General features: G+C 64.3%; 102 protein-coding genes, 1 tRNA gene and 2 riboswitches (1 of these 105 only partly in view). Of the genes, 50 read left to right on the top strand and 53 right to left on the bottom strand.

Going from position 1 to position 113,696, the window contains the following annotated elements; all coding sequences use genetic code 11:
* The 19 genes from MOV80_RS14975 to MOV80_RS14880 all read left to right on the top strand — a co-directional run.
* Positions 1-64, top strand: the 3' end of a protein-coding gene (locus tag MOV80_RS14975; protein ID WP_249605263.1) for a type VI secretion system ImpA family N-terminal domain-containing protein. Its footprint begins 857 nt before the window's first position; the window shows 64 of its 921 coding nt (coding positions 858-921); its start codon lies off the left edge, out of view; its stop codon occupies positions 62-64.
* Between the two features lie 30 nt (positions 65-94).
* A complete protein-coding gene (gene tssB / locus MOV80_RS14970) occupies positions 95-622 on the top strand; it encodes a type VI secretion system contractile sheath small subunit (protein WP_019102291.1) in 528 nt (175 codons plus the stop codon).
* The gene (gene tssC, locus MOV80_RS14965; RefSeq protein ID WP_019102292.1) at positions 619-2,130 is read left to right on the top strand and encodes a type VI secretion system contractile sheath large subunit; all 1,512 of its coding nucleotides are present in this window, start codon (positions 619-621) and stop codon (positions 2,128-2,130) included. The genes tssB and tssC overlap by 4 nt, the downstream gene beginning before the upstream one ends.
* A 246-nt stretch (positions 2,131-2,376) precedes the next feature.
* Positions 2,377-2,904 carry a type VI secretion system tube protein Hcp gene (locus MOV80_RS14960; protein WP_043590675.1) on the top strand — a complete coding sequence of 176 codons (528 nt, stop codon included), beginning with the start codon at positions 2,377-2,379 and terminating at the stop codon, positions 2,902-2,904.
* Between the two features lie 77 nt (positions 2,905-2,981).
* Positions 2,982-3,428, top strand: a complete 447-nt coding sequence (locus MOV80_RS14955; RefSeq protein WP_043590677.1) for a GPW/gp25 family protein — start codon at positions 2,982-2,984, stop codon at positions 3,426-3,428.
* A complete protein-coding gene (gene tssF / locus MOV80_RS14950; RefSeq protein WP_081574570.1) occupies positions 3,425-5,287 on the top strand; it encodes a type VI secretion system baseplate subunit TssF in 1,863 nt (620 codons plus the stop codon). Before MOV80_RS14955 ends, tssF begins: the two co-directional genes overlap by 4 nt.
* Positions 5,284-6,264, top strand: coding sequence for a type VI secretion system baseplate subunit TssG (locus MOV80_RS14945; RefSeq protein WP_107731844.1), 981 nt, complete (start codon positions 5,284-5,286; stop codon positions 6,262-6,264). The genes tssF and MOV80_RS14945 overlap by 4 nt, the downstream gene beginning before the upstream one ends.
* The gene (gene tssH / locus MOV80_RS14940; protein WP_081950290.1) at positions 6,261-8,891 is read left to right on the top strand and encodes a type VI secretion system ATPase TssH; all 2,631 of its coding nucleotides are present in this window, start codon (positions 6,261-6,263) and stop codon (positions 8,889-8,891) included. The genes MOV80_RS14945 and tssH overlap by 4 nt, the downstream gene beginning before the upstream one ends.
* Entirely contained in the window at positions 8,882-11,293 is a 2,412-nt protein-coding gene (gene tssI, locus MOV80_RS14935) for a type VI secretion system tip protein TssI/VgrG (RefSeq protein WP_191186751.1), read from the top strand. Before tssH ends, tssI (MOV80_RS14935) begins: the two co-directional genes overlap by 10 nt.
* A gap of 40 nt (positions 11,294-11,333) precedes the next feature.
* Positions 11,334-13,745 carry a type VI secretion system tip protein TssI/VgrG gene (tssI, locus tag MOV80_RS14930; RefSeq protein WP_249605262.1) on the top strand — a complete coding sequence of 804 codons (2,412 nt, stop codon included), beginning with the start codon at positions 11,334-11,336 and terminating at the stop codon, positions 13,743-13,745.
* Positions 13,745-15,961, top strand: coding sequence for a DUF2169 domain-containing protein (locus MOV80_RS14925; protein WP_200122762.1), 2,217 nt, complete (start codon positions 13,745-13,747; stop codon positions 15,959-15,961). Before tssI (MOV80_RS14930) ends, MOV80_RS14925 begins: the two co-directional genes overlap by 1 nt.
* Positions 15,958-17,037 carry a pentapeptide repeat-containing protein gene (locus MOV80_RS14920; protein ID WP_052052203.1) on the top strand — a complete coding sequence of 360 codons (1,080 nt, stop codon included), beginning with the start codon at positions 15,958-15,960 and terminating at the stop codon, positions 17,035-17,037. The genes MOV80_RS14925 and MOV80_RS14920 overlap by 4 nt, the downstream gene beginning before the upstream one ends.
* Before the next feature lie 8 nt (positions 17,038-17,045).
* A complete protein-coding gene (locus tag MOV80_RS14915; RefSeq protein ID WP_194426326.1) occupies positions 17,046-17,633 on the top strand; it encodes a DUF3540 domain-containing protein in 588 nt (195 codons plus the stop codon).
* 12 nt (positions 17,634-17,645) lie between these two features.
* Positions 17,646-18,032 carry a DUF4150 domain-containing protein gene (locus MOV80_RS14910; protein WP_043593253.1) on the top strand — a complete coding sequence of 129 codons (387 nt, stop codon included), beginning with the start codon at positions 17,646-17,648 and terminating at the stop codon, positions 18,030-18,032.
* Positions 18,032-18,634, top strand: a complete 603-nt coding sequence (locus MOV80_RS14905; protein WP_081555817.1) for a type VI secretion lipoprotein TssJ — start codon at positions 18,032-18,034, stop codon at positions 18,632-18,634. Before MOV80_RS14910 ends, MOV80_RS14905 begins: the two co-directional genes overlap by 1 nt.
* Positions 18,631-19,992, top strand: a complete 1,362-nt coding sequence (tssK, locus tag MOV80_RS14900; protein ID WP_249605261.1) for a type VI secretion system baseplate subunit TssK — start codon at positions 18,631-18,633, stop codon at positions 19,990-19,992. The genes MOV80_RS14905 and tssK overlap by 4 nt, the downstream gene beginning before the upstream one ends.
* Before the next feature lie 81 nt (positions 19,993-20,073).
* Positions 20,074-21,702, top strand: a complete 1,629-nt coding sequence (gene icmH / locus MOV80_RS23455; protein WP_275975354.1) for a type IVB secretion system protein IcmH/DotU — start codon at positions 20,074-20,076, stop codon at positions 21,700-21,702.
* Positions 21,699-25,154, top strand: a complete 3,456-nt coding sequence (gene tssM / locus MOV80_RS14885) for a type VI secretion system membrane subunit TssM (RefSeq protein ID WP_249605260.1) — start codon at positions 21,699-21,701, stop codon at positions 25,152-25,154. The genes icmH and tssM overlap by 4 nt, the downstream gene beginning before the upstream one ends.
* A gap of 128 nt (positions 25,155-25,282) precedes the next feature.
* Entirely contained in the window at positions 25,283-25,660 is a 378-nt protein-coding gene (locus tag MOV80_RS14880; RefSeq protein WP_196783769.1) for a DUF6277 family protein, read from the top strand.
* A gap of 61 nt (positions 25,661-25,721) precedes the next feature.
* Here MOV80_RS14880 and antC read toward each other — a convergent pair whose 3' ends face one another.
* The 6 genes from antC to MOV80_RS14850 all read right to left on the bottom strand — a co-directional run bounded on the left by antC (position 25,722) and on the right by MOV80_RS14850 (position 31,299).
* Positions 25,722-26,744 carry an anthranilate 1,2-dioxygenase electron transfer component AntC gene (antC, locus tag MOV80_RS14875; protein ID WP_249605259.1) on the bottom strand — a complete coding sequence of 341 codons (1,023 nt, stop codon included), beginning with the start codon at positions 26,742-26,744 and terminating at the stop codon, positions 25,722-25,724.
* A gap of 147 nt (positions 26,745-26,891) precedes the next feature.
* A complete protein-coding gene (gene antB / locus MOV80_RS14870; protein WP_043634791.1) occupies positions 26,892-27,383 on the bottom strand; it encodes an anthranilate 1,2-dioxygenase small subunit in 492 nt (163 codons plus the stop codon).
* A gap of 2 nt (positions 27,384-27,385) precedes the next feature.
* Positions 27,386-28,774 (bottom strand): anthranilate 1,2-dioxygenase large subunit, encoded by a 1,389-nt coding sequence (gene antA, locus MOV80_RS14865; RefSeq protein ID WP_043634788.1) that lies wholly within the window; start codon positions 28,772-28,774, stop codon positions 27,386-27,388.
* 67 nt (positions 28,775-28,841) lie between these two features.
* On the bottom strand, positions 28,842-29,753 hold the full coding sequence (gene catA / locus MOV80_RS14860) for a catechol 1,2-dioxygenase (RefSeq protein WP_019100977.1): 912 nt from the start codon (positions 29,751-29,753) through the stop codon (positions 28,842-28,844).
* A 78-nt stretch (positions 29,754-29,831) separates the two neighbouring features.
* The gene (gene catC / locus MOV80_RS14855) at positions 29,832-30,122 is read right to left on the bottom strand and encodes a muconolactone Delta-isomerase (protein ID WP_019100978.1); all 291 of its coding nucleotides are present in this window, start codon (positions 30,120-30,122) and stop codon (positions 29,832-29,834) included.
* 25 nt (positions 30,123-30,147) lie between these two features.
* Complete coding sequence (locus MOV80_RS14850; RefSeq protein ID WP_238537335.1) at positions 30,148-31,299, bottom strand: muconate/chloromuconate family cycloisomerase; 1,152 nt, start codon at positions 31,297-31,299, stop codon at positions 30,148-30,150.
* 93 nt (positions 31,300-31,392) lie between these two features.
* On the opposite strand from MOV80_RS14850, the gene MOV80_RS14845 reads away from it, so the two are divergent.
* Positions 31,393-32,295, top strand: coding sequence for a LysR family transcriptional regulator (locus MOV80_RS14845; protein WP_019100980.1), 903 nt, complete (start codon positions 31,393-31,395; stop codon positions 32,293-32,295).
* 15 nt (positions 32,296-32,310) lie between these two features.
* On the opposite strand, the gene MOV80_RS14840 is transcribed toward MOV80_RS14845, so the two are convergent.
* A complete protein-coding gene (locus MOV80_RS14840; protein WP_043593243.1) occupies positions 32,311-33,180 on the bottom strand; it encodes a helix-turn-helix domain-containing protein in 870 nt (289 codons plus the stop codon).
* A 210-nt stretch (positions 33,181-33,390) separates the two neighbouring features.
* On the opposite strand from MOV80_RS14840, the gene MOV80_RS14835 reads away from it, so the two are divergent.
* The 4 genes from MOV80_RS14835 to pcaG are packed head-to-tail and all read left to right on the top strand — an operon-like array spanning position 33,391 to position 37,348.
* A complete protein-coding gene (locus tag MOV80_RS14835) occupies positions 33,391-34,569 on the top strand; it encodes a 4-hydroxybenzoate 3-monooxygenase (RefSeq protein ID WP_249605258.1) in 1,179 nt (392 codons plus the stop codon).
* 37 nt (positions 34,570-34,606) lie between these two features.
* Complete coding sequence (locus tag MOV80_RS14830; RefSeq protein WP_249605257.1) at positions 34,607-36,016, top strand: MFS transporter; 1,410 nt, start codon at positions 34,607-34,609, stop codon at positions 36,014-36,016.
* The gene (gene pcaH, locus MOV80_RS14825) at positions 35,988-36,737 is read left to right on the top strand and encodes a protocatechuate 3,4-dioxygenase subunit beta (protein WP_043593234.1); all 750 of its coding nucleotides are present in this window, start codon (positions 35,988-35,990) and stop codon (positions 36,735-36,737) included. Before MOV80_RS14830 ends, pcaH begins: the two co-directional genes overlap by 29 nt.
* Positions 36,734-37,348 carry a protocatechuate 3,4-dioxygenase subunit alpha gene (gene pcaG / locus MOV80_RS14820; protein WP_043593228.1) on the top strand — a complete coding sequence of 205 codons (615 nt, stop codon included), beginning with the start codon at positions 36,734-36,736 and terminating at the stop codon, positions 37,346-37,348. Before pcaH ends, pcaG begins: the two co-directional genes overlap by 4 nt.
* Before the next feature lie 11 nt (positions 37,349-37,359).
* Here pcaG and MOV80_RS14815 read toward each other — a convergent pair whose 3' ends face one another.
* Positions 37,360-38,562: an MFS transporter gene (locus MOV80_RS14815; protein WP_249605256.1), complete on the bottom strand. Its 1,203-nt coding sequence runs from the start codon at positions 38,560-38,562 to the stop codon at positions 37,360-37,362.
* A gap of 135 nt (positions 38,563-38,697) precedes the next feature.
* On the opposite strand from MOV80_RS14815, the gene MOV80_RS14810 reads away from it, so the two are divergent.
* On the top strand, positions 38,698-39,291 hold the full coding sequence (locus tag MOV80_RS14810) for a TetR/AcrR family transcriptional regulator (RefSeq protein WP_249605255.1): 594 nt from the start codon (positions 38,698-38,700) through the stop codon (positions 39,289-39,291).
* Here the strand turns inward: MOV80_RS14810 and pcaC are convergent.
* The 7 genes from pcaC to MOV80_RS14775 all read right to left on the bottom strand — a co-directional run bounded on the left by pcaC (position 39,280) and on the right by MOV80_RS14775 (position 45,799).
* A complete protein-coding gene (pcaC, locus tag MOV80_RS14805; protein ID WP_019100988.1) occupies positions 39,280-39,684 on the bottom strand; it encodes a 4-carboxymuconolactone decarboxylase in 405 nt (134 codons plus the stop codon). The two genes, MOV80_RS14810 and pcaC, sit on opposite strands and share 12 nt — an antisense overlap.
* On the bottom strand, positions 39,677-41,026 hold the full coding sequence (pcaB, locus tag MOV80_RS14800; protein ID WP_019100989.1) for a 3-carboxy-cis,cis-muconate cycloisomerase: 1,350 nt from the start codon (positions 41,024-41,026) through the stop codon (positions 39,677-39,679). Before pcaB ends, pcaC begins: the two co-directional genes overlap by 8 nt.
* Before the next feature lie 13 nt (positions 41,027-41,039).
* A complete protein-coding gene (pcaD, locus tag MOV80_RS14795; RefSeq protein WP_052052198.1) occupies positions 41,040-41,819 on the bottom strand; it encodes a 3-oxoadipate enol-lactonase in 780 nt (259 codons plus the stop codon).
* A gap of 12 nt (positions 41,820-41,831) precedes the next feature.
* Entirely contained in the window at positions 41,832-43,172 is a 1,341-nt protein-coding gene (locus tag MOV80_RS14790) for an MFS transporter (RefSeq protein WP_019100991.1), read from the bottom strand.
* A gap of 83 nt (positions 43,173-43,255) precedes the next feature.
* Entirely contained in the window at positions 43,256-44,458 is a 1,203-nt protein-coding gene (pcaF, locus tag MOV80_RS14785; protein WP_019100992.1) for a 3-oxoadipyl-CoA thiolase, read from the bottom strand.
* The gene (locus tag MOV80_RS14780; RefSeq protein WP_249605254.1) at positions 44,455-45,114 is read right to left on the bottom strand and encodes a 3-oxoacid CoA-transferase subunit B; all 660 of its coding nucleotides are present in this window, start codon (positions 45,112-45,114) and stop codon (positions 44,455-44,457) included. The genes pcaF and MOV80_RS14780 overlap by 4 nt, the downstream gene beginning before the upstream one ends.
* The gene (locus tag MOV80_RS14775; protein WP_081574589.1) at positions 45,107-45,799 is read right to left on the bottom strand and encodes a 3-oxoacid CoA-transferase subunit A; all 693 of its coding nucleotides are present in this window, start codon (positions 45,797-45,799) and stop codon (positions 45,107-45,109) included. The genes MOV80_RS14780 and MOV80_RS14775 overlap by 8 nt, the downstream gene beginning before the upstream one ends.
* 164 nt (positions 45,800-45,963) lie before the next feature.
* On the opposite strand from MOV80_RS14775, the gene MOV80_RS14770 reads away from it, so the two are divergent.
* The 4 genes from MOV80_RS14770 to MOV80_RS14755 all read left to right on the top strand — a co-directional run bounded on the left by MOV80_RS14770 (position 45,964) and on the right by MOV80_RS14755 (position 50,562).
* On the top strand, positions 45,964-46,773 hold the full coding sequence (locus MOV80_RS14770; RefSeq protein ID WP_019100995.1) for an IclR family transcriptional regulator C-terminal domain-containing protein: 810 nt from the start codon (positions 45,964-45,966) through the stop codon (positions 46,771-46,773).
* 104 nt (positions 46,774-46,877) lie between these two features.
* Positions 46,878-48,353, top strand: coding sequence for a PAS domain-containing sensor histidine kinase (locus tag MOV80_RS14765; RefSeq protein WP_249605253.1), 1,476 nt, complete (start codon positions 46,878-46,880; stop codon positions 48,351-48,353).
* Positions 48,353-48,796, top strand: coding sequence for a response regulator (locus MOV80_RS14760; RefSeq protein WP_019101815.1), 444 nt, complete (start codon positions 48,353-48,355; stop codon positions 48,794-48,796). Before MOV80_RS14765 ends, MOV80_RS14760 begins: the two co-directional genes overlap by 1 nt.
* Before the next feature lie 5 nt (positions 48,797-48,801).
* Positions 48,802-50,562, top strand: coding sequence for an EAL domain-containing protein (locus MOV80_RS14755; RefSeq protein ID WP_107731857.1), 1,761 nt, complete (start codon positions 48,802-48,804; stop codon positions 50,560-50,562).
* A 76-nt stretch (positions 50,563-50,638) separates the two neighbouring features.
* Here the strand turns inward: MOV80_RS14755 and MOV80_RS14750 are convergent, their stop codons facing one another.
* The 20 genes from MOV80_RS14750 to cbiB form a co-directional block, all read right to left on the bottom strand.
* Complete coding sequence (locus MOV80_RS14750) at positions 50,639-51,931, bottom strand: cobyrinate a,c-diamide synthase (RefSeq protein ID WP_043593198.1); 1,293 nt, start codon at positions 51,929-51,931, stop codon at positions 50,639-50,641.
* On the bottom strand, positions 51,931-52,533 hold the full coding sequence (cobO, locus tag MOV80_RS14745; RefSeq protein ID WP_019104131.1) for a cob(I)yrinic acid a,c-diamide adenosyltransferase: 603 nt from the start codon (positions 52,531-52,533) through the stop codon (positions 51,931-51,933). Before cobO ends, MOV80_RS14750 begins: the two co-directional genes overlap by 1 nt.
* A 31-nt stretch (positions 52,534-52,564) precedes the next feature.
* Positions 52,565-53,587 (bottom strand): iron ABC transporter permease, encoded by a 1,023-nt coding sequence (locus MOV80_RS14740; protein ID WP_019104130.1) that lies wholly within the window; start codon positions 53,585-53,587, stop codon positions 52,565-52,567.
* The gene (locus MOV80_RS14735) at positions 53,584-54,552 is read right to left on the bottom strand and encodes an ABC transporter substrate-binding protein (protein WP_118267678.1); all 969 of its coding nucleotides are present in this window, start codon (positions 54,550-54,552) and stop codon (positions 53,584-53,586) included. Before MOV80_RS14735 ends, MOV80_RS14740 begins: the two co-directional genes overlap by 4 nt.
* The gene (locus tag MOV80_RS14730; protein WP_019104128.1) at positions 54,549-55,340 is read right to left on the bottom strand and encodes an ABC transporter ATP-binding protein; all 792 of its coding nucleotides are present in this window, start codon (positions 55,338-55,340) and stop codon (positions 54,549-54,551) included. Before MOV80_RS14730 ends, MOV80_RS14735 begins: the two co-directional genes overlap by 4 nt.
* A gap of 3 nt (positions 55,341-55,343) precedes the next feature.
* Positions 55,344-56,450 carry a GTP-binding protein gene (locus MOV80_RS14725; RefSeq protein WP_019104127.1) on the bottom strand — a complete coding sequence of 369 codons (1,107 nt, stop codon included), beginning with the start codon at positions 56,448-56,450 and terminating at the stop codon, positions 55,344-55,346.
* Positions 56,447-58,003: a precorrin-3B C(17)-methyltransferase gene (gene cobJ / locus MOV80_RS14720; protein WP_232060579.1), complete on the bottom strand. Its 1,557-nt coding sequence runs from the start codon at positions 58,001-58,003 to the stop codon at positions 56,447-56,449. The genes MOV80_RS14725 and cobJ overlap by 4 nt, the downstream gene beginning before the upstream one ends.
* A 106-nt stretch (positions 58,004-58,109) precedes the next feature.
* The gene (locus tag MOV80_RS14715) at positions 58,110-58,853 is read right to left on the bottom strand and encodes a cobalamin biosynthesis protein (protein ID WP_118267676.1); all 744 of its coding nucleotides are present in this window, start codon (positions 58,851-58,853) and stop codon (positions 58,110-58,112) included.
* Positions 58,850-59,653, bottom strand: coding sequence for a precorrin-4 C(11)-methyltransferase (gene cobM, locus MOV80_RS14710; RefSeq protein ID WP_107731860.1), 804 nt, complete (start codon positions 59,651-59,653; stop codon positions 58,850-58,852). Before cobM ends, MOV80_RS14715 begins: the two co-directional genes overlap by 4 nt.
* Positions 59,650-60,378, bottom strand: coding sequence for a precorrin-2 C(20)-methyltransferase (gene cobI, locus MOV80_RS14705; RefSeq protein ID WP_019100225.1), 729 nt, complete (start codon positions 60,376-60,378; stop codon positions 59,650-59,652). The genes cobM and cobI overlap by 4 nt, the downstream gene beginning before the upstream one ends.
* Positions 60,375-61,499, bottom strand: coding sequence for a cobalt-precorrin-5B (C(1))-methyltransferase CbiD (gene cbiD / locus MOV80_RS14700; RefSeq protein ID WP_240333924.1), 1,125 nt, complete (start codon positions 61,497-61,499; stop codon positions 60,375-60,377). The genes cobI and cbiD overlap by 4 nt, the downstream gene beginning before the upstream one ends.
* A 5-nt stretch (positions 61,500-61,504) precedes the next feature.
* Positions 61,505-63,070 (bottom strand): precorrin-8X methylmutase, encoded by a 1,566-nt coding sequence (locus tag MOV80_RS14695; protein WP_043593188.1) that lies wholly within the window; start codon positions 63,068-63,070, stop codon positions 61,505-61,507.
* A complete protein-coding gene (locus MOV80_RS14690; RefSeq protein ID WP_043593185.1) occupies positions 63,067-63,768 on the bottom strand; it encodes a cobalt-precorrin-7 (C(5))-methyltransferase in 702 nt (233 codons plus the stop codon). Before MOV80_RS14690 ends, MOV80_RS14695 begins: the two co-directional genes overlap by 4 nt.
* Positions 63,769-63,808: 40 nt before the next feature.
* On the bottom strand, positions 63,809-64,654 hold the full coding sequence (gene cobA / locus MOV80_RS14685) for a uroporphyrinogen-III C-methyltransferase (RefSeq protein WP_240333910.1): 846 nt from the start codon (positions 64,652-64,654) through the stop codon (positions 63,809-63,811).
* Position 64,655: 1 nt separating this feature from the next.
* Complete coding sequence (locus MOV80_RS14680; RefSeq protein WP_118267674.1) at positions 64,656-66,566, bottom strand: putative cobaltochelatase; 1,911 nt, start codon at positions 66,564-66,566, stop codon at positions 64,656-64,658.
* Between the two features lie 134 nt (positions 66,567-66,700).
* Entirely contained in the window at positions 66,701-70,783 is a 4,083-nt protein-coding gene (locus MOV80_RS14675) for a cobaltochelatase subunit CobN (protein WP_118267672.1), read from the bottom strand.
* A complete protein-coding gene (locus MOV80_RS14670; RefSeq protein ID WP_118267670.1) occupies positions 70,780-71,109 on the bottom strand; it encodes a ferredoxin in 330 nt (109 codons plus the stop codon). Before MOV80_RS14670 ends, MOV80_RS14675 begins: the two co-directional genes overlap by 4 nt.
* On the bottom strand, positions 71,106-72,149 hold the full coding sequence (locus MOV80_RS14665) for a HoxN/HupN/NixA family nickel/cobalt transporter (protein ID WP_081574597.1): 1,044 nt from the start codon (positions 72,147-72,149) through the stop codon (positions 71,106-71,108). The genes MOV80_RS14670 and MOV80_RS14665 overlap by 4 nt, the downstream gene beginning before the upstream one ends.
* Before the next feature lie 107 nt (positions 72,150-72,256).
* Positions 72,257-72,440, bottom strand: a riboswitch (cobalamin riboswitch).
* 107 nt (positions 72,441-72,547) lie between these two features.
* Positions 72,548-73,534, bottom strand: a complete 987-nt coding sequence (cobD, locus tag MOV80_RS14660) for a threonine-phosphate decarboxylase CobD (protein WP_081574598.1) — start codon at positions 73,532-73,534, stop codon at positions 72,548-72,550.
* Positions 73,527-74,453 carry an adenosylcobinamide-phosphate synthase CbiB gene (gene cbiB, locus MOV80_RS14655; protein ID WP_240333903.1) on the bottom strand — a complete coding sequence of 309 codons (927 nt, stop codon included), beginning with the start codon at positions 74,451-74,453 and terminating at the stop codon, positions 73,527-73,529. The genes cobD and cbiB overlap by 8 nt, the downstream gene beginning before the upstream one ends.
* A gap of 146 nt (positions 74,454-74,599) precedes the next feature.
* Here cbiB and MOV80_RS14650 point away from each other — a divergent pair, with 146 nt between their 5' ends.
* From MOV80_RS14650 to MOV80_RS14640, 3 genes are all read left to right on the top strand, one after another.
* Entirely contained in the window at positions 74,600-76,075 is a 1,476-nt protein-coding gene (locus MOV80_RS14650) for a cobyric acid synthase (protein WP_107731864.1), read from the top strand.
* Between the two features lie 178 nt (positions 76,076-76,253).
* Positions 76,254-76,715, top strand: a complete 462-nt coding sequence (locus MOV80_RS14645; protein ID WP_118267668.1) for a hypothetical protein — start codon at positions 76,254-76,256, stop codon at positions 76,713-76,715.
* A 468-nt stretch (positions 76,716-77,183) separates the two neighbouring features.
* Positions 77,184-77,759, top strand: coding sequence for a DUF2726 domain-containing protein (locus MOV80_RS14640; protein WP_118267666.1), 576 nt, complete (start codon positions 77,184-77,186; stop codon positions 77,757-77,759).
* Positions 77,760-78,443: 684 nt separating this feature from the next.
* On the opposite strand, the gene MOV80_RS14635 is transcribed toward MOV80_RS14640, so the two are convergent.
* The 7 genes from MOV80_RS14635 to MOV80_RS14605 all read right to left on the bottom strand — a co-directional run bounded on the left by MOV80_RS14635 (position 78,444) and on the right by MOV80_RS14605 (position 83,576).
* On the bottom strand, positions 78,444-79,376 hold the full coding sequence (locus MOV80_RS14635; RefSeq protein ID WP_118267664.1) for a zonular occludens toxin domain-containing protein: 933 nt from the start codon (positions 79,374-79,376) through the stop codon (positions 78,444-78,446).
* A 12-nt stretch (positions 79,377-79,388) separates the two neighbouring features.
* Positions 79,389-79,742 (bottom strand): DUF5455 family protein, encoded by a 354-nt coding sequence (locus tag MOV80_RS14630; protein ID WP_118267662.1) that lies wholly within the window; start codon positions 79,740-79,742, stop codon positions 79,389-79,391.
* On the bottom strand, positions 79,739-81,142 hold the full coding sequence (locus tag MOV80_RS14625; RefSeq protein ID WP_162897070.1) for a hypothetical protein: 1,404 nt from the start codon (positions 81,140-81,142) through the stop codon (positions 79,739-79,741). Before MOV80_RS14625 ends, MOV80_RS14630 begins: the two co-directional genes overlap by 4 nt.
* A 69-nt stretch (positions 81,143-81,211) precedes the next feature.
* A complete protein-coding gene (locus MOV80_RS14620; protein ID WP_118267658.1) occupies positions 81,212-81,466 on the bottom strand; it encodes a hypothetical protein in 255 nt (84 codons plus the stop codon).
* A gap of 234 nt (positions 81,467-81,700) precedes the next feature.
* The gene (locus tag MOV80_RS14615) at positions 81,701-81,907 is read right to left on the bottom strand and encodes a hypothetical protein (RefSeq protein WP_118267656.1); all 207 of its coding nucleotides are present in this window, start codon (positions 81,905-81,907) and stop codon (positions 81,701-81,703) included.
* An 18-nt stretch (positions 81,908-81,925) separates the two neighbouring features.
* Entirely contained in the window at positions 81,926-83,254 is a 1,329-nt protein-coding gene (locus MOV80_RS14610; RefSeq protein ID WP_249605252.1) for a phage/plasmid replication protein, II/X family, read from the bottom strand.
* A 1-nt stretch (position 83,255) separates the two neighbouring features.
* On the bottom strand, positions 83,256-83,576 hold the full coding sequence (locus MOV80_RS14605) for a hypothetical protein (RefSeq protein WP_118267649.1): 321 nt from the start codon (positions 83,574-83,576) through the stop codon (positions 83,256-83,258).
* 257 nt (positions 83,577-83,833) lie between these two features.
* Between MOV80_RS14605 and MOV80_RS14600 the strand changes: the two genes are divergently transcribed.
* Positions 83,834-84,259 (top strand): DUF3693 domain-containing protein, encoded by a 426-nt coding sequence (locus MOV80_RS14600; RefSeq protein WP_118267647.1) that lies wholly within the window; start codon positions 83,834-83,836, stop codon positions 84,257-84,259.
* A 72-nt stretch (positions 84,260-84,331) separates the two neighbouring features.
* On the opposite strand, the gene MOV80_RS14595 is transcribed toward MOV80_RS14600, so the two are convergent.
* Entirely contained in the window at positions 84,332-84,628 is a 297-nt protein-coding gene (locus MOV80_RS14595) for a hypothetical protein (protein WP_141113325.1), read from the bottom strand.
* Between the two features lie 313 nt (positions 84,629-84,941).
* On the opposite strand from MOV80_RS14595, the gene hpaR reads away from it, so the two are divergent.
* Positions 84,942-85,391, top strand: coding sequence for a homoprotocatechuate degradation operon regulator HpaR (hpaR, locus tag MOV80_RS14590; RefSeq protein ID WP_051002808.1), 450 nt, complete (start codon positions 84,942-84,944; stop codon positions 85,389-85,391).
* Between the two features lies 1 nt (position 85,392).
* On the opposite strand, the gene MOV80_RS14585 is transcribed toward hpaR, so the two are convergent.
* On the bottom strand, positions 85,393-86,193 hold the full coding sequence (locus MOV80_RS14585; protein ID WP_240333881.1) for a M90 family metallopeptidase: 801 nt from the start codon (positions 86,191-86,193) through the stop codon (positions 85,393-85,395).
* A gap of 163 nt (positions 86,194-86,356) precedes the next feature.
* Between MOV80_RS14585 and MOV80_RS14580 the strand changes: the two genes are divergently transcribed.
* The 8 genes from MOV80_RS14580 to MOV80_RS14545 all read left to right on the top strand — a co-directional run bounded on the left by MOV80_RS14580 (position 86,357) and on the right by MOV80_RS14545 (position 93,502).
* Positions 86,357-87,553, top strand: a complete 1,197-nt coding sequence (locus MOV80_RS14580) for a cation:proton antiporter (RefSeq protein ID WP_043593170.1) — start codon at positions 86,357-86,359, stop codon at positions 87,551-87,553.
* 4 nt (positions 87,554-87,557) lie between these two features.
* Positions 87,558-88,691, top strand: coding sequence for a YbdK family carboxylate-amine ligase (locus MOV80_RS14575; RefSeq protein WP_043593168.1), 1,134 nt, complete (start codon positions 87,558-87,560; stop codon positions 88,689-88,691).
* Between the two features lie 27 nt (positions 88,692-88,718).
* Positions 88,719-89,522 (top strand): NAD(+) diphosphatase, encoded by an 804-nt coding sequence (nudC, locus tag MOV80_RS14570; protein ID WP_249605251.1) that lies wholly within the window; start codon positions 88,719-88,721, stop codon positions 89,520-89,522.
* A 492-nt stretch (positions 89,523-90,014) separates the two neighbouring features.
* Positions 90,015-90,941, top strand: coding sequence for an MBL fold metallo-hydrolase (locus tag MOV80_RS14565; RefSeq protein ID WP_118267641.1), 927 nt, complete (start codon positions 90,015-90,017; stop codon positions 90,939-90,941).
* 131 nt (positions 90,942-91,072) lie between these two features.
* A complete protein-coding gene (locus tag MOV80_RS14560) occupies positions 91,073-91,375 on the top strand; it encodes a hypothetical protein (protein WP_019104466.1) in 303 nt (100 codons plus the stop codon).
* The gene (locus MOV80_RS14555) at positions 91,363-92,202 is read left to right on the top strand and encodes a DUF692 domain-containing protein (protein ID WP_249605250.1); all 840 of its coding nucleotides are present in this window, start codon (positions 91,363-91,365) and stop codon (positions 92,200-92,202) included. The genes MOV80_RS14560 and MOV80_RS14555 overlap by 13 nt, the downstream gene beginning before the upstream one ends.
* Before the next feature lie 19 nt (positions 92,203-92,221).
* Positions 92,222-92,887: a putative DNA-binding domain-containing protein gene (locus MOV80_RS14550; RefSeq protein WP_019104468.1), complete on the top strand. Its 666-nt coding sequence runs from the start codon at positions 92,222-92,224 to the stop codon at positions 92,885-92,887.
* A 30-nt stretch (positions 92,888-92,917) separates the two neighbouring features.
* Positions 92,918-93,502, top strand: coding sequence for a DoxX family protein (locus tag MOV80_RS14545; RefSeq protein WP_118267639.1), 585 nt, complete (start codon positions 92,918-92,920; stop codon positions 93,500-93,502).
* A 270-nt stretch (positions 93,503-93,772) separates the two neighbouring features.
* Here MOV80_RS14545 and MOV80_RS14540 read toward each other — a convergent pair whose 3' ends face one another.
* The 3 genes from MOV80_RS14540 to MOV80_RS14530 all read right to left on the bottom strand — a co-directional run bounded on the left by MOV80_RS14540 (position 93,773) and on the right by MOV80_RS14530 (position 95,693).
* Positions 93,773-94,090, bottom strand: a complete 318-nt coding sequence (locus MOV80_RS14540; protein ID WP_141113326.1) for a hypothetical protein — start codon at positions 94,088-94,090, stop codon at positions 93,773-93,775.
* Positions 94,091-95,032: 942 nt separating this feature from the next.
* Positions 95,033-95,108: transfer RNA gene (locus tag MOV80_RS14535), tRNA-Thr, on the bottom strand.
* Between the two features lie 45 nt (positions 95,109-95,153).
* Positions 95,154-95,693: a hypothetical protein gene (locus MOV80_RS14530; RefSeq protein ID WP_157222094.1), complete on the bottom strand. Its 540-nt coding sequence runs from the start codon at positions 95,691-95,693 to the stop codon at positions 95,154-95,156.
* Between the two features lie 199 nt (positions 95,694-95,892).
* Between MOV80_RS14530 and MOV80_RS14525 the strand changes: the two genes are divergently transcribed.
* Positions 95,893-97,104, top strand: coding sequence for a SpoIIE family protein phosphatase (locus MOV80_RS14525; RefSeq protein ID WP_019102319.1), 1,212 nt, complete (start codon positions 95,893-95,895; stop codon positions 97,102-97,104).
* 72 nt (positions 97,105-97,176) lie between these two features.
* Here the strand turns inward: MOV80_RS14525 and MOV80_RS14520 are convergent, their stop codons facing one another.
* Positions 97,177-97,932: an N-formylglutamate amidohydrolase gene (locus MOV80_RS14520; RefSeq protein WP_249605249.1), complete on the bottom strand. Its 756-nt coding sequence runs from the start codon at positions 97,930-97,932 to the stop codon at positions 97,177-97,179.
* A gap of 94 nt (positions 97,933-98,026) precedes the next feature.
* Positions 98,027-98,764 carry a class I SAM-dependent methyltransferase gene (locus MOV80_RS14515; protein WP_249605248.1) on the bottom strand — a complete coding sequence of 246 codons (738 nt, stop codon included), beginning with the start codon at positions 98,762-98,764 and terminating at the stop codon, positions 98,027-98,029.
* A gap of 93 nt (positions 98,765-98,857) precedes the next feature.
* Positions 98,858-99,020, bottom strand: a riboswitch (FMN riboswitch).
* Positions 99,021-99,103: 83 nt separating this feature from the next.
* On the opposite strand from MOV80_RS14515, the gene MOV80_RS14510 reads away from it, so the two are divergent.
* Both MOV80_RS14510 and hrpA read left to right on the top strand, forming a co-directional pair.
* A complete protein-coding gene (locus MOV80_RS14510; RefSeq protein ID WP_162897061.1) occupies positions 99,104-99,469 on the top strand; it encodes a DUF5329 domain-containing protein in 366 nt (121 codons plus the stop codon).
* A 97-nt stretch (positions 99,470-99,566) separates the two neighbouring features.
* The gene (gene hrpA / locus MOV80_RS14505) at positions 99,567-103,502 is read left to right on the top strand and encodes an ATP-dependent RNA helicase HrpA (protein ID WP_249605247.1); all 3,936 of its coding nucleotides are present in this window, start codon (positions 99,567-99,569) and stop codon (positions 103,500-103,502) included.
* Positions 103,503-103,716: 214 nt separating this feature from the next.
* Here the strand turns inward: hrpA and MOV80_RS14500 are convergent, their stop codons facing one another.
* The 3 genes from MOV80_RS14500 to MOV80_RS14490 form a co-directional block, all read right to left on the bottom strand.
* Positions 103,717-105,033 carry an MFS transporter gene (locus tag MOV80_RS14500; RefSeq protein WP_052052192.1) on the bottom strand — a complete coding sequence of 439 codons (1,317 nt, stop codon included), beginning with the start codon at positions 105,031-105,033 and terminating at the stop codon, positions 103,717-103,719.
* 67 nt (positions 105,034-105,100) lie between these two features.
* Entirely contained in the window at positions 105,101-106,342 is a 1,242-nt protein-coding gene (locus MOV80_RS14495; protein WP_052052191.1) for a GNAT family N-acetyltransferase, read from the bottom strand.
* Between the two features lie 80 nt (positions 106,343-106,422).
* A complete protein-coding gene (locus MOV80_RS14490) occupies positions 106,423-107,223 on the bottom strand; it encodes a helix-turn-helix transcriptional regulator (protein WP_043593151.1) in 801 nt (266 codons plus the stop codon).
* A 137-nt stretch (positions 107,224-107,360) separates the two neighbouring features.
* On the opposite strand from MOV80_RS14490, the gene MOV80_RS14485 reads away from it, so the two are divergent.
* From MOV80_RS14485 to MOV80_RS14465, 5 genes are all read left to right on the top strand, one after another.
* Positions 107,361-108,251 carry a DMT family transporter gene (locus tag MOV80_RS14485; RefSeq protein ID WP_081576343.1) on the top strand — a complete coding sequence of 297 codons (891 nt, stop codon included), beginning with the start codon at positions 107,361-107,363 and terminating at the stop codon, positions 108,249-108,251.
* A gap of 141 nt (positions 108,252-108,392) precedes the next feature.
* Positions 108,393-109,172 (top strand): class II glutamine amidotransferase, encoded by a 780-nt coding sequence (locus tag MOV80_RS14480; RefSeq protein WP_161524579.1) that lies wholly within the window; start codon positions 108,393-108,395, stop codon positions 109,170-109,172.
* Positions 109,173-109,239: 67 nt separating this feature from the next.
* Positions 109,240-111,045: a putative nucleotidyltransferase substrate binding domain-containing protein gene (locus MOV80_RS14475; protein WP_249605246.1), complete on the top strand. Its 1,806-nt coding sequence runs from the start codon at positions 109,240-109,242 to the stop codon at positions 111,043-111,045.
* Positions 111,045-111,653 (top strand): 3'-5' exonuclease, encoded by a 609-nt coding sequence (locus tag MOV80_RS14470; protein ID WP_043593147.1) that lies wholly within the window; start codon positions 111,045-111,047, stop codon positions 111,651-111,653. The genes MOV80_RS14475 and MOV80_RS14470 overlap by 1 nt, the downstream gene beginning before the upstream one ends.
* 104 nt (positions 111,654-111,757) lie before the next feature.
* Positions 111,758-112,612 carry an alpha/beta fold hydrolase gene (locus MOV80_RS14465; protein WP_118267559.1) on the top strand — a complete coding sequence of 285 codons (855 nt, stop codon included), beginning with the start codon at positions 111,758-111,760 and terminating at the stop codon, positions 112,610-112,612.
* A gap of 40 nt (positions 112,613-112,652) precedes the next feature.
* Here the strand turns inward: MOV80_RS14465 and MOV80_RS14460 are convergent, their stop codons facing one another.
* Entirely contained in the window at positions 112,653-113,453 is an 801-nt protein-coding gene (locus MOV80_RS14460; RefSeq protein WP_118267556.1) for a DeoR family transcriptional regulator, read from the bottom strand.
* Positions 113,454-113,696: the final 243 nt, after the last annotated feature.

Here is a 113,696-nt window from a genome sequence, read left to right as displayed (position 1 = left end):
GTTGTTCGCCGAATCGGATGCGCTGGTGGCGAAATTGGATCGCCCCCGGTCTTTACAAGGGTAGTCAAGCAATATCAGGGAAAGGACATATGCCATGGCGCGACAGAAGGATGCGCAGAAGTTCATCGGGGAAAGCCGTGCGCCCCGCGTGCAGATCGAATACGACGTGGAAGTTTACGGTTCGCAGAAAAAGGTAGAGCTGCCCTTTGTGGCCGGAGTGTTGGCGGACTTGTCCGGCGACAACACCGAGCCGCTGGGCGCGGTGGAAGACCGTCGTTTTACCGAAATCGACGTGGAGAACTTCGACCTGCGGATGGCGCAGATCGCGCCGGAACTCAGCTACCACGTGAAGAACGTGATCACCGACGACGGAACCTTGATCCCGATCGACTTGAGCTTCGACTCCATGGAGTCTTTCGAGCCGGCGGAAGTGGTGAAAAAGATCCCAGAACTGGCGGTGTTGTTGGATGCGCGCAGCCAGTTGAAGGAATTGTTGACCTATATGGACGGCAAGGTGGCGGCCGAGGAGTTGATCGAGCAGCTGCTGAAAGATCTGCATTTGCCCGCGGACGATGCCGCCGCGCCGGGCGACGCGGTCCAAGCCGACGGGGAGGCGAAATGAGCACCCACGCCGAGATGCTGGCGCCGGCCGCGGCCGGGCAGACCGAAACGACGGTAGACGACGGATTGAAGGACATCCTGCGCCGTTCTTTCCGACCGCGCACCAATGAAGCCGCCGAAGCGGTGCAAAGCGCGGTGCAGACCTTGCTGGCCTATGCGCGCCGCAGCCGGGTGGTGGTGCGCGAAGACGTGGCGCAGACGGTGGAGCAACTGGTGGCCGAACTGGACCGGAAGATCTCGGAACAGCTCACTTTGGTATTGCACAACGAGCATTTCCAGAAGCTCGAAGGCGCGTGGCGCGGCCTGCACTACCTGGTGTCCAACACCGACACCACGGAGAACCTGAAAATCCGCTACCTGAACGTGTCGAAGAAAGAGCTGGGCAAGACCCTGCGCCGTTATAAGGGCGTGGTGTGGGACCAAAGCCCGATCTTCAAGATGATCTACGAGCAGGAATACGGTCAGTTTGGCGGCGAGCCTTTCGGCTGCCTGATCGGCGACTACCACTTCGACCACAGTGCTCAGGACGTGGCCTTGCTGACAGAGATGTCCAAGATCGCCGCCGCCGCGCACACGCCCTTCATCTCCGCCGCCGCGCCCAGCTTGCTGCAAATGGACGACTGGAGCGAATTGGGCAATCCGCGGGACGTGTCCAAGATTTTCACCGCCACCGAATACGCCTTCTGGCGCCGGCTGCGCGAAAGCAACGACTCGCGTTACCTGGCGCTGACCCTGCCGCGCTTCCTGGCGCGGGTGCCCTACGGGCCCAAGACCCAGCCGATAGAGGAGTTCGGTTTCGAGGAGAAGGTGGATCCCAACCGCGCCAGCGATTTTTGCTGGGCCAACTCCGCTTACGCAATGGCGGCCAACATCACCCGCGCCTTCAGCACCTACGGCTGGTGCACCAAGATCCGCGGTGTGGAGTCCGGCGGTGCGGTGGAAGTGCTGCCCAAGTTCGTGCTGCCGTCGCAGGATAAGGAAGTGGAGCTGCATTGCCCCACCGAGATCGCCATCTCCGACCGCCGCGAACATGAGTTGTCCGAATCCGGCCTGATGCCTCTGGTTTACCGCAAGAACTCGGACATGGCCGCCTTTATCGGCGCCAAGACCGTGCACAGGCCGGCGGTGTACGAGGACGACGACGCCACCGCCAACGCCAATCTGTCCTCGCGCTTGCCCTATATCTTCGCCACCTGCCGTTTCGCCCATTACCTCAAATGCATCGTGCGCGACAAGATCGGTTCCTTCAAATCGCGGGAAGACACTCAGCGCTGGCTCAACGACTGGCTGATGAACTACGTGGACGGGGACCCGAGCATTTCCAGCGAGATCACCAAATCCAAGCGTCCCTTGTCCGCGGCCGAGGTGCTGGTGGATGAACTGCCGGACAACCCGGGTTATTACCGCGCCCAGTTCTTCCTGCGGCCGCACTTTCAGTTGGAAGGTTTGACCGTGTCGCTGAGGCTGGTTTCCAAGCTGCCGTCGGCCAAGCAGGAGGGCGCCCGCTGAGAACCCGCTTCAGGTTCGCCGGGTGTTGGTGACGCCGCGTTGGAAGCCGTTTCCAAAGGCTCAAGCGTCGCTCGCGCATTGTGTTTTTTCAAGCGTTTTCGGCTCGTTTCTCCCCGGCTTTCGAAGTTGTGAGCGGGGTTGGACGACGGCCGGTTTGGCGCGGGGCGGGAACGACCTGAGTCGCCCCGGGCTTGCATTCCATTTCAGGTCTGGCATGTCCATCACTTTTTTTCGGAGTATCGCAACATGGCAAATGCATTGGTTGACTACTTTCTGCAGATTGAAGGGGTCGAAGGGGAATCAACTGACAAGCAATACACGGGCCTGATCCAGATCCAGAGCTGGCAATGGGCCGAGGAGAACTCGGGCAAATGGGGCTTCGGCAGCGGCGGCGGTGCCGGCAAGGTGGAAATGAAGGATTTCGAGTTCCGCATGGTTTCGAACAAGGCCTCGCCCAAGCTGTTCCTGATGTGCGCCACCGGCGAGCACATCCCACGCGCCAAGCTGATCTGCCGCAAGTCCGGCAACGGGCAGCAGGACTTCATGATCATCACCTTCGCCAGCGGTCTGGTGTCCTCGTTCCGCACGCTGGGAAATATGCCCTACGCCATCATGGGCCACGGCAGCGGCGACGTGGAAAGCGTGCTCCCCACCGACGAGATCAAGATCAACTTCGCCAAGATCGAGTTCGAATATCGCGAACAGCGTAACGACGGAACCATGGGCGCGGTGATCAAGGCTGGTTACGACCTGAAGCTGAACGCCGCGGTTTAAGCAATATGAGCCGGGTCTTTCCGGCCTTCTTCTCTATCACTATCGGGACGGCGCCGCTCAGGCGGCGCCGGGCAGCCATGACGCCACGACTATTCGACCAACTGTCCGCCCGCGCGGGGCGCGAGACGCTCGCCGTCAGCATCGCGCGCGATCTGGCGCACTTGATGAACGCCGCGCTGCGCGGCGCGCGCCTGCCGTTGGCGCCGGGCAGTCAGCTGGATACTTCGGTGTGGAACTACGGGCGGCCGCCGCTGGCGGAGAGGAAGTCCAGCCTGATCGACCCGGCGCGCGTCTGCGCTCACATTCGCGACGCGATCCGCTGCTTCGAGCCGAGGCTGGACCCGGAGCGCGTGGATGTGAGCGCGCGCGCCGGCAGTGGGCCGCTAGCGCGGCAACTGCTGTATTTCGACGTGGCCGCACAGACCCGCGAAGGCGGAGAAACATTGCGGCTTTGCCTGACGCTTAACTATCTGGACGGCTATTTTGGCCTGCCGCGCACGGCGGAGGCGGGGGTAGCCGGATGAATTTCCTCGATCACTACAATAATGAATTGCGCCATCTGCGCGAAGCCGGCGCGCGTTTCGCCCGCGAGCATCCGCAGATCGCTCCGGCGCTAGGCTTACGACCCAACTCGGTAGCGGACCCCTTTGTCGAGCGTCTGCTGGAAGGCGTGGCTTTTCTGTCGGCCCGAGTGCAAACCCGGCTGGACCTGGAATGCGCCGAATTCGCGCGTCAGGCGCTGGCCCAGGTCTGCCCGCTGTATCTGAGTGCCACGCCGGCGATCAGCAGTTTCGCCTTCCATCCGGACTTTGCTTCGCCTGAGGCCTTCCGCGGCCGCAGCATGCCGCGCGGCACGCTGATCCAGGCGACGCTGCCGGGTGCGGCTCGGCCCGTCACTTTCTCCACCGGGCGCGAAGTGACCCTGTTGCCGCTTAGGCTGGAACGAGCCGAATGCGGCCGCGGCTTGGCCCGGATATCCGCCGAACTGGCGCGGCGGCTGGCCTCGTCCCAGGCCGCCTTGCGGCTGAGCTTCAAGCTGGAGGGAACGGTGGCGCTGGGCGATTTGGCCGCCGTGGAAGGCGGCGCCAAACCCTTACAACTGAGCTTGGCCGGCGATCTGCCGCGCGCTTACGCGCTGCACCGGGCCATGTTGGCCGACGTCGGGGCCTGGTACGCCACGGCCGACGACGGGCGCGGCGGCGAAGTCCTGCTGGAGTTGCCGCTCAGCGGCCTGCGCCTGTCCGCGGCCGACGAGGCCGAGGCGCTGCTGCCCGCCGACGCGGGCGGTTTGCCGGGCTTGCGGCTGCTGCGCGAATACTTCGCCCAGCCGGCGCGGCTGCTCAGCGTGGAATTGGACGCGCTGGCGGCCTTGGCGGCGCGGGCGCCGTCGGCGCGCGGCTTCGAGCTGATCCTGGCTTTGCGCCAGGCGCCGCTGGATCTGATCGGCGAAGTCGACGCGGACCAGTTCCGTCTGTTCGCCACCCCGGCGATCAATCTCTACCCCAAGCGGCTGGACCCGGTGCCTTACGACCCGAACCAGACCGAACAATGGATTCCGGTGGACCGGATGCGGCCGGCGGAGCACCACTTGTGGCGCTTGCTGGAAGTCAATGTGTGCGATAGCAACGGCCGCTCTCGCGAAGCGCGGCCGGCTCTGGACGCCGGCGGCTACCAGAGCGCCCCGGCGGCGGCGCGCTACTCGCTGCGCCGCGAGCCGGCGCTCCAAAGCGAGGGCCCGCGCCAGGCGCGCCCCGACACACTGGGCAGCCACGATTTGATTACCATTTCCGCCTGCGCCGGCGACATCGGTCTGGACGACATCGCCACCCTGACCGGGCGCGCGCTGGTGGCGGACCGCGGTTGGCGGCCGGAAGACCTGCCGGCGGCGGAGCTGCGGGCCGAGGGCGGCGCGGTGGCGCGGCTGGAATGCCTGTGGCCTGCCAGCGCGCCGCGGCCGATCCCGGACCAGGAGCGCTGCTGGCAAGCGGTGGCCCATATCGGCTTGAATCCGCTCAGCTTGCGCGGCGCCGGCCGCCAGGACATCAGCGCTCGGCTGACAGAACAACTGCGGCTGGCCGCGCAGCCGGAGCTGGCGCTGGACCGGCAGCGCATAGACAGCCTGAAGGCCGCGCATCTGCAAGCCGGCTTTTTGCCCGCCGGCCGGAGCTCGCCGCAAGCCCTGGTGCGCGCCGCCCTGGTGGACATCGACATTGCCGCCGTGATGCACGCGGACCGAGGCGGCTGGCTGTTCGGCCGGCTGCTGGCGCAGGCGCTGGCCCAGGCGGTCACGCTCAACGACGGCATCGAGGTCAGCCTGCGGCTGGACGGCGAGCTGGTCAGCAGGCACGGCAATACCCAGCGCGCAGACGGAGAACTGCAATGAAACGGCAGCAGATGATCCGGGAATTGAACCCGCAACGCACCTTCTTCGAACTGATGCGCCGCGTCGAAACCTGGCAATGGCGCTTGCCGGACGCGGCCGCGGCAAGCCGGCTGCGCCGCCGGCCGGACTGGCTGGGCCTGGAACAGGCTGCCGACATGCACTTCGCCAGCAGCGAAATCAGCGGGGTGAGGGTGGAGGAGGCGGAGGACGACGCCGCCGCGCCGCGCGTCAGCGTGGTGTGTCGCCATTTCGGTCTATTCGCGCCCTACGGCCCCTTGCCGCTGCACATTACCGAGCACGCGCTGCACGAGCGCCGGCTGGAGCGCAACGCCGCCTTCGAACGCTTCGTCAACCTGGCTTGCGGCGATCTGGCCTGGCTGCATTACGCCGCCCGCGCGGCGATGCATCCGGCGCTGGGCTACGAGCGCGGTCGCCATCCCTTCGCCGAACGCGTCGCCGCGCTGGCCGGCGCCGCGCCGGAGGCGGACTCTCTGTTGGACCCGCACGCCGCCGCCTGCCGTCGCAGCCATCCCGGCGCTTATCACGCGCCGCGCCGTTCGCTGGCGGACTTGCGAAAAATCCTGGCCGGCTACTTCGGCGCGCCGGTGCGCCTGTCCCCGCGCCAGGGGCGCTGGATACCGCTGCGCGGCGTCGGGGGGCCGCGCCGGCTGGGAAACTGGCGCGTCGGCAGCCGGATCTGGGACGCTCAGCACGCGCTGGACATCACCATAGGGCCGATAGACGCCTCCGAGTTTGCCCGCTGGCGGCGCGGCTCGCCCGCGGTGCTGGCGATGTTCGCCGTCGCCGCCGATTTCGCCGATGGCCGGGCCGCTCCGGTCATCAAGGTCCAGGTCCGCACCCGGCCGGAACTGGCAGGCAAGGTGGGGCGCATGCGCCTGGGGGTGGACGCATGGTCCCGCCCCGGCGTCTCGCTCCGGACTCTCACCGTGTATGAATCATTCCAGGATCCGCTGTGAACCGAGAACGCATCTTCGGCCGCTTAGGCCCAACCGCATACGACACCTTGGTGGAAGCCACCGCTTTGGGGCGCTCGCGCCGGCACGCGCTGGTGGATTTAGATCATTGGCTGCTCTGCCTGCTGCGCCGAGGCGGCGGCGACGTCGCGCTCTTGCTGGAGGCGCTGGATTGCGATCCGGCCGCCGCGCTGCAACGCGTGGGCAAGGCGCTGGAGGCCGCCGAAGCCGGCGGAGAATCGCTGCGCGACATCTCGCCGGCGCTGGAGCGCAGCGTGGCGCCGGCCATCAGCTGGAGCCAGGTGGCCGCGCCGGCCGCCAAGGTGCGCAGCGGCCATCTCTTGCTGGCCTGGCTGGACGAAGAGCCGACGCGGCGCTGGCTGCAGCATAGAGTGGGCCAGGCGCTGGCGAAGTTGTCGCTGGACGATATTGTCGAGCGTTATGAGGCGCTGGCCGGCGCTTGGCCGGAAGCGGCCGACGCGCCTGTCGGAAGCGTTGGCCAGGCGGCCGCCGGCGAAGCCGCCGATCCAGGCGCGGTGCTGCGGCAATGGGGGGTGAGCCTGAGCGAGCAGGCGGCCGCCGGCGAGCTGGATCCGGTGATAGGCCGCGACGCCGAATTGCGCGCGGTGATCGACGTGCTGTCTCGGCGCCGGCAGAACAACCCCATCCTGGTGGGCGAGGCAGGCGTGGGCAAGACCGCGGTGGCCGAGGCGCTGGCTCAGCGCATTCATCGGGGCGAAGTGCCGCCCGGCCTGCGCGGCGCGCAAATCTGGGCCCTGGACGTGGCCAGGCTGCAAGCCGGCGCCGGCGCGCGCGGCGAGTTCGAGCAGCGGCTGCGATCGGTGATAGACGCGGTGATCGCGTCCCCGGCCCCCGTGATTCTGTTCTGCGACGAAACCCATACCCTGATCGGCGCCGGCGGCAACGCCGGCACCGGCGACGCCGCCAACCTGATCAAACCGATGTTGGCGCGCGGCCAGCTGCGCATGGTGGCCGCCACCACCTGGGCGGAGTACAAGCAGTTCATCGAGCCGGACGCCGCCCTGGTGCGCCGTTTCCAGACCGTGGCGGTGGACGAGCCGGACGACGACACGGCTGTGGACATGCTGCGCATGATCGCGCCGCGCTTTGCAGGCCATCACGGCGTGCGCATCGCCGACGCCGCCTTGCGCTCGGCGGTCACGCTGTCGCGCCGTTATCTGCCGGCGCGGCAGTTGCCGGACAAGGCCATCAGCCTGCTGGACACCGCTTGCGCGCGGGTGGCGATGAGCCAGAGCTGCCAGCCGGCGGCGCTGGACCGGCTGCGTCACCGCGCCATGACGCTGGAACAAGCGCTGAACTGGCGCGCCAGCGATGCGAGGCTGGGGCTGTCCACGCCGGAAGACACGGCGGAACTGGAGCGGGAACGCGCCGACACCGCCGCGCGCGCCGACGAACTGGACGCGGCCCTGAGCGAGCAGCGCGCCGAAGTGGACGCCTGGCTGGGCGATCTGGAAGCGGGCGCCGGCGATTCTGAGCGGGCCGAAGCCCTGAGCGGGGCTGATCGGCTGGTGCGTCCCTGGGTGGACGCCCACTCCATCGCCGAAGTGCTGTCGGAGTGGACCCAGGTGCCTGTCACGCAGATGGCGCAAGACGAGGCGCGTCGTCTGATGGCCCTGCGCGAAGGGTTGAACCAGCGGATTCGGGGCCAGGAGAGCGGCCTGGACGCCATCGTGGAGGCGCTGCAAGTGGCGCACTCCGGCCTGGGCGATCCGCGCCGGCCGCTGGCGGTGATGCTGCTGGCCGGCCCCACCGGCACCGGCAAGAGTCAGACCGCTGCTGAGTTGGCGCAGGCGCTGTTTGGCGGCGAGCGCAATCTCTTGCGCTTCAATATGAACGAATTCCAGGAAGCCCACACCGTGTCCACGCTGAAAGGCGCGCCGCCGGGCTATGTCGGCTACGGCCGAGGAGGGCGGCTGACCGAGGCGGTGCGCAAGAAACCCTACAGCGTGCTGTTGCTGGACGAGTTCGACCGCGCCCACCCGGACGTGCACGAAATGTTCTACCAAGTGTTCGACCAGGGCTGGATGGAGGACGGCGAAGGGCGGCACATCAACTTCCGCAACTGCCTGATTTTGCTGACCAGCAATCTGGGCGACGCCGAAATCGAGGCCGCTTGCGCGGCGGAGCCCGAAGTCTCGCAGTCCCGGCTGGACGCGCTGGCGCGCGAACGCTTGCAGCGCCGTTTCGCGCCGGCCCTATTGGCTCGGATGCGGGTAGTGGCCTTCCGGCCGCTGGGCGAGCCGGCCTTGGCCGGCATCGCGCGCCAGGCTTTGGACGACATCGGCCTGCGCCTGAGCGCCAACGGCCTGGCTTGGCGCGCCGACGCCGAGGCCGCGGACTGGATCGCCCGCGCGGTGGCCAGGCACCCGGCCAGCGGCCGCGCGGTGGGCGACTTGCTGCGCCAGCGAGTGATGCCGGCCATCGCCCGCGGGGTGCTGGAGGCGCGCGCCGCCGACCGCGCCTTGCGCAGCGTGCGCTTGAGCGCCGCCGACAAGCTGGAATTGATTTTCGACGACGGGGAGGGCGTGCCGTTGCCGCCGCCAGCGCCGGCCGAATCCGCCATCCCGGGAGAAACCGCATGCGTTTGATCGAACTGCACAGCCCTTTGCTGGACGCGGACAGCGTCGCGCTGAGCTTCAAGGCGGACGAGCGCCTGTCGCAGGAACCCAGCTATCAGCTCGACATCGCCTGCGCCGATCCGGCGCTGGACCTGGACGGCCTGCTCGGCTCGCCACTGACGGTGGACATCGACCTGGGCGACGAGGGCGTCCGGCCCTTCCACTGCCAGGTGCTGGGCGGCTACGACAGCGGCCAGACCCAGGACCGCTACACCTATACGCTGGAACTGGGCAGCTGGCTGTCCTTCCTGGCCGAGAACCAGAACTGCCGCGTGTTCCAGCAACTGACGGTGCCGCAGATCGTCGAGCAAGTGTTCGCCGAGCACCAGCGGCCGGATTTCCGCTTTGAGCTGGAACACGCCTACGAACCACGCGAATACTGCGTGCAGTTCCTGGAGTCCGACCTCAACTTCGTCAAGCGGCTGCTGGAGGACGAGGGCATTTACTTCTGGGTCGAGCACCAGCCGGAGCGCCATGTGGTGGTGCTGTCCGACACCCAGCGCTTCGACGACCTGGCCGCCGGCTACGGCCGGCTGCGCTTCCTGCCGGACGGCGACGAGTTCCGTCCGGTGCCGGGCCGCGAAGGCGTGCAGCGGCTGCAACGCGGGCGGCGGGTGAGGCCGACCAATGTCGCGCTGCGCGACTTCGACTACCACGCGCCGTCCAACCGCCTGGACAGCGACGCTCAGGAGACCCAGACCAGCCTGGACGGCATCCGGCTGGAACACTACGACTACGGCGCGGGCTATAGCGATCAGGCCGGCGGCGACCGGCTGGCGAGGCTGCGGCTGGAGGCGCTGCAGGCGGACTCCCACCAGCTCACCGGCACGGCCAACGCCCGCGGGCTGGCCACTGGCGGCGCTTTCACGCTGGAAGGCCATCCGGATGCGGCGCGCAACCGCCGCTACTACGTGACCGCCAGCCAGCTGACCTTCTTGCAGGACGGGCCGGACAGCAGCGGCCAGGGCCGCAATGTGATGGTCGTATTCCGCGCGATGCGGGACGACCGGCCGTTCCGCCCGTTGCGGCTGACGCCCAAGCCCATCCTGCCCGGCATCCAGAGCGCGACGGTGGTGGGGCCGGTGAACGCGGAGGTGCATACCGACAAGCTGGGCCGCATCCGCGTCCACTTCCACTGGGACCGTTACAAGACCCAGGAGGAGGACGCCTCATGCTGGATCCGGGTGTCGCAGGCCTGGGCCGGCAAGGGCTGGGGCGTGCTGGCCATGCCGCGGGTGGGCCAGGAAGTGCTGGTCACTTATGTGGACGGCGATCTGGACCGGCCCATGGTCACCGGCATCGTCTACAACGGCGACAACCCAACGCCTTACGACTTGCCGAAAGACATCCGCTATACCGGTCTGGTCACGCGCTCCTTGAAGCAGGGCCGCTACAGCAACGCCAGCCAGATCACCTTCGACGACCAGCGCGGCGCCGAGCGGGTGATGGTGCATGCCGAACGCGACATGCAGCAGACCACCGAGCGCAACAGCTCGGAGGCGGTGGGCCAGGACAAGAACACCTCGGTCAAGGGCACCTCCACCTCGGTCACTGGGGCTTCGATCAGTTTCACGGGGGTGTCGGTGTCCTTCACCGGCCTGTCGGCCAGCTTCACCGGGGTATCGACCAGCTTTACCGGCCTGTCCACCAGCTTCACCGGGGTCTCGACCAGTTTTACCGGCGTCTCCACCGGCTTCACCGGGGTGTCGACCGGCTTCACCGGCGTATCCACCAGCTTCACCGGAATCTCCACCGGGTTCACCGGGGTGTCCACCAGCTTTACCGGGGTGTCCACCAGTCTGACCGGCACCAGCACCTCGGTGACGGGCACCTCTCAGAGCATGACGGGCATTTCTTGCTCGATGACGGGCACCAGCGTATCGGCCACCGGCATGTCGCAAAGCATGACTGGGGTGTCCTCGTCCTATACCGGCACCTCCACCAGCGTGACCGGCAATAGCTGCTCGGTCACCGGCACGTCCAAGAGCGTGACCGGCACTTCGATGTCGGACACGGGCTCGTCCACCAGCATCACCGGCACCTCGATGTCCACCACCGGCTCGTCCACCAGTGTGACGGGCTGCTCGATGTCCACCACCGGTTCCTCCGCCAGTGTCACCGGTTGCTCGGTGTCCACCACCGGCGCCTCCGCCAGCGTGACCGGTTCGTCGATCTCGGTTACCGGCTCGTCCACCGGCGTCACCGGTTCCAGCATGTCCACCACCGGTTCCTCGGTCAGCAGTACCGGCTCCAGCGTGTCCAGCACCGGCTCCAGTTGCTCAACCACCGGGGTCAGCTATTCCTACACCGGCGCGTCCTACTCGGATACCGGCGTGGATCTGAAAAAGCTGGGCATGCAGGTGAAAAGCTGATGACGCGACCAAGGTTCGGATACTGGAAAGGAGGACAGGCATGCGTTTGATCGAATTGCACAGCCTCTTGCTGGACGTCGACAGCGTCGCGCTGAGCTTCAAGGCGGACGAGCGTCTGTCGCAGGAACCCAGCTATCAGCTCGACATCGCCTGCGCCGATCCGGCGCTGGACCTGGACGGCCTGCTCGGCTCGCCACTGACGGTGGACATCGACCTGGGCGACGAGGGCGTCCGGCCCTTCCACTGCCAGGTGCTGGGCGGCTACGACAGCGGCCAGACCCAGGACCGCTACACCTATACGCTGGAACTGGGCAGCTGGCTGTCCTTCCTGGCCGAGAACCAGAACTGCCGCGTGTTCCAGCAACTGACGGTGCCGCAGATCGTCGAGCAAGTGTTCGCCGAGCACCAGCGGCCGGATTTCCGCTTTGAGCTGGAACACGCCTACGAACCACGCGAATACTGCGTGCAGTTCCTGGAGTCCGACCTCAACTTCGTCAAGCGGCTGCTGGAGGACGAGGGCATTTACTTCTGGGTCGAGCACCAGCCGGAGCGCCATGTGGTGGTGCTGTCCGACACCCAGCGCTTCGACGACCTGGCCGCCGGCTACGGCCGGCTGCGCTTCCTGCCGGACGGCGACGAGTTCCGTCCGGTGCCGGGCCGCGAAGGCGTGCAGCGGCTGCAACGCGGGCGGCGGGTGAGGCCGACCAATGTCGCGCTGCGCGACTTCGACTACCACGCGCCGTCCAACCGCCTGGACAGCGACGCTCAGGAGACCCAGACCAGCCTGGACGGCATCCGGCTGGAACACTACGACTACGGCGCGGGCTATAGCGATCAGGCCGGCGGCGACCGGCTGGCGAGGCTGCGGCTGGAGGCGCTGCAGGCGGACTCCCACCAGCTCACCGGCACGGCCAACGCCCGCGGGCTGGCCACTGGCGGCGCTTTCACGCTGGAAGGCCATCCGGATGCGGCGCGCAACCGCCGCTACTACGTGACCGCCAGCCAGCTGACCTTCTTGCAGGACGGGCCGGACAGCAGCGGCCAGGGCCGCAATGTGATGGTCGTATTCCGCGCGATGCGGGACGACCGGCCGTTCCGCCCGTTGCGGCTGACGCCCAAGCCCATCCTGCCCGGCATCCAGAGCGCGACGGTGGTGGGGCCGGTGAACGCGGAGGTGCATACCGACAAGCTGGGCCGCATCCGCGTCCACTTCCACTGGGACCGTTACAAGACCCAGGAGGAGGACGCCTCATGCTGGATCCGGGTGTCGCAGGCCTGGGCCGGCAAGGGCTGGGGCGTGCTGGCCATGCCGCGGGTGGGCCAGGAAGTGCTGGTCACTTATGTGGACGGCGATCTGGACCGGCCGATGATCACCGGCATCGTCTACAACGGCGACAACCCGACGCCGTACGACCTGCCCAAGGACATCCGCTACACCGGCTTGGTCACGCGCTCCTTGAAGCAGGGCCGCTACAGCAACGCCAGCCAGATCACCTTCGACGACCAGCGCGGCGCCGAGCGGGTGATGGTGCACGCCGAGCGCGACATGCAGCAGACCACCGAGCGCAACAGCTCGGAGGCGGTGGGCCAGGACAAAAACATCGATGTGAAAGGGACCTCGACCTCGGTGACTGGAGCTTCGATCAAGTTTACCGGGGTGTCGGTGTCCTTCACCGGTCTGTCGGCCAGCTTTACCGGGGTATCGACCAGCTTTACCGGTCTGTCCACCAGCTTCATCGGGGTATCGACCAGTTTTACCGGCGTCTCCACCGGCTTCACCGGGGTGGACACCAGTTTTAAGGGCGTTTCCACCAGCTTCGTCGGGATATCGACGAGTTTCATCGGGGTGTCGACCAGCTTTACCGGGGTGTCCACCAGCCTGACCGGCACACGCACCTCGGTGACCGGCACCTCGCAGGGCATGACCGGCGTGTCCACCTCGATGACGGGCACCAGTGTGTCGGCCACCGGCATGTCGCAAAGCATGATCGGCGTGTCTTCGTCCTATACCGGCACCTCTACCAGCGTGACCGGCAACAAGATGTCGGTGACCGGCAGCTCCAAGAGCGTGATCGGCACTTCGATGTCGGACACCGGTACCTCAATCAGCGTGACGGGCACTGAGATGTCGACCACCGGCAGCGCCACCAAGGTGGTCGGCAGCAAGATGTCCACCACCGGGTCCGACGCCAGCGTCACCGGCTGTTCGGCGTCCACCACCGGCGCCTCGGTCAAGCTGGTGGGCAGCGACACTTCGCTGACCGGCGCTGAAATCAAAGCGGTGGGCAGCAAGATGTCCAGCACCGGCTCCAGCATCAGTTCCGTGGGCTCGGAAGTCAGCAGCACCGGCTTTAGCAGCTCCACCACCGGTTTCAAATACTCCTACACCGGCGCGTCCTATTCGGACACCGGCGTGGATCTGAAAAAAGTCGGCATGGAGGTCAAAAGCTGATGCCCTTGCGTCATATCAAACCCCAGGCGGCGCTTGTTTCCTCGTCGCGCACCCAGATTGGCTCCCAAGCCATGTTGCGCATCGGCGTCGGCATCGGTTTCCGCCTGAGCGATCCCTTCATCCTGGCGCACGAGGCCGCGTGCTGGGAGGCGATCAAGGCGGCCAAGCCGGCGCTGCCGCTGTTCGAACCGGCAATGCCCAAGCTGCGCGCCGAATGGCTGTTGTTGGGCAGCGCGCATTATCGCGGCCCGGCGGCCGGCGTCGGCGTATTGGACTGGCTGGCCGAGGCTGAGCTGGGCGGCGTGCGCAAGATCGCGAGCTGCCGGGCGCAGCCGCGTATAGACGGCGGACGCGTCGAGGCCAGCCTGGCGCTGGACCCGCGCCAGGCCGCTGCCGGCCTGCAAGGCGAAAATCCTTTCGGCCAACGCCACGCGTCGCCGCCTTTGCAACGGGTCCGCGGCTTGAACGTGAGCCCGGCGCCGCTGGCGGCGATGGGGCCGCTGGGCGGCGACTGGCCGGAGCGCCGCCAATGGCAGCCGCGCTTCGCCGGCTCTCCGCAAGCGATGGCGGACGACGGCAGCCATATGGGATGGCCGGCGGCCACCGATCTGCGCTTTTTCCAGCAGGCTGCGCCGGACCAGTGGTCGGACCAAGCCTGCTGGCCGGCTCAAGCTCCGTACGCGCTCAGCGGCTTTCGCGGTGGAGAAGTCCAGGGACGGTTGCCGGCTGTGCGGCCGCTGCTGCTGGCGGGGCGAGGGGACGGCCCGCTGGACGAACGGCCGGAGCTGGCGTTGCAAACCGTGTGGCTGCTGCCGGACGCGGACCTGGGCGTGATGTGGTGGAACGGCTTCCTGCCCTTGGACTATGTGCTGGACGACGGCGTAGGCCGGCTGGCGCTGGGCTTCAAGGACGCCGCCGAAGCGGAGCGGCCAGAGGCGCTGGCCGCCTTCGCCGAACGCCGCGCGCGGCTGGACGACCAGGACCCGCTGCTGCTGGCCGATCACGCGCTGATGCCGGACCCGGCGCGCGGCTGGGTCTGGGAACAGATACTCGATTCCGCCGACCATCCGCGCTTCGCGCCGCCGCCGCGCGACCGCGCCGAAATCCTCGCGCGACTGGAGCAGAACCACGAGGACTTGCGCGAGGCGCAGACGGCGCAGACCCGGCTGCAGTCCTTTGTACGCGCCAATGAAAACGCCTTGGCTGGCCTGCCGCAAGCGGCGCCCGACGGCGAGGACTGGCGCGCGCGGCTGCAAAGCGAGCGCGGCCCCTGGAGCGAGCTGACCATACGCGACGCCGACCTGAGCGGCCTGGTCTTCGACGGCCGCGAGCTGAGCCAGATCCGTTTCGAGCGCTGCAAGCTGGACCACGGCCGCTGGCGGCAATGCCGGCTGGAACAGGTGCAGTTCGTCGATTGCTCGCTAGCCGGCACCGTGCTGGACGCGGTGCGCTGGACCGGCGGCGGTCTGAACCGCTGCAATCTGGGCGCCAGCGTTTGGAACAGCGTCGAACTGGCGCAGTTGGGCATAGAGGATTGCCGGCTGGACGACATCGCGATTAACGGCGGCGCCTGGCGCGCGGTCACGGTGCAGGGCGAGGGCGGCGCCGGCGGCCGGGTTGGCCTGCTGCGTTGGGACCAGGTCAATTGGTGCGGGGTTCGCGCGGAGGATTGGCATTTCACCGGGGTACAAGCCGACGGACTGGGGCTAGTGGAGTGCCAACTGCCGCGTAGCGGCTGGCGGCAATGCCGGCTGTTGAAGTTCAGCGCGCTGGACACGGATCTGTCCGCCAGCGTCTGGCAGCGCTGCCAGCAGCGTTTCGGCGTGGTGTCCCACGGCAGCTCGCTGCGCCAGGCGCGGCTGGAAGACTGCGAGCTGCTGTCTTGCAGTTGGCAGGAGCTGGACGCGGCTCAGCTGCGGATCGAGCACTGCGCCTGCCCGCAGCTGCACGCGCAGCGGCTGCGGGCGCCGGATTCGCTGTGGCGGGGCTGCGCGCTGGACGGCCTCAACGCCACCCACGCCGAGTTGTCGCGAGCGCGCTTCGAAGCCTGCGCCTTGAAGGACGCGCTGTTCTACGGCGCGACCTTGAGCGACAGCTGGATGGAGGGCTGCAATCTGATCGACGCCAAAACCGCCTGGATGCGGCCGCCGGCCGGCGGCGGCTGGCGCGGCAATCTGGAAACCGGCCGCCAGGACTGGCCGAGGAGGGCGCAATGAGCGCGGCGCGGGAGGACTCGCTGCGCGAGTTGGCCGGGCAACTGCCCGCCGTGGTGGAGGGCCGCCACTTTGACGCGCCGCCGGCGGCGACGCTGAGCCGCACCGTCTACATCGACTGCCGTTTCGAGCGCGTGCACTGGCGACAGTGCCGTTTCGAAGAGACGCGTTTCGTCAATTGCCGCTTCGAGGCCAACCGTTTCGAACGCTGCGTCTGGCGCGAAGTAGGCTGCGCCGACAGCCAGTTCATCGACTGCGTTTGGGAGGAGTGCGAGTTGGAGCGGGTGGGCTGGCAGCGGGTGATCGCGTCCGGGGCCGAGTGGCGAGGCGGGCGGCAACGGGATTTTTCCTGCGTGGAATTGGACGCCGCCGGCTGGCGCGTCAGCGATGTTCGCAGCGAGCACGGCTCTTTCGTCGACTGCCGGCTGCGGGAATGGCGGCTGCAGGGCGGCCGCTGGTCGGACAGCGCCTGGATACGCAATCAGCTGGACGGCTTTAGCGTGGAGGAGGCCGAGCTGCACAACTTCATTCACGGCCAAAGCCAGGCGCGGCGCGTGGCGCTGAGCGCCTGCCGCGGCTTGAACGCGCGCTGGATAGATTGCGAACTGGAGCATATGGCGCTGGATCACTGCGAGCTGAAACAGGCGGCCTGGTCGCACAGTGTCTGGAACGGCGGCGCCATCCGCTCCAGCCGCCTGGCCGGCGCCAGTTTCGACCAGGCCCGGCTGCGCCGAGTGCAGACGCGCGAGGCGGATCTGGAGCAGGCCATGTTCGACGGCGCGCGCTTGGAGGATTGCGCTTTTGAGCAATTGAACGCGCCGCGGCTATCGCTGCGGCAGGCGCGGCTGGAGCAGGTCAACCTGTCGGGCGCCAATCTGCGCGGACTGGACGCCAGCGGCGCCGCGCTGCAGTCGGTGAAGTTGTCCGGCTGCGATTGCCGCGGGGGCCGGCTGGTAGGCCAGCCGCGCGGTGCATGGAGCGCGGCCGACACCGCCGGCGCGCTGTTCGACGATAGCAAACTTGAGCAAGACCGGGCTTGGCGGCAACAGGCGCAGCCCGGACCTAGAGGAGCCGCATGATGACATGGATGCAAGAAAGCGCCCTGGCCTGGGCCGAAACTCCGGCCGAGTCCGATCCAGTGCTGCGCGCGCTGCGCGTGGGCACGCCTACGCAGCGACCCAGCCAGGAATGGCTGCCGGCGCGGGTATGCGCGCAAGGCGAGAAGGACGGCGAATGGCTGGTCCGGCTGCCGTCCGGCGCGCTGCGCCAGGCGCGCGCCGCCTTCAGTTGCCTGGTGCGGCCGCAACGCGGCGATCTGGTGCAACTGGCTGCGGCGGATGAGGCTTGCTGGGTGTTGGCCATCCTGGAGCGCCCGCAGCCGGGCGGGGTTTGCCGCTTGGAACTGGGCGCGGCCAGCGTGCAACTGCACGCCGCCGAACTGCATCTGTGCGCCGACGGCGAGCTGAGCCTGAGCGGCAGGCAGCTCAACAGCCGCGCCCAGGCCATCGCCACCGCGGCGCAGGAGCGGCAGACCCATATCGGCGGCACCGACGCCGAGCATTGCGGCAGCCTGTTGCTGCACGCGGACCGCCACATGGGGCTGCACGCCAAGAGCACGGCGCTGAGCTCGGCTTCGCTGTTGAAGCTCGACGCTGGCCAGATTCACGTTGCCTAAAGGAGAAATGCGATGTTCGCCAATTGTTCCGCCGGCGGCATGGCCCTCGCGGCTTCCGACGTTTGCAAGACCCCGCCGCTGGGGATTCCGTCCACCTACGCCAATATCGCCAACAAGCCGGAGGCGGTGCCCAATGTGCCGACCATCATTTACGCCGGCGGCCCGGTGCACAACCTCAACACCATCATTCCGATGACTCACGGCGACGAGGGCGGCTCCATGGGCGGGGTGGCCTCCGGCACGGTGGCGGCGCTGTCCCGCCACGTGACCGGCTCCGGCAAGGTGCTGATCCAGGGCGCGCCGCAGACGCGGCTGACCGACACCAATCTGCCCAATAACCAGAACACCGCCGGGCAGACGGTGGCGCCTTCCCAGACCATCACCATGACCTTGAGCTAATGATCTCTTTTCCCTTTGTCCGGCGCGCGCTGCTGCTGTGCGCGCTGGCTGGTCTGGCAGGCTGCTCTTCGCTGTTTTCCTCGCGCGGAGACGACGGGCCGCGCCAGTTGCACGTCACCCTGGTGGGCGGCGGCCAGCTCAACAACAGCGGCGGCGGACCGCGGCCGGTGCAGGTCTGCCTGTACGTGGTGCGAGAAGCCAACTGGCTGCCGCCTGCCGGGCTGGAGGATTCCAGCTGCGCCCAGCGCGGCCGGGAAGTGGCGGCCGAATCCCGCCACGTGGTGGCGCCCAACCAGGTGCAGCAAGTGCTGCTGCCGGCGTCCGGCTCGGACCCGGTCTGGCTGTTGGCGGACGCCGATTTCGCCAGCAAGCCGCCCGGCTACGCGCCGCTGCGCATCCGGGTGGACGGCCGCCAGCTGATCCATTTGGCGGTGCTGCTGGAGCGCAACCGCATTGTCGACGCTCTGCGGCCCGCCGCCGCCCCATTGGCGGACGTCTCCGCGTCGGCCCCGGCCGCGTCGCCGACGCCGGCCAAGCCCTCCCGCAAGCCTTGGCGCAAGACGCGCAAGGCGCCCATCGCCCATTTGGAGGAAAGCCCATGAGCGCTTTGCCAGTAGGACCCGTCGCCTGGAGCGACGGCATGTTGATAGAGACCCAGCATTTTCAGCAGCAGGAACGCCACTTGGCTCATCAGTTCGGCCTGCGCCTGCGTCAGACCTCCAACCATGGCTGGGGCTTTTCCCTGCTGGATGTGGACAGCGACGGTTTGGGGCTCGGCCGCTTGGGCCTGCGCGCGGCCGAAGGCATATTGCCGGATGGCACCCCGTTCGCGCTGCCGGCTCACGACCCTTTGCCGGCCCCGCTGGACACCTCGGACGCCCAGGCCGGCGACATTGCCTGCCTGGCGCTGCCGGCCGCCGGTTGCGGCGGCCCGGAAATGGCCTTTGGCGACGCGTCGGCGGCCGCGCGCTACCGCGCCGCCGCCACCGAGGTGCCCGATCTCAGCGTGGGCCTGGACGCGCCGGGCTCGCCGCGCCGCCTGACGCTGGAAACCGGCCGCATGATGACGCGGCTGTGCTGGCAATCGCAATTGCGCGCCGAGGAAACCGCCTTGCCCTTCGCCCGGGTGGCGGGGCGCAGCAGCGCGCTGACGCTGTTGCTGGACCCGCGTTTCATCCCGCCGCTGCTGGACAGCCGCGCCCACCAGACGCTGCGAGCGCTGATCGAGGAGTTGCAAAGCACGCTGCAAGTGCGGCTGGCCGGCAGCGCCGGCTTGCGAGTGCTGTCCGCCGGCGGCGGCCTGGCGGACCTGGTGGAGTTGATGCTGCGCCAGGGCATCGCCGAATACCGGATGCGCTTGGCTCACCTGGACGCCTTCAACCCGCTGCCGCCGGCCTTGCTGTTCCAGGAGTTGATCGGCCTGCTGGGCCGGCTCAGCGTGCTGCCCGGCGTGGACGAGGCATTGGCCGAGCGGCAGTTCGCCTACCGCCACGATGAGCTGCAAGCCAGCTTCGAGCCGCTGGCCGCCACCTTGCGCTACGCGCTGGCCAGGGTGATCGAAACCCCGGTGCTGCCGCTGAAGTTTGAAGACCGCGGCGATCAAGTGCATGTCTGCGTGGTGGACCGCCAGTGGAAGCTGCAGAAGATGGTCTTCGCCTTCTCCGCGGCGATGCCGGCGGACAAGCTGCGCCAGCTCTTGCCGCAGCAGGTCAAACTGGGCGCGGTGGAACAGATACAGAAGCTGGTGGACTTGCAATTGCCGGGCGCGCGGCTGATCCCGACGCCCAACCCGCCGCGCCAGGTGCCGTACTACGCGCAGAGCGTGTACTTCGAAGTAGAGTCCAGCGACCCGTTTTGGGCGCAGGCCTTCGCCGGCTCGGCGCTGGCGCTGCGCATCGTCGGGGACTTCCAGGATATGCGGTTCGAGGCCTGGGGGCTGCGCGAAGGCAAGGTCGCTTAGAACCTGTTTACGACCTGCCGCGCAGCTTAGCGGGGTCGTAAAACAGGCTCAAAACCAAGATAGCCGAAAGAGTGAACGAAAATGAATCTGCTGCACAATTTTTCCTCCATCTTCCGCCGGGCCTCCGCCGCGCACCTGAACAGCGGCATGCTGGAGGGCGCGATGCGCAGCCGGCTGGAAAACCTGCCTTTGCTGATGCCGGGCCAGCAAGTGTCCACCTTGGAGGCCGAAGCCGAACCGGAAGCCTTGAACGCCTTGCCGCTGGCCCTCCCACCCGCCGCGCCGCCGACGGCGGGCGCGGGCAGGGCGCAGGCGGAGACCGACGACGCGCCGGTGATCTATCAGCGCTCCGGAGCGCGCGGCGGCCTGCTCAAGGCCGGCTTGCAACAAGCGCAATGGGATAACCCCTTCATCTCCCATGCCTTGCCGGCGGTGCTGCAATTACAGCGGCTTCAAGGCGGCGCGGCGGAGAGCCAGGCGCAGATCCGCGCCCAATTGGGCCTGGAACTCAAGCTTTACCGAGAACGGCTGGCCGCGTCCGGCTGCGAGTGGCAGCAGGCTCAGGACGCCTCCTATCTGCTGTGCACCTATCTGGATGAAGTCTGCAACGACGCGGCGCGCGGCGCCGGCCAACAGCCCTACGACGGCGAGCGCAGCCTTTTGGTGGAGTTCCACGACGACGCCTGGGGCGGGGAAGACGCCTTCGCCGACTTGCAGCGCTGGCTGCGCCACGAGCCGGCGCCCACCCCTTTGCTGGAGCTTTACGAGTTGGTGCTGGCCTTGGGCTGGCAGGGCCGCTACCGGGTGCTGGAGCGCGGCGAGGCGTTGCTGCAGGATTTACGCTCGCAGCTGCATGCCGCCATTTGGCGCCAGCGGGAGCCGGAGCCGCTGGGGGCGGAATTGATCGAGCCCCCGCCGCCCCCGCCGCCGCCGGAGCCCGAAGCGCCCCCTCGCCAGCGCTGGCTGACGCCCTTGCGCTGCGGCGCCATCGCGCTGGGCGTAGTGGCGCTGGCCTACGGCGCGGCCAACATCAGCCTGGATCTGCTGGGCCGGCCGATACGCGAAGCCCTGGCGGCCTGGACCCCGCCGCTGCGCAGCATCAATCTGGCCACCACCTTGCCGCCTCCGCTGCCGCAGCTGCTGTCCGAAGGCTGGCTGGTGGCCTATAAGCACCCGCAGGGCTGGCTGCTGGTTTTCCGCAGCGACGGCGCCTTCGACGTGGGCAAGGCCGAGGTGCGGGCCTCCTTCCAGAAAAACATCGAACGGCTGGGCCAGGCTTTCGCGCCGTGGCCGGGCGATCTGGAGGTGATAGGCCACACCGACCGCCAACCCATCCAGACCAGCGCCTTCCCCAGCAATCAGCGCTTGTCCGAGGCGCGCGCGCGCTCGGTGGCGGACTCTCTGCGCCAGACCGCGATCCCCGGCGGCGCGCACGCGCCCGACAACGCGGTGGCGCGCCGCATCGACTCCTCTGGACGCGGCGACAGCGCGCCGTTGGACGCGGCGCAGACCCCTGCCGCCTATGAACGCAACCGCCGCGTCGACGTGTTGTGGAAAGTGGCCGACGCCGCCAAGGGCGCACAGGTCCATCCGTCCGCCCCCCAAGCCCAATCCCCGCAGACGCCCGCCCCGCTGGCGCTGGCGCCCGGCGTCGGCATAGGCTACGGACCCAGCCCGCTTGAGCCCGGCTATAAGGAGCAACAACCATGATCCGGCAAAGTATGCGCGTGTTGATCGCGCTGTTGATCGCGCTGGCGATCTGGTGGATAGGACCGCTGATTTCCATCGGCGTCTACCGGCCGCTGGGCTGGGCGCTGCTGCGGCAAATCTTAGTCGCGGCAGCGTTGATCTGGGGCTTCTGGCCGCTGCTGAGCTGGCTGTGGGGCCGGCTGACCGCCGCGCCGCGTTCCTTCCGCCGCGCGCCCAAACCGGCGCCCGAGCCTGAGCCGGCCCCCGGCCCGCCGGATTACATCAGCGACACTTTGCAGCAACTGGAACGCCAGCTGAGCCGCCGCGGCGGCGCGCCGCTGCCGTGCTATCTGCTGTTGGGCGCCGCCGGCAGCGGCAAAAGCAGCTTGTTGTCCTGGACGCTGCGCGATGGAGCGGAGCCGGCTGCGGCGATAGGACAGGGCCTGGGACTGGACTTCCGCCTGTCCTCGGACGCGGTGTGGCTGGATACCCAGGGGCAGTGGAATATCAGCGAAGGTTACGACCAAGAGGCCGCGGCGGCCTGGGACAAGCTGCTGGCCGGTCTGGTCGCTTTGCGCGACAAGATCCGCGTCAGCGGAGTGGTGCTGTGCGTGGGCGGCGACGATTTGATCTCGATGGCGTCCAAACGCCGTCAGCAAATGGCCGCCACTTTGCGCCAACGCCTGCTCAAGCTGCGCGACGGCCTGGGCCGCACCCCCAACGTCTACCTGGCGCTGACCGGGACGGACCGGCTGGACGGCGCGTTGGCGATGCTGAACCAGATGCGGCCGGAGCGCTGGGCGCGCGGCATCGGCTTCCCCTTGCCGCTGGACGCCGGCGCGGACGCTTCCAGCGCTTGGGCGCCGGCCTTGCATAGCCTGGAACAACGGGTGCAACGCCAAGTATTGTTTGCCGCGCCCTTGGCCGGCGAGGTGGAGGTCAACCACGCCCAGCTGCGCTTCGTGGAGGCGCTGGGCCGGCTGCGCCAAGCGCTGCAAGGCTTGCTGCCGCCGCTGTTCGCCCGCGACGGCGACGAAGACGCCGCCCATTTGCGCGGGCTGTGGCTGGGTTCGGTGGCGGAAGTGGCCGACATTGAAATCGACGGCCCGGAGCCGACGACGCGGCCCTTGGGCGAGCTGTGGACGCCCTTGCTGCGGCAGGTGGCCGTGGAACGGCAATTGATGGAGCAGAACCTGACCGCGGCCGAACGCCAGGCGCGGGAACGGCCGGCTCCGCCCGCGCCGCCATCGCGCAAGCGCCGGTTGCTGAACGCGCTGCGCTGGGCGGCTTTGCCGGCGCTGGCGCTGGCCTTGCTGGTCTGGGTGGCCTGGGGCTATTTCGCCGAGCGCAACTATCTGGAATACGTCTGGGCTCAGTTCAGCGAGGGCAAGACACTGGCGCGGGAACAGGCCGGCAGCGCGCCCAGCGCCGGATCGCCGTTGCTGGCGGTGGCGGCGCAAATGCGCTACGCGCAGGCCCAGGCTGAAAGCGCCGAGCGCGGGATGAGGACGCCGTACTTCGAGCACCGCCGCGTGGCTGAAACCGCCACCGCCACCTATCACCGCCACTTGCAGAAAACGCTGATGCCGGAACTGTACAACGAGGTGAAGCGCACCTTGCAGGCGCAGACCGAAGGCAGCCCCGGCGACATCTTCCTGACGCTCAAGGTCTATCTAATGTTGTGCCGGCCGCAGTACCGCTCCGCCAGCGCGGTGGAGCGTTGGATCTCCGGTCGCTGGGAAGCGCTGTCCGAAGGGCAGTACAACGACGAGGACCGGCGCATGCTGATCGCCGACGCGCGCGCGCTGATCACGCTGCCCGGCCTGCCGGCGGCGCCGGAGGACGCCAACCTGGTGCAGACCGCCCGCGCCCGCGCTTCGCAGATTCCGGTAGTGACTCGGGTGCTCAACCATGTGCGGGAGCAGGGCCTGCCGTCCCAGATACAGGACATCTCGCTGGCGCGCGCGGCGGGCTTTGGCTCGGCGATGAGCTTGCGCATGCGCAACAACGTGCCGGACACCGACAGCGCCGTTTCCGGCTGGTACACCCGCGCAGGTTATGTGGACGCCTTCCTGCCTCGGCTGGAGCCCAGCGCCCGCGCCATGCTGGAGGAGCAGAGCTGGGTGCTGCGCAACGAGCCGCTGCGCGGCAATGGCTTTGAGATCGACAGCCTGGTGCAGAAGCTGGCCGACAGCGCCCGCAATCAATATCTGCAGGACTACATCACCGCTTGGCAAAGCTTTTTGGCCAATGTCAGCGTGCGCTCCGTCACCGGCCTGGACGACGCCGCGCAGTTGGCGGCATCGATGATGAACTCGCAATCGCCGCTGGCCAATCTGCTGCGTTTCGCCGGACGCGAAACCATGTTGACCGGCAGCTACGACGGCGGCATGGATAGTTGGATAGATCGCCAGAAGGCGCGGCTGGAAAAAAGCCGCCGCTCTCTGGTGGGCGAGATCAACGGCGAGCGCTACCGCACCACCTTGCTGCCGGAGCACGCGGTGGAGGAGCACTTCCAGGCCTTGCGCCAGATCGCCAAGCAACTGGAGAAGAACGACAACAGCGGCAGCAATCCGCTGGCGCGGCTGTTCGATTCTTTGTACCGCCAGCTGGGCCTGGTCAACGGCGCCCTGCAAACCGGCCAAGTGCTGCCGGCGCAATACGATGTGTTCACCAAGCTGCGCGGCGACGCCGGCCTGCAGCCGGAGCCGGTGCGCGGCATTATGCTGGACCTGATCAACAACGGCAGCGCCGCCACCTCCAGCCAGACCCAGGCGGTGCTGAACAAGGGCGCGGCCGGCGCCACGCGCAGCGCCTGCGATCAGGGCTTGACCGGCCGCTACCCGTTCCGCCGAGGCGCCGGCGCGGACGCCAGCGTTGAGGGCTTTGAGCGGCTGTTCGCCCCCCAGGGCGCGATGGCGATGTACTTCCGCGAGCATCTGGCCGCCTATGTCGATACCTCGGTGACGCCGTGGAAAGCGCGCAGCGTGGACGGCGGCAAACAGGCGCTGCTGAGCCAAGAGGTGATTGGCGCTTACGAAAGCGCCAGCCGCATCCGCGATGCGATGCTGGACGACGGCGGCCGCTTGCGGGTGCCCACGGTGTTGCGCTTCCTGGACATGGACCCGCAACTGGCCGAGGTGCAGTTGGACCTGGCCGGCCAGACTCTGCGTTTCGCCCACGGCGCCACCACGCCGCAGCGCATCGACTGGAACGGTCAGAGCCAGAAGCTGGCGATACGGCTGCAAATGAAGTCGGTGGACGGCCGCGTCAACACCTTGCAATACGACGGACCATGGGCGCTGTTCCGTTTCTTCGACGCCGGCCGCGGCGTGGGAGGGACCGCGGACCGCCGCGAGCGCCTGTATCAGGGCAGCCTGGGTTCGGTGCGCATAGAGTGGCAGTCGCTGTCCTCGCCCTCGCCGCTGTGGTCCGGGCTGATCCAGTCTTTCCGTTGCCCGCAAGGCGGCTGACGACGGTTCAGGGGCCGGCATTGCCGGCCCCGACAAGAGGGAGCCCGTTCAGCACGGCGGATTTTGAACGGGCCCAGGCGGGTTTTCCGCTGTTTGTTTCGTTCCATTACCCACTGAAAGGAAACACCATGACCAAGGCTGCAGAAAACATGATCAACCCGGCGGAAATCCTCAAGGCGTGCAGCGCAGCCCACCAGTACGGACAAAGCGCCGGCGGCTCCATGGCCGAGCCGTTCATGAACGCGGTGCCGGGCATGAATATCGCCTCCGGCAGCAACGCCAGCAATTTGATAGGCAATGTGCAGGACGTGGGCCGCCAGATGCTGGACCACATGACCGCGATCAAGTCCTCGGTGGACAAACAGGTGGCGGTGCATCAGGACCAGCAGCGCCGGCAGAAGACTTATGATTTCCAGCCGGACATGTCCGACCTGCGCCCCAGCGACGCCAAAGGCTTCCCCACCGAAATGCCGGAAGCCTTCTTCGCGCCTTTCATGAAGAAATAGGCGCGACGGACAGGCAAACGCCCGGGACGCGCGCATCCCGGGCGTTTGCGCCGACGCTCGTTTAGCCGCCGCTATCGGCGAATTTTTCCAGATAGAGATTGAGATGCTCGCAACCATGACGGCGCAGCCAGTCGCGCACCGCGTCCACCATCGGCGGCGGGCCGCATAGATAAATGTCGGCGGCCTGGGCGCGCAGCGCGTCCGCGTCCAGGTGCTCGGGGATCAGCCCGCGTTTGCCGCTCCAGCCGTCTTCCGCCGCCATCACCACCGGATGCCAGGCAAAGCCGGGCAGCCGTTCGGCCAGGCCGCGCAGCCGCGGCTGCTCGCATAGGTCGCCTTCGCGGTTGACGCCGTAGTACAGCGTCACCGGCTGGCCGCAGCCGCCTTGTTCGGCCAATTGCTCCAGCATGCCCAGAAAGGCGGACAAGCCGGTGCCGCCGGCCAACATCAACACCGGCTTGTCGATGTGGCGCAGGTAGAAACTGCCCAGCGGCGCTTCCAGTTCGATGCGATCGCCGGCCCGCCAGCCACTGCGCAGATAATTGCTCATCGCGCCGTCCGGCAACAGCCGCACCAGGAAGCGCAGCTGCTTGTCCGCGGCAGGGGCGTGGGCGAAGGAGTAGGCGCGCCATTGCTCGCCGCCGGGCACGCGCAGCCGCGCGTATTGGCCGGGCAGGAAGGATAGCGCGCCCTCGGCGGCCGAGGCGTCCAGACACAGCACGGCGCAACTGTCCGATACCGGCTCCACCCGGCTCACCACGGCGGAGATGCGGGCTGCCGGCGCGCTCCGGCACAGGCTGGAGTCGAAGTCGAAGGAAAAAGCGGCGTTGGACAACACCCTGGTCTGGCAGGACAGGATGCGGCGCTCCGCCAGCTCCTCCGTGGACAGCGCCTCGGGATCGACGTAGTCCTGGCTGTAATCGCCGCGGTCGCAACGGCCGCGGCAGGTGGCGCACACGCCTTCCCGGCAATCCATCGGGATCTTGATGCCTTGGCGCAGCGCGGCGTCCAGCAGCAGTTCGCCTGGCTTGGCCTCTAGAAACAGGGTATGGCCGTCGATAAAATTCAAAGCCACTTGATGCATTTCGGTGTTTCCGCTTGGAGATTTCGAACAGGTTCACGATCTTGCGAGCTAGAGGCATTGCGGCAGAGAAAGCGGAATGTGCTGACGGCACATAAGCATTCCGAAGCGCAACCCGCTCTCGGCGCGCGGCAGATCGTAAACAGGTTCTCAGAGATGGTAGAAATCCAGCACCGCGTTCACGGTATCGTTCAACAGCAGCACATGCTGACGCCGGATCCGCCACCCGTCGCCGTGCCGCTCCAGCGTGTACGCGGCGCGGCCGTAGAAATAACCAGTCTCGCCAAAGCGGGTGTAGAACGTGGCCCAGTTGACGCGGGCTTCCACCAAACCGTCGGCGCCGCGTTCAACGCGTATATTGGTCAGCTGGTGCAAAGTGCGGGGCATCGGGTTGCAGGCGGCGGATTTGCCGGTGCGTATGCGGAACACCCTGTCCTCCAGGCCGGCGCGGCTGGCGTAGTAGATCAGCGACATCTCGCGCTTGGGGTCGGTGGTGTAAACGTGTTCGGAGTCCCATTGCGGCACGTGGTATTCGCAGTCCGGCGCGTAATCGGCCAGGTAGGCGTCCCAGTCCTGGCTGTCGCACCGCTCGGCGTGACGGTAGAGAAACTGTTCCACTTGGTAATGAAGTTCGATGTTCATCGCTAGGCTCCCTCGGCGGCGGCGCGCCGCGCCAGCCCTTGCAGCAGGAACTGCCGCCAGGCGCTGTGCTGGTTGACGTACAGGCCTTCATGGGTGATTTCCGTCCCGGTCAGGCAGGGGGCGATGCCCAGGGTTTCGCTATTGGGCGTGGCGCCGGTTTGCCAGCGCGGGTGGCCGCGCGAGATGTCGCTCCAGCGCTCCAGCCGCGCCTGGAAGCCGCGTTGCGCTTCGCGGAACTCGGTCAGATCATCCGGCGTGCCCATGCCGGACACATTGAAGAAGTCCTCGAACTGACGGATGCGGTTCTCGCGGTCGGCGGCGGATTCGCCCTTGACGCCCAGACACTGGCTTTGCACCAGAGTCTTGTTCCAGGCCAGCGGGCGGATGATGCGCAGCTGGGAGCTGATCTGGTCCATGAAGAACAAGCTGGGATAGATATTGAGGTTGCGCAGCCGGTGCATCATCCATTCCGCCTTGGCCTGACCGTGCTCGGCCACCAGGCGCGGCATGATGCCGGCGTAGCCGGGCCGCACCGCCGGGTTGGGCATGTCGCTGAATAGCACGCTGTGGCCGTTGGGGAAGGAGAACCAGCCGTCGTCGGTGGCGGCGTCGCCGGCGCCCAGCTTGCTGTAGTCCAGCGTGGCGGCCTGCGCCTCGCCTTGCTGGCGGCAGACCTCCTGGCGGTGCTGCACAGTGGCCACGTAGTTGTAGTGCACGGTGCTGACGTGATAACCATCCAGGCCGTTTTCGTTTTGCAGCTTCCAGTTGCCATCGTAGGTATAACTGGATTTGCCGGGCAGCACTTCCAGCTCGCCGTTGGGAGACTGCGCCACCATCATGTCGAAAAAGACCTTGGCGTCCCCCAGATAATCTTCCAGCGAGTCCGCGCCGTCCGGGTCCAGGCTGACGAAGACGAAGCCCTTGTAGCTGGCGACCCGCGCCTGTTTGAGCGACCGGGCGGCCTTGTCGAAGTCCGCCGGATATTCGCCCGGGGCCTTGACCTTGAGCAGACGGCCGTCGTTCTTGTAGCACCAGGCGTGGAACGGGCAGGTGAAAGTGGATTGATTGCCCTTGCACTGACGCACCAGGGTGGCGCCACGGTGCTGGCAGGCGTTGATCAGCGCGTGCAGCCCGCCGTTGCCGTCTCGGCTGACGATCAGCGGCTGACGGCCGGCCTGCACGGTGATGAAATCGTTGGGTGCGGCGATTTCGCTTTCATGACAGGCGTAAATCCAGACTTTCTCGAAGATCAGCTCCATCTCCAGATCGAACAGCTGCGCGTCGGTGAACATGTCGCGGGCGATGCGGTAGACGCCGTCGTCCGGGCGAAAGTCCAGGCAGCCGCTGACGAAGCTGCGCCATTGCTCCGTGGTGCGGAAGGTTGTGCTCATCGTAATCTCCTTTCTGCATTCCCGCGGCCTCGCCGCATCGGACGGGGCCGCGGTTTCAATCAGCCCATCAGCCCTGGGCGCGGGCGCGGCTCACCTCGGTGGAGGGCGCCGGCGCCGCTTCGCGGTGCAGGGTGAAGTTGAACTCGATGCGAGCGAAAGGCTTGCCGACGCCGCTCTGACGCAGTTCCTCCGCCGCGCTGACGCGCTGGATCTCCGGCACCAGCCCTTCGCGCGAGCCGAAGGCGAAGTCATCCCACAGATACGGATCGTCCTGGATGTTGATCTGGGTGGTCAGTTTGCGAAAGCCCGGCGCGGAAACGAAGAAATGCACGTGAGCCGGGCGGTGGCCGTGGCGGCCCAGCTGCCGCAGCAGGCGGTCGGTGGGGCCGTCCGGCGGCACGCTGTAGCCACAGGGCATGATGCTGCGGAAGCGGTAGCGGCCCTGATCGTCTGTGCGGATGCTGCGGCGCAGATTGAAAGCGCTCTGAGTCTGGTCGAAGTAGGAGTAATTGCCCAGACTGTTGGCGTGCCACACTTCCACCAGAGCGTGCGGCACCGGCTGGCCGGCGCTGTCTCGCACCTGGCCGCGCATGAACAAGGGCTCGCCGTCGTCCTTGCCGTCGTCCAGCCGCGCCTCGCATTCGCACAAGGGCGCGCCGGCCACGTAGAGCGGGCCTTCAATGGTGCGCGGCGTGCCGCCGAGCAGGCCGGCCTTGCGCTCGGCCTCGTCGGCGCGCAGGTCCAGGAAGTGTTCCAGCCCGAGCCCAGGCACGATCAGCCCCAGCTCGCCGCTGCGGCCGGCGTCGGCCAGCAGTCCCACCGCGCTCCAGAATTCCGACGGCTGGATGTCGAAATCCTCGATCGCGTAGCACAGCTCGCGCATCAGTCGGTTGACGATGGCGCGGGTGCGCGGGTTGGCCTTGTCGGTGGCCGGTTGGTCAAAGCGTTGCAGCAGGGCGTCGATTTCGGCGCGTTCCATGGTGTTTCTCCTTTGTTGACGGGCGGGGCGGGGGTCTTGTGTTTTGGTGCCGCCGCGATGGACCGGTAAAGCGGGCGCCTAGCGGTCGTCGGCGTGGATGCTGGACGGGTGCCGGTTCAAGGGCCGCACCTCGATGCGCATGAAGGGGAACAGCGGCAAGCTGGACAGCAGCTGATGCAGCTCCTCTGCGTCGGCGACATCGAATACGCTGATGTTGGCGTACTGGCCGCTAAGCCGCCACAGGTGCCGCCACTGGCCGCTGCGCTGCAGCGCCTGGGCGCGTTCGCGCTCGTCCAGCTTCAAGGCCGCCGCCCGCTCCGGGTCCAGGTCGTGCGGCAGGCTGACTTGCATTTCCACATGAAACAGCATGGTGGTCTCCTTGTGATGTCGGGTTTCAGACCGCGTGCACGCGCGGCGCGGTCCGGTCGCGGCGCAGGGCCGCCAGCTTGTCCAGGTCCGGCCTCACGCCCAGGCCGGGGCCGGATGGCAGGCGCAGCTCGAAATCGCGGTAGCAGAGCGGCTCGGTCAGTAATTCCTCGGTCAGCAGCAGCGGGCCGAACAGCTCGCTGCCCCAGTCCAGCTGTTCGAAAGTGGCGAACAACTGAGCCGAGGCGATGGTGCCGATGCCGCCTTCCAGCATGGTGCCGCCGTAGAGGCCCAGGCCGTTGACAGCGGCGATCTCGGCCACCTGGCGCGCGGCGAACAGGCCGCCGGACTGCGCAATCTTCACCGCGAACACATCGGCGGCGTCCTGGCGCGCCAGCTGGTTGGCGTCGGCCGGGCCGTGCAGGGATTCGTCGGCCATGATGGGCACCGCGAAGCGGCGCGCCAGCCGGGCCAGCGCCGCCGGGTGTTCACGCGGCACCGGCTGTTCGATCAGCTCCACGCCGCCGTCTTGCAGCGGGGCGATGGCGCGCTCTGCCTGCATCTCGCTCCAGGCCTGGTTGACATCGACGCGGACGCTGGCGCGGCCGTCCAGCGCGCGGCGGATGGCCAGCACGTGGGCGACGTCTTCCTCCGGCGCGCGCAGGCCTATCTTCAGCTTGAACACGCGATGGCGGCGCTGTTCCAGCATGGCCTCGGCCTCGGCGATGTCGCGGCCGGTGTCGCCGCTGGCCAGCGTCCAGGCCACCGGCAGGCTGTCGCGCACCCGGCCGCCCAGCAAGTCGCTCAGCGGCACGCCCAGCCGCCGCGCCTGGATGTCCAGCAGCGCGGTTTCCAGAGCGCACTTGGCGAAACGGTTGCCGCGGGCGCCGCGGCGCAGCTTGAGCAGCAGGCGGCCGACGCCGCGGGCATCCTCGCCCAGCAGCAGCGGCGCCAGGTGGCGGTCGATATTGGTCTTGACGCTTTCCGGGCTTTCCTCGCCATACTGCAGCCCGCCTATGGTGGTGGCCTCGCCCCAGCCTTCCTGCCCGTCGCGGCAGCGGATGCGCACCAGGGCCAGCGTCTGGCTGCGCATGGTGGCCACCGACAGCTGGTGAGGGCGGATGGTGGGCAGATCGACCAGAATGGCCTCCACCGTGTCTATCGCGGTATCAGGTCTCAAGATTGCGCTCCCGTGGTTTCGGATATCATGCAAGCCTGTGGAACCATGGGTCCAACACCGTTTTCGTCTGCTTCCATACCTGTGAGGTATTGAATGGAATTGCGCCATCTGCGCTACTTCGTCGCCGTCGCTGAGGAGCTCAACTTCACCCGCGCGGCGGAACGGCTGCATATCGCTCAGCCGCCGCTGAGCCGGCAGATCCAGCAACTGGAGGAGGAACTGGGCCTGTTGCTGCTGGACCGCGGCGCGCGGCCCTTGCAACTGACCGAGGCCGGCCGCTTCTTCTACGCCCAGGCGCGCAATCTGCTGGCCCAGGCCCAGGGCATGCGCGCCATGACGCGCAAGATCGCGCTGGCGCGCCGTCAGCTGGTGATAGGTTATGTCGGCTCCACGCTGTACCGGCCGCTGCCGGAAGTGATACGCCGCTTTCGCGCCATCCACGCCGACACCGAGCTGTCCTTGCTGGAAATGACTTCGATGGAGCAAGTGGAGGCGCTGAAGGCCGGCCGCATCGACGTAGGCTTCGGCCGGCTGCTGTTCGACGACCCGGCGGTGGAGCGCGAGGTGCTGGCCGAGGAGGCCTTGTGGCTGGCGCTGCCGCTGGAACACCCGCTGGCGCGGCGCGAGGGTCCGCTGCGCTTGCGCGACGCGGCGGAGGAAACGGTGCTGATCTATCCGCGTCAGCCGCGGCCCAGCTATGCCGACCAGGTGCTGGCCGCCTTCCGCCAGCGCGCGCTGGAGCCGGCTTACGCGCTGGAGGTGCGCGAGCTGCAAGCCGCGCTGGGCCTGGTGGCCGCCGGCATGGGGGTATGCGTGGTGCCGGCCAGCGTGTTGCGCTTGCGCCGCGACGACGTGGTCTACCGGCCGTTGACGGACGAGGGCCTTGTGTCGCCGCTGATCATGAGCGCGCGGCGCGGAGACTGCTCCGAGGAACTGGCCCTGATCCGGCGGCTGTTGCGCGAGCTGTTGCCGCGCGAGGAGACGCTGGAGGAGTAGGGCGTTGGCGCGGGTTCATGTCTTATTGCGGAACTCGCTTGGAGATAAGCCAAGCTGGCGCTTGAAGCAGCGACAGAAATAAGCGGGATCGTTGAAGCCGAGATCATAGGCCACGCGGCTGATCGGCCAGGCGCTGTAAGCCAGCATGCGGCGCGCCTCCAGCATCAGGCGCTCCTGCGTCAAGGCGAAGGCTGTTTTCCGGCTCAGCTTGAGGCTGGCGCGGTTGAGCTTGCTGGCCGTCACGCACAAGGCGTCCGCATAGCGCGGGATGTCCCAATGTTCACGATAGCGTTCTTCCAGCAAGGCGTGGAAACGGGCCAGCAAATCGCGCTCGGCCGGGTACCCGCCGCCGCCGGCGTCCTGCTCGTCGACCAGGCGCGCCAGCATCAGCAGAATGGCCTTGAGCAAGCAGTCCACCATCAAGTCCTGGCCGCGTTGCGGCCAGTGCAATTCGGCCAGCAATTGGCCAAACAAGGATTCGATGCGTTCCCTGGCCGGCCAGTCCCGTCGCAGATCCACCAGCCTGGGCGCTTGCAGCAGAGGCCGCAGCAAGGCGCCGGCTTGATCCGGATCGTGGATCAGCGCGCTTTCGGCCACGGTCAAGACAAAGCCCTGCGCCTCTTCCAGAAAACTGAAGCCATGCACCGTCGCCGGCGGCAGGCAAATGGCCGCCGGTCCGCTCAGCGGATATTCCCGGTCGTCGATGCGCGCCTTGACTTCGCCGTCCAGCAGGCAAAGCAACTGGAACAGGCCGCGATGACAATGGTCGACGATTTCCCAGTCGAAGCGGCGGCTGCGCGAGCTGAGCAGCTCGAGATGCAGAAACGCCGCGTCTGTGACGCTGCTCTCTTCGCCATACAGGGTGAATTCCGGCGCGCGGTCCATGCGGCTCTCCCGAATCAAGACTGAGCAAATAGTACAAGTCTTTGTCAGCTTGCTCCATTTAGCACGTTCCCGGTAGCGGCTAGGATTTCCCTGGCAAATCAATGTATTCGGCTGCACGGTTTTCCGCCGTCATTGCTGCGGCGCAATATGCGGTGGCTTGGCATTGCCGCAATCGTGCAAGCCTTGTCACGCTCTTCATGGAGGCTTGCCATGCGTACATCCGTGGGTATCATCGGCGCCGGCCCTGCCGGCCTGCTGCTGGCGCAGTTGCTGCAGCGGCACGGCATCGATTCCGTGGTGCTGGAGGCGCGGGGGCGCGCCGAGATCGAATCGACGGTGCGCGCCGGCGTGCTGGAGCCGGGGACGGTGGAATTGCTGGCGGAGGCCGGCGCGGACGCGCGGCTGCGTCGCCTGGGGCAGGAGCACCGCGGCATAGCGCTGGCCTTCGACGGCGGCCGCCACCGCATCGACTTGTACGCGCTGACCGGGCGCGCCATCACCGTCTACGCCCAGCACGAGTTGCTGAAGGATTTGATCGCCGCGCGGCTGGAGGCCGGTGGCGGGCTGTTGTTCGACTGCCCGGTCACGGCGCTGGAGGCTTTCGACGGCAGCGGCCCGGCCCGGATACGCTACCGCGACGCCGGCGGCGAGCGGGCGCTGGAGTGCGACTTCATCGTCGGCTGCGATGGTTTTCACGGCATCGCGCGCCAGGCGCTGGGCGAGCGCGAACCGCCTTGGCATCGGCAATACCCGTTTGCCTGGTTCGGCATTCTGGCGGCGACGCCGCCCTCGGCTCCGGAACTGATCTATGCCTGCCATGAACGCGGTTTCGCCCTGGTCAGCACCCGTTCGCCCACGCTGCAGCGGCTCTACTTCCAGTGCGCGCCGGACGACAGCGTGGACGCCTGGCCGGACGACAGGATCTGGGACGAATTGCAGGCCAGGGTGCCGGCCGCCGATGGCGTGGGCCTGGAGCGGGGGGATATCCTGCACAAGAACATCGTCGCGATGCGCAGTTTCGTCGCGCGCAGCTTGCAGCGCGGCCGGCTGTTTCTGGCTGGCGACGCCGCCCACATCGTGCCGCCCACCGGCGCCAAAGGACTCAACCTGGCCGCGGCCGACGTGCGTTTATTGGCTTTGGCCCTGGTAGAACATTTCCGGAACGGCAGCGAAGCGGCGCTGCTCGATTACAGCCGGCGCGCCTTGCGCCGCATCTGGCGCGCCGAGCATTTTTCCTGGCGGCTGACCGGCTTGCTGCACGCTTTTCCCGATGCCGGCCCGTTTGAACGCGAGATGCAGCGCGCCGAGCTCGACTACCTGGTGTCCTCGCGCGCGGCGGCCACCAGCCTGGCCGAGAACTATGTCGGCATGCCCAGGGACTGGGACTGAGCCGTCAACAAGCAAGAGCCTGTTCAAAGGAGAGGTCATGAGCAAACCGCCGCTGGATGTGCAGACCATCATCGACGAGCGTTTCAGCCCTTGTCAGCGCCTGTTGTTGGCGCTTTGCTTCCTGGTGGTGGCGGTGGATGGCTTCGATACCGCCGCCGTCGGCTATATCGCGCCGGCCCTGGTGCAGGAGTGGGGCGTGCCGCGCGCCGCGCTGGGGCCGGTGCTGAGCGCGGCCCTGTTCGGCCTGGCGCTTGGCGCATTGAGCGCCGGGCCGCTGGCGGACCGCTACGGCCGCAAATCCGTGCTGCTGGCCTCGGTGCTGTTCTTCGGCGCCGGCAGCCTGGCCAGCGCCTTCGCCGCCACCTTGGAGCAGTTGACCCTCTTGCGCTTGCTGACCGGTCTGGGTTTGGGCGCAGCGATGCCCAATGCGGTGACGCTGATGTCGGAATTCGCGCCGGCCCGCTACCGGGCGGTGCTGGTGAACGCGATGTTCTGCGGCTTTCCGCTGGGCGCGTCGGCGGGCGGGGTGCTCGCCTCCTGGCTGATTCCGCATTACGGCTGGCGCAGCGTGCTCTTGCTCGGCGGCCTCGCGCCGCTGGGGCTGGCCGTGCCGCTGTGGCGCTATTTGCCGGAGTCCGTGCGCCACATGGCCGCCCACGGCGCGCCGGCGGCGCGTATCCGCGGCGTGCTGGAGCGCATCGCCGGGCGCGATCTGTCCGCCGAGCCCGGCTTTGTCGCCGCCGAGCCGGCGCTGGGCGGGCGCTCGGCGGTGGGCGTCGTCCTGGCGCCGGCCTACCGGCTGGGCTCGCTGATGCTGTGGCTGGCTTACTTCATGGGGCTGCTGATTTTTTATCTGCTGACCAGCTGGCTGCCCATCCTGATCAAGGACGCCGGCTTCACCATCAGCCAGGCCGCGCTGATGACGGCCCTGTTTCCGCTGGGCGGCGGCATCGGCACCCTGGCCGCGGGTTATCTGATGGACCGCTTCAACCCCAACCGGGTGGTGGCGCTGGGTTATGCCTTGACCGCGGCGCTGATCTTCGCCGTGGGGCAGGGCACGGCGACGATGCTCAGCCTGGGCGGCTTGATCTTTCTGGCCGGCACGGCGATGAACGGCGCTCAATCGTCGATGCCGGCCTTGGCCGCCGGCTTCTACCCCACCCATGGCCGCGCCACCGGCGTGGCCTGGATGCTGGGCATCGGGCGCTTTGGCGGCATCGCCGGCGCCTTGCTGGGCGGCGAGCTGCTGCGCCGGCAGCTGGAGCTGGACACCATCTTCGCGCTGCTGGCGATTCCGGCGGCGCTGGCCACCGCTGCCTTGCTGTGCAAGCAGCGCTTTGCCGCCGTGGCGGCGCCCTTCGACGCAGCCCGGCCCGCAACGTCGTCGCTGCCAACCTCAAACGAACAGGAGCAAGCCCATGTGGATACCCGCTCAGAGCGCGGATGAACTTTACCCGCGGGATCATCGCGATCATCCGCCGGCATTGACGCCGGACTACAAGAGCAGCGTGTTGCGCGCGCCGCGCCATGCGCTGATCGCCTTGCAGCATTCGCTGTCGGAAATCACCGGACCGGTCTTCCATGGCGAAGAGCTGGGCGCGCTGGATCACGATCTGACGCGCAATTACGCGCGCCAGGGCTCGCCGATAGGCGAGCGCATCATCGTGCACGGTTTTGTTCGCGACCAGAACGGCCGTCCGGCGCCCAATACCCTGGTGGAAATATGGCAGGCCAACGCCGGCGGCCGCTACCGGCATCGCAAAGACCAGTACCTGGCGCCCATAGATCCCCATTTCGGCGGTTGCGGCCGCGCGCTGACCGACGAAAACGGCTATTACTTCTTCCGCAGCATCAAGCCCGGTCCCTATCCATGGCGCAACCGCGCCAACGATTGGCGGCCGGCCCACATCCATTTTTCCCTGTCCGGCGCCGCCTATGCGCAGCGCTTGATCACTCAGATGTATTTCGAGGGCGATCCCTTGATCGCCAGTTGCCCCATTGTCGGGACCATAGGCGACGAGGAGCAGGTGCGGGGGTTGATCGCGCAACTGGATCGCAGGGCGACAGTGCCTTTCGACAGCCTGGCCTATCGTTTCGACATCGTGTTGCGCGGCCGGCGCGCCACCTTGTTCGAAAACCGCGTTCAAGCCACGCAGGAGGATTTATGAATCCGCTTCCGATTCCGCAAGCCGTGCTGCGCGAAACCGCCTCCCAAACCGCCGGGCCCTATGTTCATATCGGCCTGGCGCCGCAACAGGCGGGTTTCGATATTTTCCAGTGTCGCTTGGGCTCCAGCCTGCTGGCGGACGGTCTGGAGGGCCAAGCCATCGTCCTGCATGGACAAGTGCTGGACGGCGCCGGCGCGCCGGTGCGCGACGCGCTGCTGGAAATCTGGCAGGCGGACGCCCACGGCCGCTATGCGGGAGCGGAGGCTGGAGGCTTCCGCGGCTGGGCACGCGCCTGCACCGATTTCGACAGCGGGGGCTACCGCTTCGACACGATCAAGCCGGGTCGGGTGATGGGTCGGGACGGCCGCTGGATGGCGCCGCACATCAATGTCTGGCTGGTGGCGCGCGGCATCAATCTCGGCCTCCATACCCGGATTTACTTCGCCGACGAGGCCGAGGCCAATGCCGCGGACCCGGTGTTGAACCTGATCGACGGGGAAGCAAGGCGGCAAACCTTGCTGGCGTTGCCGGACAGCTCCAGCGACGGACTCGCCTACCGTTTCGATATCCACCTGCAAGGGGAGCGGGAAACAGTGTTCTTCGAGTTGTAAGGGCCGCGCAATCAGCTGTCCAAGGCCGCTTCGAGGACACGCGTTTTCAAGCGGCTCCGCCCGGCCCAGGCGATCAAGGCCATCAGCACGCCGGCGACCAGCGTCACGCCGAAACCGGCGCGCACGCCGGCGTGGTCCACCACCCAGCCGGTCACCGCCGCGCCCAAGGCCACGCCGCTGGCCAGACCGGTGATCAGCCAGGTCAGGCCCTCGGTCAACTGAGCCGGCGCCACCATCTCCTCCACCAAGCCCATCGCCACGATCATGGTGGGCGCGAAGAACACCCCGGCCAGCAGCATGCCCGCGCCCAGCAGCCACAGATTGGAAACCAGCAGCAAGGGCAGGGTGGCCAGCGCGGTGGCGGCGGCGGCCCAGACGAAGAGCCGCGGCAGCGGCATGCTGAGCTTGCGCGCGCCGAACAGCAGGCCGGCCAGGCAGGAGCCGATCGCGTACACCGACAAGACGATGCTGGCCGCCGCCGGCTGCCCTTGCTGCTGGGCGAAGGCGACGCTGATCACGTCCACCGCGCCGGCGATGGCGCCCAGCGCCAGCAGGGCCAGGATCAACACCCGCATGCCGGCCAAGGACGCGACCGAGCCGCGACGTTCCCGTGCGCTGGGGTGCACCGGCGGTTCGGTGCCGGTTTGCGCGCAGAAGGCGGCGACGCCGCCGGCCAGCAGCACGGCGGCCAGCAAGGGCCCGGCCTGCGGAAACGCCGTCACGCTCAGGCCAACGGCAATGGGCGGGCCGACGATGAAGCACACCTCATCCAATACCGATTCCAGCGAAAACGCGGTGTGCAGTTGCGGCGAGCCGCGATAGATTTCGGTCCAGCGCGCGCGCGCCATCGCCGACATGCTGGGCATGCAGCCGGCGAGGGCGGCGGAAACGAACAAGGTCCACACCGACCATTGCGCCCAGCTGCAAAACAACAGCGCCAGCATCGCCGTCACGCTGAGCGCGGTGGCGGCCGGCAATACCCGACGCTGGCCGTAGCGGTCCACCAGTCTGGAGATCTGCGGCGCCAGCAACGCCATCGAAAAGGTGAAGGTGGCGGCGACGGCGCCGGCCAGCCAATAGGAGCCGGAGGTTTGCGACAACATGGTGATGATGCCGATGCCGGTCATGGAGATTGGCATCCGCGCTACCCAGGCGGCGGCGGAGAAAGCCAAGCTGCCGGGATGGGAGAACAGGCTAAGGTAGGGGTTGGCCATCGGGTTTCCTTGTGACGGACGATGTGAATACAGCCCGTCCGCTGTTTTAATATACGCGACGTATGTTAAACTAATCGACATACATTCCGTATGTCAAATGCGGGGTAACGACCCAGGCGGCAACAGGAGAACGCGATGGCAGGCAAAACGCGCAGCGAAACCATGGAGGAAACCCGGAACCGGCTGCTGCAGTCTGCGCGCCGCAGCTTTGGCGTCGATGGTTACGCCGCGACGGTGATGGACGAGTTGACCGCCGCCGCTGGCGTGACTCGTGGCGCGCTCTACCACCACTTTGGCGACAAGAAGGGCTTGCTGTTGGCGGTGGCCCAGGCGCTGGACGCCGAGATCGAGGCCGGCCTGGCGCGGGCGGAGCGCGAGGCGGCGGACCCGTGGCAGGGTTTCAAGCGCCGTTGCCGCGCTTACCTGCAAGCGGTCACGCAGCCGGAGGCGCAACGCATTTTGCTGCGCGATGCGCCGGCGGCGCTGGGCGCCGAATACGTGCAGGCCGGCCAGCGGCAGTGCGTCGGCGCCATCGCCGAGAGCTTGCGCGCGCTGATGGACGCCGGCCTGATCCGCCCCGCCGATCCTCAGGCGCTGGCGCGTTTGATCAACGGCGCGCTGGTGGAGGGCGCTTGCTGGGCGTCCGGCGCCGAGCAGCCGGCGGCGGCGCTGGCTCAGACGCTGGACGCGCTGGAGATCTTGCTGGAAGGGTTGCGGCTAAGCGCCTGAGCCGTCGCCGCCGTCGCAGGACGAGGCGGCCAAGGCTTCTTCCGCCAGCTGGAAGGCGGTGTTCGCCGCCGGCACGCCGCCATATATCGCCACCTGCAGCAGGGTTTCCTTCAGTTCGTCCCGGCTGACGCCGTTGTTGCGCGCCGCGCGCAAATGCAGCTTCAGCTCCGCCTCTCTGCCCAGCACCGCCAGCATGGCGATGGTGATCAGGCTGCGCTGCCGGCGCGATAGGCCAGGGCGATCCCAGATCTCGCCCCAGGCGTAGCGGGTGATCAGGTCCAGGAAATCGCCGTTGAAGTCGTTGCGTCCGGCCTGACTGCGGTCCACGTGGGCGTCGCCAAGCACTTCCCGGCGTATGCCTTCGCCCTGGCGCAGTCGTTCTTGTTCATTCATCCGTTCGCTCCCGATAACGACGCAAGACCCGCGCCACCATGGCATCGGCCGCGCCCAGGTTTTGAGAAGGCTCCAATAGCGTGCTCAATTCGTCGTGGCTCAGCAAGGCCGACAATTCGGGGTGGCCGCGCAGCGCGTCGGCCAGGCCTTCCCCGCGTAGGCGCGCCTGTTGGCAGCACTCCGCCACCAACTGATGCGCGCGCGCGCGGCCCAGCCGCTCTCCCAAGGCCATGGTCACCGCTTCCGCCATGATCAGGCCGCCGCTGGCGGCAAGATTGCGGCGCATGGCGTCGGGCCGGACTTCCAGCCCGCGCAACAGCTCCACCGCCTGGCGCAAGGCCCCGGCGCACAAGCACAGCAGCTCAGGCAGCGTTTCCCACTCCGCATGCCAGCCGCCCAGGCCGCGCTCCTGCTCCTGAACCTGGGCCGTCAGCAGGGTGGCGGCCAATCCCGGCGCCCGCGCGGCGGCGGCCAGCATCACCGCCGAGGCCACCGGATTGCGCTTGTGCGGCATGCTGGACGAGCTGCCGCGGCCAGCTTGTTCCGGCTCGCACAACTCGGCGATTTCGGTTTGCATCGACAAGGACACATCGCGGCCCAGCTTGCCCAGGGTGCCGCACAAGAGCGCGCACCAGCAGGCCAATTCGGCCAGGCGGTCGCGCTGGCTGTGCCAGGGCAGGTCCGGCGCGGCGAGATCCAGCCGCCGCGCCATCTGCTCCGCCACTGCCAGACCATGCGGCTGCAGCGCGGCCAGGGTGCCGACCGCGCCGCCCAATTGCAGCGTCAGCAGGCGCGGGCGCAGCTGCCGCAAACGCTCGCGCTGGCGCAGCAACGCGTCCAGCAGGCCGGCGAGCTTCAAGCTCAAGGTGGTGGGCGGCGCCTGTTGCAGCCAGGTGCGCCCGGCCATGATCTCGTTGCGGTGTCGCGCGCAGCGTTCCGCGCAGAGTTCGATCAAGACGTCGAGATCGGCGCCGACGTCCTCGAGCGCCCGCCGCAGTTGCAGCACCAGCGCCGTGTCCAGCACATCCTGGCTGGTGGCGCCCCAGTGCACGAAGCCGGCGGCGCCGGCATCGTCGGCGGCGACCAGCGCCGTCAGCTGGCGGACCAGGGGAATTGCCAGATTGCCGGCCAGCGCGGCGTCGGCCGCCAGCCGGACCGGGTCTATCAGCGCGGCGCGGCAATGCGCGGCAATGGCCTCCGCCGCGGCCGGTGGAATCACGCCGACGTCGGCCTCGGCCCGCGCCAGCGCGGCCTCGACGTCCAGCATCGCCTGGATGGCGGCGGCAGGGGTGAAAGCCTGACTTCCGGCGCCGGGGCGGAACAAGGGATTGAGCAGTTCCATTGGCATCCTTGCTTCAGCGCGCGTCGAGAAAAGCCAGCACGGCCTGTTCGAAGGCGAGCGGGGCTTCCAGATTGGACAGATGGGAGGCCGGCAGCAGCGCCAGCCGGGCCTGCGGAATGGTCGCGGCCATGGCTTCCGCTTCCGCCGCGGTGGTGACCGGATCGAGCTGGCCGGCAATCAATAAAGTCGGCGCGGCGATGCGCGGCAAGTCGGCGCGCAGGTCGGCGTCGGCCAGCGCCTCGCAACAGGCGGCGTAGCCGCCCGGCGAGGTGGCCGCCAGCCAGGCGCGCGCCTGCTCGACGATGTCCGGCGCCTGGACGCAAAAATCGGCGCTGAACCAGCGTTGATGCGCGCTAGCGGCCAGCGCGGCCAGGCCCTCGGCGCGCACCTGGGCGGCGCGCTGCCGCCAGGCTTCGCTTGCGCCTATCTTGGCCGCGCTATTGCTGACGATCAGACACTGCAGGCGCTCCGGCGCGTGAACGCCCAGCCACAGGCCGGTGAGGCCGCCCATCGAGATGCCGCAAAAGTGCGCGCGCTCGATATCCAGCGCATCCAGCAAGGACATCGCGTCGCCGGCGAGATCCGCCAGCCGGCACGCGGCGCTGGCCGTGCTGGCGCCGTGGCCGCGGGTGTCGTAACGCAGCACGCGGTAATGCCGGCTCAGGGCCGCCAGTTGCGGCCGCCACATGTCCAGCGTGGTGCCCAGGGAGTTGGACAGCAAGAGTGTCGGCGCGCCAGTCGGCCCGTCCAGTTGATAGTGCAGCGAATGGCTGGCCAGTTTCAATATGGGCATGGGGGCTCCTCTCTATGCCAGGGACTTCAAAACCGTGGGCGTGGCGTCCAGCCGCGCCATCGCGAACAAGGCCAGTGCGCCGGCCAGCACCGGTGCCGCGGCCCAGGCGAAGAAGCCGGGCGCGGACCCGGCGGCGGCCAGCAGCAGGGCGCCGGTCATCGAACCGATGATGGAGCCGGCCCGGCCGGCGGCCAGCGCCCAGCTTACTCCGGTGGCGCGCGCCTGGGTGGGGTAGAGGGTGGCGGCGAGTATGCTCAGATTGTTCAGCGCGCCGGTCAGGCTGAAGCCCACCAGGAACACGGTGGCGAACAGCCAGCCGCCGTCGCCCAGCGCCGCGCCCACGGCGGACAGCGCCAGCGCCGCCAGCAGGCATAGCCAGGGCAGCACCCGGCGCGCGCCCATCCGGTCCATCAGCATGGCCATGACCACGCCGCCCACCGCGCCGCCCAGCGGCACCATGGCGCTGATGCGCGCCGCCTGCGCCGTGCTGTAGCCATGGTCCCGCAGAATGGTGGGCATCCAGTTGGTGAGCAGGTAGAACACGAACAGACAGCAGAAAAAGGTCAGCCACAACAGCAAGGTGCGGGCACGGGCGCCGGCGACGAACAGCAAGGCGGCCGGCGAACGACTGGCCTGAGCGGCGCCTTCACGACAGAAGGCCTGTTGCTGCCAGCGCGGGTCCGGATTGATGCGGGCAACGATGCGCCGCAGCGCGTCTATCTGCTCCGGCCTGCCGGCGAGATAGCACACCGACTCCGGCAGTAGCCAAACCATGAAGGGCAGCAGGAGCAAGGGCGCCAGGCCGCCGGCCACCAGCACGCCTCGCCAGCCCCACAGCGGGATGATCTGGCTGGCGACGCCGCCGCCCAGCGCCAGTCCAGCGGTGAAGCCTGCATAGCTGAGGGTGACCAGCAGCATGCGGTGGCGCGCCGGCGAGTATTCCGAACTCAGGGTGATGCAATTGGGCAGCACGCCGCCCAGGCCGATGCCGGTGGCGAAGCGTAGCAGCGCCAGTGTCTCGATGGACTCCGCCTGGGCCGAGGCCAGCGTGCCCAGACCGAAGATCAGCGTGCACAGCAGCAGCACCCGCTTGCGGCCCAGCCGGTCCGCCACCGGACCGAAAGCGAAATTGCCTATCAGCATGCCGAACAAGCCTGCGCCGAAAGCCGGGGCCAGCTGGCCGCGTGAGATGCCCCATTGGCCGATCAGCTCCGGCGCGATGTAGCCGATGGCGGCGGTGTCGAAGCCATCCAGCAGCACGATGAGAAAACACAGTGTCAACACCATGACTTGATAGCGGGACAGCGGGCTGTCGTCGATGAACTCGCTGATGTCCATGGGCTTGTCCTTCATGGGAGGCTCCTATGAGAGTGGGCGCGCGGTCGGCTCTCGCCGTGTAGCGCCTAGCCGACGTGCGGTGGACGGCGAACAGGTTTTCAGACGCGCTCGATGATCAGCGCGATGCCTTGACCGACGCCTATGCACATGCTGCACAGCGCATAACGGCCGCCGTTGCGTTGCAATTGGTACAGAGCGGTGGCGGCCAGGCGCGCGCCGCTGGCGCCCAGAGGGTGACCAAGGGCGATGGCGCCGCCGTTGGGGTTGACGTGCTCGGCGTCGTCCGGCAAGCCCAGGTCTCGCAATACAGCCAGCGCCTGGGCGGCGAAGGCCTCGTTAAGTTCGATTACGTCCATTTGATCGAGGCGCAGCCCGGCCAGAGCCAGGACTTTGCGGATGGCAGGGGCCGGGCCGAAGCCCATGATGCGAGGCTCCACGCCGGCGCAGGCCATGGCCAGCACGCGCGCGCGCGGCGTCAGCCCATGGCGTTTCAGCGCGTTTTCTCCGGCCAGCAGCAGCGCCGCCGCGCCGTCGTTGATGCCGGAGGCGTTGCCGGCGGTGACGCTGCCGTCGGTCCGCACCACGCCCTTGAGCCGGGCCAGCGCTTCCAGCGAGGTGGCGCGCGGGTGTTCGTCGCGCGTGAAACTCAGCGGCTCGCCCTTGGCGCGCGGAATCAGCACTTCCATCAATTCATCGTCCAGCCGGCCGGCTTCCTGCGCGGCGGCGGCTCGCAGCTGGCTGCGCAGCGCGAAGGCGTCCTGATCCGCGCGCGAGATGTGGAACTGCTCGGCCACGTTTTCCGCGGTTTCCGGCATTGAGTCCACGCCGTAGCGCTCGCGCAGCAAGGGGTTGACGAAACGCCAGCCCATGGTGCTGTCCTCTATGCGCAGATTACGGGCGAAAGCGCTGTCCGCCTTGCCCATCACATAGGGCGCGCGACTCATGCTCTCCACGCCGCCGGCGATCAGCAACTCGGCCTCGCCGCTCTTGATCGCGCGCGCGGCCTGGCCGATGGCGTCCAGGCTGGAACCGCAGAGGCGGTTGACCGTGCTGGCAGGGGTGGACGCCGGCAGGCCGGCCAGCAGCGCGGCCATGCGAGCCACGTTGCGGTTGTCTTCGCCGGCCTGGTTGGCGCAACCATAGAGCACATCGTCCAACAAGGCCCAGTCCGCGCCCGGATTGCGTTGTTGCAAGGCGGCCAAGGGCAGGGCGGCCAGATCGTCGGCGCGCAAGGCGGACAGCGCGCCGCCGTAGCGGCCGAAGGGCGTGCGGATGGCGTCGCAGATATAAGCTTGTCTCATCGGATGTCTCCTTGGCGGGCATCGGTCAGTCGAACCGGAGTCAGGCGCTGCAATTCATCGAAATCCAGGCCAGGCACGCATTCGCGCACCAGCAACTCTCCGTCGCGGAGGTCTATCACCGCCAAGTCGGTGTACACGCGATGCACGCAAGCCACGCAGGTCAGAGGGTAACTGCAGGCTTCCACCAGTTTGCATTCGCCCTGTTTGCTCAGATGCTCCATCATCACGAACACTTGCTTCGCGCCTATGGCCAGGTCCATCGCGCCGCCCACCGCCGGGATGGCGTCCGGCGCGCCGGTGTGCCAATTGGCCAGGTCCCCGCGCCTCGACACCTGAAAGGCGCCCAAGACGCAGATGTCGAGATGACCGCCGCGCATCATGGCGAAGGAATCGCCATGGTGGAAAAAGCAGCCGCCTGGCAATAGCGTGACCGGCTCCTTGCCGGCGTTGATCAGGTCCGGGTCCTCCTGACCTGGAGCCGGCGCCGGACCCATGCCCAGCAGGCCGTTTTCACTGTGCAGGAAGATGTCCAGCTCCGGCGGCAGATAGTCGGCCACCCGGGTGGGTAGGCCAATGCCCAGGTTGACGTACGCGCCCTCCGGGATGTCGCGCGCCACCCGCGCCGCCATCTGCTCGCGATTCAGTCGTTTATTCATGCCGGCCTCCTTGCGTTAACTGGCCGCCGACGCAAACCAGCTTGTGAACGAAGATGCCCGGCGTCACCACGGTTTCCGGGTCCATTTCGCCTAGCGGCAGCAGCTGTCCCACCTGGACGATGGTCTGGCGCGCGGCGGTGGCCATGATGGGGCCGAAGTTGCGCGCCGCCTTGCGGTATTGCAGATTGCCCCAGCGGTCCCCTCGGCAGGCCTTGATCAGCGCGAAGTCGGCGTAGATGGGGAGCTCCAGCACATAGTCGCGGCCATTGATCCGGCGGGTTTCCTTGCCTTCCGCCAGCAGAGTGCCGTAGCCGGTGGGCGAGAAGATGGCGCCCAGCCCGGCGCCGGCGGCCTGGATGCGCGCCGCCAGATTGCCCTGCGGCACCAATTCCAGTTCGATGTCGCCGGCGCGGTAGAGCGCGTCGAACACTTGGGAGTCCGCCTGGCGCGGAAACGAGCAGATGATCTTGCGAACTCGGCGTGCCCGCAGCAAGGCGGCCAGACCGGTTTCGCCGTTGCCGGCGTTGTTGTTGACGATGGTGAGATTGCGCGCGCCATGGTCTATCAGCGCGTCTATCAATTCCGCCGGCTGGCCGGCGACGCCGAAGCCGCCGATCATTACCGTGGCGTCGTCGTGGATGTCGGCAATGGCGGCGGCGGGCGAGCTTACCGTTTTATCTATCATCGACTGTCCTTTGCGGGCTGCGTGCAGCCATAAAAGAGTTTGTGCGATTATCGAACCAAATAACTTTAATCGCGCATTCAGCATGCTTGCCGGCCAGCCGCGGGGTCAATACGATGATCGCAATAGTGTGCGGTAATCGCTCAAGATGAAAAAAAGGAGGCAAGATGCAACAGCGGCAAGACCCCATTTCCGAAGAAGGCGTGGAAGAGACCTTTAGCGGCGACCCCAACTACATGGCCTCGCTGGCGCGCGGCTTGGCGGTGATTCAGGCGTTCTCCGCACAGCGTCGCCTGCTGTCCACCTCGCAAATCAGCCAGCGCACCGGCATTCCGCGCGCGGCGGTGCGACGCTGCTTGTACACCTTGAACAAGCTGGGTTTCGTGGACAGCGAGGATGGCCGCCATTTCGCCCTGCGGCCGCGCATCCTGGCGCTGGGGCACGCCTATCTGGGCTCAACTCCGTTGGCGCGCGCCGGCCAGCCTGTGCTGCGCCACGTCAGCAGCAGCGTTAACGAATCCAGCTCTATCGCCATCCTGGACGGCGACGACATCCTCTATATCGCGCGTGCCTTTACCAGCCGAATCATGACGGTGGACCTGGATATAGGCAGCCGTTTGCCCGCGACGTGCACATCAATGGGCCGAGCGATGCTGAGCCGGCTGCCCGCCGCGGAACTCGCTCAACTCTTGGACCGGGCGAGGCTGGTCCAGCACACGCCGCATACCATCGTAGGGCGGCCGGAGTTGGAGGCGGAACTGGCGAGGGTGGCGGAGCAGGGCTACGCCTTGATTGATCAGGAACTGGAAATCGGTCTGCGTTCCATTGCCGTGCCTATCATCGGGGGCGATGGCCGCGCCGCGGCGGCGATCAATGTCGGCGTGCAGGCCGCGCGCGTCAGCCGCGAGGATTTGTTGCTGCGCATTTTGCCGGTGCTGCGCGAGGCGGCGGCGGAACTGGCCTTGCTGCTTGCTTGAGCAAAGCGTTGTAAATGAAGCGGATAGGACATCAGAATTAACAGCGCGCGAGAAAGCCCTATGCTAAACCTACAGCAATAAAACATAGGTGAAAGCAGGGCGAGATGTCGTTCAAATTTCCGGAAAAGGTTCCTGCCGCGGGCGCCGCCGGTAATGCCGGACTGGCTTCCGTCGTAGAGGCCGCCCCGGTGGGGGTGTTGGTGGTGGCGGTCGATGGACGCATGCTCTACGTCAACAGCGCGCTGGAAAACATGTTTGGCTACAGCAAGGCCCAACTTCTTGGACAGCCGGTGGAAATGCTGTTGCCGGCGGAGATTCGCGAACGCCATCTAGATTTTCGTCAGCTGTTTTTTGCCAATCCCACGCCCAGAACCATGGGCAGCGGCCGCGAACTGTTTGCCCAGCATGCCGATGGACGCCAGTTCCCGATCGAAATCGGCCTGGGTTCGATGCCGCACGACGACGAAGTCTGCGCGGTGGCCTTTGTCAGCGACATCACGCCGCGGCGCCGGCTCGAGCATCGCTTTTCCAAAGTGGTGTCGTCGCTGCCTATCGGCCTATTGATGGCGGGCGCGGATGGCAGGATTTCAATGACCAATCAAGCGCTGGACGCCATGTTTGGTTATCCACCAGGCGAACTGGTGGGCAAGCCGGTGGAGGTGCTGCTGCCGCAGCGCGTGAGAAACGGCCACCCGGCTTTGCGCTCCGCCTTCGCCAAGGCGCCGGAAGTGCGGGCGATGGGCTCCGGGCGCGACCTGCTGGCCCAGCACCGGGACGGCAGCGAATTTCCGGTGGAAGTGGGGCTGACCCCTTTGGAAACCGAAGGGGAGCGGCAGGTATTGGCCGCAATCACCGACATCTCTTTGCGCAAGAAATTTGAGGAAACGCTGCAGCAGGCCAACGCTCAGCTGGAGGAGTTCACCTATGTGGCCTCCCATGATTTGCGCTCGCCTTTGCGCGGCATCGCGGATCTGATTTCGTGGATTCGCGAAGATTTGGACCCGTCCCAGCTCAACGCCGACATAGAGAAAAACTTTGCACGGGCCGAAGAGCGCATTGCCCGCGCCGAACGCATGATAGAAGACTTGTTGGAATACGCGAGGGCAGGGCGCCAGGATGAACGAGTCGAAGAGATCGACCCCGGCCAACTGGTGCGCGAAACCGTGGATCTTCTCGATATTTCCCCCGATTTCCGGCTGGAGGTTGAAATCAACGCCAGGCCGTTTCCCGCCGCCCGCACGCCGCTGTCCTTGGCGATCCGCAATTTGCTGTCCAATGCCTGCAAGCACCACGGTGGCGGCAAAGGCGTGATTCGCATCACGGTGGAGGAAGAAGGGCGCTTTAATCTGTTCACGGTGGAAGACGACGGCGTTGGCGTGCCGGAGGGCTCTGAAGAGCGTATTTTCAAGTTGTTTCACCGCGCCAGCAGCCAGGCGGCGGGACATGGCGTTGGACTGGCGGTAACCCGTCGCATGGTCAACAGCAATGGCGGCACCGTGATTCTGGATCGAAACGGCATGCTGGGCGGAGCCTGTTTTCGCATCCGCTGGCCGCGGTTTCCGCTCAAGGAGGTGGAGTGATGACAAGCGCGGTGATATCAAGCGACATTACGGTTTTACTGGTGGATGACGATGACGTGGCCATCGAAGGCGTATTGCGCGGCGTGCGCCGCCAAGGGCTTGAGTGCAATATGGTGACCGCCTGCGATGGCCTTGAGGCCTTGCAAATCCTGCGGGGAACGCACGACAGCAAGCGGATCACCAGCCCCTTCCTGATTTTGCTGGATCTTAATATGCCGAGGATGGACGGTTTTCAATTTCTCGAAACCATCCGCGCCGACAACCAGTTGCGCAATTCGGTGATCTTCGTGCTGACCACCTCGTCGCGGGACGCGGACCGCATGCGCGCTTACGAGGAAAACGTGGCGGGCTATATGATGAAATCCGCCGTGGGTCCGCAATTCGTGAAACTGATGGATCTATTGCATTCTTACGCCCAGTCCGTGGTTTTGCCGGCCCGGTAATCGCAATGATCGACGATGTCGAATGCCTGCAAGAGGCTCCGCAGCAAGTCAGCGTGCTGGTGGTGGACGACGACGACGTCGACCGCGAGCGCATCATCCGCCTGCTGCATAGAAATGCCTTATGTTCGCAAATCCTGGAAGCGGACTCCAAGGCCAGCGCCTTGAGTCTTCTGGGCCGGGAGCTATTTGATTTCGTTTTTCTGGATTTCAAACTGGACGACGGCGACGGCCGCGAACTGGTGCCCTCAATCCAGCAACGCAATCAATCCTGTCTGATCGTGGCGGTCACCGGCACCGGCAATGAGCGCATTGCAGCCGAGGCCATCAAACTGGGCGTCTACGAATATCTGCCCAAGTTCGAACTGACCGAGGACCGGCTGCGCCAAACCATCAGCGACGGCGTGCGGGTGGCGGCGATACAAACCAAGCTGCGTGAAACCGAGCAGTTGCTGCAGCACCGCAGCCTGTACGATTCGCTGACTGACTTGCCCAACCGCAATCTGTTTCTTGATCGTCTGGAACAGTTGTGCGCATTGCACGCTCGCAATCAGTTGCCGTTTGCCGTGTTGATGATAGACCTGGACCGCTTCAAGGAGGTCAACGATAAACTGGGCCACCAGGCAGGCGATTTGGTGTTGCGGGAAGTGGGCGCGCGTTTCGCCAGCCTGCTGCGGGGTTCGGACACCATCGCGCGTCTGGGCGGCGATGAATTCGCCGCCTTGCTGCTGGAGGTGGATGGAGCGGAGTGCGCGTTGGCCTTGGCGGAGAAGGTGGGGCATACGTTGGATGCGCCGATTCTGGTGGGAGAACACGCCTTGTCGATAGGCGCTTCCTTCGGTGTGGCGATGTGCCCGCAGCATGGCTGCGATCCCGCCCAACTGTTGTCCTGCGCAGATATCGCTATGTATCAGGCAAAAAGCAACCTCGGCTCAGTGGCCTTGTACGCGGGTGAAAACGACAAGCCCTGGCCCAAGTCGGGACAAACCACGCAAGCCCTGATTACCCAGCTAACCCGGGCGATCCAGCACGAGGAACTGGAAATGCATTACCAGCCCAAAGTCCGGCTGGACACCGAGGAAGTGGTCGGATTCGAAGCCTTGGTCAGATGGAACAGCCCGGCACAGGGCCAGGTAAATCCCGATGATTTCATGCCCACGCTGGAGTCTTGCAATCTACTGAGCCGTTTTACTTATCTGACGCTGGAGTTAGTGCTGTCTCAGCAACAGATATGGATCAGCCAGTTGCGGGAACCATTCAAGGTGGCGGTGAATATTTCCGCGCGGATGTTGGAAGATGGTCGGTTTGTGGAAGAAGTGATGGCGCGTTTGGCCAGTTACAAGATTCCACCCGAGCTACTGGTGCTGGAACTGACGGAAACCGCTCTGGTCATCAATCCGGTCAAGGCCAAGCTGATGATCGAGCAATTGCATGCTCAGGGCGTGTCCTTGTCGATAGACGATTTTGGAGCGGGTTTCACATCTTTTACCTACCTGAAAAACTGCCCAATCACCGAGATCAAACTGGACAAGGCTTTTGCGCAGGAACTGGAGCCGGGTTCGTTCAACGCCTCGCTGATACGGTGCATGGCGGTGTTTTGTCAGAGCCGTTCCATCAACTTTATCGTTGAAGGCGTGGAGCGCAAAAAATATTGGCCAGTTTTGATGCGGCTGGGCTGCTACCTGGCTCAGGGCTACAGCATTGCAAAGCCGATGCCTGCGGCTAAGGTGTTGCCCTGGAGAGAGAAGTGGGAGCGAGGCAAGTCATGAAGGTAAGTTCGCCGCGGCAGCGGTTCTGCGCGCAAGCATGAGCAGCCAAGCCGTATTTCGGATTGCGGGCAAAGGTTTATTGCAGAAACAGGCTCGCCGCGGCTAGGGGATTGGACGGGAAATAGGCGTGAAAATAGCTGGCCAGCAGGCTGCCGCGGCGATACAGCGCCTCGCCGGTTCCGGCGCCGCTGGCGCGCGTCGCGCGGGCGACAGGCTCCAGGCTGGTTTCCAGCCGAGTGTAGTGGAAAGTGTGGCCGCGCAGCGCGCCGCCGGGAAAGTCCATTTGCTGCAGGCCCAGCCCGCACAGCCTAGGCTGCAGCACGGCGTGGCCGGGCAGCAACTCCAGCATCGCCGCGCTCTCGCCATCGCGGCGGGTTAGCCGGTCCAGCAGATAGAGCATGCCGCCGCACTCCGCGTACAGGGGCTTGCCGGCTTCCACATGCCCATGTAGTCCCGCCTTTAGCGCGGTGTTGGCGGACAGCGTGTCCAGATGTAGTTCCGGATAGCCCCCAGGCAGGTAGACCGCGTCGCAGTCAGGCAGCACGGAGTCGGCTAGTGGCGAGAAGAAGGCCAGCTCCGCGCCCAGTTGGACTAGTGTTTCCATATTGGCCGGGTAGACAAAGGCGAAGGCGGCGTCGCGGGCGATGGCGATGCGCCGGCCTGCCAGCAGTTTCGGCATGCCCGGCTGGACGACAGGGGGAAACGCCACCGCAGGCGGCAACTCGGCCAGCGTGGTGCCGGCGATTTGCGCCGCGGCGAGATCGAGACGGGCGTCGAGATCGGCGATCTCCTGCGCTTGCACCAGGCCCAGATGGCGTTCCGGCAGCCGCACCGCCTCGTCGCGGCGCAGCGCGGCCAGCAGCGGCAGATGTGCCGGCAGCTGCTGGGCCAGCATTTCGGCGTGGCGCTCGCTGGCGACGTGGTTGGCGATGAAGCCATGAAAGCGAAGGCCCGGGCGGAAGCTGGCCAGGCCATGGGCGACGGCGGCGAAGGTCTGCGCCATGCCGGCGGCGTCTATCACCGCCGCCAGCGGGATGCCGAGCAGGGCGGCCAGATCGGCGCTGCTGGGCGTGCCGTCGAACAAGCCCATGCTGCCCTCGATCAGGATCAGGTCGGCCTCGGCGGCGGCCTTGTAAAGGCGGGCGCGGCAATCGTCCTCGCCGTTCATCCACAAGTCCAGGCCATAGACGGTGTGCCCGCTGGCCCGCTCGAGAATATAGGGATCCAGAAAATCCGGCCCGGTTTTGAACACATGCACCCGGCGTCCCTGATTGCGATGGTGGCGGGCCAGCGCCGCCGTCAGCGTGGTCTTGCCCTGGTGCGAGGCGGGGGCGGTCAGGAACAGTGCCGGGCAGCGCAACGATGTCATCAGAACTCCACTCCGCGTTGCGCCTTGATGCCTTGCTCGCGGTAGGGGTGCTTGACCAAGCGCATTTCGGTGACCAGATCCGCCGCCTCAAGCAAGGCTTCCGGCGCGTGGCGGCCGGTGACCACCACATGCTGCATCGCCGGCCGGACGGCGAAGGCGGCCAGCACTTCGTCCAGCGGCAGGTATTCGTATTTCAGCACCACGTTCAGTTCGTCCAGGATCACCATGTCGTAGTCTTCGCTCTCCATCATCGCCAGCGCCTGCGCCCAGCCCTTGCGTGCGGTGGCGATGTCGGCCTCGCGGTCCTGGGTATTCCAGGTATAGCCTTCGCCCATGGTGTGGAAGTCGCAGTTGTCGAAGCCGCCCAACAGGTCGCGTTCGGCGGTGTGCAGCGCGCCCTTGATGAACTGCACCACGCCCAGGCGCATGCCGTGGCCGACGGCGCGCAGGCCCATTCCGAAGGCGGCGCTGCTCTTGCCCTTGCCCGTGCCGGTGTTGACGATGAGCAGACCTTTTTCGCCGGTGGCGGCGGCCTTTTTCTTCTCGAAGCCCGCCTTGCGCTTCTCAGTCATGCGCTGGTGGGAGGCCGGATCGGTTTTCATAGTGTTGTCCTTGAGTGTGGGGCGCGCGCCGTCAGCGGCGCAACAGCCAGATGAAGAAGGCGCCGCCGACGGCGGCAGTGCCAACGCCAACCGGGATGTCTTCCGGGGCGATGACCGTGCGCGCGGCGGCGTCCACCCAGATCAGGAACAAGGCGCCCAGCAGTGCGCAGGCAGGCAGCAAGCGGCGGTGGTCGGCGCCGACGCAGCGGCGGGCGATGTGGGGAATCATCAGGCCGACAAAACCTATCGCGCCGCTGACCGCCACCATAGTGCCGGTCAGCAACGAGGAGGCGGCGAACACCGCCAGCCGCAGCCTGGTCACGCGTATGCCCAAGGTGACCGCGGTCTGCTCGCCGGCCATCAGCGCGTTCAGCGGCCTGGCCACCGTCAACAAGGCTGCCAGGCCCAGGCACAGCGCGGCCAGCGGCGCCGGCAGCAGCTCCCAGCGCGCCTGGCCTAGACCGCCCAGCATCCAGAACAGTACCGCCGAGGCGGAGCGATGATCACCCAGATACAGCATCAGATTGGCTAAAGCCATCAGCAGGAAGGACACGGCGACGCCGGCCAGCAACAACCGCTCGGCCTGCAAGCGACGCTGGCGAACGGCGATGCCGGTGACCAGCAGGGTGGCCAGCAAGGCGCCGGTGAAGGCGGCTAGCGGCAGGGTGGCGCCGCCCAGCACATTGCCGCTGAATAGCAACACCGTCACCGCGCCCAGCGTGGCGCCGGAGCTGACGCCCAGCAGGTGGGGGTCGGCCAGCTGGTTGCGGGTGGTAGCCTGCAAGGCCGCGCCCACCAGGGCCAGGCCGGCGCCGACCATGCCGCCTAGCAACACCCGCGGCAGCCGCAGCTGCCAGATGATCAGGTCCTGGCCCGGCTGCCAGGCCGGTTCCACCGGCAGGCCCAGCTGGTGCAGCAGTACATTGGAACTGACAGTGAACTCCACCGGCGCGGCGCCCAGGCCGGAAGCCAGCGGCAGCGACAACGCGAGCAGGGCTAGCAAGATGCTCAGCAAGGGCCAGGCCGATGGATGGTTGACGGCGGAGCGGATCACTTGGCGAAGGCCTCCGGGTGCAAGCCGCGCGCCAGCGCGATGATGGCGTCAGCGTTGGCGATGCCGGGCGTCGCGCTGTCGTAGGGCAGCACGATGAAGCGTTTGTCGCGCACCGCCGCCATCTTGTTCAGCGCCGGATGGTTTTGCAGAAAGGCGATCTTCTGCTGGGCGGAGACCTTGCCGTAGTCGATGATCACGACAACCTGCGGATTCCGCGCCACCACGGTTTCCCAGTCGACGCGGGTCCAGCTGGCGTTGACGTCGCCCAGGATGTTGCGGCCGCCTGCGGCTTGGATTAACGCGCTCGGCATGGCCAGCTTGCCGGCGCTGAAGGGGCGATCCTCGCCGCTGTCGTAGACGAAGACCGACGGCGTGGCCTTGCGCTTGGCGACGCGGGCGGCGGTACCGTCCACCTTGGCGCGCATCTCGGCCACCACTTTTTGCGCACGCGGCTCCACGTCGAAGATGCGGCCCAGATTGTTGAGGTCGCGATAGACATCGTCCAGGCTCGCCGCCGGGCGTTTCATTACATGGGCGCAGGATTCACTGAGCTCGTAGACATTGATGCCCAAGGGTGCCAGAGAAGCAGGCGTCACCGGGCCGCCCACGCGCAGGCCGTAGTTCCAGCCGGCAAAGAAAAAGTCGGCGTTGCGGGCCAGTAGCGCTTCCGACGACGGATAGTCGCCGGCCAGCTCTGGCAGCTTGCCCAATGCCTGTTTCAACGGTGCGTTCAGCTTGTTCCAGGCGCTGATGCCGGTGTAGCCGGTCATACGGTTTTGCAGGCCCAGCGCCACCATCATCTCGGTCAGATTGATGTCGTGGCTGACCGCGCGCTGAGGCGGGCGTTGGAAGGTGACTTTGCGGTTGCAACTATCGATAGTCAGCGGATAGGTGCTGGCATGAGCTTGAGAGGCCAGCAGCGCGGCCAGGCCGCAGGCGATGAGCAGAGGTGGATTAAGTTTCATATGCTTTCTTCTTCCAGCAGGGTGATGCGGGGATGACCGGCTTGAGGGTGGCGGTCCACCAGTGCGCGCACGCCGAACACTTCGGCCAAGAGCCGGGGTGTCAAGACGGTTTCCGGGACGCCGCTGGCGACGATGCGGCCGGCCTTCAGCGCGTACAGGCGGTGGCAGAAGGCGGCCGCCAGGTTGAGGTCGTGCAGGGTGGCGATGGCGGCGATGCCCAACCGGCGCACCAGGCGCAGCAGTGATAGCTGGTGGCGCAGGTCCAGGTGATTGGTGGGTTCGTCCAGGATCAGCAGCTCGGGCTGCTGCGCCAGCGCCCGCGCCAACAAGGCGCGTTGCTTCTCGCCTCCGGACAGCGTGGCGAAGGGCTGCCGTTGCTGCGCCGTCAAACCCACCTGGGCCAGCGCCTCGTCGACGATGGCGTGATCGGCGGCGGATCCGCCGCGCAGCAGCGATTGGTGCGGAATGCGGCCCATGTCCGCCACCTCGCGCACGGTCAGGCCAAAGTCCTCGGGAAATTCCTGCAGCACCACCGCCACGCGGCGGGCGAAGGCAGCGGCGGACTGGGACCAGATATCGGCGCCGTCCAGCCTGGCCTCGCCGGCTAGCGGCTTGTTGAAGCGGAAGGCGCAGCGCAAGGTACTGGTCTTGCCGCTGCCGTTGGGGCCGATGACGCCGACGAATTCGCCGGGCCGGACTGACAGCGCAATGTCGTGCAGCAGTCTTGCCTCAGGCGCTGTCGCGCTGTCCGGCGACCAGTCCAGGCCGCATAGTTCCAAGGCGCTCACCGGCTAGCTCCAGTGGGCGCCGGTGATGTCGCGCAGCAACGCCAGCACGCGTGGGCGGCTGGGGTGGTAGCCGATGAACACGAGCTGAGCCTGGCGTGGAGCGGCCAGGGTTTCGTCGCGGCTTAGCTCGATGCGCTTGCGCACGCCCTGGGCCAGCAAGCGGCCAGGGCCTTCGGAGCAGGCCGCGAAGCCCTTGATCCTGAGCAGGGGCTCCTCGTCGGCGATAACCTCCAGCGCTGCGGCCAGCTTGTCGGCGTTTTGCGCCTCTTTGCTGCGGATCATGAACGATTGCCAGCCCGGGTCTTGCTCGTGGAAATGCTTGTGGGTGGACAGGCCATGGCTGTGCGCGGCCTGGCCGCCGTGGCTGTGGCCGTCCAGCAGCGCCTGGTTGGCCAGCGGCCGCATCGCGAGCCCCGGCATGCTGGCCACCGGGCCGTAATGGCGGTGCGCCGCCGGCGCGGCCTCGTGCAGATGCAGGCCCAGCGTCAGCCGAGTGTCCAGCTTGGCTTGATAAGCCAGCTCGATGAAGCGGATCGACGGCGCTTGCCTGCGCACGGCTTCCTCCGCCGCCAGCAGCGCGTCGGCGGATAGCGCGTCTACCTTGTTCAGCACCACGATGTCGGCGTGGCCCAGTTGCTGGTCGAACAGCTCCGCCACCGCGTCGGCTTTGCCGCCGTCTCCAGCTGGGGAGAAGCGGCCGGCGAGCAGCAGCGGGGTGTCGACCACCGCCAGCGTGGCGTCCAGCACGAAATAGGGCGCCAGCGCCTCGCTCTGCAACTGGGCCATCACCGCGCTGGGCAAGGCCAGGCCGGAGGTTTCGATCAGCACGTGGTCGATCTGCTGGCGACGCTGCCACAGCGCCAGCATGGTGGGCAGGAAGTTGGCGTCGTCGTCGTAGGCCACCAGACCGTGGGCGAGGTCGTGGATTTCCACGCCGCCGGCGTCGGCGTCGCGCAACAGGCCGCCGTCTATCGACACCTCGCCGAACTCATTGACCAGGATGGCCAGCCGGCGTTGCTTATTGTTTTCCAGCAGCTTGGACAGCAGCGTGGTCTTGCCGGCGCCGAGGAAACCGGTCAATACCGTGACGGGGAGGCGCGGCGCGCTCATGCGGGTTCTCCTTTAGCTAGGGCCGCCAAGACGGCGTCAAAGTCGCTAAACGTTTGCGGATAGTCCAGCTGCGGGCGGTCTATCACGATGAAGGGGATGCCCAGCACGGTCGCGGCGGCGGCCTTGGCGTTGAAGCCGCCGGCCTCGCCGCCGTCCTTGCTGATCACGCAGTCAATGCCCCAGTCGCGCCACAGCGCCTCGTTGGCCGCTTGCGAGAACGGCCCCTGCATCGCGCAGATGCGCGAGCGCGGGATGCCCAGATCGAGCGCCCGCTGCAAATGCTGCGGGTCCGGCGCCAGGCGTACAAACCATTGCCGTTGTTTCTCGGCATCGGCGGCGAGGAAGCGGTGCAGTTCCTTGCTGCCGGTGGCGAGGAAAACACGTTTTCCTTTCGTCAGCGCCAGCTTGGCGGCCGCGTCGCTGTCGGCGCAGCGGATCAGCGGATACGCGCTGCTGCTGGCCGGGCGTTCGTAGCGCAGATAGGGCAGGGCCAGTTCCTTGGCCAGCGCCATCAGTTGCTGCGACATCTCGCTGGCGTAGGGGTGGGTGGCGTCGACGATGGCGCTGGCCCGGCTGCCGGACAACAGTTCGCGGCGGCGCTCCACGCCCAGCCGGCCGCTGACGGTGGCCACGCCGGGCGCCGCCTGCTGCGCCTGCTCATTGCCGTAATCGCTGGCGCTGCTGACCACCACCGCGCGGCCGGCGTCGGCGATGGCGCGGGACAGCGCGTTGCCGTCGCTGGTGCCGGAGAACACCCAGGCCGCGCCGGCGGGCAGCGCGTCGGCCTTGACCGTGTCGCTGGTGTTGTCCCAGTTGAAGTAGCCGCGCGGAGTGAACATCCAGTTCCGTTTGCGGCGGGTGAAGCGGTTGCCGATGACGATGCTGGTCAGCATGTCGAAGCGGCGGGTCCGCAGTTCGGCCAGAGTGACGATTTCCACCGCCTGGTCTTCACGGTAGGCGTTGCGGACGATGCCGCACAGCGTTTCCGGTTTCTTGTGCTCCAGCATGATGTCCAGGATGCGGTAGACGCCTTCCTGGCGCTGGCGGCTCTGCACGTTGTAGAACACCACCGCCAGATCGGCCTGGGCGATGTGGCGGGCGCGGGTTTCAATCCATTCCCACGGGCACAGCAGGTCGGACAGGCTCAGCGTGGCGAAGTCGTGCGACAGCGGCGCGCCGAGCAAGGACGCGCAGGAATTGGCCGAGGTGATGCCGGGAATCAGCTGCACGTCGAACACATCGTCTTCGAGCATGTCCTCGTAGGCCAGCGTGGCCATCGCATAGACGCCGATGTCGCCGCTGGACAGCAGGGCGACGGTTTTGCCGGCGCGTGCTTCCGCCAGCGCCAGCTGGGCGCGCTCGCGTTCCTGGGTCAACGGCAGGGTGCGGATGTCCTTGCCGGTTATCCACGGTTGCACCCAGGTCAGGTAAAAATCGTAGGAGACGATCACATCGCTCGCCGCCAGCGCCTGGCGGGCGAGGTCGGGAATCAGCTCGGCGCGGCCGGGGCCGACCGAGACGAGGTAGAGTTTGCCGGTCATTTTGTCATCCATTGTTAAGCTCCGGCTGCGCCGGGGCGTTCCGCCGTCAAAGTCAATTTGTGCCTGCTGCGCAGGCGTTTTTTTAGGGGTGACGTCGATGTCATTTGGGCTGGCGCGATCAAAGGGAAGCATCCTCCACCACCGCCACCGTCACCCCATCTACCGCGGTTTTTGGCACGATCAGCCGCCCCCGTGGGCTGGCGATCAGCGCGCACGGTTCGCACACGCCGTCGACGCCGACGTTCCGCCGCACCCAGTCCGACGGCGCGCCGGTCCAGCCGCGGGCGGCGACGTCTGCGCGGGCGATGACGCGCAGCGGCAGCGCGTGACGGGCGCAGAAGGCCAGCAGGCCGGCTTCGTCGGCCTTCAGGTCTATCGTCGCCACTTCGCGCACATCGGACAGCGGCCGGCCGGCCAAGGCTTGCAGCACGGCTTGTGCTATGGCCTCGGCGCTCTTGCCGCGGCGGCAGCCGATGCCCAACGTCAGCGGCTTGATCGCCTCGGTGGCGGTGGTGACGGCCGGCACCGCGCCGGTCAGCCGCGCCGCTTCGTAAGCCAGCGCATTGGCGCCGCCTTCATGGCCGGACAGCAGCGGGATGGCGAAGCGGGCAGCTTCATCCATCACTACCACCGCCGGGTCGCTGTATTTGCTTTGCGGCAGGCCGTCCAGATAGCGGACGGCGATGCCGCTGGCCATCACCAGTATCCAATGGCTGTGCGCATGGAAGGCGGCTCGGAATTGCTCGCGGCCGCTGGCGTTTGGCTGCTGCCACGGCTGGTATAGCTGGGCGTCCAGCGCCGCCGCCAGCTTCCGGCCCAAGGGCAGCGCTTCGGCGCGCACCAGCCACACGGCGCGGCTCATGCCTGCTTTTCTTTCCGCAGGCTGGCCCGCTTGATCTTGCGCTCGTCGCCGTCACGGAAGATATGGGTGAAGCCGGCCGCGTACAGGCTGGATTCGACGCCGCCTTCGCGCGACAGCGCCTCGCCGACCAAGAGCAGCGTGGTCAGCAGCCAGTCCTTCTGTTTCACCTCGTCCAGCATCTTGCCCAGCGTGCTGCGGTGGACGGACTGGTCCGGCCAGCTGGCGCGGCGCACCAACGCCACCGGGGTAGTGGGCGGGTAGTGCAGCGCCAGGTCGGCGACGGTCTGCTTCAGCCGCTGACCGGACAGGAAGATGCACATCGTCGCGCGGTGGGCGGCGAAGCTGGCGATGGATTCCGTCTCCGGCACCGCGCTGGCGCGGCCGCTGGTGCGGGTCAGGATGATGGACTGCGATACCGCGGGCCGGGTCAGTTCGCTGCCCAATGCGGCGGCGGCGGCGGTGAACGAGGACACCCCGGGCACCACTTCGTAGGCGATGCCCAGCGCTTCCAGCCGGCGCATCTGCTCGTTGGTGGCGCCGTAGATCGCCGGGTCGCCGGAATGCAGCCGCGCCACGTCCTTGTCCTCGGCCTGGGCGCGGCGGTATAGCGCTTCCTGCTGGTCCAGATTCAGCTCGGCGGTGTCGTGGATTTCCGCGTCAGGGCGGCAGTGGCTGAGCATCTCGGCCGGCACCAGCGAGCCGGCGTACAGCACCATCGGGGCTGCGCCCAACAGGCGGCTGCCGCGCAGCGTGATCAGGTCGGCGGCGCCGGGGCCGGCGCCGATGAAATAGACTTTCATGAGTGGCGTCTTTCTCTGGCTGTCTTGCGGATCAGCATGGTGGCGAGGTAGCCGCTGGCGTCTGTGCTCAGTTGCGAGACATCGGCGCAAAGCACTTCGCCGGGCAGGCCGATGCGGCGGGCGAAGGCGCACAGCTGGGCGATGCCCATCTGGTTCAATAGCGCCAGCACCTCCGGCAGCCGCTTGCCTATCTTCATCAGCACGATGAGGTCGTGGCTTTCGATGTCGGCTCGCAGCGCTTCCATATCGTCCGGGCAGGGCAGGATCAGGATGCGTTCCTTGCCTTCGCCCAGCGGCCAGGACAGCGCCGACGCGGTGGCGGCGAAGCTGGTGACGCCGGGGAAAGTCTGCGTTTGCAGTTCCGGCAGCATTTCGCGCAGCGCCGCCAGCAGGTAGCCGTAAGTGGAGTAGGTCATCGAGTCGCCTATGGTCAGGTAGGCGACGTTCAGGCCGGTTTTCAATTCGGCGGCCAGTTGTTCGGCCAGCGCGCCGTAGTGGCGCGACAGCGCGCTGCGCTCCGGATTCATCTCGAACTCGATCTCGCGGAAGCGGCTTTCGTCCAGCTCCAAGCCGGCCAGGCATTGGCGGGCGACAGATACTTCACTGGAGCTGGCGCGCGGCAGGTAGACGACGTCGGCCTCGCGCAGCGCGGCCAGCGCCGCCACCGGGATCAAGCCGGCCGGGCCGGGGCCGACGCCTATGCCTATCAATCGTCCCTGCTTCATGCCGCCTCTCCCAGCGGGGTGCCGTCCATGCTGAACAGGCGCACCGCCACCTGCCGCACGCTGGGCACCTTGCTCGCCATCAGCGCCGCGGTACGGCGTTCTATTTCCATCCAGTAGCCGCGCGCGTCCGGCTGGCTGTTCATGATCTGCACTACATTCTCCACGGTATTCGCTTGTTTGATTTGCGCCACCAGCTCGGGCGGATAGCCCAGCTCGGCGGCGACGCCGGCGACGGCGTCCATCGCCATGCCGCTCTTGCCGGAGTGGGTGTCCCAGACGCCGTCCAGCAGTTTGGCGATCTTGCCCGGGTGGCCCAGCACCCACAGCGTGTCGAGGATGCGGCCTTGTTCGATCAGCACCGACTCGGCGAAGTCCAGCGAGTCGCCGACGAAGTTGGCGATCTGCACCACCTGTTTTTTCTCCAGCCCCAGTGTGTCGGCGGCGTAGCCACGGCCTATCTTGCCGGGGGTGAAGGCGATGGCCGGCGGCCACTCGCCCAGCGCCACCCGCACATAGACTTCGATCGACGCGATCCACGCCGCCTGCGACATCGGCTCGACGATGCCGCTGGTGCCCAGTATCGAGATGCCGCCGACGATGCCCAGCATCGGGTTGAAGGTGCGTTTGGCGATCTTGTCGCCGTCTACGCAGCCTATCGCCAGGTCGAAGCCCGGATCGGGCCGGCCGGCCAGTGCCTCTTCCACCGCCATCCGCATCATCCGCCTGGGCACCGGATTGATCGCCGGCTCGCCGGGCGGGATGCGCAGGCCGGGTTGGGTGACCATGCCGACGCCGGCCGCGGCCAGGAAGCGCAGCGCGCCGCTGTGGTTTAGCCTCACCTCGGCGAAGATCGTTGCGCCGTCGGTGTTGTCGGGGTCGTCGCCGGCGTACTTCAGCACCTCGGCTCGGACGGTGTCCGCGTCCAGCCAGGCCACGCTTTGCACCGGCACCGCCAGGTAAAAGTCCGGATCCGGCAGGCTGATGAAGACCTCGTCGGCGTCCACGCCGTCCAGCAGCATCAGCAGCGCCGCCTTGGCGGCGGCGGTGGCGCAGCTGCCGGTGGTGCGGCCGCGGCGCATGCCGTTGGGGGCGGGAGCGGCGAGGTCGTAAGGCTGGCGCACCGGGTTCAGACTTCCTGCTGTTGCTGCTGATGGACGTGTTCGATCGCGTCTATCATCAGCGCGTTGACCACGGTGGCCGCCCATGGCGAGCCGCCGCGGGTGCCGCGGTTGGTGATGCGCGGCACTTGCAGCAGCGCGCGCAGCTCTTCCTTGCATTCGCGGGTGCCGACGAAACCCACCGGCAGGCCCACCACCAGTTGCGGCCGCCAGCCGTGATCGCGCACCAGCCGCACCACTTCGCGGATGGCGGTCGGCGCGTCGCCTATCGCCACCACGCAGTCGTTGCCGAACTTCTGCCAGGCGCGGCGGATGCCGGCGGCGGAGCGGGTGATGCCGCTGGCCTCGGCCAGCAGCCGGGTTTCCTCGTCGTGCACGCCGCACCAGGTTTCCACTTCCAGCTGGCGCAGCACTTCGCGCTTCAGACCGGTTTCCACCATGGTGACGTCGGTGACCACGCGGCGGCAGCGCAGCAGCGCGCGCATGCCGGTTTCGCAGGCGCCGGCCGAGAAGAACAGGTCGTCCACGCTGTTGAAGTCGCCGGTGGTGTGCACCAGCCGCATCAGCGCGGTGCGCTGCTCGGCGGGGAAGGCCGACCAGTCGCGGCCTTCGTCGATGATGCGCATGCTTTCCGCTTCGATAGGATGCGGGGTGTAGCGTTTCCAGGCCGGCGGCTGATTGGCGGCAGGCTCGCGCTCCAGCAGGCCGCGCACCTTGCCGTGGTGGCCGCGCTGCGGCTCGCCCACTTGCTGTTCGAAACCGACGATCTGCACCCGGTATTTGCACAGCGCGCAGTTCATCGCGGCGCGGCCTTCCACGCCTTCCTGCGCGCGCTCCAGGAATACCTCGGCCACTTGCGGGTCCGGGCCGAGATAACCGGCGCTGAGCACCTCGATTTCCGGATAACGCGCCGCCAGGTCCGCCGTCGCGCCGTAGATGCGCTTGACCAGCACGCCGTCGAACAGGAAGTAGGGCAGCACCACGATGCGGCGGTAGCCCAGCAGCGCGGCGGCGCGCAGGCCGTCGGCCACCAGCGGCTTGGCGGTGCCGGAATAGCAAGTGAAAGACGCGGCGAAGCCCAGTCCTTCTTCCAGCATCCGCGCAAGCTTGGAGATTTCGGAATTGGCGTCCGGATCCGTGGTGCCGCGGCCCACCACCACCAGACAGGCGTCATTGCGCGACACGGTCTGCGGCGACGCGGCCTCGGCCTGGACGATGCGCTGGCGGCACAGCGCCAGCAGCCGCGGATGCAGGTCCAGCGCCGCGCCGAAGTGGAAAGTCACGCCGGGATGCGCCTGCTGCAGCGCCAACAGCTCGCTGGGCATGTCGTTCTTGGCGTGGGTGGCGGCCAACAGCACGCCGGGCACCATCACCACGGTTTTGGCGCCGGCGGCGATCACTTGGTCCACCGCCTCGTCTATCGTCGGGCGGGCGAACTCCAGAAAACCATGGGCCACCGGGCGCTCGCCGGCGCGCGCCTTCAGCGCGTCCACCAGCTGCATGAATTCGTTCACCCCGTCCGGATCGCGGCTGCCGTGGCCGGCCAGCACGATGGCGTAGTCTTGCTTGCTCATTTGTGGGTCGGCTCGATCTGGCTGTCCATCGGCGCGAGCGTGCGGATCAGCATGATGCTCATGTCGGAGAAGCGCTGCTCGGCGCACTCGGCCAGCGTACCGCGCCATTCCGCCTCGTTGCGGGTCAGGTTTTCCCATACTTCCACCTGCTGGCCGGCCGGGATGCCGTTTTCCAGCAGGTAGGCGGCGATGTGCCAGGGCATGAAGGAGCGCGCCTCGTCCCACGGGCAGGGGATCACGATGGCGTTGCGGCCGTCCTGCAGCACGTGCACCAGGTGGCGCTTGAACGGGGTCAGATCGCCGCGGCGGTGGAAGGTGATGAAGCTGGTCTCGTCGAAGCACACCTTGCCGCGCGAGGCCAGGATCTGCGCCGAGGAGATGCCGGGTATCGTTTCCACCGGATGGCCGCAGGCGCGCTCCACCCGCTCCAGGTACTGGAAGCCGCTGAAGTGGATGTCGCCCATGAACACCACCACGCACTTCTTGCCGGCGTGATGACGCGCGGCGACGATGTCCAGCTGGGCCACCTGGTCGCGGTAGCCCATCTGTATCACTTCGGCGTTGTCCGGGATCAGCGGGCGCACAACGTCCACCACCGCGTTGAAGCCGGCCACCACGTCGGCCTCGCGTATCAGTTGGGCCGAGCGCTGCGGCAGGTAGCCGATGTCGCCGGGGCCGGCGCCTATGCAGATGATCATGCGTATTCCTTTGGCTGCAATGTAGTCATTCGATTCTGTTCTACAGGACCCGGCAAAGCCGGGCCTCTTCACTGTGCGAGTTCAGTCGGCAGCCACTTGGACTCATTCCCAATCCCCCGCCCTTGCCCTGCAAGGGAACCTCGCTGCGTTCGCAGGCTAAAGGGCTACAGGACGCCAGCGCCACCGTGGGTCCGATGACGATCAGCGCCGGGCTGTGGATGCCGGCCGCGCTCATGTCTTGTTCCAAAGCGTCCAGGGTGCTCAGCACCTGGCGCTGCTGCGGCAGGGTGCCGTTTTCTATCGCCGCCGCCGGGGTGTCGGCTGCGAGGCCGTGGCGCAGCAGCTCGGCGCGGATCAAAGGCAGCCGCTTGACGCCCATATAAATCACCAGCGTCATGCCGCTTTGCGCCAGCGCCTGCCAGTTGGGCTCGTCGCCGTCCTGGCGCGGGTGGCCGGAGACAAAAGTGACGCCGTGAACGAAGCTGCGGTGGGTCAGCGGAATGCCCAGCGTGGCCGGCACCGCCAGGCCGGCGCTGAGGCCGTTGACGATCTCCACCTCGACGCCGGCGACGCGCAGCGTCAGCATTTCCTCGCCGCCGCGGCCGAAGACGAAGGGGTCGCCGCCCTTGATCCGCGCGACGATGCGGCCGGCGCGGGCTTCGTCAACCATGCGCTGCTCGATGGCCGCTTGCGACGCCGACGGGCAGCCGCCGCGCTTGCCCACCGGCACGATTTCAGCGTCCGGCCGCAGCATGGCGCGGATATCCGGATGCACCAGATCGTCCACCAGCGCCACATCGGCCAGCTGCAGGCAGCGCGCGGCCTTCAGCGTCAGCATGTCCAGGTCGCCGGGGCCGGCGCCTATCAGATAAACCTTGCCCGTCATCTCAGCTGCCCAGTCTTTGTCGAATCGTCAATGTCAGCTGCTCGCCGCTGAGGGCGTCACAAGCCAGGTATTCGGCGCCCAGCGCCTCGGCCAGCTCGCGGGCGCGGCCCAGGCGGACGAAGTCCTGCTCGGTGTCCAGCACCAACGCCGGCGCGCCGGCCAGTTGGCCGGCCAGGTCCAGCGCCTGCCGCCACGGGTCGCCGTCTCCGTCCAGCGCCACATTGGCGCGGCCGTCGCTCAGGACAACCAACAGCGGCGCCGGGCCGCCCAGCTGGCGGGACAGCGTGTCGGCCGCCAATGCCAGCGCGTGGGCCAGCGGAGTGCGGCCGCCGGTGGGCAGCTCGCGCAGCGCCCGCTCGGCCTGTTCGACGCGGTTGCACGGCGGCAGCAGCAGTTCCGCCTTTTGGCCGCGGAAGGCGATCAGCGCCACCTGGTCGCGGCGGCGGTAGGCGTCTTCCAGCAGGCTCAGCACCGTGCCCTTGACCTGTTCCATCCGCTGGCGCGCGGCCATCGATCCCGACGCGTCGACCACCAGCAGGATCAGATTTCCCTGCTTGGCGACGCGGACCTTGTCGTGCAGGTCGGCGCGGGTGACCGCGAAGTTGTTGGGATCGCGCAGCAGCGCGTGGCGCAGCGTGGCGTCCACCGCCAGCTGGGCCGGCTGCGGATTGGCCTCGGCGCGCACATAGTGGCCGCGCTGGCGGCTGGCGCCGTCGCTGCGGCGGCCGGCGGCGTCGCCGGAGGAGGGTGCCTGCACGCGGATGCGGGCGATGTCGCCAGCCGGCGCGGCGGCGAAAATCTGTTCCGAACCATGGCCGCTAGGCCTCGGCTCCTGCTCGTCGTCGGCGTCCGGCGGCGGTTGGGTGTGATTCTGTTCCTGCGGAGAAGGAGGCGGCGGTGGGTTGGACGCCTGCCGCGTCATCTGTTCCAGCTTGTCCTGGTCCAGCCCGCTCTGTTCGAACGGCTTGCTGCGGCGGCGGTGCGGCAGCACCAGCCGGGCGGCGTCGCGGACATCCTCGGCGGAGGCGTCGGCGCGGCCGTCCAGCGCCGCCAGCGCGCGGGCGGCCTTGTTCAGCACGATGTCGGCGCGCAGGCTGCTGACTTCGAATTCGCAGCACAACTCGCTGACGAAGTGAAATAGCTGATCGCTAAGCCGGGTTTGAGGCAGCAAGGCGCGCGCGGCGGCGATATTGGCGCGCAGCGCCTCGCTGTCGCTTTGCCACTGGGCGGCGAAGCCGGCCGGGTCGGCTTCGAATGCCAGACGGCGACGCACCACTTCGGCGCGCTGGCGAGGCTCGCGCGGCGCGGCCACATCCACCATCAGGCCGAAGCGGTCCAGCAACTGCGGCCGCAGATCGCCTTCTTCCTGGTTCATGGTGCCCAGTAGCGTCACCCGCGCCGGGTGGCTGACCGCCAGGCCCTCGCGCTCCACTGTGTTGACGCCCATCGCGGCGGCGTCCAGCAGTACGTCCACCAGGTGGTCGGCCAAGAGGTTGACCTCGTCGATGTAGAGCATGCCGCGGTGGGCTGCTGCCAGCAGGCCGGGCTTGAACGCTTGCTTGCCGCCTTGCAGCGCTTTTTCGAAGTCCAGGCTGCCCAGAACCCGGTCCTCGGTGGCGCCCAGCGGCAGGTTGATGAAGGGCACCGGGCCGTCATGCAGCGCGCGCGCGTCGCCGGAACACACCGGGCATAGCGATAATGGATGGTCCGGCTCGCAGTTGTAGCCGCAACCGGCGGCGCGGCGGATGGGCGGCAGCACAGCGGCGAGGCCGCGCGCGGCGGTGCTCTTGGCGCTGCCTTTGTCGCCACGGACCAGCACGCCGCCGACCGTCGGGTCCACCGCGCAGATTAGCAGCGCCTGCTTCAGTTGCTCTTGGCCGACGATGGCGGCGAAGGGGTAGATCGGCGTCATTCTAAAAACCTCATTTGCCACGGACGCGCACGGAAATACACGGACGGAGGCGACACAGAGGGAGGCGGTGGCTTTTTCCGCTGTTCATTTCCGTGCGTTCCGTGTGTTTCCGTGGCTCATTGTGTTTTTGGGTATCAAGGCTTGTTTTCTCCGCGCGCTTCCAGCAGCGCTTCGCTATCCAGGTGCAGCTGCTTGAGCGCGGCCAGGGTGTCGGGATCCGGCTCCGCCCACAGCTGACGCTGCGCGGCTTCCAGCAGGCGGTCGGTGATGGCGTTCAGCGCCCACGGATTGCTGTCTGCGAAGAACTGCTGCATCGCCGGGTCCAGCGCGTAGCTTTGCGCCAGCTGCTCGTAGACCCAGTCGTCCACCACCTGGGCGGTGGCGTCGTAGCCGAACAGGTAGTCGACAGTGGCGGTCAGCTCCAGCGCGCCCTTGTAGCCGTGCTTCTGGATGCCGGCTATCCACTTCGGGTTGGCCACCCGTGAACGGAACACGCGCAGCACTTCCTCCTTCAGCCCGCGCACCGCAGGCAGCTCCGGATTGTGGCTGTCGCCGAAGAAGGCGCGCGGCTGGCGACCGCTGAGGCTGCGTATCGTCGCGATCATCCCGCCGTGGTATTGCAGGTAGTCGTCGCTGTCGAAGATGTCGTGTTCGCGGTTGTCCTGGTTGTGCAGGGCGACTTCCACACCGGCCAGCCGATGGCGCAGCGCGTCGCGGGCGTCGGCGCCGTTGGCCGCGCGGCCGTAGGCGTAGCCGCCCCAGTTGACGTAGGCGGTGGCGAAGTCGGCGTCGTTCTGCCAGTTCTGCTCGTTGATCAGCGGCAGGATGCCGGCGCCGTAGCTGCCTGGTTTCGCCCCGAATACGCGGTACAGCGATTGCGCGTCGGCGTCGGGCAATTTGCCCAGCAGTTCGTTCTTCAGGTCGGCCAGATAGTGCTTGCGAAGGAAGTTCTGCTCCACCGGCTCATCCAGCCGCGCCACGGTGTGCACCGCCTCGTCGATCAGCGAAATCAGGTGCGGGAAGGCGTCGCGGAAGAAGCCGCTGATGCGCACGGTGACGTCGATGCGCGGCCGGCCCAGCTCGGCCAAGGGGATCACTTCCAGGCCCTGCACGCGGCGGCTTTCCTGCTGCCAGCGCGGCTTGACGCCGAGCAGGGACAGGATTTCGGCGATGTCGTCGCCGTGGGTGCGCATCGCACTGGTGCCCCACACGCTGATGGCCACCGACTCCGGATACTGGCCGGTTTCCTTCAGATGGCGGGCAAGCATTTCGCGGGCCAGGCCGTCGCCTATGCGCCAGGCGGCGTTGGACGGCAGGCTGCGCGGGTCCACCGAATAGAAATTGCGGCCGGTGGGCAGGGTGTGGGCCATGCCGCGCGTGGGCGCGCCGCTGGGGCCGGCCGGCACGTAGCCGCCCTCCAGGCCGCGCAAGAGATTGTCTATCTCCTCGGCGGTGCGGGCCAGCTTGGAGCACAGCTCGGCGCAGATGAAGCTCAGCACCTGTTCCAGTTCCGCACAAGGCTCGACGCCGGGCAGAACGGCGGCGACGGCGGCCGGCACCGCGGCCGCGTCGTAGCCGCGCGCGGCCAGCTCGGCGATCAGCGCGCGCGACAGCTTCAGCACCGCGTCGTGCGCATCGGCGCGGGTGACCAGCGCTTGGCCGGCCAAGGCCTGCAAGGCGGCGGGCGTCTCAGCGAGGCGCTTGCCCTGGTCTTGCTGCCATACCGGCCAATCGCCGCCGCAGGCCGCCGCCACGCTGGCGGGCAGGCCGGGGATGCCGAGGTTGGGCAGACGGGTCAGCGCCAGCAGCATGTCGATCAGCGCTTCGCCCTGCGGCGCGTTGCCCAGCACGTGCAAGCCATCGCGGATCTGCGCCGCGCCCAGCTCGCACAGATAGCCGTCGATATCCTCGATCAGGTGGGCGACGTCCACGCCGTCCATCTTGGCCAGGCTCAAGGGCACGCCGTCTTCGTTCAGCGTGTCGTCCCAGTCATGGTCATGGTCGTGGTGATCGTGGCTGTGGACGTGATGATCATGATCGTGGTGGTGATGGCACCCATGATCGTGGGCGTGCGCGGCCTTGGCCGGGCGGTATTTCGTCGCGGCGGCAGGTTTTACAACCATCGCCGGCTTGGCGGCCTGCGGCCGGTACTTGCCGTGGACAGCGGCGGGCGCGTGCAGGTGGCCGCTATGCGGGTGATCGTGGCCGTGATGATGGTCATGGCCATGATCGTGCTCATGCCCGGAATCATGGTCATGCTTGAGCATCGCCGCCAGGTCGGTGTCGAGCTTGGCTTCCTTGATCAGATCCCAGATCTGCTGCTGCAACAGCGGCAGCTTGTTCGGGTCCAGCAGCTCCACCTGATAGTACTCGTCCACCAACTGGGTCAGCTGCGCCAGCGGGCCGTAGCTGTCGGCGGTGGTCATCGTCGGCGTCAGGTGGTCGATGATCACCGCGTGGCCGCGGCGCTTGGCCTGCGAGCCTTCGCCCGGATCGTTGATGATGAAAGGGTAGAACAGCGGCATGTCGCCCAATAAGGCATCCGGGAAGCAGTGCTGCGACAGGCCCACGCCCTTGCCCGGCAGCCATTCCAGCGTGCCGTGCTTGCCGACGTGGACGATGGCGTCTGCCCGCCAATCGTCGCGCAGCCAGCGGTACAGCGCGTAGTAGTGGTGGGTGGGCGGCAGGTCCGGGGTGTGGTAGATGGCGTCCGGGTCCATGCCGTAGCCGCGCGGCGGCTGCAACGCGACGAAGACATTGCCGTAATCCAGGCCGGAAAACACCAGTTCGTCGCCGTCGACGTAGGCGCCGCCCGGCGGCTGGCCCCAGCGCTGCAGCATCTTGTCGCGCAGCGCGTCCGGCAGTTCGTCGAACCAGGCTTGATAACGCTGGGCCGGCACGCGGGCGGCGGCGTTTTTCATCTGCTCGGCGCTCAGGTAGTCCTGGTCGTAAGCGCCGCGGTCTATCAGTTCGTGCATGAGCGCGTTGCTGTCCGGCGGCAGCGGGTCCATTTGATAGCCACGGCCCTGCATGCCATGCAGCATCGCGTACAGCGACGCCGGCGAGTCCAGGCCCACCGCATTGCCTATCTGCGAGGCCTTGCTGTTGGAGTTGGTGAAGATGAAGGCGATGCGCTTGTCGGCGTTTTCCACATGGCGCAGCCGCGCCAGCCGCGCGGCGATGCCGGCCAGGCGGCGGGCGCGGTCCGGCAGCGGCGCGTATTGCTCGGCTTGTCCTGCTTCCGCCGGCTGCTTGAAGCTCAGCGGCACGCCGATGATGCGGCCGTCGAATTCCGGCAGCGCCACGTTCATCGCGGTGTCCAGCGGATTGAAGCCGCGGTCGGACGCTTCCCACTGTTCGCGGGTCATGCTGCTGGTGATGGCCTGCAGCACCGGCAGGTCGAGCTGGTCCGACGCTTCCACCGCCCAGCCAGGCTGGGTGGGGCCATCGTTGTTGATGTCGCCCATCGCGAACGAGGTGGTGTTGATCAGCAGCGAAACATTCGCGCGCGGATCGGCCAATAGCGCCAGCGCCGCCGGCAGGCCATTTTTTTCTATCGTGCGCAGAGACAAGGTGAACACCGGCAGCGCGTTGACGCCGCGCTCGGCCAGGCAGTCCACCAGCAGGTCGATGAAGCGGGTGTTGCCGGACAGCCAGTGGGCGCGGTAGAAGCACAGGCCCACGCTAGGCCAGTCCGGATTGCGGATTTCAAGCCAATCGTCGAGCGAGCAGGGCGCGGCCAGCTCCGGGTGGTAAATGCCGTGCTCGGGCAGCGGCTGCGGGCTCTGGTAGCCGAAGCCGGTCAGCAGCAGCCTGTCGGCCAGGCAGCGCATCAACTCGCCCAGGTTGGAGCTGCCGCCGGCCTGCAGATAGGCGTGGACGTCTTGCTGCAACGATACCGGCGCGCTACACAAGGCTTGCAACTCCGGGTCCGGCTCGCCGGTGCCGCTGACCACGATGACCGCGGTCTGTAGCCGCCGGGCGTGAGCCAGCAACAGGCCCAGGCCGGGTATCGCGTCGGCGCGGCCCAGCACGCGCAGCACGATGGCGCGGGCGTTGGCAAGCTGGCCGTCCAGCAGTACCCGCATCGCGGCTTCGTCGGCGATGCCTTGCAGCGAGATACCGGCGACGGCGGGAAAATCGTCCGGCCAGCGCGCGCGCAACAGCGCGGCGAGGTCGGTGCCGGCGTGGCTCAACAGTGCGATTTCGGCGCTCATGGCTGCGCCTCCGTTTCGATATCGCCGATGCCGGTTTTATGGAACACTAACTCCTCAACCGGGACGCCGTCCTTTAAATGTTGGCAGACGATGCGCTCGATATCGGTTTCGCTCACCTTGCGGTACCAGACGCCGTCCGGGTAGACCACCATCACCGGGCCTTCCTTGCATACCGCGAAGCAGTGGCTGCGGGTGCGCTTGGCGCGCAGGCCCTCGCAGGCGTCTATGCTGCGCCCCAGGTGCAGGAACATCGCTTCCGAGCCTTGACCGTCCGGCGTGCAACGCGGGCCGGTACACATCAGCACGTGTTTGTCGTGGGTTCTCATCGCGCCTCCGGCGTCAGTTGGTCGAAGCGCTTCCATTTATAAATGGCGGCGGAGGCAAGCCAAGTCAGCAGGAACACGCCGATGACGAAATAGCCGAAATGGGCCAGATCGTCGTTGAGCGCTGAGATCAGGCCCCAGAAGCCGCCGCTGAGTTGCAGCTTGTCCGCCAGCAGGCCCAGTCCTTCCAGCCCGCCGATGCCCACCGCGACGACGACGGAGACGAAGGTGATGGTCAGGTTGTACCAGAGCTTGCGCACCGGATTGACGAAGGCCCAGCCGTAGACTTCCACCATCATCATGCTGTCCAGCGTGTCCACCAGCGCCATGCCGGCCGCGAACAGCGCCGGAAAAACCATGATGTGCCACAGCGCCACGCCGTTGGCGCTTTGCGAGGTGGCGATGGCGAACAGGCCGATCTCGGTGGCGGTGTCGAAACCCAGGCCGAACAAAAAGCCGATGGGCAACATATGCCAGCTCTTGGTCACCATGCGAAACAGCGGCTTGAGCAGGCGCGCGATCAGGCCGCGGTTGTTCAGCAGCAGATTCAGCTGCTCGTCGCAGATGGCTTCGCCGGCGTGGGCGCGGCGGAAGGCACCCCATACCGCGCGCAAGGAGGACAGATTGATCAGTGCCAGCGTCAGCAGAAAGAAGGCCGACACGCTGGTGCCGATGACGCCGCCTATCTCCTTGAAACCGGCTACGCGGCTTTGCAGCGCGCTGGCGGCGAATACGATCAGGGCGACGGCGATGACGACCACCGCCGAGTGCCCCAGGGAAAAGAACAGGCCCACCGCGGATGGCCGGCGGCCTTCCTGCATCAGCTTGCGCACGGTGTTGTCGATGGCGGCGATGTGATCGGCGTCCACCGCGTGACGCAGGCCGAACAGATAGGCGAGCAGGGCGGTGGCGAGTTGGGCCGGGTGATCGGCGAAGGCTGTCAAAGCCCAGGCCCAGGCCAGTAGATTGGTCAGGATTAGCCCGACGAGTATCGGCGCGTGCTGCGCCAGGCGGCCGGCGGACGGCGCGGTGGATGAATGCATGGTGCCCTCGGAGACGATTTTCGTCGAGCAAACGAGGGCACAGGTCGCCGATTATTCATGAGCGGCACATGTGCGTATCCCCCGGTACACCCCGCCCGGTTTCTGCTTGCGTCGACACGTATGACGGCCGGTCTCCTGGCTCGCGCGTCGCCGTCCGACGCCGCCTTCCCAGCCCTGTTTAGGGACCAGTGGCGTTAGGCGTGGACTCTGCGCTTACAGTTGCGGGGGCAGCCGCGGTCTTGCACCGCGTTCCCGTTTCACCCTCTGAGAACCTGTTTACGTACTGCCGCGCGTCTTGGCTGGCAAGGTCGTACACAAATTTTTGGGGCACCGTCATGATGGGGTCGGATAATACGTGACAAAAACCAGGCTGTGAACCGCTGGCGTTTTGATTTTAATTACAATCGCCGCCAGGATGCCAAGGCCTGTTCCAGCCGCGCCCAGTCCTGTTCGCTTCTAGGCAGGCCAAAGCGCAAGCTGGGCATGGACTCAAAATAACGGCTCAAGATGCCGTGCCCCGCCAGATAGCGATGCAAGGACAGGCTGGCATCGCCGGGAACCCACTGGAACAGCTCGCAGCCGCCGGCCGGCGCCAGTTCGTGCCGCTCCAGGCAGTTTCGTAGCCGCGCGCTATCGCGTAGCAGCTTGCTTCTCATGGACTGCTGCCACGCCGTATCGCGCAGCGCCTGCGTCACCGCTTCGCGCGCCGGACCTGCCATGGACCAGGGGCCCAACTCCTCGGCCAAGGCCTGCCGCAACGCAGGCTGGGCAAACACGAAACCGGCGCGGGCGCCGGCCAGGCCGAAGAATTTGCCGACCGAGCGCAGCACGATCAAGCCCGGCTTGCCGATATGAGGCAGCATGCTGTCCTGCGGCGACGCATCCAGGAATGCTTCGTCGACCAGCAGCCAGCCGCCGCGCTCCGCCAGCCTTTGCCGCCAGTCCTCCAGTAAATCCGGCTCGAAACGATCTCCGGTGGGGTTGTTGGGGTTGCAGATTTGAACCACGTCCAGCCGATCGATGTTGGCGGCGAGCGCGTCCGGCGTGAACCGTTCCACGCGGTGCCCGCGCCTTTGCCACTGATAAGGATGCTCGGCGTAGCACAAGGTCAACATGCCGACGCGGCAGGGCGCTCGCAGCCGCGGCAGCACCTGGATGGCGGGCTGGGAGCCCGCCACCGGCAGCAGTTGCTCGCAACCGTAATATTCCGCCGCCGCCGCTTCCAGCCCATCATGGTCCTGCGGCAGCCGCAGCCAGGCGTCGGCGGACAGCGGCGGCACTGGCCAACCATTGGGGTTGACGCCGGTGGACAGGTCCAGCCAATCCCCATGCGGAATACCGTATTCAGCGGCCGCGCGCAGCAGGCCACCTCCGTGTTCAAGCATGCATTACTCCAATCAAAACAGCCCACAATATGGAAAGACCGGCCCACAGCCATGCGCCGCGGCTGACCAAGCGCACCGCGCGGCCGATGTCCTGATGCGCGGGCGCGGGGCCGCAGCCCAAGGGCGGCCGCTCCTTCCACTGGCCATGGTAGCGCGCGCCGCCGCCAAGGGAGACACCCAGCGCGCCGGCGCCGGCCGCCATCACCGGGCCGGCGTTGGGACTGTACCAAGTGGGCGCCTGCGTTCTCCAGCAGCGCCAACCGTTTGCCGCGTGCCCCAGCAGCAGATAGGTGAAAGCGGTCAGCCGCGCCGGGATGTAGTTCAAAACATCGTCAAGGCGGGCGGCGGCCCAGCCAAAATGCAAATAGCGCGCGTTCCTATAGCCCCACACCGCATCCAGCGTGTTGGACAGCCGGTACAACACCACCCCGGGCGCGCCCAGCAACAGAAACCAGAACAGCGCGGCAAAAACGGCGTCGCAGCCATTTTCCAGCACCGATTCAATAGCGGCACGGGCAACCCCGGCCTCATCCAGCTCGCTTGTGTCGCGGCTGACGATCCAGCCCACCCGTTCGCGGGCCAAAGCGAGATTGCCGTCGTCCAGGGCCTGTCTGACCACCTCCGCGTGCAGAGCCAAGCTCTTGGCGCCAATCGCCAGGTAGAGCAGGGCGATGGGCGCGATGACGTCCAGCAACGGCAGCCGGGCCAGCAGCCAGGCCGCCAGCGTCAGCGGCAGAAGCAGCAGCGAAACGGACAGGGCGCCGCGCATACGCATGCGCCACTTGGGCTCGGCAGCGGGCGAGGAGGGGTAGCCAAGGCGCTCAACGGCTCGGGTCAGCCGACCGAAGCCGACCAGTGGATGCCAGCGCCGTGGCTCCCCCAACAGGCGATCCAGCAATAGCGCTAGCGGTAGAAACAATGCGGAACTCAACGCACAGCCTTATATAATGGCCGACCGCCGCTTGGAGGTATCCAATGCGTAAATTTTTAGGGTTTGGGCTGGCCGGAATGAATCAAGCCGCCATTCTAAGCCTTGTTCGCCATCTATGTGCAGGGGGGAGCGCCATGGCCAAGACCATCATGATTCAGGGTGCCACGTCAGATGCCGGCAAGAGCGCGCTGGCCACCGGTTTGTGTCGACTGTTGGCGCGCCGAGGCGTGCGGGTGGCGCCGTTCAAGCCTCAGAACATGGCGCTGAACAGCGCGGTGACGGTGGACGGCGGAGAGATCGGCCGCTCCCAGGCAGTGCAGGCGCAAGCCTGCGGGGTGGAGCCGCACAGCGACATGAACCCGGTGTTGTTGAAGCCCAATAGCCATACCGGTTCGCAAGTCATCATCCAAGGACGGGCGATAGGGAATATGGAGGCTCGCGGCTATCACGGCTACAAGCCGGTGGCGATGAAGGCGGTGTTGGAATCGCACGCCAGGCTGGCGGAGCAATACCAGTGCATCATCGCCGAGGGCGCCGGCAGCCCGGCGGAGATCAATCTGCGCGACGGCGATATCGCTAATATGGGGTTTGCCGAGGCGGTGGACTGCCCGGTGATTCTGGTGGCCGACATCGAGCGCGGCGGCGTGTTCGCCCACCTGGCCGGCACACTGGCGCTACTGTCGGAATCCGAGCGCGCCAGGGTGATCGGCCTAGTGATCAACCGCTTCCGCGGCGATCCCAGCCTGCTCAAGAGCGGCATCGATTGGCTGGAACGGCATACTGGCAAGCCAGTGCTGGGCGTGCTGCCGTATTTACACGACTTGCATCTGGAGGCCGAGGACAGCATGGACCTGGACAAGCTCGGCGGTTCAACTGCCACCGGCGACAAGCTGCGCGTAATCGCCCCGGCCGCACCGCGCGTCAGCAATCACACCGATTTCGATCCGCTGCGCCTGCATCCGCAAGTGGAATTCACCCTAGTGCGGGCAGGCCAAACCATCCCGCCGGCCGACCTGATCGTGCTGCCCGGCAGCAAGAGCGTGCTGGCCGACTTGGCCTGGCTGCGCGCGCAGGGCTGGGAGGAAACGATACGCCGCCACCTGCGCTACGGAGGCAAGGTGCTAGGCATCTGCGGCGGCCTGCAAATGCTGGGCCGCAAACTGCACGATCCAGATGGCCTGGAGGGCGAACCGGGGAGCGGCAACGGCTTGGGCTTGCTGGACATGGAAACCACACTGGCGAAGGAAAAGCGACTGACACGGATGCGCGGCCGGCTAAGCTTTGGCAATGCCGAGGCAACTGGCTACGAAATCCATATGGGCGTTAGCACCGGCCCCGCGCTGCAGCGGCCTGTGCTGCATTTCAACGACGGCGGCGTGGACGGGGCGCGCTCGGAAGATGACCAAATCCTGGCCACCTATCTACATGGTGTTTTTGATGAGCCCGCAGCCTGTCAAGCCATCTTGTGTTGGGCTGGGCTTCAAAAGCCCGTGACCCTGGACTATCCGGCGCTGCGCGAGACTAATATCGACAAGCTGGCAGACATGTTGGAGCAATTTTTGGATCTTGGGCCGATCATCAACGATTTACCTATTGGAATTCGCATATGAGAGTTAGCAGCAAATCCACCAAATGTTCGCATAATGTATATTATGTCAAATCTTAGAAACATGCGGCGCAGGGTCCACGGCCTGCTCCAATGGTTCAATACCCTGGCCTTTTGTACAGGTTAATAAAACGCAACACTTTCCATCGTTGGAGGTTCGAGCAACAACTATTCGCAGCAAAATGAAACGCAATCTACCTTGGTGTGAGTTCCCGTGCAGCCCTGATGACTTGATCAGGGCTGTTTGTTTTCGTGACATAACGGAAATTGCCGCAGAGATCGGCGTAGACGTTGACGAGGTCGGCCGCTGGCGATCTGGACACAAGCCGGTCCCGAAGCTTGCCTATCTCTATCTAGCTCACAAAGCGTCAACCGTACTAGGCAAGCAATTCGGCCCGTTCTGGGGCTGGAAGCTGGCCAACGATGGCCAGGCGCTAATCTGCCCGGCCACGGGTGAACGCATCAACTACGAAGAAGTTGCCCTAATGCGAGACTATCGCCGGGCCAAGCGCCTTGCAGTACAGCAAGCGGAGCTGATCGAACGGCTCATGATCGAGCGGGACTTCTACCGTGAGAACTGCCACCGGCAGGCAAAATTCGGCGCGATGCTGAACCGAATTATCGGCCCCGACGACAGCTGCTAACAGGCAATCCCATCAGCATTCCCATTCTCATTCTTGAGAAAAAAGACGCGCTTTGTCAGAAAGACCCCAAAGCCAGTTCTGGCGCGCCTTGCAGCGCCGTTTCGATGCTGCCGCCCTCCTACCGGTTTCTCAAAATGAGAAAAAAGACGGGTATTACCAGTCACCCGTCTAGGCCGCTACGCGGCCCGAAGGCGGCGCGACGCCAACATGCTGCAACGCCCTACTACGCTCGGCCAAGGCCGAGCTAGTCCCCCTACCCCCTTCCTGGACAAAGAACGTCCAGGCGGGGCCCCTAGGGGCGCGCGAGCGCGGGGCTGACCATAGGTGATCGCTCTACACGGTTTTTACTGTCTGCAAAAGAGCCGGGGCGAGGCCTCTCTGTATTTTCGTTACGGTGACGAATAAGACGAGTTTGCAGACGGGGTTTATTCGTCTAGCATCGCCGTTACCGTAAAGTGTGAGAAAAACATGACAACGATTGCAATCATTCTCATTGCCCTGATAGTCGTCGCTACACTCATGAAGAGAAGCAAAGGTCGTGAACTGAAATTAAAAAAGGAAGAAGCAGGGGCAAAAAAAAATGAACCCGAATACAAGACAAGCCAAAATAAATTTGGCAATGCCAGGTTCAAGCTCAAGGGGAAAACTCTGCTCACGCAACGTGAGCAAGAGTGCTTTAACCGACTGACAAAAAGCCTCTCCCCTGACTTCCTCGTTTTTCCTCAAGTAGCCTTTAGCCAGATTATCGACACTGAAGGAGGGAGCAAATTCGACAACGAAGGGCTGCGCAGAACAATGAGCCAGAAGGTAGCTGACTTCGTGATCTGCAAGACAGACCTCACAATGATCGCGATCATCGAGCTTGATGACAGGTCGCACATTGGTAAAGAGGAGAAAGACAGGCAAAGAGATTCGATCATCAGGCAAATAGGGCTCATGCCGCTGCGGATCCCAAGAACACCCCCTCAAAAAATACTGGACGAGTACGCTAACGTGCTCAGAAAAATGCACCCCAAGGAAGAAAGAGCGCTTGAGCGTGCTTGACTACTTTACCAATAACAATTGTGAAGAGGTGCGATCATGAAACGTTTATGTGTCGCCATAGCATTGGCCTACACAGTGTCACACGCGGGAGTTATAGAGTGCAAAACCAGTAGTGGACAAAGTCTGCTCACAAACGAGACAAGCTGCCCTCCCGGAGCTTCCTTCAAAAGAAGGATGAAAGAACCCAGCATTGAAGTGACCCCACCAAAACAGCCCCAAGCACCCAAACCATTACCGCAAGCCGGTGTTTTGGAGTGCTACGTTAGCGAATCGCAGACCATATACACAACGGCACAATACTGCCCACAGGGAACACGTTTCAAAAGCATTAACTTCAACACACGAGACCCCAGCATCGCCGCGGCGCAAGGTACACAGAATGCAGCATCAGTACCCCAGATGAAAAGAAGCTGTGAAACGCTCAAGCAACTAAGGAATTACTACGATCGAATGCTAGAGCCTGGCATGAACAAAGAGCCAGATACGATGCAAAAGCTCAGAAACGTACAAAAAGAAATGCATGAGAATGGATGCAGGATCTGAAGCCAAAAACAAGCGATGAAAAAAAGCCCGGTTAAAAACACGGGCTTTTGGCAAGAAATTAAAGGCCATGCTTTAAATAAAAAGCAAGAGAACAAATTAAGCAAAACAAAACGAAACCAATAAGAGAATGTGAATCCATTGCTAAACTCCTTTTTGCTGAAAAATTCTCAGATATGAACGGCGAGAAATGTCGTGACTATGGCGGGCAAAAAGTGACAGGTTCATGGGCATTACTCTTGCCGGCTGGAAACGATCTCGTCGAATTTTTTCTTGAATGGCCCCCAATCCTCTTTGTTTCCTGACAACGAGAATATAAGGAATAACCATAAGAGCACGAAGAAAAAACACAATAGCTTTGGTAAGTCCTGCATGGCACTTCTCCATAAACGTCTTTGGCGGAGGCATATAGCGCCCTACCCTATGCCATTCCGGCAACATGCAATAAGTCCCATCGTCCGATTCATCCATAATCACCTGTTCAGTGTCGTAGGCATCGAACGCCCTTTTGCCCGATGTGTACCACGTATCGGCACGGACAGGCGGATTCATCCGTCCATAGAAAACCCGCGCCACAAAAAACTTGGGAGGCCTTAATCCTGTAAGTCGTGTCACGATTGGGATTGACAGCTTGTCCAGGCGCAAGCAGTCCACCGTATATTCGTGCAACAGCTTTCGGATTTGGCTGTCCAGGGCATCCACGTCCTGAATCTGGATAAAGACGTCCCAGCGGAATTTTCTCGCATGGACGAGCCACGCCATGATTGAGCGCCGGCCTTTTTCCTGCCAATCCCGCGAGTTCAAGAAAACGGCACATTCATCTAGGACGAGCGCGCCGAAGGTATCCTCTGCACGGGTTTCCGAGCCAAGGCCCAAGGCGTGCAAATCATCCGAAGTCGGGATATCCGGCAAACGGATATAGCTCTGCTTTGAGCGTGGATTCTGGCAGAGCTTCTCCAGATTGATTTCGACATTGCCGGCAATGCGCCTGCCCTGCTCTGCATAAGAGATCAAGCGGCCAACAGACTGGACACCTTTACCGCCGCCGAGATGGCCCGTGATGAAGTAAACCGACATCGCAATGTCCTCCTAGAATTTCTGGCCGAGCTGATAGCCATGGATAAACTGGCGGGTTTTCCAGGAAAACCACATGTAGCCAAACTTGGCTATCCGTGCCGTGACAATGGCCGAAACACAAGACGGGAAATTGCTTGGAAGCACTAGCCACGCCGCAGTCTGAAACCACGTATCAGACGGTGCGTGTATCAGCACCACCACCAAGCCTTGAATCACTTGCTGGAAGGCCACAAACGCCGTTACGAGAGCGACCATCAACGTCATCGCTGCCGCCCAGTTCTTAGCCGCCTTTATGCCAAATTTCGTCAAAATATCTATGAAGAAGCCTGCGAGCTTGGTGTAAAGCCATTCGAATATTTTACTCACTTGTCTTCCTCCGGTTTGGTACCAAGAAATATGCCCATAATCGTCAATGCAGCGACACCATACCAAAACCACGTCATGGCATTTCTAATTGGAGGCAGATATTTGCAGACCGGAATCGTCATCGTGTTTGTTGACGACATCATTGGAATATCAAGCTGTATATCGGTGCACTCTGGGTCTGGAAACATTTTCATGAGCCAATCCAAGCTGAGACTTGGCATAGTAATACCGGACAATATTGAAAAGTCCGTATCGTTGCTAGGCAAGTCACCCTTGCCCGGTGAAGATGAATCAACCTTTGTCATATCCGTGACAAGGTTTACCAGCTTGTCTATGCCTGTTTTAACGCCTTGCTGAGTCGCCTCTTGTGAAACTCCACATGTTCCAACTTGCTGGCAGGTTATCGGCGTGCCGCCCGTCCCCGTACCTGTCCCCGCGCCTGTTCCTGGCGGATTACTCGTTGTATTCCCCGCCTCCGTGGACGTGCCAACTACTTTACCGTCCTTAATTGAGGTAGTCGTAGTCGTATTAGTAGCTTTGTCGTAGCTTTTGACTTGGGTTAAGCCATCAGAAGTTAATGAAATATTGGCAGCAGGCGTTTTATCACGCATTGCCACCATGCTTTCATACACTTTGATATTGTCATCAGTCACAACTGAAAAGGTACCATTACTCATTTGAATAGCACCATCAGTTGTATTTCCGCAAGCTGGATTCTGTGAATCAGTTTTAAACTTCGATCCATCACGAATAATCGAACATGGCGTGCCATATGGCTTTAGAACATTCAATGGACTAAAAAGATTGCAAGACGCGCCGTCTCGAGTATATCCAGCAGGACATGTGTAATCTGTTGTAGGCGTCCTGGCGACTTCAACGCCAGAACCCTTGACGTAATTGATTCCGTCAGTATGCAAATACATGCAGGAATAGACATCTACTAAAACATCAGCAGGACGTGCCCATCGCCATTCTGAAAATTCATAAACCGTATAAGACGTGCCAACATTGAAACCGCCAAGTGCTTTGCATTGTGCAATCAAATTCGGATTATCTACACGACCGCCGGTAGGAATTGGCGGAGAAACGGAAGATGGTGCAGGCGTGCCGTCTGATTCTCTATGCCAATTGTCGGGAAGTGGCAAACATGCGGGATTGATTGCGACCATGCAATCATATTGCGCATCGCCAGCAGGATTGGAAGTCATCGCAACACCCAACGCTGGATTACCGGCAATAACCCTCGTTGCGACTGTCCCCGCCATTTTGCCGCCATTGATTGCGGCATTGAGTATCACCGGATAGAGCGTCTGGCCAACGCCCGCGTATGACTGAACAGGTGCCAGCAATTGATATAGCGTTACGGTGACGAGAATGATAATTCTGAGTGACTTGCCCATTTAATCCTCCTAGAAGGCAATGGCGCAGCCACTGCCGTGGCCGCGCCATTTCCTTCAGAGTCGGCCCAATTAGGCGATTTTCTTGAACAGCTTTTTCGCGATGGCGTATACCAACACAATCGCGGCCACGCCCAGGACATACGGCGTGACGGCAGTCGCGGAAGCGTTAGCGTTGGACATGACTGCGGCGCCGGTAGTGTTCAAAGCCGCGGCCATATCGGGCAGCGTCACACCATCAGCCATAGCGGCAGCGGAAGCGCTAGCGCCCAGGACAACCAGGGACAGACGGGAGCCGAACTTGCGAACAACGGTCAGGTGTTTCATAGGATTTTCTCCAGAAGCTGTTTAGACGAACGGAACATCATTCCGAGCAAATAGCCTGTTCCCCAACACAGGGAGCAGTAACCGGCAATCAAGCCGATTTCTTGAGGCGTCAGAGTCATCGCTGCTGCCCCGCAAAGAAGCCGAGCGCAAAGCAGATGAACAGACCGATAATCAGGTTCAGTTCATTGCTCGGGATTTGGCCAATAACTGACAGCGAAGCAGAAGCATCCATAATCACGACGCCTGTTTAGTGGCCCTAGCCGGTGCAGAAGCTTCTGGCTTTTGAACAGGGCGATAAGTGGGTTGAGAAGATTGCGTCTCAACACGAGCCGGAGCTGGGCTCGAAACGGTGTACATCGGAGCCGGCGCATACATGTCGTAGCCAGCGATGGCCACGAACGAGATCAGCAGGCCGATGACGAAGAAAACGAGATTTCGCATAGAAACTTTCCTTTTCCGTTACTGTGACGAATATTGTTGAAACGCTTGTGGCCTGATACATGGCACTTCGTAGTCCTTCGCGGCCTGGAGCAAGTACGCGAGCCTGTCGGGGTCTTCAATGCGGCCGTTTGCCACCATCGGCAGCGGAATTTCCTCGTTTGCAGCAACAGCCGCGGCGCGATCTGCGCGCTCGACCTCAGCAAGCGCCTGATCGGCCTCAAGACGGCTACGCTCAACAAACAAGCGTTCCTGGTGCTGCCAGTACCAGTCAGGGCAGGAAGCCGGCGCCACTTCAACAACCTTGATGACGTGATTGATCTTGTCGAACTTTGCGAGCGGTTCGCTGATGTCGATGCCGTAATCACGCAAGGCTTTTGCGTGACGGTAGAACGTGGCCTGGCTGACCAACTGGCGAACATCCTCGCCGCGTAGGTAGCAAGCGGCAGTCATGCGGATTTTGGAGGGCAAGCCCTCGATGTCGAGACGGGTGATGTCCTGGCGGACGCGGGACAAGAGTGGCCGGACTTCGGCGTCAAAGAGTTGGACGATGTTATCCATCGTGATATCTCCCAGGAACCGTAGACCTTTGTCGCGCAGCAAGAGGCGTCCTGCCTCCATTTCCAGCCGCACAATGCCTTGTTCCCGTGCAAATTGATAAACAGGGTCACACTTGATTTGAGATGTAGAGCGCCCATGCTTGTGACCGGGGGCGAGCATTTCGAGATACTTGATGTAGGCCTTCAACATCTTGCGACCGCCCTTGCTGCCCCAGGCGCACGACTCAGGGCTAGCGCGGTTACGTTTGACGTTGCTGATGGACTGGGTAGAAAGCCAGCGCATGAAGGCTTCGGCGTCCTTCGGACTGCCGGTTTGATAGTTGCGCGTGATATGAAGGCCGGAGACGGTAGCGCCAGTCCAGTGGACGAGGTTGACGCCGTGTTCCAGGTCATACGCTGACGGATTTGCGTTTACCACCTGCTGACCAGGTTCAAAAGGTGGCAAACGGAAACGCGACAGGATTTCATTGCACTTCGCAATGGTCTGATCAAAATCCAGGTTGAACAGATTGTCAGGCCGATCCAGGCGGCCCACGTTGCCGGACAAGGTGATGCGGAAACCGTCGCACTTGACGATAACCAGGCTGTCGAAGGAGCCGCGCAGGAACAGTTTTGAAGACTGTCCCCACTCCGGGTTATCAATCAGATCACCGGTTTCCATGTCCCTGCCCCACTTACCGACCACGCCCGAATCCACAAGCGGCAATCTCGGTTCGACTACCCCGGTTTCGGGGTTAAGTCGACCCGGATGCACTTGCGAGATCGAGATGTAGTCGATGAAAGCGGACATATCAGGCGGCGGCCTTGTCTACAGGCTTGAGCAGCACAACGTGGGAAACGCCGTTGACCATGGGCTGCATCTTGCCGTTGAAAATCTCGTGGCTGATGTCCAGCTGCGCATGGCAGGGATAGGTCAACGACATGAAAGCCGGTTTGGCGGAGTCAGCCACCGGCAACTCAGCGACTTCATAGCCAACGCCCAGCTTGTTGAATTTCTCGGACGCGGCGTTCTGAGCCGGGACAAGCACAATCAATGTGCGCATGTCGAACGGCTTGCCGGACTGCTTGGCAATGCCGCTCATGTGAAGGAAACCGGACAAAATGGCTTTCATGGGTAGGTCCTCAGTTGGTGCGTGAAAGGGCCAGACGGACGACTGGCCGAGAAGCGAAGACAAAGCCGGTGCGGCAGACAAAAACGAAGGGCTTGGACGTTGTCATGGCGTGGCCATGACAGCGATATAGAGCGCAACATTTGGATCGGTACACGGCATGCCTCCCCTGCTAAAATTGGGTAACAGACTTTTGCTTACCTGGGTAAGTGGTAGTGCCATGATAGATTGCTTACCCAGGTAAGCACAACGGAGATGACATGAAGCTAAGCAGCGACTACCTGCGCGAAGCACTCGAAAAAATGGGTGACATCAGCCAGAACAAAAAAGCTGAAAGACTAGGGATAAGCAGCAGCGGAATGAGTCAGTACATGACCGGGAAAAAGATCATGGATGACTTCGCCTGCATCATGGTCGCAAAAATTTTGGGGATAGACGGCATGGTGGTGATTGCCGCGGCGCAGATGGAACGCGAGAAAAATCAAGCACGTAAGGACGTTTGGGAAGACCTGCTAAAAAAGATGGGCGCCCTCGCCCTGGGCGGGATGACGGCGGGGGCGATGCTGATGGGGAGTCTAAGCGCTGACAATGCTAGTGCGTCACGGCGCATGACGAATGCAGCATGTTGTGCCGTTGCAACATGCCATTTGTATATTATGTCAAATAATGAATATTCCTCAATTTAGGTCAATCCTCCTGAACTGGGTATCAGTTCAGGGCTGTTTTTGCAATTCATGGCAAGACTGCGCGCTGTTCTATCACTTGACCGCTGGCTTGTGAAAGCAATCCGGCGGCGGATTGCCTTTGATGGCGGCTCTGTAAATTTTTCTGGCCAGCGCGAAATCGGATTCGCCATAACGTGACGGATCGGCCTTAAGCGCCTGCTCCAGCATATTGGTCAGGTGTGCCCACTCCTTATCATTTAACGTTACGGTGACAGTATTTGCCCGATACTTTCGCTGCCGTTCGGCGCCGGACATTGCTAGGCCGGTGGTTGGTCGGCCGCGTTTCTTGACTGTGACGTCGGCCTTTTCTTGCAACGGGTCTGTGTTCATCGCGTGCCCTCCTCTGCTTGCCTGGATTTATTATGCGTTACAGTGACGAAATTTGAAATTTATCGTCACTGTAACGTAAAAAGTCTGCTTAGTCGCTCTGCATCGTAGCGCTTGTGCCAGTCACTTCGCCCGGTATGCATAATTAATTCGAAGGATATATGGTATTGAGATGCTATTTTTTTTGTTTTTGGATTAAAATTTGGAATAAAGTAAATATGTGACAGGTATTTGCATGGCATTTTATTTGTCGAGTTCGCCCGCGAGAGCGATAACCAGCAACACTGGCTGCGCGCAGCCGGAAGCAACGATCTAAATGACCAACAAAAACATAAAACTACATAATCAACGGCTGCCCCAGCACCTGCTACGGGCACGAGAATCGGTGATGGCCTACTTCCGCCCGATCCTCAACCGTTACGGGGTGACAGAGCAACAGTGGCGCATTTTGCGAGTTTTGGAAGACTTTGGAGACCAAGAAGCCGGCGTGATCGCAGACCGGGCTTGCATCTTGCCTCCAAGTCTGACCGGCATCTTGGTCCGCATGGAAAAAGCGGGGTTGATCCATCGCCAGCGTGATCATATAGACAGCCGGCGTTTGATCATTTCAATGTCGCGGGACGGGCGCGAGCTGATTCAACAGATCTCTCCGTTGGCGGAAGACTGTTATCGACAGATCGAAAGCCATTTGGGCCAGGAAAAACTGACGCAGCTGCTGGGCTTGCTGGATGATCTGGAGAAACTGCCGGCGCCGCGGGTCGGCTGAGTCAGCGCTCGGGTTCTGGGGCGGGCATCCCCTCGGGTTCGGGCAATCTCCTTGCCGTGTCTTGCCGATAGAACAAGGCAAGCTGCTCATAAAGCTCCGGGTAGTCCAGCTTGAGATGATGCGGCAGCTCGAAAAAAGCCTCACTTAACACGGCGAAGAACTCCGCGGGGTTCTCCGCCGCGTACGGATCCAGCCAGCCAGGATCGATTCCGCGGTCCAGCATGCGACACAATAAACGATAACCTTGAGACCAGGCGCGGCTCCATTGCGCCTGGTTCATTCCTTTGTGCAGAGGCGGTGAGCCGTTGGCCGGACCGTTGAGCATGTCCAGCTTGTGCGCCACTTCATGGATCACCACATTCCATCCATCCAATTGCTCTGAGGCTCGCGCGTCCGGAAGCGACAGCACCACCGGGCCGTCCTGACGCGCCTGGCCTATCAGCACGCTCTCGCTTTCATGCTGCAAGCCGATGCCGTCCATCCAGATGTCGCGCGCGACAAACGGAGACGGATACAGCACCACATCGCTCCATCCGCTCAAGGCGGATTTGCCCAGATTCATGGCAGGCAGCGCCATTTGCAAGGCCACGCTGGCGCAGGAGCGGGTGCCTAGCCGCACCCCGTCCTGTCCGGAAAAGCTTTTGCTGTGCAACACCCAGGCGGCCAACTCGATCAAGCGCAACAACTCCGCTTCGTCCAAACCGGACAGCAGCGGCATGCGCGCGGCCTGTTCGCGCAGCGCTGCCATCGTTTCCGGAGCGGTTTTGCCGGATAGCGCGCGGCGAATCCACTCAATCACCATGAACTCTCGTCCCGTTTTATCGTCTCTCCTACTCTGAGGGCGATTTTGCACATTTCAATGCGCGCCCCATCCGATCTGTCGCAAGACGTCAACATTCCGCTTTCGCTGCGCCGGCCCAGGCTGGCGCAACAGTCAAAATCATAAAATAAACGGGGGAATTATCATGAGCCTGCCTTGGCAAACGCTGGCGCTCAATCCTTTGGCGGCATTCGGCGTGCTGCTGTCGCTGGGGGTGATAGGCGGCCAGATCGCGGTGCGGGTGGCGCGGCTGCCCGCCATCGTCGGCTATGTGCTGACCGGCTTGCTGATCGGCCCGCACAGCCTGCGCCTGCTGGACGAGCAACTCTTGCAGCAAGCGTCCATTTTCGTGCACTTGGCCTTGGGCATCGCGCTGTTTGAGGCCGGGCGCCGCGTGGATCTGCGGTGGCTACGGGTGGAGCGCACCTTGCTGCTGACCACCTTGTTCTATTGTCTGCTGACCTTGCTCGGCCTGTTCGCCGCCTTGCAGTTGTTCGGCCTGGGGCTGGCGGCCAGTCTGATGTTGGCGGCGCTGGGCGTGGCCACTTCTCCGGTGGTCACGCTGGAAATCGTGCGGGAATCTAACGCGGACGGTCAGGTCAGCGAGCGCCTGTTGGTGGCCACCGCGCTCTCCAATCTGCTGGCGCTGCCCTGCTTCGCGCTGGCCTTGTCTTATGGACATCTCTCCGGCAACAACGGAGTGGAAAGCGGTATTTTGCTGCCGGGCTGGCTTACGCTGGCCTCCTGTGCGCTGGGTTTGCTGGCCGGCCTCGCGGCAATCCAGCTTAATCGCTGGCTGGGTGGCCGGCAGCGCGAATCGCAAAAGGTCATGCTGTTCGGCTTGATCGCGCTGGTGGTCGGGGTGGCCGATATGCTGCAGGTGCTGCCGTCGCTGGCGCTGCTGGTTGCCGGGCTGGCCACCCGCAACCTCAAGCACGGCCATACCGTGACCGAGCGCGGCGTGATGTCGTCGGCGCAGATTTTCACCGTGGCCTTCTTCGTTGCCGCCGGCGCGCAGTTGGCTCCGCAATCGCTGGCCGAGTTCTGGCCGCTGGCGCTGGCCTGTCTGGCGCTGCGCACCGGGCTGGCGATGCTGATCTGGTGGCTGGCGGCCGGCGCCAATGGCTTGCCGAAACGCCATGGCGCCTGCCTGGGCCTGGCGCTGAATGCCTGGTCCGGCGGCACCGCGCTGCTGATGAGCCTGGGCGCGGTGTCGCTGGGCGCCGCCGCGCAAAGCTTCAGCGGCGCGATGATGTCCATCCTGGTGATCAATGAATTGTGCGCGCCGGTCTTGACCCGGCTGGCCTTGCGGCTGGCCGGCGAAACCCGGGCGCAGGAGTGAGAACATGCTGGAGTTCAACCACAGTCAGCCGCTGACTCTGGGGGTGGAGCTGGAATTGATGATCCTCAACCGCCGCGACTACAACCTGACCCGTGGCTCGGACGATCTGCTGCTGCAGGTGAATCGTCAGCAACACGGTTTCGACATCAAGCCGGAAATCACCCAGGGCATGATAGAAATCGGCACCGCAGTGCACAGCGACGTCAACAAGATGCTGGAGGAGATTCTGGCCATCCGCGAGCTGCTGGTCAGCAGCGCGCGCAAACTGAACCTGGGTCTAGCCGGCGGCGGCTCGCATCCGTTCCAGCATTGGGACGAACAGCGCATTTATCCCAAAGAGCGCTATCACCTGGTATCCGAGCTGTACGGTTATCTGGCCAAGCAATTCACCGTCTACGGTCAGCACATTCACATCGGCTGCCCGGACGGCGACAGCGCGGTGCGGCTGACCCATTATCTGGCGCGCTACATCCCGCACTTCATCGCGCTATCCGCCTCCTCTCCTTTTTACCAGGGCGTGGATACGCTGTTCCAGACCTCGCGGCTGACCAGCGTCAACGCCTTTCCGCTGTCCGGTTGCATGCCTTGCGTCAACAACTGGGAGCAGTTCAACGACTACTTCCGGCGCATGGCCAATCTGGGCATTGTCGCCAGCATGAAGGATTTCTACTGGGATATCCGGCCCAAGCCGGAATACGGCACGGTGGAAATCCGTATTTGCGATACACCGTTGTCGGTGGAGACCCCTGTGTTGCTGGCGGCTTACGCGCAGATGCTGGCTCATCGCTGCCTGGGCGAACAGCAGGACGAGGTGTGTCAGGAACATTATCTGACCTATAGCTACAATCGCTTTCAGGCCTGCCGCTTCGGTTTTGACGGCATGTTGGTCGATGCTGGCAACAATAGTCAGATCGGACTGCAGGAGGACTTGGTCAACACTCTGAATCAGTTGGAGCCGCAGGCCGAGGCGCTGGGTAACCAGGCGCAGCTGGCCGCCTTGCGTCAGCGAGTGCTGAAGCGACAGTCGGACAGCGCCTGGCTGCGCCAAGTGTTCGACGGCAGCGGTTCTCTATCCGAAGTTGTGCGGCAACAAAGCGAACACTGGATGTACGAGGCACCGGGTGTGGGCGTAAACTAAGCGGCTACGACATTATCACAAGCCGCCATGCCATTCGACCTGCCCGCTCTGCCCGACCCCGCCCTGCCTGCCCGTTACTGCATTTTCGAAGGGTCCAAGATTTTACTATTGGATCAGGCCTTGCCGGATGAGCTCGCGCGCGGCTGGCCTCTGTCCCAGCAACTGTTCATCGGCGTACATGATGGTCACAATCTTTATTTGGCGGAACTGGTGGGCGCGCCGCCGGCCGGCTGCAACTGGCTGGCTCTGCGGCCGGCCTTGCTCAGCCTGCCCTCCGGGCTGACGCCCGCCATCGCCCGCGCCGCGCAGATCCGCCAGTTTCAGCGCACTCATCGCTATTGCGGCCGTTGTGCCGGGCCGCTGCTTCAGCGGTCCGGGGATAGCGGCAAACGCTGCTCCAGCTGCGGCCAGCTTTACTATCCCAAGCTGTCGCCGGCGATGATGGTGGTGATTCATCGCGGCCGAGAGTTGCTGCTGGCGCGCAGCCCTCACTTCGTTCCCGGCGTCTACAGTGCGCTGGCCGGCTTTGTCGAACCCGGGGAAACACTGGAGGAATGCGTGCACCGCGAAGCCTTCGAGGAAGTGGGCGTTCGAATCAAGAATCTCCGCTACGTCTGCTCGCAATCCTGGCCCTTTCCCCACTCGCTGATGTTGGGCTTTACCGCCGAATACGACAGCGGCGAGATCCTGCCGCAGGAGGGGGAAATCGAAGACGCCGGCTGGTTCGACATCGACGCCCTGCCGCAAACGCCGACCCCCATCTCCATTGCCTATCAATTGCTGAACCATACTGTGGCTTGGCTGCGCGAGAAGGATGAAGGGCAAGTTTAGTCAACCCCTGCCTCTGCGTTTCACCCCCTCCTCTGTCGCAACACCTTATCTCTGCTAGCTCGCGAGTTGGCTGGTTGCCGTCTGGCTTCCGGCTTCTTGCGCCGCATGGCTAAGTTCCTTCCTCCGCAAGTGGGCCTGCGCAGCTCGCTTGATTCCTTATTGGCCTATGCATCGTTCCGATGATGCTCTTTCCCGCCCTTTTATCTTGCGTGATGCCGTCGGGCACAGCATTGCCCCTCATTGTTTCATATAAATTTTTCTACTTATATACATAAATACAAAAAGTAATACTGATATACGGGCAGTGATAAGCTTTAATCATTGCCAAAGCCAAAGCCAAAGCCAAAGCCAAAGCCAAAGCCAAAGCCAAAGCCAAAGCGGCAAAATTTCTCTCAGCAACGGTAGATTTTTAAATTCAAAGACATACGGCGCCAACTTCGCAAGCGGTCTCCTTCCGCAGGCAAAATCTTCGCGCCGCGCAAGGAGTGCACAATGAAAATCCGCATGCTTGCCTTATCACTCATGCTGGCCAGCGGCACCGGCGTAACTCTCGCCAGCCCGACTCAATGCGAAAACAAGAGCTTTTCGTTGCAACTACTGGGCTCGGGCGGACCGATCTCCGACGATGGTCGCGCCTCGTCGGCTTCGCTAATCTGGTGGAAGAACAAACCGGTGGCGATGATAGACGCCGGGGGCGGAGCCTTTCTGCGTTTCGGTCAATCCGGCGCGCGCCTGGAAGACGTGGGCTTCATCGGCCTCACCCACTTCCACACGGACCACGTATCGGATTTGCCCGCATTGTTCAAAGGCAGCTACTTCTTCAGTTCTCCCCGCGCCATCGAAATGTCCGGCCCAACGAGCGGGGCCGGCTTTCCCAGCCTGAGCGGCTTCATGAACGCCCAGTTCAACGCCAAGAACGGCGCTTACGCCTATCTGTCAGGCATCTACTCCGGCCAGGGTGATATTCCACTGAAGGTGTCGCTGTCCAATGTGGACTACCGCAAAACCACGCCGACCAAGGTGTATGAAAAAGACGGCGTCAGCATCAGCGCGCTCGGCATTCCTCATGGCAACGTGCCCTGCCTGGCTTATCGCATAGACACAAAGGACGGCAGCATTGTCGTCTCCGCGGACCAAAACGGCAGCAACCCGCACTTTCTCGATTTCGCCAAAAACGCGGACATTCTGGTAATGCCGCTCGCCATCGACGAGCAGGCGGACCCCTCCTCTGCTTTCTTACACGCCAAACCATCCGCCGTTGGCCGCATCGCCGCGGCGGTGAAACCCAAGCAGCTGGTGCTCAACCATTTCATGGGCAAGGGGCTACGGCTCAAGGAGCAATCCATCTCCATTGTCCGCCGCTATTACAAAGGGCCGATCTATGCCAGCCGCGACCTTTCATGCTTCCCGGTGCATTAAGAGCCGCTAACAAACCTCTGGGCTGCGCCGACTTGTCGTACTCAAACTGCCCGCGCCGGCCCGCCTTGCCACTGACGTAAAACGGATGTTGTTCACCGCTCTAAACATCGCCACCCCAACGGAGATTCAACATGAAAAAACAGATCATCCTTTCCATTGCCATGACGTCCTTGCTTGGTTTGGGCGCCGACTCCGCGCTGGCGGCGGAAGCCAGCCAACCAGCGCAAGAGGTGAAAAGCCAAAGCGGCCATGGCGGTAAATGCGCCAGCGGCAAGTGCGGCACGGTGAAGATGTATGAAAAAGCCGACATCAAGCACAACCCGCAAGATCAACTAGTGCGCGCCCGCGACGGCAAGTGCGGCAAGACCGGCCAAGGCATCCATCCTGGCAAAGCCGGCCCCGGCAAAATGGTGGAGGGTGTATGCGGACAATGAATCAGCGGGCCGTCGGCGTGGGGCTGCGCGCCGAGCACGCCCAATGGCTGGCCGATCACGCTCCGCAGCCTGAAATCGACTTTCTGGAAATCACGCTGGAAAACTGGATGGACGTCGGTGGCCGCAAACGCGAGCAGTTGGACCGTCTGGCGGAGAAGTACCCGTTGATCGCGCATGGGCTCAGCCTGTCGATAGGCGACGAACTGCCGTTGGACGTTGACTACCTCAAACGCGCCAAACGCTTTCTTGAACGCTACCGGATTCACCTTCACAGCGACCACCTCAGCTACTCCCGCGACCGCCAGGGCTATCTGTACGAACTATTGCCGATTCCGCGCGACGAGATGGCCGCGGCGCGCATCGCAGCCAAGATCCGCCAAACCCAAGACATGCTGGAGCGGCCGCTGATTCTGGAAAACATCAGCTACTACCACAATCACCCCGGCCAGATGGCGGAAGCGGATTTCATCAGCGCCGTCGTGGAGCAAAGCGGCTGTCAATTACTGCTGGACATCAACAACGTCTACGTCAACGCCTGCAACCACGGCTACGACCCGCGGCGCTTTATCGCCGAACTGCCGTCCACCGCCATTCGCTACTTCCACATCGCCGGTCATTGGCGCCGCGACGACGGCATGTTGATCGATACCCATGGCGCGGCTGTATGCGAGGAAGTTCTGGAGCTTGCCCGGTACACCCTAGCTCGGCACGGCTCTCGTCCCCTGCTGCTGGAGCGAGACAACAGCATGCCGCCGTGGAGCGAGTTATGCGCTGAAGCGGCTGAACTGCGGCAACGCCTCCACCAAGCAGCGGCCAAGGCGGCCTGAGCGCGACAAAGGAGAAGCCATGAACACGATATCGGACATCGAAACATTCAGCCGGCGGCTGCGAGATGGCCCGGCGGTCTTGGGTGATCGCTCCATCGAGCTTTACCGCCAGTTTCTGCGCGGCAATATCGAAGACGTGCTGACTCAAGTCTTTCCATTGTTTTGCGCCAGGCTATCGGCAGCGGAGCTGAGTCTGCGCATCGATGAGTTTTTGGCGGAACACGCGTCGTCCAGCCCTGAGTTCCACCATATTGCCACCGAGTTTCTCTGTTTCGCCCAGCCCCGCCTGTCTGCAGATCTGCGCCAATGCCTGGAGTACGAATGGGTGCTGTTCAGCGTGGAAATCGACGAAGCTCTCGTGCCGCCGCCATCCACAAGCGAAGTGACGGAACGCTCAATCTTCTCGCTCAATCCCACGCTAGCCTGCATTGAGATCCAACTGGACGTCGCCGGACTTGCCGGACCCTTCGCCCTATTTCGCGACTCAAGCCATCAGATTATTCAGAAACCGCTAACCGGTTTCGATCGCAGGTTGCTGGAGACGCTGCGGAGCCCCTGCGCCTATCCCACGCTGCGGGCAAGCGTCCCGCTCGACCTTCTGGCTACCTGGCTGGACGAAGCCTCCGCTATCGGCTTGATACACATGCTCGACGCCAACACGTCGTCGCCGGTCGACAACGTATGACGCCGGCGGCCCAACATAAGGAACACGAAAATGATTGCCAAGATAATGAATGGCTTCGACCGTGCGGTTGCAGCCTGCAAACAATACGACTTCATCGCTCTTCTGGGTATCCGCCTCTATCTTCTGCCGGTAATCTATGTCGGCGCTCACTCCAAAGTGGCTGGCTTCAGCGAAGCGGCGACCTGGTTTGGCGCGCCCGCCAGCGAAGGCGGCCTGGGGTTGCCCTTTCCTGTGCTGTTCGCCTTTCTGGCCGCGGCCACCGAGGTCCTGGGCCTGGTCTGCATTGCGCTGGGGCTGTTCACCCGAGCAATGGCCATCCCGATGATGGTACTGATGAGCGCGGCCAGCGCCATGGTGCACCTGCCGCGCGGCTGGCTGGCCATCGCCTCAAAGGATATGGAGTCCAGCCAGCGGCTGACCGGCTTCCTGTCCTGGCTGGCTGAGAACTTCCCCGGCCGGTACAACTACATCACCGAATTGGGCGACCCGGTCATCCTTAACAACGGGATGGAGTTCGCCGCCACCTACTTCGTCATGCTGCTGGTGCTGTTCTTCTACGGCGGCGGCCGCCATGTCAGCTTGGATTACTGGCTGCGCAAGCGTTTTGCCGCTTAAAAGCGTTTCAAAACCTACTACGCCTAATGAATGCTGCACGGGGAGCCCGCTTCAGAGCTCGCCTGTCGGCCAGTGGTGGGGGCCGGTCTTTTGGTCAGTGCGAATAAGCGTACCTGATGCCTATAACAGGCAATAGCTGGCACCCTCAATGTCAGCCTCCTGTTATGACCATGACCCCCAGCCAATTAGGCTGGGGGCTTTTTATATCTTCGCAAAATCTTCGCGAACCGAAGCTCGCGAAGCCTTTGTTTGAGATTAGGAACTGGACAATTACAAATTACTGCATTGTCCCGTCACACCGCTTCGCCAAGATTTGCCGCCGGCATTCTTGCAATTGTGCGCATGCTGGTGATTGCCAATTACCTTCCCTGTGCAGTTCTTTGCGGAGAAGCACTGCCCTGGTTTTCTTGGTTGGATTTGATCCATTGGAGCATTTGAGGATGGATGGCTATCATTCTTGCTAGCTTGCTGTGTTGCGGAAGTGACTTCGTTAGCTTGAGTGGATCCGATAGATGACGCGCTGACGATGGAGGAAGCCAATAAAAGGGCAGCGGCAAAAGAAATGGTTAGAGAATTGACGGTCTTCATGACTCAAATCCTTTAGTGTGCAAGAAAAATGCAGCAAAACCGCAAATTTCTATAGTGACAATAAGATTCAGGCAATGCTAATAGCTAAAGGCTCTCGCCTAGACAAGCACACGAGCCTAGATCAAGATAGTCAAAATCAAAATAATATTAACAATGAAGTTAATATAAATGCGGCCGCACACTATAATGACTTAATGATTCAACTTCAGTTCATGACTTTTGTTCGTTATTATTCACATTCGCTTGATAAACTTTAGGCAGGGGAAATTACTAATTAGCAAATATTAAAAAAGAATATTCTGACCATTTGACTGTGTGTCGGGCTCATTTGCTTGTATTCAAAACAACGCACACTCCGAGGATAGTCCGTGATGGCCGGCCTCCTCCTCTTCTAAATGTTGATGACTACGCCAACTCTGCGCCAGCCCTGGCCAGAAAGTTCAAGTAAACCAGAAGGAAAACCGGCTTGCAGTAGGTGGTGTTAACGAATAGCGTTTGGTCGTGCGGCGACAGCTTGGGATCGGGCGCGTGATTGTGACTCTTGAATTTTTACAAATCCTAAGCGTGTCATCGCAGAAGAAGCTATTAAAGCCGCTTTTCAGTATGCTGATTGCCATAAAAATGAATAGAGATAGCCAATCTCGCGGGCAAGGGCGAGGCAAGGCGAAAACAAGCAAAAAAAACGGAATGTCCAAGGGGGACATGAGCATTTTGAGCTTGTACTCACCGTGCAACGCTTCACGCAGCGCGGCAGACTTGGAACGGGCTCTCAGGGCGTGGACGGGGGTATAAAGCGACCGGATGGGTGATTGGATACGCTTTGAACACAATACCGAACGGGGAATTGGGAGAGATTGGGGGGATTTTAGACGATGCTGTCTAATATTTTGCCTAAAAAGCACCAAGGGCTTATAGAGAAACCCTATAAGCCCTTGATTTTATTGGTGCCGGCGGCAGGAATCGAACTCGCGACCCCCTGATTACAAGTCAGGTGCTCTACCAACTGAGCTACACCGGCGAAGAGAGGCGTATTATGTCGCGCCTCACTGGCTTTGGCAAGCTGTCAGTGCATCTTTTTCTGCACTTTTTTATGCGGCTTTTTGGCGCCTTTGCTAACCGGTTTGTTTTTGCTGGTTTTTTTGACCGAGGCCTTGTGCGGCGAGCGCTTTGCGGCTTTGACTGCATGACGCGGTTTTTTCACGGTTGATTTTTTGACCGTCGATTTTACCGCTGGCTTGACTGCCACCTTGCCGTGGCGCGCTTGTTTGGCGCTGATAGCCTTGGCTTGGCGCTTGCTCTGCTTGGCGGATTTCGCTTTGGGCTTGCCTTTGGCCTGGCGCGCCGGCTTGGCTTGTTGGCTGGAACGTACGGGTTCGGCGGTCTGAACGGTTTTAGCGGGGGCGGTCTTGCGTGCGGGCTTGCTCGCTGGAGCCATCTGAACATCGCCCGGCAGCGGCATGTCTTCTGGTTCGGCCAGGCTGGCCGGGCTGATCAGCGCCAGGCTCAAGGCCAGCGCAATGGTGTGCGTTGCAAATTTCATGATAAGGGATCTAATGCTCTCTGGAATGAAACGGGCCGCGCGTTGCGCCGCCAAAACCCGCATACTAGCACGGTGTTTCCCGCGTTTAGGCGGAAATTGATCGCAACGGGCAACACTTACCCCACAGGGCGGACTGATTTTATTACCACAGCGCGCCATCCCCGCGCCCGTATGCTATATCCACAGAGTAATGCCAATGTAATTGGCGCTACTCTCGGTTTCTCCGCTTGCTTTCCCTTTCCTGATACGCAATGGAAACAGCATGCATCAGCCCAAAATTTTGTTGGTGGACGATAGCGCCACCAATAGCCTGATGGTTCGTACCTTTGTCGAAGACTTAGGGTATCAATGCGATCTTGCCTGCAATGGTAGGGAAGCCGTTTCCATATGCAAGGAGGTCGACTACGACCTGATCCTGATGGACATCATCATGCCGGTGATGAACGGGCTGCAAGCCACGATGGAGTTGCGGACACTGTTCGGCGAACACTGGGTTCCCATCATTTTTCTGACGGGCCTGAGTCAGCAAAAAGATCTGATAGAGGGGCTCAAAGCAGGCGGTGACGACTACCTGACCAAACCAGTCAGTCCGGACTTGTTAACGGCCAAGATCCAGGTGTTCTTGCGCATCGCCCAAATGCAGCGGCAGATCAACCAGGATGCGGTGCGCCTGGAACGCTACTTCCTCAACAATGAACGGGAACAAAGTTACGCGCTGGAACTGATTGAACGTTTGAACCGGCAGCAATTGGAGCTGCCCTCGCACGTCTGGCGCCATTTACGCCCCGCCTCGCAGTTCAACGGAGATCTGGTCTGCTATGCGCGTTCCGGCGGACGAGAATACTTGATGCTGGCCGATTGCACCGGCCACGGCCTAACCGCCGCGATCAGTGCTATTCCTGCAGTGGAGTGCTTTTACGACCTTGCTCAGGAACAAGCCGCGCTGGGCGACATCGCCGCGGCGATTAACGACAAGCTGCACCGCCTGCTCCCTTTTGGCCGTTTCGTGGCCGGCATTATCATTTCGATCGACGCGGCCGCCCAATGTCTGCAAGTCTGGAACGGCGGCATTCCTTGCGCGCTGATGTTTGATCCGCAGGGTCGCAAGATCAAGCAGTTCCGCTCTGAGCACCCTCCTTTAGGGATTTTGGCGGCGCGTCAGTTCGACCGCTCGCTGGAAACCAGCGTGTTGCGCCCGGAGCATGCGCTGGTCGTTTGCTCGGACGGAATTACCGAGGCTCAGGCAGACAATGGCCGAATGTTTGGCCTGGACGGCGTAATCAAAGCGGTTCAGGCCGGCTGGCCGGGCCGGGTCGGCAATACCGTACTGCAAGCGTTGCAACGGCACCGTCAAAATGAAGCCATGCTGGATGATGCGTCTCTATTGGTGGTGCGTTCGCCTGCGCATGCGAGCAAGCCTGAGGGAGATTCCGGACACGAGGCGAAGGACCGATCTCGCTGGCACGACGCCTGAGAGGCTGTTCAAGTCTGCTGTGCTTCGTCAGGCTATGGCTATGAAGACGACTAGGCTTGAAGCGCCGCTGCCTCATTCCTCAATTTCGCGCGCATAGCGCACCAGCGCCTGCAAGAGCTGGGCGAAGCGGTGCGCAGCCAGGTTGCTGTCCGAAGGCGTGAGCCAGGTGCTGCTGATTTCCAGTTGGATGGCCGGCACGCCCCGCCGGGAAGCGAACTTGGCGATGGTCTGGTGCTTGGACGCGGCAAAGTAATTATCCGAAACATTCAGCACGCCCTGTTGCCGCAGGCTTAGCTCCAGTCGTTGCTGCAACTCCGGCTTGCCTAGCAACGAGGCCCCGTTCAAGGTGCCGAAGTCCACGTCGTAAGGCCGGTATGGATGGCTGCCGTGCAGGTCCAGCACCAGGATGGGGCGCTTGTCGGCAATCAGCACCGCCAGCTTGCGTTTGAAGGCGTTGTCGTCATCGTAATTGGGATCGGCCGGCGAGGCGCGGGTGGTGTAGATCGCGGTGGCGCCTGCCAGTTGGTGCAGCATCGCCGCCAAGGCCGCGGTGCCGCCGCCGTCGGAGAACCGGTATTGGCCTTCGCGAAACGGACTAGTGGCGTGCGGCGCGGTCACGATGATGGGGAGCGTCCCCTCCCACACAGCAAACCAAGGCTCGCCGTTTTGCGGCGGCTGGTCCTTGGCGGCGTCCGCCGCCTGTTGCAACTGGATGGCCTCTACAATGTGAGCGGGTTCGATGATGGCCCGTGCAGGCGGCGATTTGCCGATGGCGGGCGCCATCGACAGCGCCAGGACCAGAACCCCTACTGCCAGCTTAACTCTCACCGCTCCCCTCCCCGTAAACACGAACCGCATGCTCGATCTTTGCTGGACCGGGCCGGCACCGCTTGGTTCTGCGCACCGGCTCGGAATAGCGGCGCTAGAGCACAGGCTTCCGCGCAGTGAGCAGCAACAGGACCGGGCGGCGCGCGTGCGGGCGCAAACCGTCCTGACGCGCCATCGCCCCCTCGTCCGGCGCGGGCTCGCCCAGATGAAGCAATTGGAAACCGGCGCCTGACAAGCCGGCCACATAACTTTCCACCGTGCGGTGATGCTTGATCACGCCGTCGACAAACCAGCGGGTTTCGCGCGCGCCCTGCTGAAAATACGCGTCCAGCGTCCAATGCTTCTGCCGCCCGGCCTCGTCCAGCGCCCAACCTTGCGGGCTCGCCGTGCAAACCGGATGCTCCACCGTCAGCGCGAACACACCGCCGGGCCGTAAAGCGGCGAACACGCGCGCCGCCACGGCGGCGTAATCCGCCACGTAATGCAAGGCCAGCGACGACACCGCCAGATCATAAGCGCCCGCAGGCGGCTGAAGGTCCTCGATGCCGGCGCACAGGTATTGAATGTCGGAATCCCGAGTGCGCGCTCTCGCCTGCTCCAGCATGCGTTCGGACAAATCCACCGCGGTGACGCTGGCCGCGCCTTGGGCGCGCACCCAACGGGCGAAATCGCCAAAGCCGCAGCCCAGGTCCAGCACATCGGCGCCGGACAGCGGCGGCAGCGCATCGCGCAAGGCGGGCTGTTCCAAGGCGCCGTTCAGGCCGCTATCGTTGTCGCGCAAAGCTTGGTATTGGGAGAAAAAGACCGGATGGTCATAAATGTTTTGCTGCATTTGGAGGCTCCGTAAAGACTTAAGGGAAGCGCTCCAGGGCGACGCGCGGCTATGCCGACGCGCAAAAGCGAGCCCAGCCGTTCCCGGCTTGGCGCGCGTCTTCTCTCATCCGGACTTTCACCGTCGGCTTCGGCTTCGCACCGAATCTGCTGACCCGCGCATCGTGGAAACGATGGCGCGGCGCTCGCGGGCTCGCCGCCGGCATGCGCCGCGGCTTACCGCCGGTGGGGAGTTTCACCCCGCCCTGAAGACAGGCACAGGATAAAGGCGGCGCCAGGGTTGGACAAGCCCGGCCGCATCGCGCATAGTCTGCGCATTCTGATTGCGATGGAGCAAGGCATGACCCTGAAACCGCCAGTCTGGCTGGCTTTTGTCCTGAGCGCCGGCACCGCCTTCGCCGCGCCGGCGCCGGCAGCCCAAACCGAGATCAATCACCTGCTGGACTATCTGGCCAAATCCGGCTGCGAGTTCAATCGAAATGGCAGTTGGTACGGCTCCAAGGAGGCCCGCGACCATCTGAACGACAAATACCAGTATCTGCTGAAAAAAGACTGGGTCAGCAGCACGGAAAGCTTCATCGAGCGCGCAGCCACCCAGAGCAGCATCAGCGGCAAGGCCTACCAAGTGCGTTGCGGCGCGGCGCAGCCGGTGGCCAGCGACGCCTGGCTCAAGGCCGAGCTAAGCCGCTATCGCCAGCGCAAATAAACGCGGTATCGCGCGTCCGGCCGGCAATCCCGGCCTGCCGGACCGCCACGCAGCTGTTATAATCGCGGCTTTCCTGTAATCCAGTGTTCTTTCCCCGATGACTGCTGCCCAGCTGCTGGCCCAACTCAAGGCCGACCTCCCCTCCTGCCTGATCCGCGACCGCCATGCCCTGCGTCGCAAACTGAGCGACGCCGCCGAGCGACTGAAGAAAAACCAGCCTGCGGACAAGCAACTGGCCGACATTCAGGCTCAGATCGAACGCTCCGCCGCCAAGGTGGCCGCGCGCCGCGCCCACCTGCCCAAGCCCGACTTCGACGACGCCTTGCCGGTCAACCAGAAACTGGCCGACATCAAAACCGCGATCGAGCGCCACCAGGTGGTGATCATCTGCGGCGAAACCGGCTCCGGCAAAACCACCCAGCTGCCCAAGATCTGCCTGGAGCTGGGCCGCGGCGTGCACGGTCTGATCGGCCACACCCAGCCGCGTCGTCTGGCCGCGCGTTCAGTAGCCAGCCGCATCGCTCAAGAGCTGAAATCCACGCTGGGCGAACACGTCGGCTTCAAGGTCCGCTTCACCGACAAGCTCTCGGAAAAGTCCGTAATCAAGCTGATGACCGACGGCATCATGCTGGCGGAAACCCAGACCGACCGCTACCTGGAAGCCTACGACACCATCATCATCGACGAGGCGCACGAACGCAGCCTCAACATCGATTTCCTGCTGGGCTATCTGAAACAGCTGCTGCCGCGCCGGCCGGACCTGAAGGTGATCGTCACCTCGGCCACCATCGACGCCGACCGCTTCTCCCGCCATTTCGACGGCGCGCCCGTGATTGAAGTCTCCGGCCGCACCTATCCGGTGGAAGTGCGTTACCGCCCGCTGGCGCAGCGCGACGAAGACGAGCGCGAAGTGGAAATGGAAGGCGCCATCGTCGACGCCGTCGACGAACTGTCGCGCCAGGGCCCGGGCGATATGCTGGTCTTCCTGCCTGGCGAGCGCGAGATCCGCGAAACCGCGGAAAAGCTGCGCAAGGCCGGCATTCGCGGCTACGAGATCCTGCCCTTGTTCGCGCGGCTGTCCAACGAGGACCAGCAGAAGATATTCAAGCCGTCCGGCGGACGCCGCATCGTGCTGGCCACCAATGTGGCCGAGACCTCGCTAACGGTGCCCGGCATCAAATACGTGATCGACACCGGACAGGCGCGCATCAACCGCTACAGCCCGCGCGCCAAGGTGGAACAGCTGCAAGTGGAGAAAATTTCCCAGGCGGCGGCGCGTCAGCGCGCTGGCCGTTGCGGCCGTGTCGAGGCCGGCATCTGCGTGCGCCTATACAGCGAAGACGACTTCAATCAACGCCCGGCGTTCACCGATCCTGAAATCGTCCGCTCCAACCTGGCCGCGGTCATTCTGCGCATGGCCGCGCTGCGGCTGGGCAAGGTGGACGCCTTCCCCTTCCTGGAAGCGCCCAGCAGCCGTCTGATCGCCGACGGCTACCAAGTGCTGACCGAGCTGGGCGCGGTGGACGACAAGGGGGAATTGACCAGCGTGGGCAAAGAGCTGGCGCGGATTCCGGTGGACCCTAAGGTGGGCCGCCTGCTGCTGGCCGGCCGCGACTTCGGCTGCGTGCGCGAAGTACTGATCATTGCCGCCGCCTTGAGCGTGCAGGACCCGCGCGAGCGGCCGTTCGAAGCGCGCGAGGCGGCCGAACGCGCCCAGGCGCGTTTCAACGACGAGAAGTCAGACTTCCTGTCCTTCCTGCACCTTTGGGATTTCTTCTCCGACGCGCTCAAGCACAAGAAATCCAACCGTCTGCTGATCAACACCTGCCACGAGCACTTCCTGTCCCACCTTCGCCTGCGCGAGTGGCGCGAACTGCACGCGCAGCTGGCCGACATCGCCAGCGAGCTGGGCCTGATCAAGCGCGAACAGGCCCACGCCGACGCCGAACAGCCGGACGCGCAGATGACGCAGAAAAAGCGCCAGCAGCTAGACGCCGTCGCCTATGAAAACCTGCACAAAGCGCTGGTAACCGGCTTGATCGGCAATCTGGGCATGAAAAACCAGGAAAGCGACGACTACCAAGGCACTCGCGGCGTTAACTTCCACGTGTTTCCCGGTTCCGGCCTGAAAAAAGCCAAGCCTAAATGGCTGGTGGCGGCGGAACTGGTGGAAACCACCCGCCTTTACGCCCGCTGCGTGGCCAAAATCGAGCCTGAGTGGGTGGAAAAGCTGGCGCCGCACCTGGTCAAATACCACTATTTCGACCCGCACTGGGAAAAGAGCCGCGGCGAAGTAGTGGCCAGCGAGCGCGTCACTCTGTATGGCCTGACCCTGGTGCCGCGCCGGCCGGTGAGCTATGGCCGCATCGCGCCGGTAGAAGCGCGCGAGCTGTTCATCCGCGGCGCGCTGGTAAACATGGAATACGTCAGCAACGCGCCCTTCTTCCAACGCAATCAGCAACTGATCCGCGAAGTGGAGCAGCTGGAACACAAGGCCCGCCGCCAGGACGTGCTGGTGGACGAGGAAGCGCTGTTCGCCTTTTACAGCGAACGGATTCCGGCCGAGGTGGTGGACGCGACCAGCTTCGAGGCCTGGCGCAAGGAAGCGGAAAAGACCGACGCCAAGCTCTTGCACCTGACGCGCGAGGAGCTGATGCGCCACGCCGCGCAACATGTCACCGAAAACCAGTTTCCGGAATGGCTGGAGCTGGAAGACGGCCGCCTCAAGCTGCGTTACCGCTTCGAACCCAATCACCCGCTGGACGGCGTCACCCTGGACGTGCCTCTGGCCATCCTCAACCGCTTGCAACCGGCGGCTTTCGAATGGCTGGTGCCCGGCATGGTGCGCGAAAAGCTGCAACAGCTGATCAAGGGCCTGCCCAAGCAAATCCGCCGTTGCTGCGTGCCGGTGCCGGACTTCGTCACCCGTTTCCTTAGCGGCAACCCGGACCCGCAACAGCCTATCGCGCCGCAGCTGGCGCGCTTCATCCTGCGCGAGACCGGCGGCGTCAAGGTGGACATCGACGATTTCCGCGCCCAGGAGCTGCCGGCTCATCTGCTGTTCAACTTCCGCGTCATCGACGACGGCAAGCAGGAAATTGGACTGGGACGCGATCTGCTGGCGCTGCAAAAGCAGTTCGGCCAGGCCGCCCAACTGACTTTCCGCGATACGAGCGCGGAATTCGAGCGCGACGAGGTCAGCAGCTGGGACTTCGGCGAACTGCCGGAAAGCATACAGTTTGCCCGCGGCCGCCAGCAGTTGACCGGCTATCCGGCCTTGACGCTGGAACAAGATAAGGTGGCGATTCGCCTGTTCGACACTCAGCTGGTAGCCGAGCGCCATCACCGCCAGGGCGTGATCCGCCTGCTGCAGCTGCAGTTGAAGGAACAAATGAAGCAGCTGTCCAAGGGCCTGCCCGGCATGACCCAACTGGGCCTGCAGCTGCGCGCAGTGGCCAATATCGACGAATTATTGGCCGACGCCATCGCCTGCATCTGCGACCGCGCTTTCATTGGCGACGACGCGCTGCCGCGCAACGAGAAAGCCTTCAACGACCAGAAAACCCGCGCCCGCACGCGCTTGCCGGCTGTCATTCAGTCGGTGACCCAGTACCTGGGTCAAGTGGCCGCGGAATACGGCCCGCTCAGCGTCAAGATGCAGAAACACAAGCTGGGTTACGAGTTGCAGCAGCAATTGGCCAAGCTGGTTTACAAGGGTTTCCTGGCCGCCACGCCGTGGAGCCAGCTGCCCCATTTGCCGCGCTATATGCGCGCGATGGGCCTGCGCATGGACAAGCAGCCGGCCAACCCGCAGCGCGACGGCCAGCGCGGCGCGGAAATCCGCGATCTATGGCAGAAATGGGAAACCCGGGTGGCAGAGGACAACGAGGCGGAAGGCGCGTCCCAGGCCCTGCTCGATTTCCGCTGGCAGATCGAAGAACTACGCGTCAGCCTGTTCGCCCAGGAGTTGAAAACGCCGTACCCGGTATCCGCCAAACGGCTGTTGAAGCTGTGGAGCGAGCTGCCGCGCTAAGAACTTGTTCAAGGTCTGCTGCGCTTCGGCGATACGGCGTTGAAAGCGACTTCGAAATGCTCATGTACCCTATGTACATTCCGCTTTCTCAGCCGTTTTCGCCTTGTCTCGTCCTTGCTTGCGAGACTTTGAACAGACTCTGAGCCCCAGAACCCGAACTCGCACGACAAAACGGCGGCGTCGATAAGGACGCAGCCGTTTTCCCATGCGCGCTTCAATGCACCGGATGGGACAAGCCCGGCTTATCGCCCCAGGCCAGCAAAAACAGGCCCATCGCCAGGCCAAGCAGGCAGAAAATCATCAGATAGCCGGCCAGCGCCAGCGAACTCGCCTCCATCCACACCGACAGCAGCACCGGCGTGAAGCCGCCCACCACCGCGTAGGCCACATTGTAGGAAAAAGACAGGCCGCTAAAGCGGATGGGCGCGGGGAAGGCGCGCACCATCAGATAAGGCACCGCGCCGACGATGCCGGCGGCAAAGCCGGTCAGCGTGTACAGCGGGCGCAGCCAGCTCGCGTCCTGCCCCATGGTCTGATAGAAACACCAGCTGCTGACACCCAACAGCAGGCTGCCCACGATAAACACCGGCCCGCCGCCAAAACGGTCCGCCGCCAGGCCGGCCACAATGCACCCCACGCTCAGCGCGACAATGGCCAGGCTGTTGGCGAACAGCGCCTCCACCGGCGGCACGCCAAACTGTTTTTGCAGAAAAGTGGGCGTCATCAGGATCACCACCACAATGGTGACCGACAGCATCGCGGTGGCCGCCATGGACAGAGCCATGCCAAGGCGATGGCCCCGCAGCGCCGCCTTCAGGGGCAGTTCGGCGGACAGCGCCTTGCGCGCCTGCATTTCGCTGAACACCGGAGTCTCGTGCAGCCAGCGGCGCAGATACATCGCCACCAGGCCGAACACCCCGCCTATCAGGAAGGGAATCCGCCAGGCGCCGTCCTCCAGCTGCTGCGGCGTGAAAGCCAGATTCATCGCCATCGCGATCAGCGAGCCAAACAGTATACCTATCGTCAGCCCCGAGGTGATGATGCCGCAAGCCAGGCCGGTGCGGCGCGACGGCGCGTGCTCGGCGACGAAAACCCAGGCGCCCGGCACCTCCCCGCCAATGGCCGCGCCCTGCAACACGCGCAACAGGAGCAGCAAGATCGGCGCCCACACCCCTATGCTCTGATAGGTGGGCAGCAGGCCCATCGCCAGCGTAGGCAGCGCCATCAACACGATGCTGAGCGTGAACATGCGTTTGCGGCCGAACAGGTCGCCGAAGTGCGCCATGACGATGCCGCCCAGCGGACGCGCCAGATAGCCGGCGGCGAAGATGCCGAACACCTGCAATTGACGCAGCCAGCCCGGAATGTCCTGCGGAAAGAACAGCTTGCCCAATACCAGGGCGAAAAACACGTAAATGATGAAATCGTAAAACTCAAGCGCCCCGCCCAGCGAGGCTAGGCCCAGCGTCTTGCAGTCGTTGCGGTTCAGTTTTCGCGTGTGCGCCGCTTCGGCGCTCGCGGTTTGAGTCATATCGGGTCCTTTCAGCGACCAAGATCGCAATCGCCCTCCCCGCCGCGCGGCGCGAAGGGCTGCGCGTTTATTTTTTGAAGGGGTTGATCGTCGGCGCGTCCTCGTGCTGGACAATGCCGAAGCTGCTGCGGATCAGCGAATTGAGCATGGGCTGGCGATGGCGTATCCACAGCGAAGTCGGCACCGGCCGGCAGCCCATTCTCGCCTTGGGCTCCAACGCGGTGCGCCCAAAAATAACCCGCCGTCCGCCGGCGGCCAGCGCCGACTCAATCGCCGAATGCAGCAGGCGCAAATAGAGCGGCAGCTCCTTGGCCGCGGCGCGATCAAAGCCGATCTGCGCGGCGGTGATCTCTTCGCCGTTTTTCAGGATCAGCAAAAAGCCCAGCAGCGCGCCGTCGCGCCACAGGCCGCGCAGCTCCGCCCGCTCCGGCCCCAGCGCGGCCATCCGCCGCCAGTATTCCGCGCTCACCGTGACCGGCCGCAATGTGGCGTTGTCTTGCACCGCCAGGTAGAGCAGCTGCATCCGCTCCGCCTGCGCGTCCACCTGCTGCGGCGTCATCACGCCGATTTCGCAACCGGCGGCTTCTATCGGCTTGAAAATCTGCTGGCGGATGCCGCTGCGGTATTTGGAGGTCATGCCGGCCAGGTAGTCGTCGTAAACACGCCAGTCCTCGGCCAGCGGCAGCACCATATTGGGCTCTGTTTCCAAGGTACTGTAGCTGAGCTTGCCCAGCGCCCGACTGTCTTCCCGCGCTGTTTCGTCCATGTCCTTGACCAGCACGAAGTCGATCTGGCCGTTGAGCTTCTCCGCGCGGCGGATGCGGTAGAGCATCTCCGCCACCGCCTGCCAACGGGTCTGCGGGTCCAGGTCCTCGGCGAAAGCCGCGCCGTCCAGGCCGTAGCTGAGCATATTGCCGCAGACCAGCAGCCGTTGCCGCAGCTTGGGCTTGAGATTTTGCGCCAGCGCGGCGCGCAGCGAACCTTCCGGCCGCGGTCCGGGGTGAGCGTGCATGGTTTCCAAGCTCACCTCCAACAGTTGCATCGCCACCGCCGCCACTGGCTCGCCGTCGCGATAGGCCAGCGCGTAGCGCACGTCGAAGTTGGCGAGCCCGGACTGCTCGAGCGCGCGCCAGTAATCGCGGGACATCAGCAACCCGTGCCGGGCCGCCAGTTGATCCCAGTGCTGCCCGTTCAGGAAGTCTATGCGCTCGGAAAAGGCGAAATTCAGCGCGCTGGCCTGCCGCAAACGGCGGCGCAGCTTCCAGCCATCGCCCAGTTGGCGGGCCAGTTGTTTGATTTTCTTGCTCATGGCTTGGGGCGTAGAAGACTGGTTCTATGATTGACAATCATTCCAGTGTGCCGCAATGCCAATAGGGCAACAAGCCTCCCTCAATGCGCGCCATCGGTCAGCAAGCGTCGGTAGCGCTCCGGGGAATAGCCTAGTTGCTTGTTGAACATCGCAATGAAGGCCGACGCGGTGCCGTAGCCCAGGTCGGCGGCGATGTCCTGAACCGGACGCCCTTCGCGCAGCCAGGCCAGGGCCCTGAGCAAGCGCACCCGGTTGCGCCACTGGACAAAGCTCATGCCCAGTTCGCGTTGAAAATGGCGCGCCAGCGTGCGCTCGGTGCCGTGCACCCGCTGCGCCCACTGCGCCAAGGTGGCGGCATCGGCCGGATTGTCTCGGATGGCGGCCAGGATGGGCGCCAATTGACGATGGCGGCTGTCCGGCAGATAGCTGTCCTGGTGGCCGGCCTGGGACAGCCGCGCCAGCAGCAGTTCGGCTTGGCGCTGGTCCCACGGATCCCGAACGACAGTGACGCCGCGCTGGCAGAAGTCATCCAGCAGCGCTCGCAGCAAGGGCGTTTGCGGAATCAGGCAGGGATGGGCGGGCAAGCGGGCGGCCTGTTCGGTCCCGACATAGACTGAGGTGTAGCGCATGGCCTGACGCACCGAAGCGGAATGGCGAACCCCGGCCGGCACCCAGATCAGGAACTCCGCTGGAGCAGCCAACGCGCGCTCGGCCTGACCAGGCTCGATCAAGCTCAACTCTATCACGCCCAGACTAATGCAGTTCAACTGACCCCAGGGATGGCTGTGCGGCGAAAACTCCGTTTGCGGCGTCAGCTGGTCGTAGCGCAGATGGATTGGCGTCGGTTCCGGCAAGCCTTGGTCCAGTTCTGAGTAGTCCAATTTGTCGGTTTCCCGCTATCGTCTTGTCTGTTTTGCATTATATGCATTGAATCAGACAGCGGTACACTGCCTACTGTTAATGCTTTTCTGTACTCTCGACCGCGCGTCGGAACGAGAGCCGCATCCGGAGCCATCCCATGTACTCATTGTTTCCCATGCTGGCGGTGATGATCTGGTCCGCCAACACCGTGGTGTCCAAAGCCGCGGCCCATGCGCTGGATCCCGCCGCCATTTCCTTCTACCGCTGGTTATTGGCAGCCTTGATTCTCACCCCGCTGAGCCTGCGGCCGGTGCTGCGCCAATGGCGCGCCATCAGACCCTGGCTGGGCCGCTTCGCCATATTGGCCGCGCTCGGCATGGTGATGTACCAATGTCTGGCTTATTACGCCGCGCACAGCACCAGCGCCACCAATATGGGCGTGATCTGCGCCTTGATCCCGCTGCTGGGTCTGGCGCTGAACGCGACCGTCTTCCGTCAGCCCACCGGCGCGCACGCGTTGTTCGGCGTGGCGGTGTCCTTGCTGGGCGTGCTGTATCTGCTGGGCCAGGGGCGGCCGATGGACCTGATTAGCGGCGGCGTGAACCGCGGCGACGCGCTGATGCTGGCCGGCTCCGTCTCCTACGCGCTGTACGGCATTCTGCTGCGCCGATGGGCGCCGCCGTTCGGCAGCTGGACCAATCTATACATCCAGGTATTGCTGGCCGTGCTGATGCTGGTACCGGTGGCGATGAGCGCGGACAGCCTGGCGGTGCCGCCGCAAGGCGCCGGCCTGGTCGCCTTCGCCGGCATCGCCTCCTCGGTGCTGGCCCCCTATCTGTGGATGCGCGGCATCCAGAGCCTGGGCAGCGAGCGCACCGCCATCTTCATGAATCTGCTGCCTTTGTTCACCGCCTTGATCGCCAGCGCGCTGCTGGGCGAAACCATCCACGATTACCACTGGCTGGGCGGCGGGCTGATCCTGCTGGGCGTCAGCCTGAGCCAGGGCGGCTGGGCCAAATTGCGCGGCCTCGCCCGTTCCACGGCCTGAGCGCCCATTCCGCCGCCGCGCCCGGGCTCCACGGCCGGCGCGGCGGGATTGCCGCGGCCCCGCTTATCGCCTAAGCTCTGTAACAAAACCGCAGCCGGCGCGGCCGGCCATGACAACCTCTCAACCGTGGAACCCAAAACCATGTGCCAGTTGCTGGGCATGAATTGCAATACTCCAACCGACATCCTGTTCTCCTTCGAGGGCTTTCACCGCCGCGGCGGCCAGACCGACCACCACGCCGACGGCTGGGGCATCGCCTTTTTCGAGAACAAGGGCTGCCGCATCTTCCTGGACGACAAACCGTCCGTGGAATCGCCGGTGGCTCACATGGTGCGCAACTATCCGATCAAGTCGGAAAACGTGATCGCCCATATCCGCAAAGCCACCCAAGGCGAAGTCAACCTGGCCAACACCCATCCCTTCATGCGAGAGATGTGGGGGCGCTACTGGATCTTCGCCCACAACGGCAACCTGGAAAACTTCCAGCCCGATGCCGGCTGCCATTACAACCCGGTAGGCGGCACCGACTCCGAACGGGCGTTCTGCCACCTGATGGAGCGGCTGCGCGCCAAATGGTGCCAGCAACCGCAGCTGGACGAATTGTTCGCCGAAGTGGCGCGGCTGGCGGGGGAAGTCTCCAGTCACGGCGTGTTCAACTTCATGCTGAGCAACGGCGAGGTGTTGTTCGCCCACTGCTCAACTCATCTGCACTACATCATCCGCCAGGCGCCGTTCAACACCGCGCATTTGGTTGACGACGACGTCAGCGTGGATTTCGCCTCGGTCACCACCCCGCACGACCGCGTGGCGGTGATCGCCACCCAGCCGCTGACCGACAACGAAAGCTGGACGCAACTCGTCCCCGGCGAGCTGCTGCTGTTCCGCGACGGCTCCCCGCTGTCGCAACACCTGCCCGGCTGAACGCCCGCCGACAAGCCTTTGCCGCCGGTGTTATGCTGGCGGCAATGTCTTGTTCTACGAGGCCGCCATGCAGCGATTCGACTTCAGCTACGCCCCATTCGACACCCTGAGCCCGGACGAGCGCCTACGCCTTGAGGCTTGCGCCGACATCCTGTTCTACGCCAACGAGCAAACCGTGCTGGCGCCGGACGCGCCGGTGACGGCTCTGTACGTGGTGATCAAGGGCGTGGTGAGGGAAATGGCCGGCGACGAGATCGTCGCGCTGTACCGGGCGCAGGACGGCTTCGACGCCCGCGCCACCGCCGCCGGCCAGACCTCCCGCCGCTTCATCGTGCAGGAAGAGGCGTTGCTCTACAGCCTGCCGCGCGCGGAAGTGCTGGCACTGACCGAGAGCAACCCTCGCTTCGGCGCCTATTTTTACGCCAGCGTGTCGGAAAAGCTGGGCCGGCTGGCCCAGCGGGCGGGCCAGCGCGAACTGCAAACCTTGCTGGCGGCCACAGTGCGCGACGTCGGCGGCCGCCAGCCGGTGTTCGTGGATGGCGGCGCCAGCCTGCGCGACGCGGCGGCGGCGATGAAAGCGCACAAGTCCAAGTCCGTGCTGCTGCGCGGCCACGGGCGGCTGGGAATCCTAACCACCACGGACTTTCGCGACATCGTGCTGAACGGCGCGTCCTCGGACGCGCCGGCGGCGGAATACTGCCAGTACGAACTGCTGACCATAGACATCGACGATTTCCTGTTCAACGCCCTGCTGCTGATGACGCGCCGCAATCTGCGCCGCCTGGTGGTGACCGAGCACGGCGAGCCGGTGAGCATGCTGGCCCAGGTGGACGTGCTCTCCTACTTTTCCAACCACTCCCACCTGATCGCGCAGCGGCTGGAACGCGCGGCCACGCTGGACGAACTGGCGGAAGTGGCGGAGCAGATTCCGCGGCTGGTGCGCATCCTGTCCGGCCACGGCGTCAAGGCGCTACAGCTGGGCCGGCTGGTGCAAAGCCTCAACGCCCGGCTGTTCGCCCGCGCCTGGCGGCTGATTGCGCCGCCGGAGTTGGTGGCCAACAGCTGCTTGCTGGTGCTGGGCTCGGAAGGACGCGGCGAACAGATCCTCAAAACAGACCAGGACAACGCGCTGCTGCTGCGCGACGGCGCGCCGTGGCCGCAACTGGAAGCCAGCTGTCAGGCCTTTTCCGCCGCGCTGGCCCGTTTCGGCTACCCGCCCTGTCCCGGAAACATCATGCTCAGCCACCCCGATTGGCGTTTCAGCGGCACCGAGCTGCGCGATCGCCTCCACTGCTGGGTGCACAGCCCGGACGGAGACGCCTTGATGCGGCTGGCCATCTTCGTGGACGCGGAAGCCGTCTGCGGCGACCCGGCGCTGCTAGAGGACGCCCAAAACTATCTACGCGCCACCCTGCGCGACGACGCCGGCTTCTTCTCCCGTTTCGCCCGCGCCATCGAACAGTTCGACACCCCGCTGGGCCTGTTCTCCCATCTGCAAACTCGCGATCGTGACGGCCGCGCCGCGCTGGACCTGAAAAAAGGCGGCATTTTTCCTCTGGTGCACGGTATCCGCGCGCTGGCGCTGGAATATGGCGTGAGCGAAAACAACTCGCAGCAAAGGCTGCAGGAACTGGTGGCGCAGGGCCGGCTGGAGCGGGGCTTGGCCGAGGACGTGGGCGAGGCGCTGTCCTATCTGATGCAGCTGCGGCTGGATCAAGGGCTGGAGCGGCTTGCCGCCGGCAAACCGGCCGACAATCTACTGGAGCCGGAAAAGCTGTCCTCGCTGGAACGGGACCTGCTCAAGGACACGCTGGGCGTGGTCAAGCGGTTCAAGGCGCAGTTACGCCACCATTACCGGCTGGGCAGCTTCTGATGCTCACCGCCCTGCTGCGCCAATGGCAGCGACGCCGGCTGCGCGATCCGGCTTACGCAGAGATGTATCGGGAGCACCCGGACGAACTGGTCAGCCTGGACTGCGAAACCACCAGCCTGAATCCGGCGGACGCCGAACTGCTATCCATCGGCGCGGTCAAGTTGCGCGGCAACCGCATCCTCGCCAGCGAGGCACTCTACCTGCTGGTGCGCCCGGAACAAGCGCCCCAGGCGGACAATGTGCGCATCCACGGCCTGCGGCCTATCGATGTCAGCCAGGGCTTGGCGGCCCAAGACGCCGTGCGACGGCTGCTGGATTTCATCGGCGGCCGGCCGCTGCTGGGCTATTACCTGGAATACGACCTGGCGGTGCTCAACCGCTACGTCCGCCCCTGGCTGGGCGTGCCTCTGCCGCAGCGGCGCATTGAGATTTCCGGCCGCTATTACGACTACAAGCTGAGACAGAACCCGGACGCCCACATCGACCTTAGGCTGGCCAGCATCTGCCAAGACCTGGACATGCCAGCGCCGCCGCGCCACGACGCGCTCAACGACGCCATCAACGCGGCCATGCTCTACCTGGCGTTGAAACAACGTGGCTATGGTTGAGCACGCAGCGAGAGGGGCAAACCGGACAGAGCATGGCGACTTGCCATTGCCCATCAGGCTGATAGCTTATCTTCTGCACCGCGAACAACCTTGGAGGCATTGGCATGCACTCGAGCCGAATCCAGCTACCAGACGGCGAACACACTGTTGTTGAATGGCACGGCGCTTCGGAACAAGCTCCGCAAGGCGTAATCCTGTTCTTGCCGGCGTTGGGCGTCAACGTGTCCTACTATCGCGCGCTGGGCGCGGCCTGGGCGGCACGAGGCTATTGCGTGGCGGCGGCGGAAATCCGTGGCATGCACCAAAGCTCGGTGCGGGACGTGCGGCGCCAGGATTTCGGCTACCGGGAAGTGTTGGCTGATGTCGCCCACCTGCGTCAACAACTGAGCGAACAGACCTCTGGCCGGCCCCTGATCCTGGCGGGGCACAGCCTGGGCGGACAATTCGCCCTGCTGCAAGCCTGCGAGAATCCGGCGGAGGTGGCCGGCGTGGCCTTGCTGGCTGGCGGCTCCAACTACTTCCGCGCCATGCCCGGCGCACTGTCCGCCTGGAAACGAGGCTTCGGCCTGCGGCTGATCCAACAACTCAACCGCAGCCTGGGCTATTTCCCCGGCGACAAGCTGGGCTTTGGCGGACGACAGCCGGGGCGGCTGATCCGTGACTGGACGCAGGAAGCCTTGCACGGCCGTTACCGGCTTGAAAACAGCGACGCCGACTACGAAGCCGCGCTGCGGCGGCTGGAGCTGCCGGTGCTGCTGCTGTCCTTGTCAGGCGACCGCTTCGTTCCCCGCAGCTGCGCGGATTTTCTGGCCGACAAGTTGACTCGCGCCACGGTGACGCAGAGGGAACTACAGGCCGCCGATCACGGCTTGCGCGCTTTCTCCCACTTTACCTGGGCCAAATCCCCGCAACCGGTACTGGACGCGTTTCAACACTGGAGCCAACGCTTGTTCAACTGACTCCCGCGCTGCCAGCCTCGAACCGGGCGGGTCTTCCCGTCTACACGCCCGCCTCTACCTGCATCACCTTCACGCCCGCCTGCTGCAGGCCGGACAGGTAGTCCGAAGGAATGCCGGTATCGGTAATCAAAGTATCGATCCGGCGAGTGTCGAGAATCTTGTGCAAGCTGGTGCGGCGAAACTTGCTGGAATCGGTCACCACCACGACGCGGTCGGCCACCTCGCACATGCAGCGATTAAGCCTGGCCTCCGCCTCATAGTGCGTACTGACCCCATGCTCCAGATCCAGCCCGTCCACGCCGAGAAACAAGAGATCGAAATGATAGTCGCGCAGCGACTGCTCGGCTTGGGTGCCGTAGAAAGACAGCGAAGTGCGACGCAGCTGCCCTCCCGTCGTGAATAGCTCCACGCCCGGCGCGTCCGCCAAGACATTCGCGATATTCAGCCCATTGGTCATTACGATCAAATCCTGATGCGAACTCAGGCAACTGGCGAGTTGCTGGGTCGTGGTGCCGGAATCCAGAATGACGCGCGTGCCCGGCGCAACCAGGGTGGCGGCCAGTTGCCCGATTCGCAGCTTGACGCCTGCATTGAGCAGACTCTTGTCTGAAATGGCTCGTTCCTTGGGCGCGGACATTGGGTCAAACACCAGCGCGCCGCCATAAGATCGGGTGGCTACGCCTTGCTTTTCCAAAAAAGCCAAGTCATTGCGAATGGTGACCGACGACACCTGAAACTGCGCGGCCAGTTCGGAAACCTGCACGCTGCCGTGCTTGTTCAATTGTTGAATGATGCGCTCGCGGCGCTCGCTGGTGCTGACACTGTTTTTGCTTTCCATCATCTTGCGCTCCCGCTATACGCAGTTTCGGTTTCTTTTCTTTTAACACGACTCAAAATCAGCGCCTTCCGGCCGCCCTGTCGCCATTATTCCACAGCCTGCCGCGCCCGCCCACTTCGGCAAAAAAGCAACAAACCAAAATCTTTCTTTTCCTTTCTTCTTTTGGCTATTGAAATCATGCTCGCATTTCGTTTAGCTTAAAAAACATGGAAAACACCACAAGAAGAAACAAAACGAAATCAAAAA

Origin of the sequence: Chromobacterium sp. IRSSSOUMB001, from assembly GCF_023507765.1 — a bacterium.
Taxonomy (GTDB): Bacteria; Pseudomonadota; Gammaproteobacteria; order Burkholderiales; family Chromobacteriaceae; genus Chromobacterium; species Chromobacterium haemolyticum.
Note: the sequence above shows the minus strand (reverse complement) of the source record. Positions and strands in the feature narration are given on the sequence as shown.

Excerpts from the sequence above, each read along its gene's own strand:
- tssB (WP_019102291.1), top strand. The coding sequence starts at position 95 with ATGGCGCGACAGAAGGATGCGCAGAAGTTCATCGGGGAAAGCCGTGCG.
- tssC (WP_019102292.1), top strand. The coding sequence starts at position 619 with ATGAGCACCCACGCCGAGATGCTGGCGCCGGCCGCGGCCGGGCAGACC.
- MOV80_RS14960 (WP_043590675.1), top strand. The coding sequence starts at position 2,377 with ATGGCAAATGCATTGGTTGACTACTTTCTGCAGATTGAAGGGGTCGAA.
- MOV80_RS14955 (WP_043590677.1), top strand. The coding sequence starts at position 2,982 with ATGACGCCACGACTATTCGACCAACTGTCCGCCCGCGCGGGGCGCGAG.
- tssF (WP_081574570.1), top strand. The coding sequence starts at position 3,425 with ATGAATTTCCTCGATCACTACAATAATGAATTGCGCCATCTGCGCGAA.
- MOV80_RS14945 (WP_107731844.1), top strand. The coding sequence starts at position 5,284 with ATGAAACGGCAGCAGATGATCCGGGAATTGAACCCGCAACGCACCTTC.
- tssI (WP_191186751.1), top strand. The coding sequence starts at position 8,882 with ATGCGTTTGATCGAACTGCACAGCCCTTTGCTGGACGCGGACAGCGTC.
- tssI (WP_249605262.1), top strand. The coding sequence starts at position 11,334 with ATGCGTTTGATCGAATTGCACAGCCTCTTGCTGGACGTCGACAGCGTC.
- MOV80_RS14925 (WP_200122762.1), top strand. The coding sequence starts at position 13,745 with ATGCCCTTGCGTCATATCAAACCCCAGGCGGCGCTTGTTTCCTCGTCG.
- MOV80_RS14920 (WP_052052203.1), top strand. The coding sequence starts at position 15,958 with ATGAGCGCGGCGCGGGAGGACTCGCTGCGCGAGTTGGCCGGGCAACTG.
- MOV80_RS14915 (WP_194426326.1), top strand. The coding sequence starts at position 17,046 with ATGCAAGAAAGCGCCCTGGCCTGGGCCGAAACTCCGGCCGAGTCCGAT.
- MOV80_RS14910 (WP_043593253.1), top strand. The coding sequence starts at position 17,646 with ATGTTCGCCAATTGTTCCGCCGGCGGCATGGCCCTCGCGGCTTCCGAC.
- MOV80_RS14905 (WP_081555817.1), top strand. The coding sequence starts at position 18,032 with ATGATCTCTTTTCCCTTTGTCCGGCGCGCGCTGCTGCTGTGCGCGCTG.
- tssK (WP_249605261.1), top strand. The coding sequence starts at position 18,631 with ATGAGCGCTTTGCCAGTAGGACCCGTCGCCTGGAGCGACGGCATGTTG.
- icmH (WP_275975354.1), top strand. The coding sequence starts at position 20,074 with ATGAATCTGCTGCACAATTTTTCCTCCATCTTCCGCCGGGCCTCCGCC.
- tssM (WP_249605260.1), top strand. The coding sequence starts at position 21,699 with ATGATCCGGCAAAGTATGCGCGTGTTGATCGCGCTGTTGATCGCGCTG.
- MOV80_RS14880 (WP_196783769.1), top strand. The coding sequence starts at position 25,283 with ATGACCAAGGCTGCAGAAAACATGATCAACCCGGCGGAAATCCTCAAG.
- antC (WP_249605259.1), bottom strand. The coding sequence starts at position 26,744 with ATGCATCAAGTGGCTTTGAATTTTATCGACGGCCATACCCTGTTTCTA.
- antB (WP_043634791.1), bottom strand. The coding sequence starts at position 27,383 with ATGAACATCGAACTTCATTACCAAGTGGAACAGTTTCTCTACCGTCAC.
- antA (WP_043634788.1), bottom strand. The coding sequence starts at position 28,774 with ATGAGCACAACCTTCCGCACCACGGAGCAATGGCGCAGCTTCGTCAGC.
- catA (WP_019100977.1), bottom strand. The coding sequence starts at position 29,753 with ATGGAACGCGCCGAAATCGACGCCCTGCTGCAACGCTTTGACCAACCG.
- catC (WP_019100978.1), bottom strand. The coding sequence starts at position 30,122 with ATGCTGTTTCATGTGGAAATGCAAGTCAGCCTGCCGCACGACCTGGAC.
- MOV80_RS14845 (WP_019100980.1), top strand. The coding sequence starts at position 31,393 with ATGGAATTGCGCCATCTGCGCTACTTCGTCGCCGTCGCTGAGGAGCTC.
- MOV80_RS14840 (WP_043593243.1), bottom strand. The coding sequence starts at position 33,180 with ATGGACCGCGCGCCGGAATTCACCCTGTATGGCGAAGAGAGCAGCGTC.
- MOV80_RS14835 (WP_249605258.1), top strand. The coding sequence starts at position 33,391 with ATGCGTACATCCGTGGGTATCATCGGCGCCGGCCCTGCCGGCCTGCTG.
- MOV80_RS14830 (WP_249605257.1), top strand. The coding sequence starts at position 34,607 with ATGAGCAAACCGCCGCTGGATGTGCAGACCATCATCGACGAGCGTTTC.
- pcaH (WP_043593234.1), top strand. The coding sequence starts at position 35,988 with ATGTGGATACCCGCTCAGAGCGCGGATGAACTTTACCCGCGGGATCAT.
- pcaG (WP_043593228.1), top strand. The coding sequence starts at position 36,734 with ATGAATCCGCTTCCGATTCCGCAAGCCGTGCTGCGCGAAACCGCCTCC.
- MOV80_RS14815 (WP_249605256.1), bottom strand. The coding sequence starts at position 38,562 with ATGGCCAACCCCTACCTTAGCCTGTTCTCCCATCCCGGCAGCTTGGCT.
- MOV80_RS14810 (WP_249605255.1), top strand. The coding sequence starts at position 38,698 with ATGGCAGGCAAAACGCGCAGCGAAACCATGGAGGAAACCCGGAACCGG.
- pcaC (WP_019100988.1), bottom strand. The coding sequence starts at position 39,684 with ATGAATGAACAAGAACGACTGCGCCAGGGCGAAGGCATACGCCGGGAA.
- pcaB (WP_019100989.1), bottom strand. The coding sequence starts at position 41,026 with ATGGAACTGCTCAATCCCTTGTTCCGCCCCGGCGCCGGAAGTCAGGCT.
- pcaD (WP_052052198.1), bottom strand. The coding sequence starts at position 41,819 with ATGCCCATATTGAAACTGGCCAGCCATTCGCTGCACTATCAACTGGAC.
- MOV80_RS14790 (WP_019100991.1), bottom strand. The coding sequence starts at position 43,172 with ATGAAGGACAAGCCCATGGACATCAGCGAGTTCATCGACGACAGCCCG.
- pcaF (WP_019100992.1), bottom strand. The coding sequence starts at position 44,458 with ATGAGACAAGCTTATATCTGCGACGCCATCCGCACGCCCTTCGGCCGC.
- MOV80_RS14780 (WP_249605254.1), bottom strand. The coding sequence starts at position 45,114 with ATGAATAAACGACTGAATCGCGAGCAGATGGCGGCGCGGGTGGCGCGC.
- MOV80_RS14775 (WP_081574589.1), bottom strand. The coding sequence starts at position 45,799 with ATGATAGATAAAACGGTAAGCTCGCCCGCCGCCGCCATTGCCGACATC.
- MOV80_RS14770 (WP_019100995.1), top strand. The coding sequence starts at position 45,964 with ATGCAACAGCGGCAAGACCCCATTTCCGAAGAAGGCGTGGAAGAGACC.
- MOV80_RS14765 (WP_249605253.1), top strand. The coding sequence starts at position 46,878 with ATGTCGTTCAAATTTCCGGAAAAGGTTCCTGCCGCGGGCGCCGCCGGT.
- MOV80_RS14760 (WP_019101815.1), top strand. The coding sequence starts at position 48,353 with ATGACAAGCGCGGTGATATCAAGCGACATTACGGTTTTACTGGTGGAT.
- MOV80_RS14755 (WP_107731857.1), top strand. The coding sequence starts at position 48,802 with ATGATCGACGATGTCGAATGCCTGCAAGAGGCTCCGCAGCAAGTCAGC.
- MOV80_RS14750 (WP_043593198.1), bottom strand. The coding sequence starts at position 51,931 with ATGACATCGTTGCGCTGCCCGGCACTGTTCCTGACCGCCCCCGCCTCG.
- cobO (WP_019104131.1), bottom strand. The coding sequence starts at position 52,533 with ATGAAAACCGATCCGGCCTCCCACCAGCGCATGACTGAGAAGCGCAAG.
- MOV80_RS14735 (WP_118267678.1), bottom strand. The coding sequence starts at position 54,552 with ATGAAACTTAATCCACCTCTGCTCATCGCCTGCGGCCTGGCCGCGCTG.
- MOV80_RS14725 (WP_019104127.1), bottom strand. The coding sequence starts at position 56,450 with ATGAGCGCGCCGCGCCTCCCCGTCACGGTATTGACCGGTTTCCTCGGC.
- cobJ (WP_232060579.1), bottom strand. The coding sequence starts at position 58,003 with ATGGATGACAAAATGACCGGCAAACTCTACCTCGTCTCGGTCGGCCCC.
- MOV80_RS14715 (WP_118267676.1), bottom strand. The coding sequence starts at position 58,853 with ATGAGCCGCGCCGTGTGGCTGGTGCGCGCCGAAGCGCTGCCCTTGGGC.
- cobM (WP_107731860.1), bottom strand. The coding sequence starts at position 59,653 with ATGAAAGTCTATTTCATCGGCGCCGGCCCCGGCGCCGCCGACCTGATC.
- cobI (WP_019100225.1), bottom strand. The coding sequence starts at position 60,378 with ATGAAGCAGGGACGATTGATAGGCATAGGCGTCGGCCCCGGCCCGGCC.
- MOV80_RS14695 (WP_043593188.1), bottom strand. The coding sequence starts at position 63,070 with ATGAGCAAGCAAGACTACGCCATCGTGCTGGCCGGCCACGGCAGCCGC.
- MOV80_RS14690 (WP_043593185.1), bottom strand. The coding sequence starts at position 63,768 with ATGATCATCTGCATAGGCGCCGGCCCCGGCGACATCGGCTACCTGCCG.
- cobA (WP_240333910.1), bottom strand. The coding sequence starts at position 64,654 with ATGACGGGCAAGGTTTATCTGATAGGCGCCGGCCCCGGCGACCTGGAC.
- MOV80_RS14680 (WP_118267674.1), bottom strand. The coding sequence starts at position 66,566 with ATGACGCCGATCTACCCCTTCGCCGCCATCGTCGGCCAAGAGCAACTG.
- MOV80_RS14675 (WP_118267672.1), bottom strand. The coding sequence starts at position 70,783 with ATGAGCGCCGAAATCGCACTGTTGAGCCACGCCGGCACCGACCTCGCC.
- MOV80_RS14670 (WP_118267670.1), bottom strand. The coding sequence starts at position 71,109 with ATGAGAACCCACGACAAACACGTGCTGATGTGTACCGGCCCGCGTTGC.
- MOV80_RS14665 (WP_081574597.1), bottom strand. The coding sequence starts at position 72,149 with ATGCATTCATCCACCGCGCCGTCCGCCGGCCGCCTGGCGCAGCACGCG.
- cobD (WP_081574598.1), bottom strand. The coding sequence starts at position 73,534 with ATGCTTGAACACGGAGGTGGCCTGCTGCGCGCGGCCGCTGAATACGGT.
- MOV80_RS14650 (WP_107731864.1), top strand. The coding sequence starts at position 74,600 with ATGGCCAAGACCATCATGATTCAGGGTGCCACGTCAGATGCCGGCAAG.
- MOV80_RS14645 (WP_118267668.1), top strand. The coding sequence starts at position 76,254 with ATGAAACGCAATCTACCTTGGTGTGAGTTCCCGTGCAGCCCTGATGAC.
- MOV80_RS14640 (WP_118267666.1), top strand. The coding sequence starts at position 77,184 with ATGACAACGATTGCAATCATTCTCATTGCCCTGATAGTCGTCGCTACA.
- MOV80_RS14635 (WP_118267664.1), bottom strand. The coding sequence starts at position 79,376 with ATGTCGGTTTACTTCATCACGGGCCATCTCGGCGGCGGTAAAGGTGTC.
- MOV80_RS14625 (WP_162897070.1), bottom strand. The coding sequence starts at position 81,142 with ATGGGCAAGTCACTCAGAATTATCATTCTCGTCACCGTAACGCTATAT.
- MOV80_RS14620 (WP_118267658.1), bottom strand. The coding sequence starts at position 81,466 with ATGAAACACCTGACCGTTGTTCGCAAGTTCGGCTCCCGTCTGTCCCTG.
- MOV80_RS14615 (WP_118267656.1), bottom strand. The coding sequence starts at position 81,907 with ATGCGAAATCTCGTTTTCTTCGTCATCGGCCTGCTGATCTCGTTCGTG.
- MOV80_RS14610 (WP_249605252.1), bottom strand. The coding sequence starts at position 83,254 with ATGTCCGCTTTCATCGACTACATCTCGATCTCGCAAGTGCATCCGGGT.
- MOV80_RS14605 (WP_118267649.1), bottom strand. The coding sequence starts at position 83,576 with ATGAAAGCCATTTTGTCCGGTTTCCTTCACATGAGCGGCATTGCCAAG.
- MOV80_RS14600 (WP_118267647.1), top strand. The coding sequence starts at position 83,834 with ATGAAGCTAAGCAGCGACTACCTGCGCGAAGCACTCGAAAAAATGGGT.
- MOV80_RS14595 (WP_141113325.1), bottom strand. The coding sequence starts at position 84,628 with ATGAACACAGACCCGTTGCAAGAAAAGGCCGACGTCACAGTCAAGAAA.
- hpaR (WP_051002808.1), top strand. The coding sequence starts at position 84,942 with ATGACCAACAAAAACATAAAACTACATAATCAACGGCTGCCCCAGCAC.
- MOV80_RS14585 (WP_240333881.1), bottom strand. The coding sequence starts at position 86,193 with ATGGTGATTGAGTGGATTCGCCGCGCGCTATCCGGCAAAACCGCTCCG.
- MOV80_RS14580 (WP_043593170.1), top strand. The coding sequence starts at position 86,357 with ATGAGCCTGCCTTGGCAAACGCTGGCGCTCAATCCTTTGGCGGCATTC.
- MOV80_RS14575 (WP_043593168.1), top strand. The coding sequence starts at position 87,558 with ATGCTGGAGTTCAACCACAGTCAGCCGCTGACTCTGGGGGTGGAGCTG.
- nudC (WP_249605251.1), top strand. The coding sequence starts at position 88,719 with ATGCCATTCGACCTGCCCGCTCTGCCCGACCCCGCCCTGCCTGCCCGT.
- MOV80_RS14565 (WP_118267641.1), top strand. The coding sequence starts at position 90,015 with ATGAAAATCCGCATGCTTGCCTTATCACTCATGCTGGCCAGCGGCACC.
- MOV80_RS14560 (WP_019104466.1), top strand. The coding sequence starts at position 91,073 with ATGAAAAAACAGATCATCCTTTCCATTGCCATGACGTCCTTGCTTGGT.
- MOV80_RS14555 (WP_249605250.1), top strand. The coding sequence starts at position 91,363 with ATGCGGACAATGAATCAGCGGGCCGTCGGCGTGGGGCTGCGCGCCGAG.
- MOV80_RS14550 (WP_019104468.1), top strand. The coding sequence starts at position 92,222 with ATGAACACGATATCGGACATCGAAACATTCAGCCGGCGGCTGCGAGAT.
- MOV80_RS14545 (WP_118267639.1), top strand. The coding sequence starts at position 92,918 with ATGATTGCCAAGATAATGAATGGCTTCGACCGTGCGGTTGCAGCCTGC.
- MOV80_RS14540 (WP_141113326.1), bottom strand. The coding sequence starts at position 94,090 with ATGAAGACCGTCAATTCTCTAACCATTTCTTTTGCCGCTGCCCTTTTA.
- MOV80_RS14530 (WP_157222094.1), bottom strand. The coding sequence starts at position 95,693 with ATGCGGGTTTTGGCGGCGCAACGCGCGGCCCGTTTCATTCCAGAGAGC.
- MOV80_RS14525 (WP_019102319.1), top strand. The coding sequence starts at position 95,893 with ATGCATCAGCCCAAAATTTTGTTGGTGGACGATAGCGCCACCAATAGC.
- MOV80_RS14515 (WP_249605248.1), bottom strand. The coding sequence starts at position 98,764 with ATGCAGCAAAACATTTATGACCATCCGGTCTTTTTCTCCCAATACCAA.
- MOV80_RS14510 (WP_162897061.1), top strand. The coding sequence starts at position 99,104 with ATGACCCTGAAACCGCCAGTCTGGCTGGCTTTTGTCCTGAGCGCCGGC.
- hrpA (WP_249605247.1), top strand. The coding sequence starts at position 99,567 with ATGACTGCTGCCCAGCTGCTGGCCCAACTCAAGGCCGACCTCCCCTCC.
- MOV80_RS14500 (WP_052052192.1), bottom strand. The coding sequence starts at position 105,033 with ATGACTCAAACCGCGAGCGCCGAAGCGGCGCACACGCGAAAACTGAAC.
- MOV80_RS14495 (WP_052052191.1), bottom strand. The coding sequence starts at position 106,342 with ATGAGCAAGAAAATCAAACAACTGGCCCGCCAACTGGGCGATGGCTGG.
- MOV80_RS14485 (WP_081576343.1), top strand. The coding sequence starts at position 107,361 with ATGTACTCATTGTTTCCCATGCTGGCGGTGATGATCTGGTCCGCCAAC.
- MOV80_RS14480 (WP_161524579.1), top strand. The coding sequence starts at position 108,393 with ATGTGCCAGTTGCTGGGCATGAATTGCAATACTCCAACCGACATCCTG.
- MOV80_RS14475 (WP_249605246.1), top strand. The coding sequence starts at position 109,240 with ATGCAGCGATTCGACTTCAGCTACGCCCCATTCGACACCCTGAGCCCG.
- MOV80_RS14470 (WP_043593147.1), top strand. The coding sequence starts at position 111,045 with ATGCTCACCGCCCTGCTGCGCCAATGGCAGCGACGCCGGCTGCGCGAT.
- MOV80_RS14465 (WP_118267559.1), top strand. The coding sequence starts at position 111,758 with ATGCACTCGAGCCGAATCCAGCTACCAGACGGCGAACACACTGTTGTT.
- MOV80_RS14460 (WP_118267556.1), bottom strand. The coding sequence starts at position 113,453 with ATGATGGAAAGCAAAAACAGTGTCAGCACCAGCGAGCGCCGCGAGCGC.